Genomic DNA, 115,343 nt, shown 5'->3' on the forward strand with positions numbered 1-115,343 from the left:
CCCTTCGCCTCCGGTATAAAAGGAGAGCCAACGACCGCCTTGACGGGAACAGGGACGCTCGTTCCGGTTCCTGTTCCCGGAGTTGGTGTTGTGAATTTGCCGCTTGATCAGGTGTTGTCGCAACGAGGTACTGCGCGCTATTTCGCAGACTATCCGGAAGACATTCGTCTCTGGGGTATTAGTTTCAATACGCCTGGCCCAGCAGGGATTGCCTTGCAGGGCGAGTATTCATACCGTCCAAACCAGCCGCTTCAGATTGCTGCGCCTGAGCTATTGCTGGCAGCGCTTGGGCAGGCTAACCAGATCCCGGGTACCGACGCGATACCGGTTGGAGGAGAGATCACAGGCTATCGCCGGGTGAAGATGCACCAGTTGCAATTGAGTGCCACGAAAGCAGTTCCTCAGATGGCGGGTGCCGATCAGGTCGTCATGGTCGGCGAGGTGGGTTACACGAGGCTCAGCTTGCCGGCTGGCATCCCCTTCAATGTGTCTGGCGTCTATCTTCCGGCTCCGGGCTCGGCGACACAGACTTCATTCGGTTCGACTCAGTCGTATTTCGCCACTGAGAGCTCATGGGGGTATCGACTTGTCGCGCGGGCCGATTATACGAACATCCTTGCCGGAGCAACGGTTTCCCCCCGCGTCGCGTTTGCTCATGATGTGAACGGACGCAGCCCCACTTTCAACGAGGGAGCGAAGGCCTTGACGCTCGGGGTAGGCGTCAATTACCGACAGAACTGGCAAGCGGATATTGCCTATACCGCGTTCTTTGGGGGCAAGACGATCTCAGGCGTAGACCCGACTTCAAGCCCGGCTGCGGGTTTTCCCGCGGGGACTCAGAGCCCGAGCTATGCAAGCAGCACCAATCCCCTTAAAGACCGCGACTTCCTGTCGATCAGCGTCAGCTATTCGTTCTGAGCACCACACCGGATCTGGAGACAAACGACATGCGCAAGACTTTCACGATTCTCGGCGCGGCGCTCGCGGTGGCGCTGTCCGCGCCGGCATTGGCCGACGCTTCACGACTGGGTAAGGACCTGACGCCGATGGGTGCGGAGCGGGCGGGCAACGCGGCGGGCACCATCCCCGCCTGGGACGGCGGCCTCGCCTCGGCGCCGGCCGGGCATCAGGCGGGCGGACACTATGCAGACCCCTTCGCCGCTGACAAGCCGCTATTCACCATCGATGCGGCCAACGTCGATCAGCACGCCGACAAGCTCACCCCGGGCCAGGTGGCGATGCTCAAGACCTACTCGACGTGGAAGATGAACGTCTACCCCACGCGGCGCAGCGCGGCCTTCCCGCAGGGGCACTACGACCAGACCATCGCCAATGCCAGTCGCGCCAAGCTGGTCGATGGTGGGCGCACGATCGAAGGCACGACCGGCGGCATCCCTTTCCCGATTCCGCAGGATGGCGCCGAGGCGATCTGGAACCACCTTGCACGCTACCGCGGCGAGTCCTACGCGATGAACTGGAGCCAGGCCGCGGTGACGCGACAGGGCACCTACACGCCGGTGCGCTTCGAGTACCAGTACGACTTCCACTATGGCAGCCTGAGCAAGTCGCCGGAGCAGATCGAGCAGGGCAAGCTGTTCAACTTCCTGCAGACGGTGACCGCACCCGCTCGCCTGGCGGGGCAGATCCTGCTCGTGCATGAGTTCCTCGACCGCCGCCAGGCGTGGACCTACAACCCGGGCCAGCGCCGTGTGCGCCTGGCACCGAACGTGGCCTACGACAACCCGGGCACGGCGGCCGATGGCCTGCGTACCAACGACGACTTCGACATGTACAACGGCGCCATCGACCGTTACGACTGGAAGCTGGTGGGCAAGAAGGAGATCTACGTCCCCTACAACGCCTACAAGCTGGTCGGCAACACGGTGAAGATGGCCGATGTGCTGCAGGCCGGGCACCTCAACCCGGAGCTGGCGCGTTACGAGCTGCACCGCGTGTGGGTGGTGGATGCCACGCTGAAGGACGGCACCAGCCACAGCTACAAGCGCCGCACCTTCTACCTCGACGAGGACTCGTGGTCGATTCTCGCCATCGATAAGTACGACGCCCGCGACCAGCTGTGGCGCGTCTCCGAGCTGCACACCATCAACTGGTTCGACATTCCGATGCTGTACCCCAGCCTCGAGGTGCACCACGACCTGCAGTCCGGCCGCTACATCGCCATGGGCCTGCGCAATGACGAGCCGCGCGTGTATAGCGTGATCGACGCCCGTCCGGCCGACTTCACGCCTTCGGGCCTGCGCGGCGTCGGTACGCGCTGATCCTGTAGATGAGGGCTCGGCCTTGCGCCTCCGGGGCGCGGGGCCGAGCCACTACCCGCATTTTCCTCCTTTCCCCAGGGTTCCATGAAACGCGCGATCGGCAACCTCTTCGTCGTCGTCGTACTGGCAGCGGTGGCGTTTGCGTTCTCCGAACGCAGCGATCCGCCGATGCCGGCGACGCAGACGCGTATCGACCACCTGCAGATGCTCGACCTTGCCGAGCGCGATGACGGTCGCCTGATCGCGGTCGGCGAGCGCGGCCACATCTTCGTGTCCGATGACCATGGCGGTGCGTGGCGCGCAGTGGCATCGCCGGCGGGTGCCACGCTGGTCGCGGTGCGCTTTGTGGATGCGCAGCGCGTTGTCGCTGTGGGTCACGACGCGGTGATCGTTCGCAGCGAGGATGGCGGCGAGCATTGGGTAAAGGTGCAGTCCGACCCCGAAGCCGAGGAGCCGCTGCTGGGCGCCTGGTTCGATGCCGATGGCCAAGGGATTGCGGTTGGCGCCTATGGGCGCCTGGAGCGTACGGCCGACGGCGGAGCAAGCTGGGCGCGTCAGGAGGTCGAGGCCAATGAGGACGGACTTCACCTGAACGCGGTGGTCCGCCTGGCTGGCGGAGACCTGCTGATCGCCGGCGAAGCCGGCCTGCTGCTGCGCTCGCGGGACGACGGCGACTCCTGGGAAGCGCTCGAGTCGCCTTACGCAGGTTCGTTCTTTGGTGCGCTGGCCTTGGCCGACGGCGGGGCGCTGGTGTTCGGCATGCGTGGCCATGTGTTCCGCTCGGATGATGGCGGCGACAGCTGGCAGGAGGTCGGTCCGGGTGTTCCCAGTTCGCTCTTCGGTGGCCGTGTGCTCGCTGATGGGCGTGTGGTACTGGCGGGCCAGGCGGGTGTCGTGCTGATCAGCGAGGATGGTGCGCACAGTTTCGTGCGAGTCGACAACGATGACCGCCGCACGCGCGCGGCGGTTGCCCAGGGCGAACAGCCGGATGCGCTGCTGCTGGTGGGTGAGGAGGGGGTGGAGCGCCTGTCGCTGGTGCCCGCTGCGGGAGGACGTTCCTGATGTTGAAGGCCTTTGTGGAGTTTCTCGGCCTGCTGCTGTTCCGCCGCCGGCGCGTCTTCCTCGGGCTGTTCGTGGTGATCACGCTGCTGCTCGGCGCCTCGGCCTCGCGCCTGCAGGTCGATGCGGGCTTCGAGAAGATGATCCCGCTCGAACACGAGTACATGCAGACCTTCATGGCCTACCGCAACACCTTCGGTGGTGCCAATCGCGTGCTCGTCGCCCTGCGCCAGCATGAGGGCGACATCTACAACGAGGCCTTCATGAGCAAGCTGAAGGCCGCCACGGACGAGGTCTTCTTCATTCCGGGGGTGGATCGCGCCACGGTGACCTCGCTGTTCACCCCCAACGTGCGCTTCATCGAGGTGGTGGAGGCCGGCTTCGCCGGCGGCAACGTCATCCCGGCCGACTTCGAGGGCACGCCGGAAGACCTCGAGACCGTGCGCGAGAATGTGCTCAAGTCGGGGCGTGTGGGGCGACTGGTGTCGAACGACCATCGCGCGGCGATGATCAGTGCAGAGCTGCTCGAGATCGACCCCAACACCGGTGCCCGCCTGGACTACCTGGCGGTGGCGAAGCAGCTTGAAGATCTGCGCACGCGTCATGCCGACGATGGCCTGGACGTGCACATCATCGGCTTCGCGAAGGCCGTGGGTGACATTACCGACGGTGCGCGCGGCGTGCTGATGTTCTTCGTGGTGGCGTTCCTGATCACCGCGGTGCTGCTGTATTTCTACTCCGGGTCGGCAAAGCTGGCCGCGCTCACGCTGTTGTGCGCGATGGTGCCGGTGGTGTGGCTGATGGGTCTGCTGCCGCTCATCGGCTTCGGCATCGATCCGATGTCGATCCTGGTGCCCTTCCTGATCTTTGCCATCGGCGTCAGTCACGCGGTGCAGATGACTCACGCCTGGCGCCTGGAGATCATGGAGGGGGCGGGACCGCTGACGGGAGCGCAGAACGCTTTCAGGCGCCTGTTCCTGCCCGGGTCGATGGCGCTTACCACGACGGTGGTCGGTTTTCTGGTGATCATGCGCATCGAGATCGACATGGTGCGCGAGCTTGCGCTCACCGCCGGCCTCGGTGTCGCCCTGATCCTGCTCACCAACATGTTGCTGTTGCCGCTGCTGCTGTCGTGGACGCGGCTCGACGCGGCGGAGATGCGACGCACAATGGGCGCAGAGTCGAAGGACCACTGGCTGTGGACGCGCCTGCGCACGCTGGCCGAACCCCGGCGCGCGACGGTGGTGCTGATGGTCACTGCGCTGCTGCTGGGCATCGCGACGTGGTTGTCGCGTGATCTGCGCACCGGCGATCTTGGCCACGGCATTCCTGAACTGCACGAGGATGCGCGCTACAACCAGGATGCAGCCGCGATCGTCGAGTCGTTCTCGATCGGCGTCGATGTGCTGTCGGTCATCGTGCAGTCCAGGGGCGTCGATGGTGCCTGCACCAACTTCGACATCATGGACACGATCGACCGCTTCGAGACCACCATGCGCGGTGTGCATGGGGTGCAGAGCGTGGTTGGCCTGCCCGGCGTGGCGAAGACGGTCAATGCCGGCTGGAATGAGGGTAACCCGGCCTGGCGAGTGCTGTCGCGAAACCCCACGGTGCTGGCGCAGTCGGTCACCCCGGTTGATACCAGCACCGGCCTGCTCAACACCGATTGCAGCGCGATGCAGGTGCTCATCTTTACCCGCGATCACGAGGGGGCGACGATTTCGCACGTCATCCGCGAGGTCAAGGCCTTCCGCGACGCCAACCGCGGCGAGCATCTCGACTTTCTGCTCGCCTCCGGCAACGTCGGCGTGATGGCGGCGACCAACGAGGCCGTCGATGCCGCCTCGGTAACCATCCTGGTGCTGGTGTTCGGGGTGATCAGCGTACTGTTCTTCCTCGAGTTCCGCTCCTGGCGCGCAACACTCTGCATCATCCTGCCGCTGATGATCGCCGCGGTGTTCTGCAATGCGCTGATGGCGCTGCTGGGCATCGGCCTGAAGGTGTCCACCTTGCCTGTCGTCGCGATTGCGGTCGGTATTGGCGTCGACTACGGGATCTACTTCTACGAACGCATGTCCGACCGCTTCCGCAAAGGCGATGCGTTGCCGGACGCCTTCTATCAGGCACTCTGCCAGCGTGGCACCGCGGTGATGTTCACCGCCACCACGATGAGCGTAGGCGTGGGCACCTGGGTCTTCTCCGCGCTCAAGTTCCAGGCCGACATGGGGTTGCTGATGGCGTTCATGTTCATCGTGAACATGCTCGGTGCGCTGCTCCTGTTGCCGGCGCTTGCGGCCCTGCTGCTCAAGGCAGGGCCCGCGCAGGAAAAGAAGATTTCCTGAATCGATCCATCAATATTCTTGACACGGGCAGTAATCGCCGTAGAATTCAAACGAACGTTTGAATGAGTAAGCTTCGATCCATCCAGTGCTCGTTCAGGAGAATGATGATGAGCAGTCCTTCAGCGCGGTCGGGCCCCGAGACACGCGGTCGCATCCTTGATGCGGCCGAGGCGCTGTTTGTCGAGCATGGTCTGGATGCCACCTCGATGCGCATGATCACCACTGAGGCGGGGGTCAACCTGGCCGCGGTCAACTACCACTTCGGCTCCAAGGACAGCCTGATCCACGAGGTTTTCAGGCGCCGCCTCGGCGAGCTCAACCAGTCCCGCCTCGCTGCCCTCGATCGTGCCGAGCAGCGCGCGCGAGCGAACGGGACACAGATCAAGCCGAGCCAGGTGCTGGAGGCCTTCTTCACCCCTTCGCTGGAGATGGCGACCGATACCGTGCATGGCGGCCGCACCTTCATGCAATTGCTCGGTCGGACCTATACCGAGCCGAACGCTTTCGTGCGCAAGTTCCTGGCCGAGGAGTATGCGCAGACCCTGCAGCGTTTCCTGCAGGCGCTGTACGACTCGCTGCCCGGCGTGCCGCGCGAGGAGATCCTGTGGCGCTTCCATTTCATGATGGGGGCGACCTCGTACGCGATTGCCGGGACCGACGCCCTGCAGCTGTTTGCCGGGCGCTTCGACGACGAGGACCCCGCGCACATGCTGCCGCGCCTGATGTCCTTCCTGCTTGGCGGCTTGCGCGCACCGCTCCCCGACTTCGTCACTGGCGCGGAGTCTGTGGCGCGGAATGCCGAATGAATCTGCAGCTGCGTCTCGGCGCGGCTGCAACACCTGATTGATGTTGTTCTGGAGACAGAGATGACCTGGTTGCTACTGCTTTCCCTCCCTCCCTTGGCAGGTGCGCTCGCCTACGGGCGAGCGCCACTTTTTGCCTGGCTCTGGGCAGGGCTGGCCTGGCTTGCGGCGATGGGCTGGGCGGCCGGTTGGGCAGTGGGCTGGACCCTGCTCGCGATGGCGGTGCTGGCTGCCGTGCTGGGGGTGTTCATGCATGATGGCCTGCGGCGCCAGCGCGTGACCGCACCGATCCTGAAGGCCTTCCGCGGGGCCCTGCCCGCGATGTCACAGACCGAGCGCGACGCGCTCGAGGCCGGCACGGTGTGGTGGGAAGGCGAGCTCTTCGCCGGCCGCCCGGACTGGAACAAGCTCGGTGCCTACCCCTGGCCAAAGCTAAGCGCCGAGGAGCAGGCCTTCCTCGACAACGAGACCGAGGCGCTGTGCCGCCTCACCAACGACTGGGCGTGCACCCAGCAGCAGGACATGCCCGCCGAGGTCTGGCAGTACATCAAGGACAAGGGCTTCCTGGGCATGATCATCCCCAGGGAATATGGCGGCAAGGGCTTCTCGGCCTACGCTCACTCGCAGGTCATCACCAAGCTGTCGACGCGATCTTCGGCACCGGCGGTGACGGTGATGGTGCCCAATTCGCTCGGTCCGGCGGAGCTGCTGCTGCACTACGGCACGCCGGAGCAGAAGCAGCACTACCTGCCCGGCCTGGCCAGCGGCCGCGAGATCCCCGCCTTTGCGCTCACCAGCCCGTGGGCGGGCTCGGACGCAGCCTCCATCCCCGATGCGGGTGTGGTGTGCAAGGGCGAATGGAATGGCGAAGAGGTGCTGGGCATGCGCGTCTCCTTCGACAAGCGCTACATCACGCTCGCGCCGGTGTGCACCGTGTTCGGCCTCGCTTTCCGCCTCTATGACCCCGAGCGCCTGCTGGGGGGCGACGAGGATCTGGGCATTACCTGCGCGCTGGTGCCGCACGACCACCCGGGGGTGGACATCGGCAACCGCCACTTCCCGCTCAACGCGGTGTGGATGAACGGGCCGGTGCGCGGCAAGGACGTGTTCATGCCGCTCGACTTCATCATCGGCGGCCCGCGCATGGCGGGGCAGGGCTGGCGCATGCTCATGGAGTGCCTGGCGGCCGGGCGCAGCATTTCGCTGCCCGGTTCCAACACCGGCATGCAGAAGCTCACTGCGCGCGCTGTCGGCGCCTATGCCCGTGTGCGTTACCAGTTCAAGACCGCGATCGGCCGCTTCGAAGGTGTCGAGGAGGCGCTGACCCGGATCGGTGCCAACACCTACCTGTGCGATGCCGCGCGGGTGATGACGGCCGGTGCGATCGATCTTGGCGAGAAGCCCTCGGTGGTGTCGGCGATCGTCAAGTACCACGTTACCGAACGTGCACGCCAGGTCGTCAATGATGGCATGGACGTCATCGGCGGCAAGGGCATCTGCCTGGGGCCGCAGAACTTCCTCGGTCGCGCCTACCAGCAGATTCCGGTCGGCATCACGGTCGAGGGTGCGAACATCCTCACCCGCAGCCTGATCCTGTTCGGCCAGGGCGCGATCCGCTGCCACCCCTACGTGCTCGACGAGATGCACTCGGCGCAGAAGAACGACCTCGAGGCTTTCGACAAGGCGCTGTGGGGCCACGTCGGCTTCACGGTGTCCAATGCCGCGCGTGCGGTGGCGATGGGGCTGACCGGCTCGCACTTCGTCAAGGTGCCGGCCGACGTGGCGCCCGAGACGCGGCGCTACTACCAGCAGCTGACCCGCTTCTCGGCCGCCTTCGCCTTCATCTCGGACATCTCCATGGGCACCCTGGGCGGTGCGCTCAAGCGCAAGGAGAAGCTGTCGGCGCGCCTGGGCGACATCCTGTCGCTGATGTACCTGGCCACGGCGACCCTCAAGCGTTACGAGGCCGAGGGCCGACAGGCGGCGGATGCACCGCTGATGCACTGGGCGATCTGGGACTGCATGTTCCGCATCCAGCTCGCCTTCGAAGGCGTGATCGCCAATTTCCCGAACAAGCTCTTCGCCTTCCTGCTGCGTCGCTTGGTCGTGTTCCCGCTTGGTCGTCCCTATGTCGTGCCTTCGGACAAGCTCGGCCACCAGGTTGCCGCGCTGCTCATCGAGCCTTCGGCCACCCGCGACCGTCTCACCGCGGATGTCTACCTGCCGGAGGACATCGAGGAGCCGGTGGGCGCGCTCGAGGCCGCGCTCGCGGCGACGATCGCCGCCGAGCCGGTCGAGGCCAAGCTCAGGCAACTGCAGCGCGATGGCCGCTTCGCCCCCGGGTTGATGACTGGCGGCGATGTCGACGAGGTGTGGCGCCGCGCACGCGAAGCCGGCGTGATCAGCGATGAGGAGTTCCGCCTCGTCGAGCGCCGCAACATGCTGCGCAACAAGGTGATCCGCGTCGATGACTTCCCTTATGACTTCGGCCTGCGCGCCGCGCTCGAGGAGGCGCCGCGCTCGGCGCCTGCGTTGAAGGTGGCTGCATGAGCCGGACGGTCTATGTCGTCGATGGTGCGCGTACGCCCTTCCTGAAGGCGAAGAACGCACCCGGCCCCTTCACCGCCGCCGACCTCGCCACCGCGGCGGGCAGTGCGCTGCTGGTGCGCCAGCCTTTCGCGCCCGACCAACTTGACGAGGTCATCCTGGGCTGCGCCAGCCCGTCGGCCGATGAGGTCAACATCGGCCGCGTGGTTGCGCTGCGCATGGGCTGCGGCAACGCAGTGCCAGGCTGGACGGTGATGCGCAACTGCGCCTCGGGCATGCAGGCGCTCGATTCCGCGCTCACCAACATCCGCAGCGGCCGCAGCGAGCTCGTTCTTGCCGGTGGTGTCGATGCGCTCTCGCATGCGCCGCTGCTGTTCTCGGACAAGATGGTGCGCTGGCTGGCGGGCTGGTATGCCGCCCGCAGCGTGGGCCAGAAGCTTGCCGCGCTGAAGTCGCTGCGCCTGGGATATCTCGCGCCGGTGATCGGCATCATGAAGGGGCTTACCGATCCGATCGTGGGCCAGCTGATGGGTCAGACAGCCGAGAACCTGGCTTGGAAGTTCGGCATCACCCGCGCCGACATGGATGCCTTCGCGGTCGAAAGCCACCGCCGCGTGTGTGCGGCGCAGGATGCCGGCCACCTGCGCGCCGAGATCGTGCCGCTGATCGATCGCGACGGCACCGTGTACTCGGCCGACGACGGCGTGCGGCGCGATTCGTCGATGGACAACCTCGCCCGCCTCAAGCCCTTCTTCGACAAGAAATATGGCCGCGTGACGCCGGGCAACAGCTCCCAGATCACCGATGGCGCTGCCTGGCTGGTGCTGGCCTCCGAGGAGGCGGTGACGCGCCATGGCCTGCAGCCGATCGGGCGCATCGTTGATAGCCAGTGGGCCGGCCTCGCGCCCGACCAGATGGGCCTGGGGCCGGTGCATGCGGCGATGCCGATCCTGCAGCGTCACGGCCTGGCGCCGCAGGCGCTGGATGCCTGGGAGATCAACGAGGCCTTTGCCGCCCAGGTGATCGCCTGCCTGCGTGCGCTGGCCGACGATGCCTACTGCCGCGAGCACTTCGGTGTCGACGCGCCCGGCGCCCCTGATGCCGCACACCTCAACCTCGATGGTGGCGCGGTGGCACTCGGACATCCGGTGGGCGCGAGCGGTGCGCGCATCGTCCTGCATCTGCTCCATGTGCTGCGCCGCAAGGGCGGCGGGCGTGGGCTGGCGTCGATCTGCATCGGCGGTGGCCAGGGCGGCGCCATGCTGGTGGAGACGGTTTGATGAGCGAGAACATGCAACACGACTGGAAACACTGGCGTCTGCGCCGGGAAGACGGCGGGCTGGCCTGGCTCGAGCTGGACAAGGCGGACGCGAGTACCAACGTGCTGTCGGCCGAGGTGATGACCGAGTTCGGCCGCGTGCTCGATGCCCTCGATGCGGCGCCGCCCAAGGCGCTCGTGATCGCATCGGCCAAGCCTGCGGGCTTCATCGCCGGTGCCGACATCGAGGAGTTTTCCCGCATTGCCTCGCCGGCCGCCGCGCGTGCGCTGGTCGAGCGCGGCTGGGGCTTGTTCAACCGCCTGGCTGCGGTGCGCTACCCCACGCTCGCGCTCATCCGCGGGCATTGCATGGGCGGCGGGCTCGAGCTCGCGCTGGCCTGCCGTTACCGGCTCGTGGTCGATGAGCCCGGCACGCGGCTCGCCCTGCCCGAGGTCATGCTCGGCATCGTCCCGGCCTGGGGCGGCATGCTGCGCCTGCCGCAGGCGGTGGGGCCGGCGACGGCGCTCGATCTCATGCTCACCGGCAAGGCGGTGGATGCGAGGAAGGCCAAGCGCATCGGGCTGGCCGACGACTACGTGCCGGCGCGGGTGATGGAATCCGCAGCACGCATGATGGCACTGGCAGCGGCCCCGGCGCGCCGGCCGCCGCTGCAGGAGCGCTTGCTGCGCCTGGCGATGAACGGTCCGCTGCGTCGTGTCGTGGCCGACAAGGCGCGCAAGCAGGCGGCAGCCAAGGTCAGCCGCGAGCACTACCCGGCGCCCTTCGCCATCGTCGACATCTGGGAAAAGCATGGCGGCAACGCACTCGCCGTGCCTGCGGGCGATCCTGCTTCGCTCGAGGCCATTTTCGATTCGCCCACCGCCAAGAACCTGGTGCGGGTGTTCTTCCTGCAGGAGCGCTTGAAGGCCTTCGGCAAGGAGAGCGACTTCGCGCCCCGCCATGTGCATGTCGTCGGCGCAGGCGTGATGGGCGGAGACATCGCTGCGGTGTGCGCGCTGCGCGGCATGACGGTGACGCTGCAGGATCAGTCCGTCGAGCGCATCGCACCGGCCATCCAGCGTGCGGCCAGGCTCTTCGAGCGCCGCCACAAGGGCGATGCGCGTCAGGTGCGCTTCACCCTGGACCGCCTGATTGCCGATCCAGAAGGCCATGGCGCGGCGCGCGCCGACTTGATCATCGAGGCCATCTTCGAGGATCTGGCGGTCAAGCGCAGCCTGTTCGCCGAGCTCGAACGCCGCGCCCGGCCCGAGGCCGTTCTCGCGACCAACACCTCCAGCCTGCGTCTGGAGGATATCGCCAGTGCGTTGCAGGACCCGTCGCGACTGGTCGGCATCCACTTCTTCAACCCGGTGCCGATGCTGCCGCTGGTCGAGGTGGTGGCAGGTGAGGCCACCGCGGCCGAGGTGCTGCGCCGTGCGACCGGTTTCGTGCGCCGCATCGACAAGCTGCCGCTGCCCGTGAAGAGCGCGCCGGGCTTCCTCGTCAATGCGGTGCTCGGGCCTTACATGCTTGAGGCCCTGCGCTGCGTCGAGGAGGGCATTGCGCCCGAGACGGTGGACGCCGCGCTCACGGCCTTCGGCATGCCGATGGGGCCGGTCGAACTGGTTGATACCGTCGGCCTGGATATAGCGGTTGCTGCCGGCAAGGCGCTCGCAGGCAGCGGGGCGGAGCCACCCGCGCGCCTGCTGAAGCTGGTTGCTGCGGGCAAGCTTGGACGCAAGTCGGGCGAGGGCTACTACCGCTGGCAGGATGGCAAGGTCGTCAAGACGGCTGCCGAGGGCGGCAAGCGCGCTGGCGCGCCCGCGCCTGCGGTGCCTGCGGGCCTGGCCGAGCGCGTGCTCGCACCGCTGCTCGCGGCGACCGAGCGCTGCGTGCGCGAGGGGGTAGTGGGCGATACGGATCTCGCCGATGCGGGTGTCATTTTCGGGACGGGTTTCGCGCCGCACACCGGCGGCCCGCTCAACCTGCTCGCCACGCGCGGGAAAGCGTCGGCCTTGCCTGGCTGACCATGGAGGAAAGACTGATGTCACAGACCACGAACGCACCTTGCGCGCTGCCCGAACACAAGCAGCCCGCGCTGCGTGTGATGCCGATGCCGGCAGACCTCAATCCCGCCGGTGACGTGTTCGGCGGTTGGATCATGTCCATGGTGGACATCGCCGGTGCGATCCCCGCGCGTCGGCGCGCACGCAGCCGGGTGGCCACGGTGGCGGTGAACTCATTCACGTTCAAGCAGCCGGTTTCGGTGGGCGACCTGGTCAGCTTCTACGCCGAGATCGTGTCGGTTGGCGTGAGCTCGGTGACAGTGGATGTGGAGGTTTACGCCGAGCGCGAGCCGGAGAATCCGGTAGTGGTGAAGGTTACCGAGGCGCGTCTGACCTATGTCGCGCTCGATGACCGTGGCCGCAAGCGCCCGATCCCGCCCGAGTGAGCGGCTGCGGGGCCCCGTTTTGCTGGTCGCGCGACACGCGTGCGGCCGGTCCGATGCATTGAATGGACTCTTCAGGGAGGTGGAAGTGAGCAGACTGATTATTCGCAAGGTCGCCGTGCTCGGCGCCGGTGTGATGGGGGCGCAGATCGCTGCCCACTGCGCCAACGCCGATGTGCCGGTGATCCTGTTCGATCTGCCGGCGAAGGAAGGTGACGCCAATGGGGTGGTCGCCAAGGCGATCGCGGGCATGAAGAAGCTTGATCCGGCGCCGTTCGCGGCCAAGGACCGGGTCCGTCATGTCGAGGCCGCCAACTACGGCAGCGACCTTGCACGGCTTGGCGAGTGCGACCTCGTCATCGAGGCCATCGCCGAGAAGATGGAGTGGAAGCTGGATCTGTACGCCAAGGTGGCGCCGCATCTGAAGGCCGGGGCGATCTTCGCCTCGAACACCTCGGGCCTGTCGATCGAGGCGCTGGCGGCGGGCATGCCGGCAGAGCGCCGCAGCCAGTTCTGCGGCATCCACTTCTTCAACCCCCCGCGCTACATGCCGCTGGTGGAGCTCATCCCGACGGCAGCCACTGAACCGGCGCTGGTGGACGGCCTGGAGGGCTGGCTCACCACCCGCCTGGGCAAGAGCATCGTGCGCGCCAAGGACACGCCCAACTTCGTCGCCAACCGCGTCGGTGTGTTCTCCATCCTCGCGGTCCTGCACCATACGCAGCGCCTCGGCCTGGCCTTCGACGAGGTCGACCTGCTCACCGGGCCGCGCATCGGTCGTCCCAAGAGCGCCACCTTCCGCACCGGCGACGTAGTTGGGCTGGACACGCTGGCACATGTCGTGGGCACCATGCAGGCGACACTGCCCGATGACCCGTGGAGCGCGCACTTCCGCACGCCCGATTGGCTGCGGGCGCTGATCGCCCGCGGCGCGCTCGGGCAGAAGACCAAGTGCGGTATCTACCGCAAGCAGGGCAAGCAGATCCAGGTGCTCGACCTGCAGCTGCAGGACTATCGCGACAGCGGCGGTGAGGTGTTCCCTGAGGTCGAGGCGATCCTCAAGCTGAAGAACCCGGCGGAGAAGTTCGCCCAGCTTGCAGCGCACCCGCACCCCCAGGCGCAGTTCCTGTGGTCGATCTTCCGTGACGTGTTCCATTACTGCGCGGTTCACCTGGGCGACATCGCCGACAACGCACGTGACATCGACCTCGCCATGCGCTGGGGCTTCGGTTGGGCGCAGGGGCCGTTCGAGACCTGGCAGGCCGCAGGCTGGCAGGCGGTGGCCGAGATGATCCGCGACGACATCGCCCATGGCCGTGCAATGGCCGCGGTGCCGCTGCCGGCCTGGGTGTTCGAGCGCGAGGGCGTGCATGCACCAGCTGGCTCCTACAGCGCTGCCGAGAACTCGCTGAAGGCCCGCGCAGCACTGTCGGTGTACCAGCGTCAGCTCTACCCCGATCGCGTGCTCGGCGAGGCGCCCGACGACCGCGGCGAAACGCTGTGGGAAAACGCCGGTGTGCGCTTGTGGCGGCGGGCGGATCAGGATGCGCGTATCGGCATCGTGTCGATCACCTCGAAGATGCATGCGATCGGCGACGAGGTCATGGACGGCTTGCTCGAGGCGGTCGCGCGTGCCGAGTGCGAGCTCGACGGCCTGGTGATCTGGCAGCCGGCGCCGTTCGCGGTCGGCGCCAACCTGCAACAGGTCGGCGAGGCCTGCCGTGCGGGCGAGTTCGACCTGCTGGAGAAGATGGTGGCCAAGTTCCAGCGCACCTCGATGGCGATCAAGCATGCCCAGGTGCCGGTGGTGGCGGCTGTGCAGGGCATGGCGCTCGGTGGTGGCTGCGAGTTCGTCATGCATGCGGCGCATCGCGTGTTCGCGCTCGAAAGCTACGTAGGACTGGTCGAGGCGGGCGTGGGCCTCATTCCGGCGGGCGGCGGCTGCAAGGAATTCGCCTTGCAGGCGCACGCCATGGCCCAGCGCGCGGCAGGCGGCGACGTGTTCCCCTACATCCAGAACGCCTTCCAGACCATCGCCATGGCGACGGTCGCCAAGAGCGCGCTGGAAGCGGTACAGCTGGGCTTCGGCCGCGGCAGCGACGATGTGCTGTTCAACGCCAACGAGATCCTGTTTGCCGCGATCCGGCGTGCGCGGGCGATGGCGGAGTCTGCCTGGCGCCCGGCGTTGCTCGATCCCCAGGTCACCGTGGCAGGGCGCAACGGCGTTGCCACCTGCGAGATGATGCTGATCAACATGGCGGAAGGCGGTTTCATCTCGGCGCACGACTATCGTGTCGCGCGTGCAGCGGCCACTGCGCTGTGCGGCGGCGAGGTGGACTCGGGCAGCCGGGTCAGCGAGCAGTGGATTCTGGATGTCGAGCGTGCCCAGTTCGTCGAGCTGCTCAAGACCGAGAAGACCCAGCAGCGCATCGCGCACATGCTCGAGACCGGCAAGCCCCTGCGTAACTGATTGAGGACATGAGAATGAGCAAGCAGATTCAGGACGCCTACGTCGTCGCCGCGGTGCGTACGCCGGTGGCCAAGCGCAATGGCGCCTTCCGCCACGTGCGCCCCGACGACATGCTGGCAACGGTGCTGCGCGCGCTGGTGGCCAAGGTGCCCAACCTCGATGCCAGCCAGATCGGTGACGTCGTCACCGGCTGCGCGATGCCCGAGGCCGAGCAGGGCATGAACGTGGCGCGCATCGGCGCGCTGCTGGCCGGCCTGCCCGATGCGGTGCCGGGGATTACCATCAACCGCTTCTGCGCTTCCGGCCTGCAGGCGGTGGCCGACGCTGCCAGCCGCATCCGCCTCGGCGAGGCGGACGTGATGATCGCCGCCGGCACCGAGAGCATGAGCGCGATGCCGCAGATCATGGGCAACAAGGTCAGCCTCAATCCGGACATCTTCGCACGCGACGAAAATCTCGCCATTGCCTACGGCATGGGTCTGACTGCGGAGAAGGTTGCCCAGCAGTGGCAGGTGAGCCGTGAGGACCAGGACGCTTTCGCGGTCGAGTCGCATCGGCGCGCGTGCGCGGCGATTGCGGCAGGGCACTTTGCCGACGAGATCGCGCCCTATGCCGTGCGTGCGCATGTGCCGGGCGAGGCGGGTACGGTGCGCATGGTCGAGCGTGTGCTCGAGAACGACGAAGGGCCGCGCGCCGACGCCAGCCTCGAGCGACTTGCCAAGCTGCGTCCGGTGTTTGCAGCGCGTGGCTCGGTGACCGCTGGCAACAGCTCCCAGATGTCGGACGGCGCGGGGGCCGTGCTGCTGATGAGCGAGGCTGCGGTCAAGCGCTACGACGTCAAACCGATTGCACGCTTCGCCGGTTATGCGGTCGCCGGCGTGCCGCCCCAGGTGATGGGCATCGGCCCCGTCGAGGCCATCCCGCGCGCGCTCGCCCTGGCCGGTGTCAGCCTTGGCGACATCGCCTGGACCGAGCTCAACGAGGCTTTTGCCGCCCAGGCGCTGGCCGTGATGCGTCAGCTCGATATGGACCCGGCAAGGGTCAATCCGCTCGGTGGGGCGATCGCGCTCGGTCATCCCCTGGGTGCCACCGGAGCGATCCGCACCGCGACGCTGATGTCGGCGATGCAGCGCGATCCGGCGTTGCGCTACGGCATGATCAGCATGTGCATTGGCACGGGTATGGGGGCCGCGGGGGTGTTCGAACGCGTGTAATGCCCATTCCGACCGGGCCGGTTCGCGTTGTGGAAACTACGGATTGGTAGCAAGTTGTTGATCGTTCGGCGTGATCGGGCGGTAACAATCTTTTATAATCCGTGCGTTTGTAGACGCGGGACCGGCCCGACGTCGCCGGGCTGAGGGGCCCGGTGACGGCCAGACGGCGGTCTCGTCCATTCCCACGAGTCTTTGGGCGAGAGGCGCATGATAAGAATCAAACGCGGTCTGGACCTGCCCATCACCGGCGCACCTGCGCAGCGTATCGAGGACGGTCGTCCCGTGCGCAGCGTGGCCGTCATCGGCTTCGACTACCACGGTATGAAGCCGACCATGGCGGTTCAGGTCGGCGACCGGGTGAAGCTGGGGCAGGTCCTTTTTTCCGACAAGAAGACGCCAGGCGTGGTGTTTACCGCGCCCGGTGCCGGCACGATCAGTGCGATTCATCGCGGTGAGCAGCGCGTGCTGCAATCGGTGGTGATCGACCTGGAGGGCGAGGACGCTGCCGACAGCGCTGTCGAGTTCGCACGCTACAGCGATGCGCAGATCGATGCCCTCGACGACGCAAAGGTGCGCGAAAGCCTGATCGAATCCGGTTTGTGGACCGCACTGCGCACGCGTCCGTACAGCAAGGTGCCGGCGATCGACGCCAAGCCGCGGTCGATCTTCGTCACCGCCATCGACACCCACCCGCTCGCGGCCGACCCCACCGTGGTCATCGCCGAGTACAAGGAAGACTTCGCGCGCGGCCTGCGCGTGCTGGCGCGCATCGCCCGCGTTGTCGTCTGTCATGCCGAGGGCACGCAGATGCCTGGCGTGGGCCAGGGCGGCATCACTGGCGAGACTTTCGACGGCCCGCACCCTGCGGGGCTGGCGGGCACGCACATCCATTTCATCGATCCGGTCAGTGCGCACAAGAGCGTGTGGTACCTCAACTACCAGGACGTGATCGCGATCGGCAAGCTGTTCGCCACCGGCCGGCTGTGGACCGAGCGTGTGATCGCGCTAGGCGGGCCGATGGTTTCGAACCCGCGTCTGGTGCGTACGCGCCTGGGCGCCAGCCTGGATGAACTCACTGCTGGCGAGGTCAAGGTCGGCAAGAAAGTGCGCGTGATTTCCGGCTCGGTGTTCGGTGGTCGCACTTCGCGCGGCGCCTGTGCCTACCTCGGCCGCTATCACCTGCAGGCCTCCTGCCTGGAGGAAGGTACGCAGCGCGAGATGCTGCACTACCTGCGCGCCGGTGCGGAGAAGCATTCGGTGCTCAACCTCTACATATCCAAACTGTCGGCGGGCAAGCTGTTCGACTTCACGACTTCGACCAACGGCAGTCCGCGCGCGATGGTGCCGGTCGGCAACTACGAAGAGGTGATGCCGCTCGACGTACTGCCCACTCAGCTGTTGCGTGCGCTCATCGTCGGCGACACCGATACGGCGCAGAAGCTCGGCGCGCTGGAGCTCGACGAGGAAGATCTCGCGCTGTGCACCTATGTGTGCGCGGGCAAGTACGAATACGGTCCCATCCTGCGGGATAACCTCACACGCATCGAGAAGGAGGGTTGAGAATGGGTCTGCGCTCCTGGCTCGACAGCATCGAGCATCATTTCGAAAAGGGCGGCAAGTACGAGAAGTTCTACGCCTTGTACGAAGCCATCGACACCGGCTTGTTCAAGCCCGGCAGTGTCACCCGCACCACCGCTCACGTGCGCGACGGTCTAGACCTCAAGCGCATGATGATCACGGTGTGGCTGTGCACCTTTCCGGCCATGTTCTTCGGCATGTGGAACGTCGGCTATCAGGCCAACACCATCCTTGCGGCCAACGCCGAACTGATGGCGGCCCAGGAGGGCTGGCGCTTCGCGCTGCTGGGCGGCATTGCCGGCTTCGATCCTGGCAGCCTGTGGGCCAATTTCCTGCATGGCGCGGCCTACTTCCTGCCGATCTACCTCACCACCTTCATCGTCGGCGGCTTCTGGGAGGTGCTGTTCGCCTCCATCCGCAAGCACGAGGTCAACGAGGGCTTCTTCGTCACCTCGGTGCTGTTCGCGCTGATCTGTCCGCCCGACATGCCGCTCTGGCAGGTCGCGCTCGGCATCAGCTTCGGCGTGGTGGTCGGCAAGGAGGTCTTCGGCGGTACGGGCAAGAACTTCCTCAATCCGGCGCTGACCGGTCGTGCCTTCCTGTACTTCGCCTACCCGGCGCAGATGTCGGGTGATGCGGTATGGACGGCGGTCGATGGCTACACCGGCGCAACCATGCTGTCCTTCGGCGCCTCGGGTGGCCTGGAGGCGATCATGGCCGGTGGTATCACCTGGTGGGATGCCTTCCTCGGCACGGTGCATGGCTCGATCGGCGAGACCAGCACGCTGGCGATCCTGCTCGGTGGCGCGGTGCTGCTGATCATGAAGATCGCGGCCTGGCGCATCGTGCTCGGCGTTTTCCTGGGCATGGTGGCGATGAGTCTGCTGTTCAACGCTATCGGCTCGGACACCAACCCGATGTTCGCGATGCCCTGGTACTGGCACCTGGTGATGGGCGGCTTCGCCTTCGGCATGATCTTCATGGCCACCGACCCGGTGTCGGCATCGATGACCAACACCGGCAAGTGGATCTTCGGTGCGCTGATCGGCGTCATGACCGTGCTCATCCGCGTGGTAAATCCGGCCTTCCCGGAAGGCATCATGCTGGCCATCCTGTTCGGCAACCTTTTCGCGCCGCTGATCGACCACTTCGTGGTGGCGGCCAACATCAAGCGGAGGCTCGCGCGCGATGTCCAATAAGGAATCCACATCCCGTACCCTGAAGGTGGCGCTGGCGGTCAGTCTCGTCAGCTCCGTCTTCGTGGCCGGGGCAGCGGTGTCGCTCAAGCCGCTGCAGACCCAGAATCGCCTGCTCGACAAGCAGCGCAGCATCGCCGCGATCGCTGGCATGGGCGGGCGGGAATTGCCCGCCGCCCAGGTGCGTGCGCTGTTCGGCGAGACCATCAAGGCACGCCTGGTCAACCTCGAGACCGGCGAGTTCGCCGACGACTTCGACGCCGTTACTTTCGACCCGCTCAAGGCGGCCAAGGACCCGCAGCAGTCCGTGCGCCTGTCCAAGGCGGAGGACGTGGCCTCGATCAAGCGTCGCGAGCGCTTCACTACGGTCTACATGATCGAGGATGCACAGGGCGGCATCGAGACCCTGATCCTGCCGATCCGCGGCTATGGCCTGTGGTCGACCCTGCACGGTTTCATGGCGCTCAAGGGCGACCTGAACACGGTGGTCGGCCTTGGTTTTCACCAGCATGCGGAGACGCCGGGCCTGGGTGGCGAGGTGGACAACCCGCGCTGGCGCAACCAGTGGGCGGGCAAGCGTCTGTTCGATGACCAAGGGCAGCTGGCAGTCGAGATCGTCAAGGGCACGGTCGATCCGCAGGCGAGCATGGCGGCCTATCAGGTCGACGGCCTGGCAGGTGCGACGCTGACCAGCAACGGCGTCAACAACCTGCTCCATTTCTGGCTGGGTGAGCAGGGCTTCGGCCCCTTCCTCGCCAAGCTGCGTTCGAAGGAGGCGTGATCATGGCCAAGCTCACTCCAAAGGAAGTCCTGCTCAATCCGGTCTTCAACAACAACCCGATCGCACTGCAGATGCTGGGCATCTGTTCTGCGCTGGCGGTGACGACCAATCTCAACACTGCGCTTGTGATGTCGATCGCGCTCACCCTGGTGACCGGTTTTTCCAACCTGTTCGTGTCGCTGATCCGGGCGCAGATCCCGAGCTCGATCCGCATGATCGTGCAGGTGGTGATCATCGCCTCGCTGGTGATCGTGGTGGACCAGACCCTGAAGGCCTTTGCCTACAGCCTGTCCAAGCAGCTGTCGGTGTTCGTCGGCCTGATCATCACCAACTGTATCGTGATGGGACGTGCCGAGGGTTTCGCGATGCAGAACCCGCCGATGTTGTCCTTCCTCGACGGTATCGGCAACGGCCTGGGCTACAGCATGGTGCTGATCGCGGTGGGTTTCGTGCGCGAACTGTTCGGTGCAGGCAAGCTGTTCGGTGTCACCATCCTGCAGCCGGTGACCGAGGGCGGGTGGTATCAGCCGAATGGCCTGCTGCTGCTGCCGCCTTCGGCCTTCTTCCTGATCGGCTTCCTGATCTGGGGGCTGCGCGAGTGGAAGCGTGACCAGGTCGAGCACAACCAGTTCAAGATGGCACACCAGGTGCGCAAGGAGGCCTTCTGATGGAACACTACCTGAGCCTCTTTGTTCGTGCCGTGTTCATCGAGAACATGGCGCTGGCCTTCTTCCTGGGGATGTGCACCTTCATCGCCATCTCCAAGAAGGTCGAGACCGCGATCGGTCTGGGTGTCGCAGTGGTCGTGGTGCAGACCATCACCGTGCCGCTCAACAACCTCGTCTATCACACCTTCCTCGCCGACGGCGCGCTGGCCTGGGCCGGTATGCCGGATGTGGACCTGTCCTTCATCGGCCTGCTGTCCTTCATCGGCATCATCGCGGCGACGGTGCAGATCCTCGAGATGCTGCTCGACAAGTTCGTGCCCAGCCTCTACAACGCGCTGGGCGTGTTCCTGCCGCTGATCACGGTCAACTGCGCGATCATGGGCGGGGTGCTGTTCATGGTCGAGCGCGACTACAACTTCAGCGAGTCGGTGGTGTACGGGCTGGGCTCGGGCTTCTCCTGGGGCCTGGCGATCGCGCTGCTGGCAGCCATCCGCGAGAAGCTGAAGTACAGCGACGTGCCGGATGGCCTGCAGGGCCTGGGCATCACCTTCATCACCATCGGTCTGATGTCCCTGGGCTTCATGTCCTTCTCGGGCGTGCAGCTGTAAGGAGGCAATGAAAAGATGAATCCGGAAATCGTACTGGGCATCGGCATGTTCACCGCAACGGTGCTGCTGTTGGCGGTGGTCATCCTGTTTGCCCGTTCAAAGCTCGTCGCCAGCGGCGACGTCACCATCGACATCAACGGCGAGAAGAAGATCACCGTGCCGGCCGGCGGCAAGCTGCTGCAGACCCTGGCCGAGAGCGGTCTCTTCCTGCCTTCGGCCTGCGGCGGCGGCGGTACCTGCGCGCAGTGCAAGTGCATCGTCAAGGAAGGCGGCGGTTCGATGCTGCCCACCGAGGAGTCGCACTTCACCAAGCGCGACGCGCGCGAGGGCTGGCGCCTTTCGTGCCAGACCGCCGTCAAGCAGGACATGAAGGTCGAGGTGCCCGAGGAAGTGTTCGGCGTGAAGAAGTGGGAGTGCACGGTCGAGTCCAACCCGAACGTCGCGACCTTCATCAAGGAGCTCACCCTGCGCCTGCCCGAAGGCGAGGACGTCCACTTCCGCGCCGGCGGTTACGTTCAGCTCGAGTGCCCGCCACACGTCGTCAGCTACAAGGACTTCGACATTCAGGACGAGTACCGCGGCGACTGGGACAAGTTCAACCTGTGGCGCTACGTGTCCAAGGTTGACGAGACCACCATCCGCGCCTACTCGATGGCGAACTACCCGGACGAGAAGGGCGTGGTGAAGTTCAACATCCGCGTCGCATCGCCCCCGCCGGGTCGTGACGACATCCCGCCGGGCAAGATGTCGTCGTGGGTGTTCAACCTCAAGAAGGGCGACAAGGTCACGGTGTACGGGCCCTTCGGCGAGTTCTTCGCGCGCGAGACCGATCATGAGATGGTCTTCATCGGTGGTGGCGCTGGCATGGCGCCGATGCGCTCGCACATCTTCGATCAGCTCAAGCGACTGAGCAGCCAGCGCAAGATCAGCTTCTGGTATGGCGCGCGCTCGATGCGCGAGGCCTTCTACGTCGAGGAGTTCGACAAGCTCGCCGCCGAAAACCCCAACTTCAAGTGGCACCTGGCGCTGTCCGACCCGCTTCCCGAGGACAACTGGACGGGCTACACCGGCTTCATCCACAACGTGCTGTACGAGAACTACCTCAAGGACCACCCGGCGCCCGAGGACTGCGAGTTCTACATGTGCGGCCCACCGATGATGAACGCCGCAGTGATCAAGATGCTGCTCGACCTCGGCGTGGAGCGCGAGAACATCATGCTCGACGACTTCGGCGGCTGATCCGCGTCTTCGCTTCAAGAACAACCGGTGCCGGCGATTGCCCGCACCGGTTTTTTTCGTCCTGGCGCTGGACTTCAGCGACTCCAGCGGTAGGCGAGCCCGCCGAGCAGTTCATGGAGTGCGAACCAGCCCGCATAGGCCGTGTTCTGGCTGGGCAGCAGGGGCAGGGCCTGATCGGCGCCTGCATCGTCCTCGCCGCCCCCGAGCCAGGCGGTGGGGGCCGGGATGACCGCCAGGCCTGCAGCCTCGAACTCCGCCTGTGCCCGCTTCATGTGCATCGCGTGGGTCACGAGCAGCACGGCGTCGATGTCCGCCGCACCCAGATGCACGGCGGAGAAGCGGGCATTCTCGCGTGTGTCGCGCGCCGCTGTCTCCACCCAGCGCGCCTCCAGCCCGAAGTCTTCGCGCAGGGCTGCCTGCATGAGCTGCGCTTCGGGTGTCTCGTCGCGGACCGTGCCGCCTGTGACGAGAATCGGCAGTCCGGTTTCGCGCGCCAGCCGCGCACCGTAACGCAGGCGCTCGAGCGCAAGGCGATTGACCGTCTCGCCGCCGAACTCGGGTGCGTGGCTGCGCCGGCCTGCACCAAGGATCACGATCGCCTGCGCCCGCCGGGCTGCATCCGCCTCGAGGGCTTGTGCATGTTCGACCTGGCGTACCAGCCAGCTCACGCTTGGTGGGCTTATCAGCAACAGGTTCAGCGCCACGCCGGACCACGCCAGGGCGTTGCCGAGGCGGCGCCAGCGCATGCCCAGCAGCAGGCCGAGCACGATTGGCAGCAGGGGCAGGAGCGGCGGCAGGACCAGTGCGGCGACGATCTTCTTGAGCCAGAACAGCAGGGGGGTGAGTGCGAGGTCCATCGCGCCGTGGTCCATCGTGATTTGTGGGTGAGGGAGGGCGGCAGTATTATCCGTGCATTCCAATTGTGCCGAGCGACATGTCTCGATCGCATCCTTCGTCCCATTCAAGTTGCGACCGTGTCCGCGGCCTCCGGCCGTTGCGCGGCGGCGTGGGGCAATGATGGCGCCGCGCGAGTTGCTCTGGCTGGCGGTGGCGGTGTTGGCCGGCTATGCGGCATGGCAGTTTCTGCTGGCGCTGAGGGGTGGGGCGGAGAGGCGCTCCGGGCGTGATCCCGGGGCTGCGACAGGCGCTGCGCCGGACGAGGGCGACGATGATGACCATGTCGACTACGCGCCGGTGCTGCGCAAGGACCTGGGCGCGCAGCCTGCTGCCGTGGCAGCGCCTGCCCAAGCCGGCGCGGACGACGAGCGCTTCCGGCTCCAGCTCGAGAACCAGCATCTGCAGCGCCAGCTCGCCGCGCTCGAAGGCGTTGTCGCCCGCCAGCAGGAGGAGATCGCCAACCTGCTGGCCGACATCGATGATCTGAGCGCGCGCCAGTCGCACGAGCTCATCGAGCCTGGCTCGTCGCCCGAATACAGCGAGGCCTTGGTGCTTGCGCGCCAGGGCCTCAACGCCGGCATGATTGCCGAGCGCTGCGGGATCACCCTGGCCGAGGCCGAGCTCGTCCTCGTGGTGGCGAAAGGCGCGGGTGGGCATTCATGAATTTGCCGCCGGGCCTTCGGGGTGAGGCGGGTGCGCTCCGCCGTCGCGCACTGCGCCGCGCCGGGCTGGCCCTGGCCGGGGCAGTCGTGCTCGGGGTTCTTCTTCTTGCTTACGGTGAGCGCCAGCCCCGACCGTCCGCCGTGGCGTCCGCGCTGCCGGTGGCGCCGGATCCCGAGCGGGTGCAGACGCCGGTTGCGGACACAAAGGTCGTGCCGGATGAAACCTCCGGCCTGGGTGCGGTTGTCGAGCGCCTTGTCGATTCGCCAGCACAGGTACAGGCGGATGCGTCCACAGCCATTGCGCCCGCCGTGCCCGTGGCGGGCGTGCTGCTGCCGCTGGCTGCGGTGCAGCCGGGCGGAGAGGGGATTTATCTCCAGCTGGGCGTGTTCGGGGACGTGAGCAACGCGCTGGCGGTGTACGAGCGCCTTGCGGAGGCTGGCATGGAGGCCCGTATCCAGAGCCGGGTCGTCGTCGGCCCATTTGCGGACCGGCGTGCAGCGGAGCGGGCTCAGGCTGCGTTGCGCAAGGCAGGGGAGCCCGAAGGCATCCTTGTGCCACCCCGGTCCAGATGAAGCGTCGTTGAAGGGCTGTGCGAGCCCCCTGTCGGATAACAACCTAGGAGTGAGAGATGCAGATCAAGAGCCCTGTCTTCGGCAACATCGAGATCGCCGACGAGAAAGTCCTCGATTTCCCCGCAGGCCTGCCGGGTTTCGAGCATTGCCGCCGCTTTGCGCTGGTGCATGAGGAGGGCCATGACCCCGACGTCTTCCTGCTGCAGAGCCTCGATGACGCCGAGGTTGCGTTCTCGGTGACGGGGCCCGAGCGTCTGGGCATCAACTTCGAGTTCGAGCTGGACGACGAAGAGCTTGCCCTGCTGCAACTGAGCGAGCCCGCAGATGCCGCGGTGGCGGTCATCATCCGCCGGGAGGCCGAAGATGAGGCCGGGCCTGCGTCCACCGGCCTGCGTGCGAATTTCATGGCGCCACTCGTCATCAATGCGGCCACCCGCAGGGGCCTGCAGAAGGTCATCAGCAAGCTGGGTTGCGAGATTACGCTGCGCGCGCAGAGCTGACCTGGCGTTTGAAGCAGAGCGCAGGTGCGCCTGCGGCTGTGTGCCACCGCGCGCCGGTTACAATGCGGCCTTTACGAACTTGGAGCTTCACCCATGGCGAGACAGATCATTTCCACGCCCGATGCCCCGGCTGCGATCGGCCCATATTCGCAGGCCGTCAAGGTCGGCAACCAGGTTTTCCTCTCCGGTCAGATCGGTCTCGATCCGGTCAGCATGCAGCTCGCCGACGGTGTCGAAGCGCAGGCCGTGCGCGTGTTCGACAACCTGAAGGCGGTGGCCGCCGCTGCGGGTGGGGGCTTTGCCGATGTGGTCAAGATCAATATCTACCTTACCGATCTGGCCAACTTTGGTGTCGTCAACGAGATCATGACGCGCTACTTCGCCGAGCCCTATCCCGCGCGCGCGACGGTCGGTGTTCGCGAGTTGCCGCGCGGCGCCCTGGTCGAGGCCGACCTGGTGCTGGTTCTCGACTGAGCCCCCGTCAGCGGCGGGCCGGGTCGGGTCGTGGGCGCAGTGGAGCCGGCGCGCGGCTGGGAGGGCGTGGGTAGCCAGCTTGCCGCTCGCCTGGCGAAGCTCGATCTGCGTGGCCCGCGCGACCTGCTGCTGCACCTGCCCCTGCGCTATGAGGACGAGACCAGGCTGACGCCGATCGCCAGTGCGCGACCGGGTTGGCCGGCCCAGGTGGAGGGCGAGGTGGTGTCCTGCGAGGTGGTGCTGCGGCCGCGCAGGCAGCTGGTTGCACGCATCGCCGACGCTTCAGGTGCGCTGGTCGCGCGCTGGCTCAATTTCTACCCTTCGCAGAAGCAGCAGCTTGCCGTCGGTCGCCGCGTTCGCCTGTTCGGCGAGGTGCGGGGCGGCTTCTTCGGCGATGAGATGGTGCATCCGCGCGTACGCGCGGTGGAGGCCGGCGAGGGCCTGCCCGAGGCGCTCACACCGGTGTATCCCACCACGGCCGGCCTTGGCCAGGCGACCTTGCGCAAGCTGGTGGCGCGTGCGCTGCGCAGCGAACGCCTCGATGAGCTGCTGCCTGGCGATTGGCTGACACAGCTCGACCTGCCCGGCTTTGCCGAGGCCTTGAAGGCCCTGCATTGCCCCTCACCTGATGTCTCGCCGGCGGATCTGGAGTCGCGCCAGCACCCGGCCTGGCGGCGCATGAAGTTCGAGGAACTGCTGGTACAGCAGCTGTCGCTGCGGCGCGCCTACCTTGCCCGTCGCGCGCGCTCGGCCGTGCCCCTGCCCGACACGCGTGCGCTGACAGCGGCGCTGCTCGATGTGCTGCCCTTTGCGCCCACGGGCGCGCAGCGCCGGGCGGCGGCGGAGATCGCCGCGGACCTTGCCGCGCCGCACCCCATGCAGCGCCTGTTGCAGGGCGACGTGGGCTCGGGCAAGACCCTGGTGGCGGCGCTTGCCATGCTGCAGGCGGCCGAGAACGGCTGGCAGGCGGCGATGATGGCGCCGACCGAGATCCTTGCCGAACAGCACCACCGCAAGCTCGCCGCCTGGTTCGAGCCGCTCGGTCTCCAGCTGGCCTGGTTGTCGGGCAGCCGGCGCAAGCGTGAGCGCGAGGCAGCGCTTGCGCGCCTGCAGCGCGGCGAGGTGCTTCTCGCAGTGGGCACCCATGCGCTGCTGGAAGACCCGGTCAACCTGCCGCGGCTTGCGCTTGCGGTGGTCGACGAGCAGCACCGCTTCGGCGTTCGCCAGCGCCTTGCGCTGCGCGAGAAGGGGGCCTTCGGGCAGCGTCCGCACATGCTCATGATGTCGGCCACGCCGATACCGCGCACCCTGGCGATGACGCATTACGCCGACCTCGACGTCTCGGTGCTCGACGAGCTGCCGCCGGGGCGCACGCCGATCCGCACCCGGTTGGTGTCGGACGCACGGCGCGACGAAGTGGTCGCCCGCGTGCGCGCAGCCTGCCTGGGCGGCCGTCAGGCCTACTGGGTCTGTCCGCTCATCGAGGAGTCCGAAGCCTTGCAGCTGCAGACCGCGCAGGAGACCTACGACACGCTGGTCGCGGCGCTGCCCGAGCTGCGCGTGGGGCTCGTCCATGGCCGCCTGAAGAGTGACGAGAAGTCCGCGACCATGGCTGCCTTTGCGGCCGGCGAACTTGACGTGCTGGTAGCCACCACGGTCATCGAGGTCGGTGTGGATGTCCCCAATGCCAGCCTGATGGTGATCGAGCACGCCGAGCGCTTCGGCCTTGCCCAGCTCCACCAGCTGCGCGGTCGGGTCGGGCGTGGAACGGTGGAGTCGGTGTGCATCCTGATCTACGCCCAACCCCTGTCGCAGACCGGTCGTGAGCGCTTGAAGGTCATCTTCGAGCACACCGACGGCTTCGAGATCGCACGCGCCGACCTGCGCATCCGCGGCCCGGGAGAGTTTGTGGGTGCGCGTCAGAGCGGCGTGCCCTTGCTGCGTTACGCCAGCCTGGAAGACGACGGCGACCTGATCGATCCCGCACGCGAGCTGGCCGAGCATCTGCTGGCGCACGAGCCGGCGCGCGCAGATGCGTTGATGCGGCGCTGGCTGGGTGCGCGCGAGGGCTTGCTGCAGGCCTGAGAACTCATGCGCGCGGTGTCGCTGAGCGCTCATGCGCGCGGTGTCGACCTGCGAGGTTGGTAGAATGCCGGCCTCCGTCCGTTTCTCTGTTCATGCGCACCCGAATTCACCACGAAACCTGGCACCCGGTGCCGCCGCGCGCCACGCTGCCGCCGCTGCTGCGCCCCTGGCTGACCGATCCCGCGTCGCTGACGGCCCGCATCAAGGCGCGTTGTGGTCGTTTCGCCGTGCGCGTGCTGCGCCAGGGCTTGGGTCAGGCCCAGCGCGACGAGGCTGCGGTGCTTGGCCTGCGTCCGGGTGAGCGGGTGTGGGTGCGCGAGGTGCTGCTGATGGCCGATGGCCGGCCGGTGGTCTTCGCGCGCTCCCTGCTGCCGCGCGCCAACGTGCGCGGCGCGTGGAATCTGTTCCACGGTCTTGGCGCACGGCCGCTTGGCGCCGCACTGTTTGCCGACCCTGCCATCGCGCGCTCGCCGCTCACCTGCGCCCGGCTCGACCGCCGTGACGCGCGCTATCATCGGGCAAGTGCAGTGCTTGCCTCCGCCACCAGCGCCGGGGTCCTCGGGCACGACCTGTGGGGACGGCGCTCATTGTTCCGCCTTCACGGCCGTGCGCTCATGGTGAGCGAGTTCTTCCTGCCCGCGATCTTCGACCTGTCACAATGATCCAGACGATGCCTCTCGCCGACCGCCTGCCCCTGTATGCCCGCCTGATGCGCATCGACAAGCCGATCGGCACGCTGCTGCTGCTGTGGCCGACACTGTGGGCGCTGTGGGTGGCGGCAGAGGGCTGGCCGCCGCTGCACATCCTGCTCATCTTCGTGCTCGGCACCTTTCTGATGCGTTCGGCCGGCTGCGTGATCAACGACTATGCCGACCGCGACTTCGATGGCCATGTCGAGCGCACTGCCAACCGGCCGCTGGCGACCGGTGCGGTGAGCACGCGCGAGGCGCTGTGGCTGGCAGGGGGGCTCGCCGTGCTTGCCTTCCTGCTTGTGCTGCCGCTCGACGCGCTGGTGATCTGGATGTCGATACCCGCGCTCTTTCTCGCCGCCAGCTATCCCTTCACCAAGCGCTTCTTCGCGCTGCCGCAGGCCTACCTGGGCCTGGCCTTCGGCTTCAGCATCCCGATGGGTTTTGCGGCGGTGCAGGGCACGGTTCCCGCCCTCGCCTGGCTGATGCTGCTCGCCAACACCCTGTGGACCATCGCCTACGACACCGAGTACGCCATGGTCGACCGCCCGGATGATCTCAAGATCGGCATCAAGACCTCGGCCATCACCTTCGGCCGCTTCGACGTGGCCGCGGTCATGCTGTGCTACGCGGGCGCAATTGCCCTGCTGGCTGTCGTGGGCGGGATGATCTCGGCGGGAGCGGCCTACTACCTCGGCCTCGTCCTCGCGGCCGGCATCGCCGGCTACCACTATGTCCTGATCCGCGGCCGCGAGCGTGCGGCGTGCTTCAAGGCCTTCCGCCACAACAACTGGTTCGGTGCCGCCGTGTTCGCCGGCATCGTCCTCGACCATCTGCTGCGCGCGGCTTGAGCGTCGTGCGTCGTGCCCGAACCCCCTTTGCGCTTGCCCCCCTTTTGCGCCTGAACGCCTCTTTCCGGACCTGCCCATGCACTTCATGACCGCCCTCCAGGCTGCCTGGCAGCAGCGCGACAGCCTGCTCTGTGTCGGCCTCGACCCCGATCCTGCCAAGCTCCCGGCCCATCTGCAGGGTCGACCCGATGCCATTTTCGAGTTCTGCAAGGCCATCGTGGACGCCACCGCCGACCTGGTGTGCTGCTTCAAGCCGCAGATCGCCTATTTCGCGGCCCACCGTGCCGAGGACCAGCTCGAGGCGCTGATCGCCCACATCCACGCTGCCCATCCCGCCACCCCGGTGATCCTCGACGCCAAGCGTGGAGATATCGGCAGCACGGCCGAGCAGTACGCCGTGGAGGCTTTCGAGCGCTTCAAGGCCGATGCCATCACGGTCAACCCTTACATGGGGCGCGATTCGGTCGACCCCTATCTGGCCTGGCCCGACAAGGGCGTAATCCTGCTCTGCCGCACCTCCAACCCGGGCGGTTCGGATCTCCAGTTCCTCGAGGTCGACACCCCGCACGGCCGCATGAAGCTCTATGAGCACGTGGCCCGTACCGTCGCCGAGGACTGGAACGCCAGCGGCAATTGCGGCCTCGTGGTCGGCGCCACCTTCCCGGCCGAGATCGCGCGCGTGCGCGAACTCACCGGGGACATGCCGCTGCTGGTGCCCGGCATCGGTGCCCAGGGCGGCGACATCGCCGCCACGCTCGCGGCGGGCCGCACGGCGAACGGCACCGGGCTGATGATCAACTCCTCGCGCGCCGTGCTCTATGCCGGCAAGGGCGAGGACTTCGCCGATGCCGCGCGCCAGGTGGCGCTCGACACCCGCGACGCGATCAACGCCCAGCGCTGAGCGCGCGCACGCCACCGCGGCTGCAACTTCCAGCCGGATGCGGCGTCCACCAGCGCCCGTGCCTGCCGTGGCCCGCATCCATCACGAGACGCCCAGCATGAAATACGACGACCTCCGCGACTTCATCTCCCAGCTCGAGGCGCGCGGCGAGCTCAAGCGCATCACCGTTCCGGTAGACACCCACCTCGAGATGACCGAGATCGCCGACCGCGTGCTGCGCGCGGGTGGCCCCGCGCTGTTGTTCGAGAAGCCGGTGACCAAGGGTGTGGCGCAGTCCATCCCGGTGCTCGCCAATCTCTTCGGTACGCCGCAACGGGTGGCGATGGGCATGGGTGAGGACGTCGCCGACGGCAACTGGAGCACGCCGCTGCGCGAAGTCGGAAAACTGCTCGCCTACCTCAAGGAGCCCGAGCCGCCCAAGGGCCTCAAGGACGCCTGGGAGAAGCTGCCGGTACTCAAGCAGGTGCTGAACATGGCGCCCAAGGAGGTACGTTCCGCCCCCTGCCAGCAAGTGGTGTGGCAGGGTGACGAGATCGACCTCGCCAGGCTGCCGATCCAGCACTGCTGGCCGGGGGATGCGGCGCCACTGATCACCTGGGGCCTGGTGGTGACGCGTGGGCCGCACAAGAAGCGTCAGAACCTGGGCATCTACCGTCAGCAGGTGATCGGCCGCAACAGAGTGATCATGCGCTGGCTGGCGCATCGCGGCGGTGCGCTGGACTTTCTCGAGCACCAGCGCGCGCATCCGGGCGAGCCTTTCCCGGTGTCGGTCGTGCTCGGCTGCGATCCGGCCACCATCCTCGGTGCCGTGACGCCGGTGCCGGATACGATCTCTGAGTACCAGTTCGCCGGCCTGCTGCGCGGTGCCAAGACCGAGCTGGTGAAGTGCATTGGCAACGATTTGCAGGTGCCGGCATCGAGCGAGATCGTGCTCGAAGGCGTGATTCATCCGAACGACATGGCGCCCGAAGGGCCGTACGGCGACCACACCGGCTACTACAATGAGGTTTCCGACTTCCCGGTGTTCACCATCGAGCGCATCACCATGCGCCGCGAGCCGATCTACCACAGCACCTATACCGGCAAGCCGCCCGACGAGCCGGCGATGCTGGGCGTGGCGCTGAATGAAGTCTTCGTGCCGCTGCTGCAGAAGCAGTTCACCGAGATCGTCGATTTCTATCTGCCGCCCGAGGGCTGCTCCTACCGCCTGGCGGTGGTCAGCATCAGGAAGCAGTACCCGGGCCACGCCAAGCGCGTCATGTTCGGCATCTGGAGCTTCCTGCGCCAGTTCATGTACACCAAGTTCATCATCGTGGTGGACGAGGATGTGAACATCCGTGACTGGAAGGAGGTGATCTGGGCGCTCACCACGCGCATGGACGCCACTCGCGACACCACCCTGGTCGATAACACGCCGATCGACTATCTCGACTTCGCCAGCCCGGTTGCCGGCCTGGGCAGCAAGATGGGCCTGGATGCGACCAACAAGTGGCCGGGTGAGACCAACCGCGAGTGGGGCACGCCGATCGTCATGGACGACGCAGTCAAGGCGCGGGTGGACGCGATGTGGGGCGAGCTCGGACTGTAGGCGGCAGACCGGCCAGCTTGCGTCTTGCGGTTGCGTTGTCTGCGGATTCGCGGCATGGTCCGCGCTTCGCCCACCCATCCATCCGGTGCGGACGCCTTGGCGCGGTCCGCGCTACGAGGAGCTTCGATGAACAGCCCCCACCCGGCCCCGCTGGCCGCCGGCCAGCCGTCCGAGAACATGGTCACGGTGACCCATCTGGTGTATGCCCTGCACGCCTTCGCGGTGTTCACCGCGGTGGCCGGCTCGGCGACCATCATCTTCAGCTTCATTGCCAGCCTGCCGTCGATCGCGGCGGTGGTCATCAACTACTGGAACCAGACGGCGGTACGCGGTACCTGGCTGGAGAGCCACTTCCGCTGGCAGATCCGCACCTTCTGGTTCGCAGTGATGTGGGTCGCTGTGGCGGTGCTGATGGTGCTGACCGTGATCGGCGTGCCCTTCGCGATCCTGGTTATCCTGCTCGCCGGGCTGTGGATCCTGTACCGCGTGGTGCGTGGCTGGTGGGTGCTGACGCAGCGGCGCGGCCTGCCGATGGACTGATCAGGGCGTTGCCGTCCACAGCCATTCGAGCAGGGCATCCTGTGCCTCGGCGCTGTTGTGGGCCTCAGGGTGATTGACCATCATCACCACCGCATGGCGGTGGCCATTACGGTCGAGCAAGTAGCCGCCGATCGCGCGCACGCCGTTGAGCGTGCCGGTCTTGATGTGGGCCTGACCGTTGGCCGGGCTGCCCGCCAGGCGGCGGCGCGCCGTGCCATCTACGCCCGCCATTGGCAGCGCGGCGATGTACTCGGGCATCCACGGACGCTGCCAGGCCGCTACCAACATGCGGCCGAGGCTGTCGGCGCGGATGCGCTCGATGCGTGACAGGCCGGAGCCGTTGTCGATGACCAGCCCCTCGGTGGCGATGCCTGCGGCGGCGAGCTGGGCGCTCGCGACGCGTGCGCCGCCGACCACCATGTCCGCTGCGTCCTGATGCGCCGTCCCAAGGCTGGCCAGCAGCTGGCGCGCGATGACGTTGCTCGACCACTTGTTCATGTCGCGGATGATTTCGGCAAGGGGCGGCGAATCGTCGCTGAACAGCGGTTGCGTGCCGCTGGCCGGACGCACGCCCGCACGCACGCTGCCGCCCAGGTGTCCGCCGACTTCGCTCCACAGCGCGGCGACCAGGGCGATGCCGAATTCGGCTGGCGGGAGAGGTGCGGCACTCCATGTGCGCGGGCCGCAGGCGGCGGGTAGGGTGCCGCTCAGCACCAGTCGACGCCCGCCTTCGACGCTGGCCTGCAGGTCGCGGTACCAGGTCCCGCAGGGGGCGTTGGAGGTGAGGATGCGGTTGTCGATGACGATGCCCGCGAGCGGCGGCTCGGCGGCAAGGGTGACCGGCTCGTTGGCGCCCTTGCCCGGGTAGAGTCCGAGCAGCAGGGTGTTGTAGTGCAGCAACAGGCCGTGTGGACCGCTGTTGTAGGGGCGCAGGCCGCGTCCGTCGAAGGCATCGGGGTCGTGGGGTGGCAGGCGCAGCGCTGACGCATCGAGCACGATGTCGCCCTCGATGCGCTCGATACCCAGTGCACGCAGCCGGCGCAGCAGTTTCCACAGGCGGTCATAGCCGAGCACCGGGTCGGCGCCGCCGACGAGGAAGAGGTCTCCGTGCAGCACGCCTTCGCGTACGCGCCCCGACATGGCAATCTCGGTACGCCAGGTATGCGCCGGGCCTAGTTGCTCGAGCGCAGCGAAGGCGGTGACCAGTTTCATCACCGAGGCGGGGTTCATCGCGCGCTCGGCGTTGACTGCCAGTGTAGGCTGAGCGCCGGTGTCGACCGGCTGCACCCAGATGGAAACCGCATCCACCGGAATTCGTGCGGCGTCGAGTGCGAGGCGCACGCTGGCCGGCAGGGTGGTGCTGGCACTGGTTTGTTGCGCTGCACAGAGCATCAGCGCGAGTACGAAGGCCTTGCTGATGGGCATAAAAATAAGGCTTATCCTGCGTAAATGCGTCATGTTCGTGCCGGATTCACTGACGATCTGGCTGCAGACTGGATTAGCATTGCAAACATAAGGCAATGGAAATCACGCAATGCAGCATGGGTTGCGTTACCAGCGGCACACAGCTTGCCGGAAAGGATCGGATTATGAGCGGATTCGGACACTACGAGCGCACTGCAGACGAGCTTGAGCGTGAGATCGTCAAGCGCGGTATTGCAATCGGCATCGACTGGCAGGATGCCGCGCGCCTGCGTGAGCTGGCGGCGAGAGCGCTGAGCTGCACGCCGGGTTGCATGATGAAGATGCTGCGCAGTCCCATTCGACAGGAAAAGCTCACCGGAGAGCTGTTCGCGCTTTCCGAGCTGATGTTCGAGAACATGCGCCAGAGCGCGGAGGTGGGCATGCATACCCACGGTGGGCCGGCCTGGAAGGCATTTGGGCGCGCCCTCTATGAGGCCTACGACGCCGGGGTGGTGCGCGACGCCGACCCTGTTCCCGCCATGGAGGGGTGAAGCTGCGATGAGGGTGAACGGGGCCGGCGCGGGCACGGCCCCACTGCGTCAGGCCAGCGTGCGTTCTGCGGCAAACAGTTCGGCAACGGTCTCGCGGCGGCGGATCTCGTGCATTTCGCTGCCGTCGATGAGCACCTCTGCCGCACGCGGGCGCGTATTGTAGTTCGAGCTCATCGTCATGCCATAGGCGCCGGCGGACAGGATGGCGAGCAGGTCGCCGGCGTTGACCTTCAGACTGCGGTCATGGGCAAGGAAATCGCCACTTTCGCAGATCGGTCCGACAATTTCGTACACCTGCTCGTCGCCGTCATGCGGGGTTACGGCGACCACCTCGTGCCAGGCATCGTAGAGCGCTGGGCGGGCAAGGTCGTTCATGGCGGCATCGACGATCGCGAAGTTCTTCGTCTCGCCTGGCTTGAGGTACTCGATGCGGGTGAGCAGCAGGCCGGCGTTGCCGACCAGGGAGCGTCCGGGCTCGAAGCACAGCTTTTCCTCGCGCCCTGCGAATACAGCCAGCAGGGGGGCGAGGTAGTCGGCCACCGTCGGCGGCATCTCGTCACGGTAGCGGATGCCAAGTCCGCCGCCGAGGTCGATGTGCTCAAGGGCAATGCCCGCGGCACCGAGCCGGTCGACCAGATCGAGCAGCTTCTGTGCGGCCTCGGCCGTCGGTGCCGGGTCGAGGAGCTGGGAGCCGATGTGGCAGGCGATGCCTGCGACGCGCAGGTTCGGCAGCGCGGCTGCGCGCTGATAGAGCGCGAACGCGTCGGCGAAGGCGACGCCGAACTTGTTGCCCTTCAGTCCGGTCGAGATGTAGGGGTGGGTCTTCGGGTCGACATCGGGATTCACGCGCAAGGCGATTGGTGCCGTGCTGCCGAGCTCGCCGGCCACGGCGTTCAGGCGCTCGAGTTCTGCCGCAGACTCGACGTTGAAGCAGCGGATGCCCGCCTCGAGGGCGATGCGCATCTCGGCTGCGGTCTTGCCGACGCCGGAGAAGACGATGCGGTCGGCACGTCCGCCTGCGGCCAGCACGCGTGCAAGCTCGCCTGCCGACACGATGTCGAAGCCGGCGCCCAGGCGCGCGAATACCGACAGGATGCCCAGGTTCGAGTTGGCCTTGACCGCATAGCACACCAGGGCGCGGCGGCCGGCGAGTGCCTCTTGCCATGCCGTGAAGGCCGACTCGAGCGCGGCCCGGGAATAGACGTAGGTGGGCGTGCCGAAGCGCGCTGCGATGTCGGTCAGCGGCCGCTCCTCGAGCCAGAGTGCGCCTTCGCGCAGCTGCAGCGTGGGTACCGGCAGGTTGGGGCAGGCAGGGGTGTTGGCGTTCATTCGATCAGGCGTTCCGGGCGCAGGTCCGCAGGGACGATGGGTTTGTTATGATCGGCGCCCGCCGGGGCCTGTCCGCCGGGGGCAGGCAGGTAGAGCGGGCCTTTGATGCCGCATGCCGACAGCAGCGCGCAGGCAAGCGCGATCGCGGTGAGTTTGGCTCGCATGGCCGTCATTCTGGAAAAACCGGAATCCTAACAGAAGGAATCAGCATGGAAGAGTCTGCATTCAACGCCCTTGCCGAAGCCGAGCTCGCCCGCATCGAGACCGCACTCGAGGCGTGTGGGGCGGACATCGATATCGAACCCAAGCCGGGCGGCATCCTCGAGCTCGAGTTCGACAATGGCAGCAAGATGATCATCAACCGTCACACCGCCGCGCGGGAGATCTGGGTTGCGGCGAAGTCGGGCGGTTTTCACTTCCGCTTCCAGGGTGAAAGTTGGGTCAATACGCGTGACGGCCGTGAGCTGTGGGCCATGCTTGCGGACCTCGTTACCGCCCAGGCCGATCAGCCCGTGCAGCTGAATCCGCAAGCCTGAGCGAGCTCAGCGCCCGATGGGGGTCGGCATGCGATCCACCACGGGTGCCGGAGCCTGGGCCGGAGGGGGCAAGGGGGGCAGGCGCGCAGGCGGCGCGGGCGGGATCGCCTCGCTGGGGGCTTCCATGGCCGGTGAGGTGTCGGCTGCGAACATCTGTTGCAGCCAGTCCGGCGCGGCAGGCGGCTCGGGGGGCGCGTATTCCGCGTAGTGGAAGTCCTGTCGCGTACCCAGGCCATTGTCGACCAGGATCAGCCCGTTGGGGCGTGGCAGCTGTGTTTCGGGCACGCCTTCCAGGGCGCTGGCCATGTAGTTGATCCAGATCGGCAGCGCCGCCGCGCCGCCCGTCTCGCCGCGCCCCAGGTTGCGCGGCTGGCTGTGGCCGACCCAGGCCACGGCTACAAGTTCGGGGTGATAGCCGCAGAACCAGGCGTCGACATAGTCGTTTGTCGTCCCGGTCTTGCCGGCGAGGTCGGTGCGCTTGAGGCTGCGCGCGCGGGTCGCCGTGCCACTCTGGACCACGTCGCGCATCATCGAGTCCATGAGCCAGGCATTGCGGGCGTCGATCACACGCGGTGCGCTCTGGCCTGCGACCGGCGGGTCGGTGCGGGCGATCAGGCGACCGTTGCCATCGTAGATCTCCTTCACGATATAGGGCTCTATGCGATAGCCGCCGTTGGCGAATACCGCATAGCCCGCGGCCATCTCCCAGGGCGTCGCTGCGCCTGCGCCCAGTGCCAGCGTCAGGTAGGCCGGGTTGCGCGCGCCATCGAAGCCAAAGCGGGTGAGGTAGTCGCGGGCATACTCCGGGGTGATCTGCTCGAGCAGGCGGATCGCGACCATGTTCTTGGAGCGTGCGAGCGATTCGCGCAGGGTCATCGGCCCGGCATAGCGGCCGTCGTAGTTCTTGGGCTCCCAGGCCTTGCTGCCGGTGACGCCGGCCGGGTAGTAGAGCGGTTCGTCGGCAAGCACGTTGCCCGGGCCGAACTCGCGCTCGAGCGCAGCCGAGTAGATGAAGGGCTTGAAGCTCGATCCAGGCTGGCGCAGCGCTTGGGTGACGTGGTTGAACTTGTTGCGATTGAAGTCGAAACCGCCAACCAGGGCGCGCACCGCGCCAGTGCGCGAGTCGATCGACACGAGGGCGGCCTGCACCTCGGGTAGCTGGGCAATCTCCCAGGCGTCGTTGCCGCTGTTGCGCAGGCGCACGACAGCGCCGGGGCGGATGCGGCGGCTCTGTGGCGCCTTTTCGGCGAGCATGGGGGCAACGAAGGCGAGGCCTTTGCCGCTGATCGTGATCTGCTGGCCTCTGCGGTAGGCAACGACCTCCTTGGGCGAAGCCTTGACGACCAGTGCCGCGAGCAGGTCGCCATGGTCGCTGTGGTCGCTCAGCGCTTCGTCCAGGCGCGCGGCGTCGACCATTCCCGAGGGCAGGTCGACAAATGCCTCCGGGCCGCGGTAGCCGTGGCGGCGGTCATAGTCGAGCACGCCGCGACGCAGGGCGGCATAGGCGGCCTCCTGGTCCTTGCGGGTCACCGTGGTGACGATGCGGATACCCAGTTCGTAGGCCTGCTCGCCGAACTGTTCGACGGCAATCTGGCGCGCCATCTCCGCGACATGGTCGCCGGGCACGACGATGTCCTGGTTCTTGCGGGCAGCCGCGATGTCGCGCTGGCTCTGCTTCGGGGTGGCGAATGCAAGCGCCTCTTCGTATTGCGTACTGCTGATATAGCCAGCCTCGAGCATGCGGCGCAGCACGTATTGCTGGCGTACCGCTGCGCGTGCCGGATTGACGATCGGGTTGAAGGCAGAGGGCGCCTTGGGCAGGCCGGCAAGCATGGCCGCTTCGGGCAGGTTCAGCTGGTCGAGTGTCTTGCCGTAGTAGGCGCGCGCAGCTGCAGAGAAGCCATAGGCGCGCTGCCCGAGGAAGATCTGGTTGATGTAGAGCTCGAGGATCTGGTCCTTGCTGAGGTTCTGCTCGATCTTGAGCGAGAGCAGGATCTCGTAGAGCTTGCGGTTGTAGGTCTTCTCGCGCGAAAGAAAGAAGTTGCGCGCAACCTGCATGGTGATCGTCGATGCGCCCTGGCCGCGGCCTCCGGTCGATAGATTGGCGATCGCCGCGCGCGCAAGACCGACCAGGTCGATCCCGGGGTGCTCGTAGAAACGCTCGTCTTCGGCGGCCAGGATGGCGTGCTTCAGCGTCGACGGAACGTCGGCGATGCGAACTACATCACGGCGTTCTTCGCCGAATTCGCCGATGAGGTGGCCGTCCGCCGTATATACTCGCAGCGGCACGCGCGGCCGGTAGTCGGTGAGCGTGTCGAGGGCAGGGAGATTCGGCCAGGCAAAAAAGGCCATCGCCGCAAGTGTGGCGAGGCCGAGAGTGATCAGCGCAAGCAGCGCTGTGATCGGATACAGGACCCAGCGCATGGGAAATCCGGGGTTGTGGCAGGTGGGCAGGCATTATAAGGGAAGCGCAAGTCTGGCCCCAGTCGATCCTGTATGCAGCATGTGTCAAAAATGCAGTTTGCTTTACACCCCATGGCCTTGTTGCTAGCATTCTAGAAGCCTGCTCAGGTTTTGCGCGTAACATAAAGAAATGTAAGGACTTTCTTTGTGATTGAAATCCCCTTTCTCAGCTCAGCGGCACGTCAGCTTGCCGGGCTCGACATCTCGTCCTCATCGGTCAAGCTGGTCGAGCTGTCCGGGGGTGACAAGGACGCTTACAAAGTCGAGCGCTACGCAATCGAGTCCTTGCCGCGTGACGCCGTCGTCGACGGCAACATCGCCAACCTCGAGGCGGTCAGCGAGGCGATCAAGCGCGCGTTGCGCCGTTTCGGTGGCAGCGTCCGCAATGTTGCGGTGGCCCTGCCGTCGTCGTCGGTCATTACCAAGAAGATCATCCTGCCTGCGGGCTTGCGCGAAACCGAGATGGAGTTCGCCGTCGAGTCCGAGGCCAATCAGTACATCCCGTTCGCACTCGAGGAGGTCAATCTCGACTTCCAGGAGATCGGGCCGGCGCCCGGCAGCCAGGGTGACGTCGAGGTGCTGATTGCCGCGTCGCGCAAGGACAAGGTCGAGGATCGGGTTGCCGTGGCCCAGGCTGCCGGGCTCAAGGCGGTCATCGTCGATGTCGAGTCGCTCGCCACCGAGGCTGCGCTGGAACTGGTCTGCCGCCAACTGCCACGCGCAGGCGCCGATCAGGTCGTCGCTCTGGTCGATGTCGGTGCCAATGTCATGAACGTCACGATGTTTCGCAACGGGCAGTCGCTCTATGCGCGCGAGCAGGCCTTCGGTGGCGTGCAGCTCACCCAGGACATTGCGCGCCAGTATGGCATGAGCTTCGAGGAGGCCGAGACCGCCAAGCGCGCCGGGTCATTGCCCGACAGCTATGCGCGCGACCTGCTGCGGCCTTTCATGGACAGCCTGGCGCTCGAGGTTTCGCGCGCGCTGCAGTTCTTCTTCACCTCTACACAGTTCAACCAGGTCGATCACATCGTGCTTGCCGGCGGCTGTGCCGTGATGCCCGGCCTTGGTGATGTGGTCGGGGCGCGCACCCAGGTCGACACCATCATCGCCAACCCGTTTGCCGGCATGACGATCAATGCCAAGCTGCGGCCCAAGAGCCTGCTGGCCGATGCGCCCTCGCTGATGGCGGCTTGCGGCCTCGCGCTGCGGAGGTTCGACGCATGATCCGCATCAACCTGCTCCCCCATCGCGTCGAGAAGCGTCGCCAGCGCCGTCATCAGTTCTACGCGGTCTCCGGGCTCATGATCGTGCTTGGCGCATTGATTGGTTTTGTCGTCCATGCGGTTTACGAGGGTTACATCGACAGCCAGCGTGAGCGCAACGACTTCCTGAAAGCAGAGATCGCAAGTCTCGATCGCGACATCGCCGAGATCCGACGCTTGCGTGGGCAGATCGACGCCATGCTGGCGCGCAAGCAGGTCATCGAGTCGTTGCAGACGACACGGGCCGAGACCGTCCATTTGTTCAACGAACTGGCGCATCGCATGCCGGACGGTGTCTATCTGAAGTCCATCCAGCAGAATGGCCGTCGCGTGACGCTGGTTGGGTATGCGCAGTCAAACGCGCGAGTTTCGCACCTGATGCGCAACCTCGAGTCCTCTCCCTTCCTCGAGTTGCCGGTCCTCGTCGAGGCCAAGGCGGCGAGGCTGGACTCCCGGCGAGTCAGTGAGTTCACCCTGGGTATCGGCATCCGGCAGCCCAGCGCGGAAGTCACGGAAGCCGTTGCCGGTGGCGCCACGGGAGCGACGCAATGAGTACCGGTACCAGACTTGGAAAGGGCATCGATCTCGATCGCCTGGTGAATGACTTCAAGGGCCTGGATCCCAATGATCCGGGCTTGTGGCCGCTCGCGCCTCGGGTGGCTGTGTTCGTCGGCTTGTTCGTGCTGACGATTGCCGGCTTCTGGTGGTTCGACTGGCAGGACCAGGCCGCTTCGCTAGAGCGCGTGCGCGCCGAGGAGCAGCAGCTGAGGGACAGCTGGATCGCCAAGAAGCGGCAGGCGGTGAATCTGGAAGAGCACCGGCGGCAGCTTGCCGAGATCGACCGTCAGTTCGGCGCGCTGCTCAAGCAACTGCCCAATCGTGCGGAGATGGACTCGCTGCTGTCGGACATCAACCAGGCGGGCCTGGGTCGTGGCTTGCAGTTTGAGCTGTTCAAGCCGGGTGCTGACGTGGTCAAGGAGTTCTACGCCGAGATGCCCATCGATGTCAGGGTTCAGGGGGTCTATCACGACCTTGGCGAATTCGTCGCCGATGTCGCGCGCATGCCGCGAATCGTCACGCTCAACAACGTCGCCCTGGGAGCGGGCGAGGATGGCAAGCTCAAGTTCGAGGCCAAGGCGACCACCTATCGTTATCTCGACGAGGAAGAGCTCGCCCAGCAGCGCCAGGCGGCTCAGGCTGCAGCGGCAGCGCAGAGGAGCAGATGATGAAGAGGGCTTCATTGGTCGCGGCCTGCGCATTGCTTGCCGGGTGTGCCGGTGGCAACCAGGACGATCTGCAGGCATGGATGACCGAACAGGCGCGGACGATGCGTGGCTCGGTCATGCAGTTGCCCGAGTTGTTGCCGCTGGCCGTTGTCGATTATGCGGGTGTTCAGGGCGACGACCCTTTCCGGTCGGCACGCATGGAGCCCGAACGGCGTGCTGCGAGTGCGCTGAGGCCTGACATGGACCGCCGCCGCGAGCCTCTCGAGGCTTACCCGCTCGAATCCATGCAGATGGTGGGTGTCCTTGAGCAGGGCCGTACCGTACATGCCCTGGTGAGCGTCAATAACACCCTCCACCAGGTAAAGGTCGGACATTACATGGGACAGAACTTCGGGGTCGTCACCGCCATCAGCGAGAGCGAAGTGACCTTGCGCGAACTCGTCGAAGACGTCTACGGCGACTGGGTCGAAAGGACCAGTTCGCTGGTATTGCAGGAGCAGCAGGAGACCAGAAAATGAGACATCGAATCGGAATGCTGCTGCTGGCGGCGATGGTCGCCGGCGTAGCGCCCGTGCCTTCTGCCCTTGCGCAGGGGGCGGAGCAGGCGCAGGCGCTGTCGAACCAGATCGAGGGGCTGGAGGTTGCCGAGCAGGGGGGCACCCTGTATGTGCGCCTGACCCTGAAGGAGCCGCTGACAGCTGTGCCGCCCAGCTTCAGCGTGGCCAATCCGGCGCGCATCGCCTTCGACTTCGCTGGCACGGCCAACGGGTTGGGTCGCAACGTTCAGGCCATCGACCAGGGTGACCTGCGCAGTGCCAACATCGTGCAGGCTGGCGATCGCACGCGGCTGGTGCTCAACCTCGTACGCATGAGTCCCTACGAGACGCGCGTCGAGGGACGCGACGTGATCGTCGCCATCTCGCCGGTCAACGTCCAGGCCGCGCGCGCGAGCGTCGCCTCGGAATCGCGTGGCAATTTTGCCGAGGCTCCGGTTGCCGCCGCGTCGGCGTTTGCGGTGCGTGACATCAATTTCCGGCGTGGCACCGAGGGAGATGGCCGCGTCGTCGTCGATCTTTCGAGTGCGGATACCGGTATCGACATCCGCCAGCAGGGCGGCAATCTCGTCGTTGATTTCCTCAAGACGTCGCTGCCAGAGCATCTGCGCCGGCGTTCGGATGTCACCGACTTCGGCACTCCGGTGACTTCGATGACGGCGCAGCAGGTCGGCGACCGCGTCCGCCTCACAGTCACGCCCAACGGCTTGTGGGAGCACAACGCCTACCAGAGCGACAACCGCTTCGTGCTGGAGGTCAAGCGACTGGTCGAGGATCCGAACCGCCTGGTGCAGGGGGCGGCGCGTGGGCAGTATCAGGGCGAGAAGCTGTCGCTCAACTTCCAGAACGTGGACGTGCGTTCGGTGCTGCAGGTCATCGCCGACTTCACGAACTTCAACATCATCACTTCCGACTCCGTTCAGGGTGGCCTGACGCTGCGACTGAAAGACGTGCCGTGGGACCAGGCGCTCGACATCATCCTCCAGGCCAAGGGTCTGGACATGCGCAAGAACGGCAACGTGATCTGGGTCGCGCCGGGTGACGAACTGGCAGCGCGTGAGCGCCTGCAACTCGAGGCGCGGGCTCAGGTCAAGGATCTCGAGCAGTTGCAGACCGAGAGCTTCCAGATCAACTACCACAAGGCCAAGGAGATCTTTGATTTCCTGAAGAGCAAGGACCAGACCATGCTGTCCTCGCGTGGTAGCGTGGTGGTCGACGAGCGCAGCAACAAGGTCTTCGTGACCGATGTGGCGTCCCGTCTCGATGCGCTGCGGCGTCTGGTTCAGGAGATTGACGTTGCGCCCCGGCAGGTGTTGATCGAGGCGCGCATCGTCGAGGCCAGCAAGACCTTCTCGCGCGAAATCGGTGTCCGCCTTGGCCTTGGCAGCCTTGGGACTGCAAAGCTCGGCAACCTGGGTCAGGTCGGGTTCGGCAAGTCGGCGTTCGGAACGAGAGCGCTGGAGGTTGTCGGCCAGCAGCCCACGGATCCCCAGCCGGGCGATCCCGTGATTCCGGGCTTCATCCGCGAGACCTTCAGGCCCGGAACGACATCGGTCAACTCGATTGGTCAGGTGGTGACTCAGGGCGGTGACGTCGTCAGCGGGCGGCCGGTTGCCGGCGCCTTTGGTGCGCTGAATCTGACCCTCTTCAACAACAGCCTGACGCGCTTCCTCAATCTCGAACTGCAGGCGCTCGAGGCCGATGGCCGTGGCCGAGTCGTTTCCAGTCCGCGTGTGCTGACGGCCAACCAGGTCGAGGCTTCGATCGAGCAGGGTACCGAGATTCCCTATCAGGAGGCGTCGAGCTCCGGTGCCACCAGCGTTTCGTTCAAGAAGGCCGTGCTGGCGCTGAAGGTGAAGCCGCAGATCACACCAGACGGGCGGCTTCAGTTGTCGATCGAGGTGAACAAGGATCGTCCGATCTATGAACGGGCGCTGCTCGGTGTGCCGCCGATCGAGACCAAGAACGTCAAGAGCGAGGTCCTGGTCGAGAACGGCGGCACCGTCGTGATCGGTGGCATCTACGAGGAAGAGGAGTCCACTGGGGTGGACAAGGTGCCGGTGCTCGGTGACGTGCCGGTGCTGGGGCATCTGTTCAGGGCGCAGAAGCGGGTCTCCGACCGCAAGGAACTGCTCGTCTTCATCACGCCGCGTATCGTTGCCGATTCTCTGACGCTCCGCTGAGCGGCGGCGGCAGCTGTTACAATGCCGGGGCGGGCATTCCGAAAGGGTGCCCGCCCTTTTTCATCTCGACTTCCGGCGAGTCACGCGTGAGCTGTCTGATACTGATCGGCATGATGGGCGCCGGCAAGACCACGGTAGGCAAGGAGCTGGCGCGGCGGCGCAAGCTGCGCTTTGCCGACTGCGACCACGAGATCGTTGCCCGTACCGGGGTGACTATCCCGACCATTTTCGAAATCGAGGGCGAGACGGGTTTTCGGCGTCGTGAGACGCAGATGATGGATGAGCTGACCCTGGAGCCGGACATCGTCATCGCCACCGGTGGCGGCGTGGTGATTGCCCCCGAGAACCGTGCGCTGATGCGCGAGCGTGGTGTGGTGGTTTACCTCAACGTGCCGCCGCAGATCCTGTACGAGCGCACCCGCCACGATCGCAACCGCCCGCTGCTTCAGGTGGAGAACCCGCGCCAGCGCATCGATGAACTCTACCGTCAGCGCGATCCGCTCTATCGCGAGGTGGCCCACATCATCGTCGATGGCGGGCGCACGAATCCCGGAACCATGGTGCGCCTGATCGAGGACGCGCTGAAGAAACGCGAGCACAGTACATGCAGACCCTGAACGTCGCTCTCGGCGATCGCGCCTATCCCATTCACATTGGTCGCAGCCTGCTCGGGCGAGCCGATTTGATCCTGCCCCACCTCAGGACGCGACGCGTGGCGATCGTCACCAACGACACCGTCGGCCCGCTCTACCTTGAGGTCCTGAGCACGGCGCTGGCGCAGGCGGGGGTTGGCGTCTCTGCGGTCAGCCTGCCGGATGGCGAGGCCTACAAGGACTGGGAGACCCTCAACAGGATCTTCGACATGCTGCTTGCCGAGCGCTGCGAGCGTTCCACCACCCTGATCGCACTGGGGGGGGGTGTCGTGGGCGACATGGGGGGCTTCGCCGCTGCCTGCTACCAGCGCGGCATGCCCTTCATCCAGGTGCCGACCACGCTGCTGGCCCAGGTCGACTCCTCGGTGGGCGGCAAGACGGCGATCAATCATCCACTCGGCAAGAACATGATCGGCGCCTTCTACCAGCCCCGCCTGGTGCTGGCCGACATCGATACGCTGGCCACGCTGCCTGATCGCGAGCTCTCTGCAGGCCTGGCCGAGGTCATCAAGTACGGGCTGATTCGCGACCCCGAGTTCCTCGCCTGGCTTGAGCAGAACCTTGAGCGCCTGGTGGCGCGTGACGCCGATGCGCTGGCGTATGCGATCGAGCGTTCCTGCCGCAACAAGGCCGAGGTGGTGGCTGCGGATGAGACTGAGCAGGGCGAGCGCGCGCTGCTGAACCTCGGCCACACTTTCGGCCATGCGATCGAGACCGGCCTTGGCTATGGCGAATGGCTTCATGGCGAGGCGGTGGCTGCCGGCGCCATGATGGCAGCGGAGTTGTCGCGTCGTCTCGGTTGGCTGGGCGAAGCCGAGGTCGCGCGAGTTGGCGCGCTGTTCGAGCGTGCGCGGCTGCCTGTGTGGGGGCCGCTGCTCGGGGCTGAGCGCTATCTCGAGCTCATGGCGCACGACAAGAAGGTGGAGGCGGGGCGCCTGCGCCTCGTGCTGCTGCGTGAGCTGGGGCGTGCGGTGATCCACGGCGATGCGCAGCAGACCGATATCGCCGCCGCCATCGAGGCGCGCTGCCGCTGAGCGCTTGCGCGTTGCGAGTCTGAACAGAGGAGATGCCGATGCTGCAGCTTGCGCCGTACGCGGTCACCGAACACAACTCGCGTGGCCGTGCCCACGACGAACCCGTGCCGGTGGCGCGCGGTCAGTTCCAGCGCGACCGTGATCGTATCGTGCATTCCACTGCGTTTCGTCGCCTCGAGTACAAGACCCAGGTGTTTGTGAATCACGAGGGCGACCTGTTTCGAACCCGCCTTACTCACAGTATCGAGGTGGCGCAGATCACCCGTGGCATCGCCCGCCAGCTTGGGCTTAACGAGGATCTCGCCGAATCCATCGCGCTTGCCCACGATCTTGGCCACACGCCTTTCGGCCATGCCGGCCAGGAGGCGCTCAATGCCTGCATGCGCGACCACGGCGGTTTCGAGCACAACCTGCAGTCGTTGCGCACGGTGGACGTACTCGAGGACCGCTATGCCGCCTTTGACGGCCTGAACCTCATGTTCGAGACCCGCGAGGGCATCCTCAAGCACTGCTCGCGCGCCAATGCCGAACGCCTGGGCGATGTCGGTCGGCGCTTCCTCGAAGGAACCCAGCCCTCGCTCGAGGCCCAGCTCGCCAATCTTGCCGACGAGATCGCCTACAACAACCACGATGTGGACGATGGGCTGCGCTCGGGTCTGATCACGCTCGAACAGCTCGAAGAGGTCGCTCTGTTCGCCGCGCAGCGTCGCGAAGTCGAGGCGCGCTGGCCCGGGCTGGCGGGACGCAAGCTGATCAACGAGACCGTGCGCCGCATGATCCATCTGATGGTCATCGATCTGCTCGAGCAAACGCGCGCCAATGTCGCCTCGGCCGGTGTCGCCTCGCTCGACGACGTTCGTCGCGCGCCCCGCCTGGTGGCGTATTCCGAGGCGCTGCTGGTGCAACTGCGCGAACTCAAGGCCTTCCTGCGCGAGAACCTTTACCGCCACTACCAGGTGCTGCGCATGACGAACAAGGCGCGCCGCATCGTCAGCGATCTGTTTGCCGCGTTCATGGACGATCCGCACATCCTGCCGCCGCAGTACCAGGCGATGGCGCGCGATGACAAGGCGCGGGCCATCGCCGACTATATCGCGGGCATGACCGACCGCTACGCCATGAAGGAGCATCGGCGCTTGTTCGCCGTTGGCGAGATCCACTGATTCGTGCCACATGCACCCGCCCAATGGCGCACAGGAATACCTTGCTCCAGATCGCTGCCGCAGTGCAAAAAAATTCTTGAACCCAGCGTTTTGCGGGCGTATAGTTTTTTTCGTCAACAGCCTGTCTGGTGGCGGTGTCCAAAATGGTGCATGCGGGCTATTTGCCCAATCTGCCTGGTCATCCAAAAGCTGTTTTTGCACCAAGTTGGTGCAAATCACAAAGCCGGTGCGCGCGCGCCCGGCTTTTTTGTGCGCGTTCGGTTTTATCGGACCTGACTCCGGTCCGACTGGCCTCCCTGGGCTCCTGCGCGTGATCTTGCGTGTCGTTTGAGGAAAAGAAGATGGATCAGCCCCAAAAGCAGGGTCTGTACGACCCCGCCAACGAACATGATGCCTGTGGCGTGGGTTTCATCGCCCACATCAAGGGCGAGAAACGTCATGACATCATTCTGCAGGGCCTCGAAATCCTGAAGAACCTCGACCACCGCGGTGCGGTTGGTGCCGACCCCCTGCAGGGCGACGGTGCCGGCATCCTGATCCAGATCCCCGACCAGCTCTACCGCGAACAGATGGCCGCCCAGGGCGTGACCCTGCCGCTGCCCGGCGAGTACGGCGTCGGCATGGTGTTCATGCCCAAGGAAGCCGCCTCCCGCCTGGCCTGTGAAGAAGAGATCGAGCGTGCGGTGGTGGCTGAAGGGCAGGTCGTGCTCGGCTGGCGCGACGTCCCGGTCAATCACGACATGCCGATGTCGCCGACGGTGAAGGCCAAGGAGCCGGTGATCCGCCAGATCTTCATTGGCCGCGGTGCCGACGTCATGGTTACCGAAGCGCTGGAGCGCAAGCTCTACGTTGTGCGCCGCCGCGCCGCCAATGCCATTGGCGCGTTGCAGCTCAAGCACGGCAAGGAGTTCTACATGGTGTCGATGTCGGCACGCACTGTGAACTACAAGGGCCTGCTGCTCGCGAACCAGGTCGGCGAGTACTACCTGGATCTGGTCGATCCGCGTGCGAACTCGGCGCTGGCCCTGGTGCACCAGCGTTTCTCGACCAACACCTTCCCGAAGTGGAACCTCGCCCACCCGTTCCGCTACATCGCCCACAACGGCGAGATCAACACCCTGCGCGGCAACTACAACTGGATGCGCGCGCGCGAGAAGGGCGTGCATTCGCCGCTGCTTGGCGACGATCTGCAGAAGATCTGGCCGCTGATCTACCCCGGTCAGTCCGACTCGGCGTCGTTCGACAACGCGCTCGAACTGCTGGTGATGAGCGGTTATTCGCTCGCCCACGCGATGATGATGATGATCCCGGAGGCCTGGGAGTCGCACACGCAGATGGACGAGAAGCGCCGTGCCTTCTACGAGTACCACGCGGCGATGATGGAGCCGTGGGACGGTCCCGCTGCGGTCGCCTTCACGGACGGCCGCCAGATCGGCGCCACCCTCGACCGCAACGGCCTGCGTCCGGCGCGCTATCTGGTTACCGACGACGACCTGGTCGTCATGGCCTCCGAGTCCGGCGTGCTGCCCATCCCCGACAGCAAGATCGTCAAGAAGTGGCGCTTGCAGCCGGGCAAGATGTTCCTGATCGACATGGAGCAGGGCCGCATCATCGGCGATCAGGAGATCAAGGAGTCGCTTGCCCACGCTCGCCCCTACGCCGACTGGCTGCGCCGCATCAACATCAAGCTCGACACGCTGGAGGCGCCTGCGGTGGTCGACGCCGCCGCTGCTGCGGAGCGCGTCGAGCCGCTGCTCGACCGTCAGCAGGCTTTCGGCTACACCCAGGAGGACATCAAGTTCATCCTCGAGCCGATGGGCAAGAGTGGCGAGGAAGGCACTGGCTCGATGGGCAACGACTCGCCGCTGGCGGTGTTGTCCTCCAAGAACAAGCCGCTGTACAACTACTTCCGTCAGCTCTTCGCACAGGTCACCAACCCGCCGATCGACCCGATCCGCGAGCAGATGGTGATGTCGCTGGTGTCCTTCATCGGCCCGCGTCCGAACCTGCTCGAGATCAACGAGATCAACCCGCCGTTCCGCCTCGAGGTCAGCCAGCCCGTGCTCGACTTCGCCGGCATGGCCAAGATCCGCAACATCGCGCGCTACACGCAGAACAAGTTCCGCTCGGCCGAACTTGATATCTGCTATCCGGCCGAGTGGGGCAACGAAGGCGTGGAGGCGCGCCTGGCTTCGCTCTGTGCCGACGCCGAAAACGCTGTGCTGGGCGGTACCAACATCCTGATCGTGTCCGACCGCAAGCTGGCCGCCGACCGCGTCGCCATTCCGGCGCTGCTGGCCTTGTCCGCGATCCACCAGCACCTGGTGGAGAAGGGCCTGCGCACGCGCACCGGCCTGGTGGTCGAGACCGGCTCTGCGCGCGAGGTACACCACTTCGCGGTGCTCGCCGGCTACGGCGCCGAGGCGATCCATCCCTACCTCGCGCTCGAGACGCTCGAGCACATGGCGGGCGATGCCGAAGCCGCCGCCAAGTACGTCAAGCATTTCGTCAAGGCGGTCGGCAAGGGCCTGATGAAGGTCATGTCCAAGATGGGCATCTCGACCTACATGTCCTACACCGGCGCGCAGATCTTCGAGGCCGTCGGCCTCAAGCAGGCACTGCTCGACAAGTACTTCACCGGCACCACCAGCCAGGTGGAGGGTATCGGCGTGTTCGAGGTGATGGAAGAGGCCATCCGTCTGCACAAGGCCGCGTTCTCGGCCGACCCGGTACTGCACGACATGCTCGATGCCGGTGGTGAGTACGCCTTCCGCATCCGCGGCGAAGAGCACATGTGGACGCCGGACGCGATCGCCAAACTGCAGCACGCCACGCGCTCTGGCAAGGCCGACACCTACAAGGAATACGCCAAGATCATCAACGACCAGGGCAAGCGCCACATGACGCTGCGCGGCCTGTTCGAGTTCAAGACTGCGGCCACCCCGGTGCCGCTGGACGAGGTCGAACCCGCCAAGGAAATCGTCAAACGCTTTGCCACCGGCGCCATGTCGCTCGGCTCGATTTCCACCGAAGCCCATACCACCCTCGCGGTGGCAATGAACCGCATCGGCGGCAAGTCGAACACCGGCGAGGGCGGCGAAGACCCGATGCGCTTCAAGCCGCTGACCGAGGCCATCCGCCTGTCGCAGGTGATCGGTGAGAAGCGCATTGCGCGCGACCTCGAGCTCAAGGCTGGCGACTCGCTGCGCTCGGCGATCAAGCAGGTGGCCTCGGGCCGCTTCGGCGTCACCACCGAGTACCTGGTCAACGCCGACCAGATCCAGATCAAGATGGCCCAGGGCGCGAAGCCCGGCGAAGGGGGCCAGCTGCCCGGTCACAAGGTCTCGGAGTACATTGGCTTCCTGCGCCACTCGGTGCCCGGCGTCGGCCTCATCTCGCCGCCGCCGCACCATGACATCTATTCGATCGAAGACCTGGCCCAGCTCATCCACGACCTCAAGAACGCCAACCCGGTTGCGAGCATCTCGGTCAAGCTGGTGTCCGAGATCGGCATCGGCACGGTGGCCGCAGGCGTGGCCAAGGCCAAGGCCGACCACATCGTCGTCGCCGGCCATGACGGCGGCACTGGCGCCTCGCCGTGGAGCTCGATCAAGCACGCCGGTTCGCCGTGGGAGCTCGGCTTGGCCGAGACCCAGCAGACGCTGGTGCTCAACCGCCTGCGTTCGCGCATCCGCCTCCAGGTCGACGGCCAGATCAAGACCGGCCGCGACGTCGTCGTCGGCGCGCTGCTCGGCGCCGACGAGTTCGGCTTCGCCACCGCGCCGCTGGTCGTCGAAGGCTGCATCATGATGCGCAAGTGCCACCTCAACACCTGCCCGGTTGGCGTCGCCACCCAGGATCCGGTGCTGCGCGCGCGCTTCCAGGGCCAGCCCGAGCACGTCGTCAACTACTTCTTCTTTGTCGCCGAAGAAGTGCGCGAGCTGATGGCCCAGCTCGGCGTGCGCAAGTTCGACGAGCTCATCGGCCGTGCCGACCTGCTCGACATGAAGCAGGGCATCGCGCACTGGAAGGCACAAGGGCTGGACTACTCGCGCATCTTCTACCTGCCGCCGGTGCCGGCCGAAGTGCCGCGACTGCACACCGAGACCCAGGACCACGGCCTCGAGGGCGCGCTCGACCAGCAGCTGATCGCACTTGCCAAGCCGGCGCTCGAGAAGGGCGAGAAGGTCAACATCGACCTGCCGGTGCGCAACATCAACCGCACGGTCGGTGCCATGCTCTCCGGACAGGTTGCAGCGCGCTACGGCCACGCCGGCCTGCCCAACGACACCATCCACATTCGCCTCAACGGCACCGCGGGCCAGAGCTTCGGCGCCTTCCTGGCACGTGGCGTGACGCTCGAGCTGGTGGGCGAGGGTAACGACTACGTCGGCAAGGGGCTGTCGGGTGGGCGCATCGTCGTGCGTCCGAAGGCCGAGTTCCGCGGCAGCACGCCGGAGAACATCATCGTCGGCAACACCGTGCTCTATGGCGCCACCGAGGGTGAGGTGTACTTCGCTGGCGTTGCCGGCGAGCGCTTCGCAGTGCGCAACTCCGGCGCCACTGCGGTGGTGGAAGGCGTGGGTGACCATGGCTGCGAGTACATGACCGGCGGCACCGTGGTCGTGCTCGGCCAGACCGGCCGCAACTTCGCCGCCGGCATGTCGGGCGGCGTGGCCTACGTGCTCGACGAGGACGGCACTTTCGAGCAGCGCTGCAACATGGCGCAGGTTGCGCTCGAACCGCTGCCCGACGAGATCGCTGCGCGCAAGGGCTCGGAGTCGGGTGACGATCTCGAATCCCATGGCCGTGTCGACATCGACCACCTGACGATGGGCGACGAGCTCATCCTCAAGGGCCTGATCGAGCGCCATGTCCGCTTCGCCGGCAGCGTGCGCGCCCGCGAGATCCTGAACAACTGGGCCACCTGGCGGAAGAAGTTCGTCAAGGTGTTCCCGCATGAGTACCGTCGCGCGCTGGCCGAGATGGCCGAGGCGCGTGAAGCAGAGAAGGAGGCCGCATAAATGGGCAAGCCCACTGGATTTCTGGAGCATCAGCGTCTGTCAGAGGCCTACGAGCCGGTCGACAAGCGCCTGAAGACCTACAAGGAGTTCGTCCTGCGCCTGACCGACGAGCAGGCATCGGTCCAGGGCGCGCGTTGCATGGACTGTGGTATCCCGTTCTGCAACAACGGCTGCCCGGTCAACAACATCATTCCGGACTGGAACGACCTCGTGTATCGCGGCCACTGGCGCGAGGCGATCGAGGTGCTGCACTCGACCAACAACTTCCCCGAGTTCACCGGCCGTATCTGCCCCGCGCCCTGCGAGGCCGCGTGCACGCTGAACATCAACACCGACGCGGTGGGCATCAAGTCGATCGAGCACGCCATCATCGACAAGGCCTGGGAAGAAGGCTGGGTGCTGCCGCTGCCGCCCGAAACCCGGACCGGCAAGAAGGTTGCGGTGGTCGGTTCCGGCCCGGCGGGCCTGGCGGCTGCGCAGCAGCTGGCACGCGCCGGCCATGACGTCACCGTGTTCGAGAAGAACGACCGCATCGGCGGCCTGCTGCGCTATGGCATCCCCGATTTCAAGATGGAGAAGGGCCTGATCGACCGCCGTGTCGAGCAGATGCAGGCCGAGGGCGTGCGCTTCCGCACCGGTGTGCTCGTCGCCGCGAAGGACATGCCGGCCGGCATCGTCAATGATGCCAAGGAAGTCATCAGCGCCGAGCAACTGCAGAAGGACTTCGATGCCGTGGTGCTGGCAGGCGGCGCCGAAGTGCCGCGCGACCTGCCGGTGCCGGGGCGCGAGCTCGGTGGCGTGCATTACGCGCTCGAGTTCCTCATCCCGCAGAACAAGCAGGTCGCCGGCGACAAGCCCAACCCGATCTCGGCCAAGGGCAAGCACGTGGTGGTGATCGGCGGCGGTGACACCGGTTCCGATTGTGTCGGAACCTCGAACCGCCACGGTGCGGCGAGCGTGACCCAGTTCGAGCTGATGCCGATGCCGCCCGAGCAGGAGAACAAGCCGCTGGTGTGGCCGTACTGGCCGACCAAGCTGCGCACCTCCTCCTCGCACGAGGAAGGCTGCGAGCGCGACTTCGCTGTTGCGACCAAGGAGTTCATCGGCAAGAACGGCAAGGTCAAGGCGCTCAAGGCCTGTCGCCTGGAGTGGAAGGACGGCAGGATGTCCGAGGTGCCGGGCTCCGAGTTCGAGATCAAGGCCGACCTCGTGCTGTTCGCCATGGGCTTCACCCAGCCGGTGGGCGGTGTGCTCGAGGCCTTCGGTGTCGACAAGGACGCGCGCGGCAACGCGAAGGCGACCACCGACGGTGAAGGCTGCTACACCACCAACGTGCCCAAGGTATTCGCCGCCGGCGACATGCGCCGTGGCCAGTCGCTGGTCGTTTGGGCAATCAGGGAAGGTCGCCAGTGCGCCCGCGCAGTCGATGAGTTCCTGATGGGTGAGAGCCTGCTGCCGCGCTGATATCCTCTGCGCTGAAGCGATTCGCGAAAGGCGGTCTGCGGGCCGCCTTTTTTACGACTGTGTTTTGCGGAGTCCTGCCCCATGCCCAAGGTTCTCGTCATCAACGGCCCCAACCTAAACCTGCTCGGTACGCGCGAGCCCGAGATCTACGGCGCCACCACCCTTGCCGATGTCGAGCGCGGCCTGCAGGAGCAGGGCGAGGCGCTGGGCGTCGAGGTGCTGTGCTTCCAGAGCAACCATGAAGGCGCGATTGTCGATCGCATCCATGCCGCGCGTGGCGAGGGCGTCGCCTGGGTGCTCATCAACCCGGGTGCCTACACGCATACCAGCGTGGCGATCCGCGATGCGCTTGCCGGGGTGGCGATCCCCTTCGTCGAGGTGCATATCTCGAACGTGCACAAGCGCGAGCCCTTCCGTCACCACTCGTACTTGTCGGATGTTGCCGAGGCGGTGATGGCCGGCTTCGGCACTCAGGGCTACGGACTTGCGCTGCAGTTCGTCGCTTCCCGTTGCTGAGACCGTGAGTGGGCGGCTGCGGGTCGCAAAGACTTGTCGCAATTTGCGTTGTTGCATTGCGGGGAAAAGCGGACGCGTTCGATAACAGACGATTGTTACACGCGTATTATCCTCACTCCCGATTTTCTTCCGGAGTGCCGCCGTGCCCACGTCCGCAAGCCGTTCCCCCGCCAGGTCCGAGTCACAGTCAGCGGCGCAGTCTCCCGCTGTCGGCGTCACGCGTCCGCGCGCAGGGCTTCGTCACGTGCGCGAGTGGGGCTATGCGTTGGGCCTGGTGGCCGCCTGGTATGCGCTCGCACAATGGGCCAGCGCCCATTTCCTGGATGTGGCGCCGCGTCCGGACGCCTGGCTGCGTGACCTCTCCGCACACCTGCTGATCGGCGGCCTGCTGTTCCTGATGGCGCGCAGCGTCGCGCGCTTCGGCGTGGCGATGGCCGTGCTGTTCTCTGCGTTTACGGTAGGTAATGCGCTCAAACTTGCGGTGCTGGGCGGCCCGGTCATGCCCGACGACTTCGTCGCGGCACGAAATCTCTTTTTGTTGCTGGAAGGCTGGCAGCTTTGGGGCAGCGTGGCGATGCTCGCGTTGCCGCTGGGGGCTCTGGCCTGGATGTTCGCCTGGCGCCGTCCGCGCGCCTGGGGCACCGTGGCCGCGGTGGCCGCGGGCGTCTGGATGATCGTTGCCCAGCCGGCCGTGGTCACGAGCTGGATGGATGCCCGCTTTGGCGACTGGGTGTGGAACCAGCGCGGCAACTATGAGATGCGCGGCCTGCCCATTCATCTGGTGCAGGAGGCGGCGCGCAACCTTGCGCGCAGGGGGGCTGCACCGGCCTCCGACGAGGTTGATGGCGCGCTCGCCCTGCTCGGTGCGACTCAGCCCAGCCCCTTCATGCGCGCCGCGGCCCGTCGTGACGGACGGGGCGGGCGCAATGTGCACATGATCGTGCTCGAGTCCTTCTGGGATCCGGTGGCGCTCAAGGCGGCCGGTCTGTCGGCCGACCCGCTCGATCCGGCCTTCCGCAAGCTGTGGAAAGCTGCCGGCAACGCCAAGGTGATGTCGCCGGTGTTCGGCGGCTACACTGCAAATGCCGAGTTCGAGGCCTTGTGCGGCTTCCCGGTGATGACCGATGCCGTCTTCTTCGAAGGCCGGCTGCGGCGCGACGTGCCCTGCCTGCCGCGTCACCTGGGCGAGGCCGGCTACCGCAGCTACGCCTCGCACCCGAATGCGGCGCCGTTCTGGAACCGCATCAACGCCTACCGACGCATTGGTTTCGAGCACTACTGGTCCGACCGCGACTTCGAACTCGACGACATGAACCGCGAGTTCCTCAGCGATGCGTCGCTCTATCGCCAGGTGCTCGAACGCATCGGCCCTGAGCTCGGTAATGGCCAGCCGGTGTTCAACTATGTGCTGACCTATTTTGGCCACCTCGACTATCCGCTCAACGCGCAGCGCCCGCAGGTCATCGATACCAGGACCGACAACGCCCTGGTCAAGGCTTATGCCAACACGGTGTATTACAAGTCGCGCGAACTGATGGCCTTCCTCGGCGAACTGCGCGGGCGTGACCCCGACGCCATCATCGTGCTGTTCGGCGACCATCTGCCTTCGCTGGGCTGGAACCATGGCGGCTATGCCGAGTCAGGCCTGCTCGCGCCGAACCGCGCACAGTTCGACGACCCCATGTTCCGTACCCTGGTGTCGACTCCGCTCGTGGTCATCGACGGCAAGCGTGGTCCCTTGCGCACCGGCGACCTGCCGATCTACGCCTTGCCCGCGCTCATCCTCGATCTGCTCGACGACGAGCGTGAGACCATGCTGCGCTTTGCTGCGCGCAGTGACGATGCGGTCCGAATCCGCCCCTTGCCCGGGGTCCAGCTGGCGCTCGAAGGCAAGCGCCTCACGGTGTGCCGCAATGGCGAACTCCTGCCCGAGTGCGAGCCGGTTGCCGCCTGGGTTGCAGCCATCGAGACGCTCAAGCGCGACCTCTTCAGCGGCGCCCAACATGCGCTGCAGGCTCCGGCAGGCAAGCCGATGCTGCAGACGGTGGAGCTGGAGGCCGAGGAGGTGACGGTGGAAGCCGCGCTCGATACCTTGGCCGCCGAGGGCGCGCCGGACGTCTGACGCCGCCCCGCCTGGGGGGGCGTGCGCGCTGCGCAGCTTGAGCCCTTTCAGGCAACTTCAGCTAGATGCACCGCGGGTGCGTGCCCCGCAACCAGGTCGCTCAGCGCGGCGGCCGATCCGCAGGCCATGGTCCATCCGAGTGTGCCGTGGCCGGTGTTCAGCCACAGGTTCTCGTAGCGGGTTGCGCCCACGAGGGGTACGCCTCCCGGGGTCGCTGGTCGAAGCCCGCACCAGGTCTTTGCTGCGCCCGCGGGCCTGAGCTGAGGGAACAGCTCGTGCACCCGGCGCATCATGGCCTCCTGGCGGACGAGGTTGGGGCGCAGGTTGAAGCCGTCGAACTCGGCCGTACCGGCGACCCGCAGCGAGTTCCCCAGGCGCGAGAACACGAGTTTGTGGCCGTCATCGGTCAGGCTGGTGAACGGCGCAACGCTATCTTCTGAGAGGGGAATCGTCGCCGAGTAGCCCTTGGCCGGATAAATGGGTGCGCGAATGCCCAGTGGCGTCAGCAGCTGTGGGCTGGCGCTGCCCGTGGCGACGATGAAACCATCCGCTTCGATGTGCTCGCCCTGAAGCGTACGTGCAGCAGCAATGCGCTGCCCTGTGCGCTCAAGGTTCGTGATCGTGGTGCCGAAGCGAAATGCCACGCCGGCGCGCCGGCAGCGCTCGCCGAGGCTTCGGGTGAAGCGATGTGCATCCCCGGACTCATCGTCGGCGGTGAAGTCACCGCCCACCAGCAGCTTGCGGGCACCCTCGAGCGCGGGTTCGATCGCAATGCACTCATCGACCCCGACTGGCCGCCGGTCACAACCGAAGTCGCGCAGGACAGATGCCGCACGCAGCGCGTGCTCATACTCCCGGCGGTCGGTGTAGAAGTGCAGGATCCCGCGTTCCTGATGGTCGTAGTCAAGCGGGCAATCCTCTGCAAAGGCGGCGCGCAGCCTCTGTAGTTCGCTGCGGCTGTAGCGCGCCAACTCCACGATGCGTCCAATGTTGGCGCGTGTGCGCCACGGCAGGCATTCGCGGAGGAAGGCCGCCGACCAGTTTAGCAGTGCCCTGTCGGCGCGCAGCCGGAAGCGCAGTGGCGCGTCTTCGCGACCGAGCCAGTACAGGGCTTTCAAAGGCGTACGCGGGCTTGCCCAAGGTTCGGCATGCGACACCGAGATCTGCCCGCCATTGGCATAGCTGGTCTCCATGCCGGCATCGGGTTGGCGATCTATGACCGTCACCTCGAAGCCCTTGCTGTGCAAGTACCAGGCAGTGCTGATGCCGATGACGCCGCCGCCGAGCACCGCAATCCTCATCCTGGCCTCCCCGATCCACGTGCTGGTTCTGACTCAGGCGCACTCGGCCTGCGAGCTACCGGCGCTGTCGGCTTCGATTGCCGCCAGTGCCGAGGCCGCGCGGCGCAGCGCCGGTAAGGAGTCGAGAGCGTTGCGTTCGGTCATCCGCATGATCGGGGCCTGCATGGCGATGCCCATGTTCGAACGCCCCTCGGGCGCGGGCACAAGGACGGCAATGCAGAACAGGCCGGGCAGAAACTCCTCGTTGTCGAAGGCATAGCCAAGCTCGCGCACCTGCTCGATTTCGGCTTCAAGGGCGTTCAGGTTGGTGAGCGTACGCGTCGTGTATTGCATCAGCGGCGCGTTGGCGAGCAGTCGGCGGCGTTGGGCGGGTGTCATCTGTGCCAGGAACAGCTTGCCGCTTGCGGAGCAGTGCGCCGGAACCCGCGAGCCCGGATGCAGATAGAAGCGCAGTGGGGCGGCTGTCTCGACGCGGTCCAGATACAAGACCTCGCTTCCCGACAACGCGGTGATGTTGCAGCTTTCGCCCACTTCTTCCACGAGCTGCCGCAGCACGGCGTGGCGCGCCCCATGGATCGTGTCATTGAGGAGGAGGTTCTCGGCGAGGCGGCGCAGGCGCGCGCCGGTGCCGTACTGCCGCCCATCGCTGTCGCGCTGGAGCATGCCTGCCGCCTCCAGTTGCTGGAGCATGCGGTGCAGGGTCGGCTTGGGCAGGCCGGTTTCCTCGACGAGCCCCTGCAGCGTCACGAGCTGGTCCTTGGCCGCAATGACCTCGAGCAGCGCCAGCAAACGCATGGTGGGGGTATCGCCATCGATCTTGGCGATCTCGGCGCGGTTCGAACGGAGCTCAGTCATGGTGTCCTCTCCGAAATATTCCTGAAAAGTGAACGTATCGTACCGTTTTTTGGAATTTGATGTTGACCTTTTGGGGTGTTGGACCTAGAGTGCGTTCACGTATCTCGGATATCGGAATGTTTGGTACCGATTTCGTTCAACTAACTCCCAGGAGACAGCATGAGCCAGCCCACCCCCGACGGCCGCAGCGTGGCCAGCGGCCCGACCAAGATGACCCCCTCCGAAGCCTTCGTCGAAACCCTGGTGGCCAACGGCGTCACCGACATGTTCGGCATCATGGGCTCGGCCTTCATGGACGCGATGGACATTTTCGCGCCGGCCGGCATCCGGCTGATCCCGGTGGTGCACGAGCAGGGCGCGGGCCACATGGCCGACGGCTACTCGCGGGTGTCGGGCCGCCACGGCGTGGTGATCGGCCAGAACGGCCCGGGCATCAGCAACTGCGTGACCGCGATCGGCGCGGCCTACTGGGCGCACAGCCCGGTGGTGATCATCACCCCCGAGACGGGCACGATGACGATGGGGCTGGGCGGCTTCCAGGAGTGCAAGCAGCTGCCGATGTTCCAGGAGTTCACCAAGTACCAGGGCCACGTCACCCACCCGGCGCGCATGGCCGAGTACACCGGTCGCTGCTTCGACCGGGCGATGAGCGAGATGGGCCCGACGCAGCTGAACATTCCGCGCGACTACTTCTACGGCGAGATCACCTGCGAGATCCCCAAGCCGGCGCGGCTGGACCGTGGCGCGGGCGGCGAGCAAAGCCTCAATGAAGCGGCCGAGCTGCTGGCCAAGGCCAAGTTCCCGGTGATCATCTCGGGCGGCGGCGTGGTGATGGCCGACGCGATCGAGGAGTGCAAGGCGCTGGCCGAGCGCCTGGGCGCGCCGGTGGTCAACAGCTACCTGCACAACGACTCGTTCCCGGCGAGCCACCCGCTGTGGTGCGGCCCGCTGGGCTACCAGGGCTCGAAGGCGGCGATGAAGCTGATCAGCCAGGCCGACGTGGTGGTGGCGCTGGGTTCGCGCCTGGGCCCGTTCGGTACGCTGCCGCAGCACGGCATGGACTACTGGCCCAAGAACGCGAAGATCATCCAGATCGACGCGGACAACAAGATGCTCGGGCTGGTGAAGAAGATCTCGGTGGGCATCTGCGGTGATGCCAAGGCGGCGGCGGTGGCACTGACGGCGCGGCTCGCGAATCGTGCGCTCGACTGCGACGCCACCAAGGGCGAGCGCGCGGCGAAGATCGCCGCCGAGAAAGCCGCGTGGGAGAAGGAGCTCGACGAATGGACGCACGAGCGCGACCCGTTCAGCCTGGACATGATCGAAGAGAACGCCAAGGAGAAGCCGTTCTCGGGCGGCGAGTACCTGCACCCGCGCCAGGTGCTGCGCGAGCTCGAGAAGGCGATGCCCGAGGACGTGATGGTGTCGACCGACATCGGCAACATCAACTCGGTGGCCAACAGCTACCTGCGCTTTGAGAAGCCGAGGAGCTTCTTCGCGGCGATGAGCTTTGGCAACTGCGGCTACGCCTTCCCGACCATCATCGGCGCCAAGGTGGCCGCGCCGCACCGTCCGGCGGTGTCGTACGCGGGTGACGGCGCCTGGGGCATGAGCCTGATGGAGACGATGACCTGCGTGCGCCACAACATTCCGGTGACCGCGGTGGTGTTCCACAACCGTCAGTGGGGTGCGGAGAAGAAGAACCAGGTGGACTTCTACAACCGCCGCTTCGTCGCTGGCGAGCTGGACAACCAGAGCTTTGCCGAGATCGCGCGTGCGATGGGTGCCGAGGGCATCACGGTCGATCGTCTGGAGGACGTGGGGCCGGCGCTGAAGAAGGCGATCGACCTGCAGATGAACCATGGCAAGACGACGATCATCGAGATCATGTGCACGCGCGAGCTGGGCGACCCGTTCCGTCGTGACGCGCTCTCCAAGCCGGTGCGATTCCTCGACAAGTACAAGGACTACGTCTGAGCGCTCCGGGGTTCCGAACCCCCGCCGCGCCCAGCTCGGGCGTGGCGGGTTCCTCCGCTCAATCCACTCCTCCCTCCCCCTGGGATTGAGCTTGGCCGGCGCCAGGGCCCCGTGCCCTGGCGGCCGGCATCTTTTCCCGCTCGAGCGTGTGCAGGGCGGGATGCAGAGGACCCAGAATCATGAAGGCTATCAATCGCATCATCGATCGCGCCCGTGCCAATCCGGGGCGCATCGCGCTGTGCGAAGGCGACGACCCACGCGTGCTGCAGGCCGGGCTGCGCGCGACACGCGAAGGTACTGCGCGCATCCTGCTGGTCGGCGATCGTGCCCGCATTACCCAGTTGGCGGAGAACGAGGCCATCGACCTCAGCGGCATGACCCTGATCGACCCGGCCGATTCGCCTCTCGCCGAGGGCTATGCCGAGGAGCTGTTCCGGCTGCGCGAGAAGAAGGGCATGACGCGCGCGGCAGCTGCGGAGGAGGTGCGCAAGCCGCTCGTGTTCGCCAACCTCATGGTGCGCATGGGCGATGCCGACGGCTCGGTGGCCGGCGCGGTGCACACCACCGCCGACGTGGTGCGGACCGCGATCCAGGTGATCGGTACCGACCCGGCGTTCAAGCTTGTGTCGAGCTTCTTCCTGATGATGATGTGCGAGCCCTTCCACAGTCTGAAGGGAGGGCTCATCTTTTCGGATTGCGGCCTGGTGGTCGATCCGGACGCCGAGGCGCTGGCCGAGATCGCAATGGCCGCGTCCGACAGTGCCCGCAGCCTGCTCGGAGAGGAACCGCGCGTGGCGATGTTGTCCTTCTCCACGAGCGGTAGCGCCAAGCATGCAGCGGTGGACAAGGTCGTTGCCGCTTCCGAGCGCGTCAAGGCGCTGCGCCCTGGACTGGCGATAGATGGCGACGTCCAGCTCGATGCCGCCATCGTCGCCGAGATTGCGAATCGAAAGCTCCCCCAGTCGCAGGTGAAGGGGCGGGCCAACGTACTGATCTTCCCCAATCTCGAGGCCGGCAACATCGGCTACAAGCTTGCCGAGCGCGTCGGCGGCGCGGTCGCCATCGGGCCGTTGCTGCAGGGCCTGGCCAAGCCGGCCAACGATCTGTCACGCGGTTGCAGCGCCGAGGACGTGTTCCACGTCATCGCGGTGACCGTCGTCCAGGCACAGGATGCCGCAGCCAGGGCGGCGCGCTAAGTACAGTGGCGGACGCGTCCGGCTGAGGGCAGGGAGGAAACGCGATGAAGGTATCGTACAAGGTGGGTATCGCCAGCGCGCTCGTGCTGTTCGTCACCCTGAGCATGCTGTCGTTCGTGCAGGTCGCACAGGTGCGTGCCAGCCTGCGTGCACAGGCCGAGGCCAGCATCGGCGAGGCCGGCGCAGGCCTTGCACGCCAGATCGAACATTGGCTCAACGCCAAGCTCCAGCTCATCGACATGGCGGCGCAGAGCATCGATGCCGACTTCAGTGCCATCCACATTCAGCGTGTGTTCGACCGGCCGCTACTGCGCGAGCAGTTCCTGTTGATCTTCGGCGGGCTCGACAGCGATGGTGCCCGCATCACCAATACGCCGAGCTGGGACCCGCCCGGCTGGGACGCGCGCAAGCGGCCATGGTACGCGCTGGCCGAGCGCGCCGAACGCGCCGTGCTCACCGAACCCTATGCGGACGCGGCAAGCGGCGAGATCCTGATCTCGGCGGTGGCACGACTCAGTGACCGCGGCCGTTTCATGGGAGCCTTCGGTGGCGACCTGAGCCTGCAGACGATCGCCGAGGCGATCAACACCCTCGACTTCAACGGCGCCGGTCACGCTTTCCTGATGACGCGTACCGGCCGCATCATCTCCCACCCCGATGCGGCACTCAACGGCAAGCCCTATGGCGAACTCTTCGATGGCGCACAGCCTCCGCTCGACAAGGGGCTCACGGAGACACAGGCTGGCGGCCGACGCCTGCTGGTCTCGTTTACGCCGCTTGCGGGACTGACCGGCATGGATTGGTACGTCGGCATCGTACTCGACGAGGCCGTGCTGATGGCCGAGGCCGACGCACTGAGCCAGCGCGCGGTTGCCGGCACCCTAGCAGGTGTGCTGGTGAGCCTGCTCGTGCTCGCCGTGCTGATGGGCCGGCTGCTCGATCCGCTCGCGCGTCTGCGCCACGCGCTGGACGAGGTCAACCGAGGAGAGGGAGACCTGACGCGTCGTCTCGGCGAGAAGGGACGGGACGAGATTGCGCACGTCTCGCGCGCATTCAATGGTTTCGTCGCCCACCTGCAGGCCCTGATCCGCAACGTCAAGGACAGCGCCCACCAGCTTGGTGAGGCGAGCGCCAGGACATCGGGCGAGGCCGGTCATGCCGCCGAGCGCCTGCGCCGGCAGATGGAAGAGCTCGAGCGGCTGGTCGGTGCAATGCACGAGATGAGCGCTGCGGCGCAGAACGTCGCCGTCCACGCTCACGAGGCTGCGCAGGCCGCGGTTGCTGCCCATGACGAGACCGGGGAAGGCGTGCGCGTGGTATCCAGCTCGACTGCGGCCATCCGCCAGCTCGCCGAGGAAATGGATGCCACCAGCCACTCTGTCAACGCGCTGGTGCGCTTGAGCCAGAGCGTCGAATCGATCCTCGCCAAGATCACCGGTATTGCCGACCAGACCAATCTGCTCGCCCTCAATGCGGCGATCGAGGCGGCGCGGGCGGGTGAGGCCGGCCGTGGCTTCGCCGTCGTCGCCGATGAGGTCCGTAACCTCGCAGCCCTCACGCAGGAGTCGACGCGTGATATCCGCGGCATCATCGAGGAGCTGCGCACCGGCGTCCAGCAAGCCGAAAGCCGTATGCTCCAGAGCAGCGAAACTGCCGCGCGGACTGCCGTCGAGGCCGAGACTGCAAATGGCATCCTTGCCCGTGTGCGCGAGGCAATCACCCTCATCAGCACGATGAACCTGCGCATTGCCGAACTTGCTCAGCAGCAGAGCGCGAGCGCGTCCGAGATCGACCGCAACACCGGCGTGATCCGCGACATCGGACGCGAAGTGACCGAGGTGGCCGAGCGGCAGCTCGACCACTGCAAGGTCATGGCCGCGCGGGTGCATGACCAGGATGCCTTGCTCGGTCAATTCAAGGTCTGAACATGAGTCGGCGCACGATCCTGCCTGTGCATGTGCTGGTACGCAGCTCAGGGAGCGTGACGACGTCTCAAGGTGAGGACGATCATGAATCCATGAGGAGAGTCCGATGAGCATCGAGACTGCGGTGGCCCTGCTGGCGGTGATCGCCGTCGGGACCTACTTCCAGACCGTGACCGGCTTCGGCCTGGGCATGATCGTCATCGGTGTCAGCAGCGGCTTTGGCCTGGCGCCGATCTCGCTGGTGGCCGCCATCATCAGCCTGGTCACGCTGATGAACAGTGCGGTGGCGCTGCCCGGCAAGCTGCACCACATCGACTGGCCGGCGGCACGCTACGTGCTGGTCGGCGTGCTGCCGTCGACCCTGGCGGGTGTCCTGCTGCTCGAGTACATGAGCGCCACCGCGGCCAACCTGCTGCAACTCCTGCTTGGGCTCACCATCATCTACAGCGGTGTCGTATTCATGCTGCGCCCGGCGCCGCTCGTCAAACGATCCTCCAACCTGAGCTTCTTCGTCAGCGGCTTCTTCTCCGGTCTTTTCGGCGGCCTGTTCGGCATGGCCGGCCCCCCCGTGATCTTTCACTTCTACCGCCAGCCTTTCGATCTGGCGACCGTGCGCAACATGCTGCTGCTGACCTTCGCCTTCACCGCCGGCACGCGGACCATATTCGCCGGTACGCAGGGAACGTTTACGCCGGCGGTGTGGGCGTTGATCGGCTTCACCGTTCCGCTGGTAGCGCTGGCGACGATCGCAGGACGGCGCTATCCGCCGCCCTTCGCTCAAGTCACGATGCGCCGCATCGCGTTTGGGGTGCTGATCCTGATCGGCTCCGGACTGGTCTTCAATACGCTGTATCGTTAGCTGTTTCTGCGGCACCGATCAGGCCGCAAGCTGCATGCACTCTGCTTTTCGTGACTGCGGAATACGTGAGCACCTGGCTAGTCAGATGCCGGAGCATGCTCGATTTTTGGCATGCCGCCCGGTTTCTGGGGCCTCGTGCTCGGCCAGCTGCTCTTAATCTGCGTTGTAGCTTCACGCGCTCGGCGTTGGGAAGAGGATGGTTCGCATCGCGTCCGCTGCAATGCGCATGCTTGGCACCTTGGCCATCAGGTCGTCGAGCGAGACGCGCGCAGTCGGCGCGTGGCAGGCAATCGCCGCCACCGCCTTGCTGCCCTCGCCAAGCACCGGGACTGCGACGGCGATCATGCCGCGGACGAACTCTTCATTGTCAATTCCGAGGCCGAGTTTGGCATTGCGCGCGAGTTCCACCTCGAGCGCTTCCATATCCACCAGAGTGCGGGGGGAGTGGCGTGTCAGGGTGAGGTTGGCAAGCAGGCGGCGACGTTCGAGCAGGGACATGGATGAAAGGAAGAGCTTGCCACTTGCGGTGCAGTGCATCGGCACGAAGGTGCCCGGCTGCAAGTGCATGCGTAGCGGCTCGGTGGTCTCAACGCGCTCGACGTAGAGCACTCGGCCTGCATCAGGAACAGTGAGGTTACAGGACTCCCCAAGCTTGTCGACGAGCGCGCGAAGTACGGCGCGGCACTCTCGACGCATGTTCGAGCCGCGAAGCGTGCGTAGTGCCAGCGTAGTGGCGCGCGTTCCGGCGACAAAGCCTCGCTCCGCGGGTAGATGAAGCACGTAGCCTTGGTCTTCCATTGCGCGAAGCAGTCTCATGAGGGTGCTCTTGGGCACACTCATGAGGCTTGCGAGCTGAGCCAGCGTGAGCGGCTGGGTAGATTCCGTGAGGTGTTCGAGGACAGTGAGCGGACGAAGGCGGCGAACGTCTTCGCTGCCTTCGTCATGCACGACTACCGCGTCGTCCGCATTCGGTGCGTGGGGCCCTCTGCCCATGTGTCCTGATTCGCGTGTCACTTCCGTCATCCGTGTCGGGCTTCTGTTTCTCTGTGACTCTTGATGCAATGGTACGAAATGTATCGATCTTTTGAAACGCTGTGTTTCATTTAAGGCTTGCCTGCGGTGCAACGAGACAGGACTTGGATGGAGGCCTCGGAAGCGAGAAGGTCCCGGCAAGCTGTCGTGAGGTGCTCTTGGCCTTCGGAGACGCGTCTACGGAAAGGCGTTGCTTCCGCGCGCCAGTCACTTTCATCTCGCCAATAGCGTCGATGTGCACAAGCTACGTCGAAGGGTCTCCGAGGTCCGTAACGCGTTTCTTGACGCCTTTTTGGTTCACTTTTGCGCCGTTGCGTTTCAGTTCGGATCGGAATGCTCGATTTGTGTTTGTTTTGCGTATGGCCTCATTAATAGTGCGTATGCACTTTATTGAAACGCTGCGTTTCATAAACAAGGCGTGAGGCGTTACTCAGAACATCAGCATCGTATTCCTAACGGTGCAGTCAGGAGACCTTCTAGATGTCCATTGAAGCTGATTACATCGTCGTCGGGGCAGGCTCGGCCGGTTGCGTGCTGGCCAATCGCCTGAGCGCCGACGAGCGTAACCAGGTGCTCTTGCTTGAGGCTGGCGGCCGCGATAGCAACCCCTGGATCCACATCCCGGTTGGCTACTTCAAGACTCTGCACAATCCGAAGCTGGATTGGTGCTACCGGACCGAGCCTGACGAGAAGGTTGCCGGCCGCGAGATCCAGTGGCCGCGTGGCAAGGTGCTGGGCGGTTCGAGCTCGCTCAACGGCCTGCTCTACGTACGCGGCCAGCGGGAGGACTATGACCGCTGGGCAGCGCTGGGCAACGAGGGCTGGAGCTTCGACGAGGTGCTTCCGTACTTCAAGAGGTCCGAAGACCAGGAGCGTGGCGCGAGCGAGTATCACGGCGTGGGCGGACCGCTGAAAGTCTCGGATCTGCGCCTGCGCAGGCCGATCGCCGACCACTTCATCAAGGCTGCGCAGGAGATCGGCATTCCCTATAACGACGACTACAACGGCGCGAGTCAGGAAGGCGTAGGCTACTTTCAGCAGACCGCGCACAAGGGTTTCCGCTGGAGTACCGCGAAGGGCTTCCTGCGGCCCGCCATGGGGCGCTCCAATCTGCGCGTCGAGACTCACGCCCAGATCTTGCGCATCCTCTTCGAGGGCAAGCGCGCGGTCGGCGTGGAGTATCTTCAGGGCGGAGAACGCTGCATCGCCCGGGTGCGCTGCGAGATCGTGCTGGCCGCGGGCGCCATCGGCTCGCCCCAGATCCTGCAGAACTCGGGCGTTGGTCCGGTCGAGGTTCTGCGGCGAGCGGGGGTGCAGGTGCTCCACGCCCTGCCTGGCGTCGGCCGCAACCTGCAGGACCACCTGCAGGTGAGGCTGGTCTTCAAGACCCGCGAGCGTACGCTGAACGACGAGGTGAACAGTCCGATCCATAAGCTCTGGATCGGACTGCAATACATGTTCTCGCGTACCGGACCACTGACCCTGGCGGCCAGTCAGGTGGCCATCTTCACGCGCTCCTCGCCCGAGGTCGAGCGCCCCGACATCCAGTTCCACATGCAGCCGTTGTCTGCCGACAAGCCGGGGGAGGGCGCACATCCCTTCTCGGCCTTCACGTCCTCGGTGTGTCAGCTGCGGCCGTGGAGTCGTGGCCGTATCGAGATCCGTTCGGCCGACCCGCTCGCCTATCCCGCGATCCATGCCAACTACCTGGGTGACGAGCGCGACCATGCGGTGGTGATCGGTGGCGTCAAGGTCGCACGCCGCATCGCCGAGGCGCCCGCGCTCAAGCCGCACATCATCTCCGAGTTCGTGCCGGGCGCGAAGTACCAGAGCGACGCCGAGTTGCTCGACGCCGCTCGCCGCTACAGCCAGTCGATCTACCACCCGGCCGGCACCTGCAAAATGGGCTCGGACGAGGATGCGGTCGTGGACGCTCGACTCAGGGTGCGTGGCTTGGTCGGCCTACGTGTGGCAGATGCCTCGATCATGCCCGAGCTCGTCTCGGGTAATACCAATGCCCCTGTCATCATGATCGGAGAGAAGGCCGCCGACATGATGCTCGCCGACCGCATCTGACGCGGCGACGGCGTCCACTCAACGCAGAAGCGATTCCACACAGGGCCGTCGAGCCCACCCATCAAAGAGGAGACACACCATGAGCAAAGAGACCAAGCTGGATCGTCGCGGCTTTCTGCGCATTGCCGGCCGCTACGGGCTGACCTCCACCGCACTTGCGGCCGCAGGCATGGTCGGCCCGCTGACCTTCGAGGGGCTCGCCCGCGCTGCCTCGCAGACCGCCGACGCGCGCAATGCCTCGACGCCGCTGATGACGCTGAAGTTCGGTGCATCAGGCTTCAACGAAAGCAACCTGAAGATCCAGGAGTCGGGTCAGCTGTGGTTTGCCCAGGAGTTGGAGAGACGCACCAACGGCGCGCTGAAGATCGAGTTCATCGGCAGCAACCAGATCTGCAACCAGCTCGACTGCGTGAAGAAGGCCCAGCAGGGCATCGTCGACATCTTCTCGGCCAGTACCCAGAATTCGGCTGGCTCGGCGCCGTACTACAACGTGCTCGACTTTGCCTACATGTTCCCCTCGCGCGCGGCCCAGCACTACTTCTTCTATCACCCGAAGAGCGAAAAGCTCTTCCGTGAGCCGATGCGCAAGCGCCACAACATCCAGTTCCTGTACACCCACTGCGAACTGCGTGGCCTGATGCTCGGCAAGAAGTTCGCCAACCGCCCGACAGTGACCACCATCGAGGAACTGGCTGGCACCAAGAACCGCGTTACCGGCACCCAGCTCGGCCGCATCGCCATGCAGCTCATGAATCTGAACCCGGTGCCGATCGCCTGGGAAGAGACGCTCGACGGCCTAAAGCAGGGCCTCATCGACGGCGCCGAGACATGGATGGGGGCGGCGGCCTACGCCAACATGGCGCCTGTGCTCGCGCAGGCGGTGGACCTGAAGTTCTTCTGCGGTACTGAGCACACCGCGATGAACAACGCGACCTTTGAGAAGCTGCCCCCTGCCATCCAGGACATCGTGATGGAGGTGGCCTACGACGCACAGCAATATACCCAGCGCGAGCAGGAGCGTGCGCTCGTTGAAGTGGTCGGTGCGGTCGTAGACCCGGGGCCGGATACCGTTTTCGCAAAGAACGGCGTGCGCGTGGCCACGCTCTCCGATGCCGAGGTTCTCAAGGCCGAGAAGATGTGCTCGCCCGAGTACCGACCCGAGCCCTGGGCAGAGTGGCGGGAGCGCCTCAACAAGATGTCCGGGGGGCACGATGTTTACAAGGAGATCTTCATGGTTGCGCGCGAAATCCCGAAAGATACCCCTGTGGCTGACGTGAAACCGCAACGCTGGTGGCAGTCCGCTTGATGGCTGGTTGGTAGCCCCGACCTGCCGCACGCCTTGCGCCGGCTCGTCAGCTTGGTCAGCGCAGGGCGCCTCCCTCATTTCGGAGTTCCCCCAATGGCCTATCTTCTGGCACTCGTTCGGTGGCTAGACCGCAACGCCGAACGCACCCTGATCCTGATCGCCTATTCCAGCATGGCCCTGATCATCGTTTACGCGGTGTTCGAGCGCTATGTTTTCAGTACTCAGGTCCCCTGGAGTTCCTCCATTCCGATTTACCTGTTCCTGTGGGTAACTTGGATTGGCTGCGCCTACAACGTACGCAAGCGCACTCATCTGGTGTTCAACGACCTCCGCCTGCGCATGCCCTACGGAGCCCAGTTCGCCTGCATGTGGCTTGACGCAATCCTGTGGGTCGGCTTCGGCACCATGGTGGCCTGGTTCACCATCGAGCAGACGCAACTCGCCTATGACAACTTCGCCATCGTGCAAGGCACCGACAACGTCATGCAGTGGTGGTTCTACCTGGCCACCCCGGTCGGCTGGTGCCTGCTGATGTTCCGCGCCCTGCAGAACCTGGTCGAAGACATTGGCCGTTACCGCCGCCGCGAACCCTTCCTGGTCGACATCCAGGCAATTGGTGGAGACTGAGGAGGCATCATGGACAATTCGACTCTCATCACTCTGGTTTCACTGGGCGTCGTCGTGCTGTTCCTGCTCGGCGTGCCCATCTTCCTCGTCATCGGCATGTGGGTCACCGGCGCGTCGCTGGTCATCGACTTCACGCTTGCCAACATCGGTGTGACGCTATTCGAGGGGCTGAACTTCTTCGGGCTGCTTTCGCTGCCCTTATTCATTCTCACCGGTGACCTCATCGCCGCGGCGGGCATTGCCAAGCGCCTGGCCGAGTTCGCCCACGCCTGCCTGAGCTGGATGCGCGGCGGCCTCGGCCTGGCCACGATCGGCTCCTGCGGGCTGTTCGCGGCCATCTCGGGTTCCAACTCGGCGACCACCGCGACCATCGGCGGCATCATGCAGCCGCTGCTGGTGAAGGATGGCTACGACAGCCGCTTCGCCGCTGCCACGGCCGCGGCCGGTGGCACGGTCGGGATCATCATTCCACCGTCGATCATCTTCATCGTGTATGGCTTCCTGATGAACCTGTCGATCTCCGATCTGTTCGTTGCCGGCATCCTGCCGGGCATGCTGATGGTGATCGCGATGCAGGCGGTGTGCTGGTGGATGTGCCGAAAGCATGGCTGGGGCTCCATCTCGCCGCTCGATGTGGGGCGCGTAGTGCGATCGGCGGGCAGTGCCTATTTGGGGTTCTTCGCCATCTTCATCGTCATTTTCGGGATCTACTCGGGCATCTTCTCGCCCACCGAGGCGGCGGCGATTACCGTGGGCTTCTGCCTGATCGCCGGCCTGATCGTCACCCGCGAAATCAGGTGGCGGGCCTTGCCCGACATCCTGCTGCGCTCCGGCCAGCTTACCGGCATGCTGGCGCCGATGATTGCCATTTCCATCGTGATGCAGCAGGTCTTCGCCCTGCTCGGCGCCGCCGAGACGGTGCAGTCCTTCATCGCCTGGTTCGGAAGTGGTGACGTAGTCGTGCTGCTGGTGTGCATGGGTATCGTGCTTGCCGCCGGTACGATTCTCGAGAGCCTGCCTGTGACGGTGATCTTCGCCCCCATCCTTGCGCCGATCGCGATCGCGGCGGGCGTTGATCCGGTGCATTTCTCGGTGATCTTTCTGGTAGGTGCCGCGATCGGGTTCATCACGCCGCCTTTCGGCCTCAACCTCTTCGTGGCCAGCGGCGTCACGGGTATCCCGTATTCGAAGCTCGTGCGCTTCGCGCTGATGTACATGATGGGCCTCACCATCTCCTGGCTCATCATCGCCTTCGTGCCCTGGCTGTCGCTCGGCCTGATCCCGCAGCCTGGTTGAGCGGGTCCCAGGCTTCGTCAGGCGCACATGGCCGGTCGCCGACTGCTTGCGCGGTCGGCGACCGGTTCGTCATCCTGCGGCGTGTGGAAGGCGGTCAGGTTGCTTATAGCAATTGGTTTTATAGATAGGGGTGCTTCAGAACTCCATTCGTTTTATTCTCCCCACACATGATCTTGATCAGGGAGACCATCCCGAGCCGTTCGGCTGCGGGCTCTCCTTGCATGTCGTCCATTGGGGGGAGTCATCCATGCTCGAGTTGCTGACCGGTTTCGTGGCCCTGGCCGCCTTTCTGGCGATCTCCTATTTCAGGGGACGTACCAAGAAAGAGGGCGCGCTGGAGACGGCGCTGTCCTCGCCGGAAGAGGTCGCGCGTCTCTACCTGCGGCATTCGCCGGAAACGGATGCCTACTGGCTCCATGTGCAGTTCCGCAATGGTCGCAAGCGCCTGCTCGCCGCGCCCTGGGAGCTCGACGACACGCTCGGCCAGCTCGAAGCCCGGGGTCTCCATCTCGACGAAGCGGACCGGGCCCTGCTCGCAGCGGCCGAGGCTCCGGTAGTACGCTCACGTCAGCCAGCGGGCAACTGCGGTCGGACGGCGGCCGGCGTGCCGATGCGCGCGGGTGCCTGAAGCCGGACGGCGGCGTTCAGGCCTGCGCAGGCGCGCTCAGGCGCCAGGCGCCCGGCTCGATCGGCAGCAGCGCGGCGACGGCTGCGGTGGCGATCACATGCGTGGTCTCCTGCACCGGGTCGTGGACGTCCAGTCCGCCGAACACCACCTTCACCTCGGCGCGCCCGCGTGGCAGCGTGGCGGCGACCACTGCGGCATCGACCTTGTCGGGCTGCTGCACGCCGATCGTCACCTGCACGCGCATGTCGCGGTGGTCGTAGCCGAGCGACTTGAACAGCACGATGGATGAATGGTGCAGGGCGTCCTGCACTGCACGGCAGGCGGCCTTGGTGTAGTCGCCGCCGTACAGGTCGTTGCCGGTCCCCATTTCGAGGATGATGCGTTTCTCAGTCATGATTGCGCTCCATGTCGAAGGACACCACGATGGCGGCGTTGGCGATCACGGTAGGATCGCTGCCGTCCGGCTTGCAGACGTCGAGGCCGCCGCGTACGACGCGGATAGTGGGTTGGCCGTAGGGGAAGATGTCGAGCAAGGCGGTGCTGTCGACCGCCTCGGGTTTCTGTACGCCGATCTCGACGTCGATCAGCATCGCCTCGCGCGGGAAATCGAACGCGGTCGCCACGTTGAGCGAGTTGTGCCATAGCGCGTCGCGGATCGCGCGTGCCGCGGCCTGTGTGTAGTCCTGACTGCGGATAGAGGTCCCCAGACCGAACTGCGTGACCATTCGTGTCTTGGCCATGTCGAATGCTCCGATCGTAAGTGGTTGATGTCCTTGCGCCGTGGCGAACCGTCAGCGCCGATGGCGGCCGCTGATGAGTTGGACAATGTCAAAGAACAGCTCGTTGTCGAGCGCCTTGCTCATGTCGGTGGCCAGACAACGGCGGTAGAAGGGGCTGAGGTCGAGACCGACGCCGAGGCCGAGGATCTCCACTGCGCCCTGCTGCTCGCGGCGCGCGACCACGTCCTTGAGGTGGTTGTCGAGGTAGAAAGGGTCGTTTGCCAGTCCGGTTGCGCCGTCTGCGGGGCTGCCGTCGGAGATCACGACCAGGATGCGCCTTGCCTCGCCGCGCGCCAGCATGCGGTTGCACGCCCAGTCCACCGCCTCGCCGTCGATGCCTTCGCGGAACAGGTCGGCCTTGAACAGCGCGGCGATGTCGGTGCGCGCCCGCCGCCAGCTGCGATCGGCGTCCTTGAACACCATGTGGCAGACCTCGTTCAGGCGTCCCGGGCGGAGCGGGCGGCCGCGGGCGAGCCATTCGCGGTGGGCGCGGCCGCCGTTCCAGGCGCCGGTGGTGAAGCCGAGCAGTTCGGTGCGTACGCCCACCATCTCGAGCGCGCGGATCATGATGTCGACCATCATCGCGACCGGCTCGATGTGCGCCTTCATCGAGCCCGAGCAATCGAGCAGGAAACTCACCACGCAGTCGGCCGCCGGCTTGTACTGCTCCTGGCGGAACAGGCGGCGCTCGGTCGGTGAGCTCACGAGCTGGCTCAGGCGGCGGCCGTCGATATGGCCTTCTTCCTCACCGAACAACCAGCCGTCGCGCTGCGGCTCGGCGAGGATGGCGGCGAACAGGCGCGCCAGTCGCGGCAGGTTGATGCCCTGGGCGGCGATGCGTTTGTCCAGGCGCTCGCGGTACTCGCGCAGCAGGGCCTTACGCACCAGCGTCCCGGCCTGCACCTCGGTATCGTAGCGGGTGGTGAATACGCGGTAGGCCTGTTCTGCGTCCTCGAAGGCCTTGCTGTGGCCGGTGAGGGCCGCGGCGATGCCGTCGTCGTCGCCTTCGTCGCGGTCGAAGTCGAGCAGCAGGACGAAGCCGCGCCGGATCTCTTCGTCCTTCGCCTCGGCCTCCTCGTCGCCCGCCGAGGCGGCGGTCTCGGCATGGATCGTCTCGGCCACGATGCGCGCGATCTCGAGCGCATGGGGGGCGAAGCGGCGTTGGTCGTGGCGATTGCGGCGGATGCCGGCGAGCGCGCTGCCGAGCTGGGAGACGAGCGAGAAGCGGGTGCTCTCGATGTACTCCTCGGTTTCCTCCAGCACCGGCTTCGTGGTGAGCCGCGACCAGCAGATCTGCGCCACGGTGTACAGCAGGATGCCGAGCCGTCCCTCGGTGAGGCCGGAGCGGTAGAAGGCGCGCGACCAGTTCTCGAAGCGGTGGTGCAGGTTGGTGGCCATGCCCGGCATGTCGGCCGGGGCGAGGGTTTCCACGCGCAGTTGCTCGAGCAGTTCGAACAGCAGGCGCTCGATCGGGTCGGCGGGGCACAGGCTGCGGTGCAGTTGGGCGTCCGAATGCAGCAGGCGCAGCGCCATGCCGTCGGCGGCGGCGCGACAGTCGGCGAAGTCGTCGTGGTCGGGGTCGATGCGCAGGTGCGGCGCATGCATCGGCAGCGGCCGCGATCCGCGGTGCAGGCGCCGGCCGCGGTAGTGCAGCGCGGCGTCACCAGTGAGGGCGCGCAGGGTGGCGGCGCACAGCTCCTCGACCTTCTGCTGCCGCTTCGCGTTCTGCTGCGCCGTCGCCATCATTGCGCTTCCGACGTACGCGTCCAGGATTCGTCCAGCTCCTCGCCGAAGCAGCGCTGGTAGTACTCGGCGACGATCGGGCGCTCGACCTCATCGCATTTGTTGAGGAAGGACAGGCGGAAGGCGAGCGCCGGATTGCGGAAGATCTCGCAGTTCTCGGCCCAGGTGATGACGGTGCGCGGCGACATCAGGGTCGAGAGGTCACCGGCGGCGAAGCCCTTGCGGGTGAGCTCGGCCACCGCGACCATCGAGGCGATCAGCTGGCGGCCCTTGTCGTAGTTCTTGCCCGGCACGCGCGCGAGCACGATCGCGACCTCTTCCTCGCGCGGCAGGTAGTTGAGCGTGGCGACGATGTTCCAGCGGTCCATCTGGGCATGGTTCAGCACCTGGGTGCCGTGGTACAGGCCCGACAGGTTGCCCAGGCCAACGGTGTTCGATGTGGCGAACAGGCGGAACCAGGGGTGGGGGTGGATCACGCGGTTCTGGTCGAGCAGGGTGAACTTGCCGTCGCGCTCGAGAATGCGCTGGATCACGAACATCACGTCGGGGCGGCCGGCGTCGTACTCGTCGAAGATCAGCGCGACCGGGCGCTGCAGCGCCCAGGGGACGATGCCTTCCTGGAACTCGGTTACTTGCAGGCCATCGCGCACGACAATGGCGTCCTTGCCGACGAGGTCGAGGCGGCTGATGTGGCCGTCCAGATTCACCCGTACGCAAGGCCAGTTCAGGCGCGCCGCCACCTGTTCGATATGGGTGGATTTGCCGGTGCCGTGCAGGCCCTGCACCATCACCCGGCGGTTGCGGCTGAAGCCGGCGAGGATTGCCAGCGTGACGTCGGGGTTGAAGCGATAGGCGGTGTCGACGTCGGGCACATGGTCGTCGCGTTCGGCGAACGCCGGCACCTTCAGGTCGGTGTCGATTCCGAACACTTCGCGCACCGACACCATGTGGTCGGGCTGGGTCAGGACTGTTTCCGTCACTGCTGTCTCCTCGGTCTCTTCATGCACGGAGCAGGCCTTGCTTCCGTGGCGCCGGATACACGATTCGTTCCGGTGCGGCATATTAGTCATGTTTCAAAAAAATATTCAAGTCGTACCGTTTTTTGGAATTTGATGTTGACCTTTTGGGGTGTTGGACCTAGAGTGCGTTCACGTATCTCGAATATCGGAATGTTTGGTACCGATTTCGTTCAACTAACTCCCAGGAGACAGCATGAGCCAGCCCACCCCCGACGGCCGCAGCGTGGCCAGCGGCCCGACCAAGATGACCCCCTCCGAAGCCTTCGTCGAAACCCTGGTGGCCAACGGCGTCACCGACATGTTCGGCATCATGGGCTCGGCCTTCATGGACGCGATGGACATTTTCGCGCCGGCCGGCATCCGGCTGATCCCGGTGGTGCACGAGCAGGGCGCGGGCCACATGGCCGACGGCTACTCGCGGGTGTCGGGCCGCCACGGCGTGGTGATCGGCCAGAACGGCCCGGGCATCAGCAACTGCGTGACCGCGATCGGCGCGGCCTACTGGGCGCACAGCCCGGTGGTGATCATCACCCCCGAGACGGGCACGATGACGATGGGGCTGGGCGGCTTCCAGGAGTGCAAGCAGCTGCCGATGTTCCAGGAGTTCACCAAGTACCAGGGCCACGTCACCCACCCGGCGCGCATGGCCGAGTACACCGGTCGCTGCTTCGACCGGGCGATGAGCGAGATGGGCCCGACGCAGCTGAACATTCCGCGCGACTACTTCTACGGCGAGATCACCTGCGAGATCCCCAAGCCGGCGCGGCTGGACCGTGGCGCGGGCGGCGAGCAAAGCCTCAATGAAGCGGCCGAGCTGCTGGCCAAGGCCAAGTTCCCGGTGATCATCTCGGGCGGCGGCGTGGTGATGGCCGACGCGATCGAGGAGTGCAAGGCGCTGGCCGAGCGCCTGGGCGCGCCGGTGGTCAACAGCTACCTGCACAACGACTCGTTCCCGGCGAGCCACCCGCTGTGGTGCGGCCCGCTGGGCTACCAGGGCTCGAAGGCGGCGATGAAGCTGATCAGCCAGGCCGACGTGGTGGTGGCGCTGGGTTCGCGCCTGGGCCCGTTCGGTACGCTGCCGCAGCACGGCATGGACTACTGGCCCAAGAACGCGAAGATCATCCAGATCGACGCGGACAACAAGATGCTCGGGCTGGTGAAGAAGATCTCGGTGGGCATCTGCGGTGATGCCAAGGCGGCGGCGGTGGCACTGACGGCGCGGCTCGCGAATCGTGCGCTCGACTGCGACGCCACCAAGGGCGAGCGCGCGGCGAAGATCGCCGCCGAGAAAGCCGCGTGGGAGAAGGAGCTCGACGAATGGACGCACGAGCGCGACCCGTTCAGCCTGGACATGATCGAAGAGAACGCCAAGGAGAAGCCGTTCTCGGGCGGCGAGTACCTGCACCCGCGCCAGGTGCTGCGCGAGCTCGAGAAGGCGATGCCCGAGGACGTGATGGTGTCGACCGACATCGGCAACATCAACTCGGTGGCCAACAGCTACCTGCGCTTTGAGAAGCCGAGGAGCTTCTTCGCGGCGATGAGCTTTGGCAACTGCGGCTACGCCTTCCCGACCATCATCGGCGCCAAGGTGGCCGCGCCGCACCGTCCGGCGGTGTCGTACGCGGGTGACGGCGCCTGGGGCATGAGCCTGATGGAGACGATGACCTGCGTGCGCCACAACATTCCGGTGACCGCGGTGGTGTTCCACAACCGTCAGTGGGGTGCGGAGAAGAAGAACCAGGTGGACTTCTACAACCGCCGCTTCGTCGCTGGCGAGCTGGACAACCAGAGCTTTGCCGAGATCGCGCGCGCGATGGGTGCCGAGGGCATCACGGTCGATCGTCTGGAGGACGTGGGGCCGGCGCTGAAGAAGGCGATCGACCTGCAGATGAACCACGGCAAGACGACGATCATCGAGATCATGTGCACGCGCGAGCTGGGCGACCCGTTCCGCCGTGACGCGCTCTCCAAGCCGGTGCGATTCCTCGACAAGTACAAGGACTACGTCTGAGCGACGGCAGCTTCCTCCGCCTGCTGCCGCAGCGCCGCCCATGCGCGCTGCGGCAGCGTTTACCCGGCCCCGACGGCTTCCTCGCGACACGGATCGCCTGCTCATGAACGCTCAGACCAAGCCCCTCTCAGTGCCGATGTTTACCGAACTTCGCCGGCTGCTGCCCGGATTCATGCTGTGCGGCGTGATCGCGATCACCGCAGCCTTCGTGTCCGAGCACTATGGCGGCCCGAAATTCCTCTATGCGTTGCTCATCGGCATCGCCTTCCACTTCCTCTCCGATAACGACAAGTGCATTCCGGGTATCGAGTTCTCGGCCAAGAAGCTTGTCCGCCTCGGTGTTGCCCTGCTCGGCGCACGCATTGCCATCAGCGATGTGTCCGATCTCGGTTTGGCCGGTGTCGGTGCGTTGGCCGGCGCGACGGTGCTCACCATCGGCTTCGGCATGTTCATGGCTCGCGTGCTCGGCCTGCCGTCGATGCTTGGCTTGATCTCGGGCGGCGCTACCGGCATCTGCGGCATCTCGGCCGCGATGGCGATCTCGGCCACGCTGCCGCAGACCAAGGAGAACGAGCACTACACCCTGCTTACGGCGATCGGCGTCGCCACCTTCTCGACCGCGGCCATGATCCTCTATCCACTTGTGGTTTCGGCGGGCGGATTGTCGGTGGGCGAGGCCGGCATGTTCCTGGGTGGCTCAATCCACGACGTGGCGCAGGTCGTCGGTGCCGCCTTCATGATCTCGCCCGCGGTCGGCGATGCGGCGACGCTGGCGAAGATGTTCCGCGTGGCCATGCTGGTGCCCGTGGTGATGGTGCTGGCGCTGAGCTTTCGGGCCGAGTCTGCCCGGACTGCGGGTGGCGGCGCGAAGAGAGCCCCCTTGTTGCCCTTCTTCCTGGTTGCGTTCGCTGCCCTGGTCGTGATCAACAGCTTCGGCTGGATCCCCGCCGAAGTGGTCGCAGTGAGTTCTGACGTTTCGCGTTGGTGCCTGGTGATCTCGATCGCGGCGCTTGGCGTCAAGACCTCGTTCGAGAAGCTCGCCGCCCTGGGCTGGAAGCCGATCGTGCTGCTGTCGAGCGAGACCCTGTTCATCGCCCTCTACATGCTCGCGATCGTGTTCCTGACGCGCCTGCTGTCCGCCTGACCACCGCTCCACGGAGAACCCATGAACGCCACCGAGAAATTCATCGCCGCCACGGCCCATGTGGATGCGGCCGCGATCGCCCCGCTGCCCAACTCGCGCAAGATCTACGTCGAGGGTTCGCGCCCGGACATCCGCGTGCCGATGCGCGAGATCACCCAGAGCGACACCCCGGCCTCCTTCGGCGCCGAACCCAACCCGCCGATCTTCGTCTATGACTGTTCGGGCCCCTACACCGACCCGGCCGCCAAGATCGACATCCGCTCCGGCCTGCCCGCGCTGCGCCAGCCGTGGATCGAGGCGCGCGGCGACACCGAAGTGCTGCCCGGCCTGTCCTCCGAGTACGGCCGCGCCCGCGCCGCCGACACGGCGCTCGACGAGCTGCGCTTTCCCGGCCTGCACCGCGCCCCGCGCCGCGCCAAGCCGGGTGCCAATGTCACCCAGATGCATTACGCCCGGCGCGGCATCATTACCCCCGAGATGGAATACATCGCCATCCGCGAGAACCTGAACCGCGAGCAGTACATCGCCTCGCTGCGCGCCACCGGCCCCAAGGGCCAGAAGATGGCCGACATGATGCTGCGCCAGCACCCGGGCCAGAACTTCGGCGCCAGCCTGCCGCCGGTGATCACCCCCGAGTTCGTGCGCGACGAAGTGGCGCGCGGGCGCGCCATCATCCCCAACAACATCAACCACCCCGAGAGCGAGCCGATGATCATCGGCCGCAACTTCCTCACCAAGATCAACGCCAACATCGGCAACTCGGCGGTCACCTCGTCGATCGCCGAGGAAGTCGACAAGATGACCTGGTCGATCCGCTGGGGCGGCGACACGGTGATGGATCTCTCCACCGGCAAGAACATCCACGAGACGCGCGAGTGGATCATCCGCAACTCGCCCGTGCCGATCGGCACCGTGCCGATCTACCAGGCGCTGGAGAAGGTCAATGGCAAGGCCGAGGAGCTGACCTGGGAGATCTTCCGCGACACCCTGATCGAGCAGGCCGAGCAGGGCGTGGACTACTTCACCATCCACGCCGGCGTGCTCTTGCGCTACGTGCCGCTCACCGCCAACCGCATGACCGGCATCGTGTCGCGCGGCGGCTCGATCATGGCCAAGTGGTGCCTGGCGCATCACAAGGAGAGCTTCCTCTACGAGCACTTCGAGGACATCTGCGAGATCATGAAGGCCTACGACGTGGCCTTCAGCCTGGGCGACGGCCTGCGCCCGGGCTCGATCTACGACGCCAACGACGAGGCCCAGCTGGGCGAACTCAAGACCCTGGGCGAGCTCACCGACATCGCCTGGCGCCACGACGTGCAGGTCATGATCGAGGGCCCCGGCCACGTGCCGCTGCACCTGATCAAGGAGAACATGGACCTGCAGCTCGAGTGGTGCAAGGAGGCGCCCTTCTACACCCTGGGGCCGCTCACCACCGACATCGCCCCGGGCTACGACCACATCACCAGCGGCATCGGCGCGGCCACCATCGGCTGGTACGGCACCGCCATGCTGTGCTACGTGACGCCCAAGGAGCACCTGGGCCTGCCCAACAAGCAGGACGTCAAGGAAGGCATCATCACCTACAAGCTGGCCGCGCACGCCGCCGACCTGGCCAAGGGCCACCCGGGCGCGCAGATCCGCGACAACGCCTTGAGCAAGGCGCGCTTCGAGTTCCGCTGGGAAGACCAGTTCAACCTCGGCCTCGACCCGGACAAGGCCAAGGAATTCCACGACGAGACCCTGCCCAAGGACTCGGCCAAGGTGGCGCACTTCTGCTCGATGTGCGGGCCGCACTTCTGCAGCATGAAGATCACCCAGGACGTGCGCGACTTCGCCGCACAGCAGGGCATCGACGAGGCCGAGGCGCTCAAGAAGGGCATGGAGGTGAAGTCGATCGAGTTCGTCAAGAGCGGTGCCGATCTTTATCGTACGGTGTGACTGAAATGATGAATGTGACCTTCAACGGCAAGACCGAGATCCTGAACCACCGCCTGACCGTTCGCGACATGCTCGAGCGCATGGGCCTGGCCGGCAAGCGCGTTGCCGTCGAGCGCAATGGCACGGTCGTGCCGCGGGCAGAACACGGCGAGGTGCTGCTCCACGACGGCGACCGCATCGAGGTGATCGCTGCCGTCGGCGGCGGCTGACAGCAATTTCTGCAGTTTCGACTGCACCGGGAGACCCTCATGAACGACCCTTTGGTCATCGCTGGCAAGACCTATGATTCGCGCCTGCTCGTGGGCACGGGCAAGTACAAGGACTTTGACGAGACGCGCCTGGCCGTCGAGGCGAGCGGCGCGGAGATCGTCACGGTCGCCATCCGTCGCACCAACATCGGCCAGAGCGTGGGCGAGCCGAGCCTGCTCGACTACCTGCCGCCTTCGCGTTACACGTATCTGCCCAATACGGCCGGCTGCTACACGGCCGACGATGCGGTGCGCACCCTGCGCCTGGCGCGCGAGCTGCTCGATGGCCACGCCCTGGCGAAGCTCGAGGTGCTCGGTGACCCGACCAACCTCTACCCCAACATGCCCGAGACGCTGAAGGCGGCGAAGGAGCTGGTTCGGGATGGCTTCGACGTCATGGTGTATTGTTCGGACGACCCGATTCAGGCGCGCATGCTCGAGGACATCGGCTGCGCCGCAGTGATGCCTCTGGCCTCGATCATCGGTTCGGGCATGGGTATCCTCAATCCGTGGAACCTGCGTCTGATCATCGATAATGCGCGGGTTCCGGTACTGGTCGATGCGGGCGTGGGCACGGCGTCGGACGCGGCGATCGCCATGGAGCTGGGCTGTGACGCGGTGCTGATGAATTCCGCCATCTCCCATGCGCGCAATCCGGTGCTGATGGCCAGTGCGATGAAGAAGGGCGTCCGGGCGGGCCGCGAGGCCTTTCTTGCCGGACGCATGCCACGCAAGCTGTACACAGCGGAGCCCTCGTCTCCCATGCAGGGGATGATCGCTCCGGTTGCGCGGGCGGCCTGAGGTCGGCCGCCGTCGCGTGGAAGGGCTCTCGCGGCGCTTGCGTTCCTTGCACGGTGCAGGAGTGCGGTGCTCGGGGGCGTAGTGAGGGAATGCGAGAGTCGATGAGTGTCAAACCCACAGGGACAATGTGGCAGCAGCTGTTCCAGCGGTCCACGTCCGCCGGGCTGAGTCTGCAGGCACAGATCCGTGAGATGCTGGTGATGGCCATCCTGGATGGCCAGCTTCCGCTCGATGCGCCGCTTCCGTCGAGCCGGGAGCTGGCCGCACAACTGGGCGTCGCGCGCAACACGGTGGTGATCGCTTACCAGCAGCTTGCCGACGAAGGCTATCTGCTGTCGCGCGAGCGCAAGGGGCATTTCGTCAATCCGGAGATGCTCGAGGGGCGTGCTGCGCGTGCTGCCGGCCCGGCGCCGGCCCCCGCCCCTGCACATGCGCCCGACTGGGGGCGGCGTTTCCGCTTTCGTCCATCGGCGCAGCGCAACATCGAGAAGCGCTCGGACTGGCAGCGCTATCCGTACCCGTTCCTCTACGCGCAGTTCGACGCAAGCCTGTTTCCGACCGCGGACTGGCGTGAATGCTGCATGAAGACGCTCGGCGCGCTCGAGATCAGCGAGTGGGCACAGGACATGATCCTGCGTGACGACGAGTCGCTCGTACGGCAGATCCGTACCCGCGTGCTGCCGCGACGCGGCGTGTGGGCCTCGGACGATGAGATCGTCGTCACCGTCGGTGCCCAGCAGGCGCTCTATCTGCTTGCCGACCTGCTGGTCGGTGCCACAACGGCGGTGGGCATCGAGAACCCCGGCTATCCCGACGCCCGCAACATCTTCAGCAGTCGCAGCCCGGACATCATCGACCTTGCGGTCGACGGTGAGGGGCTGGTGCCGAACGAATCGTTGGCGCGCTGCGATTACGTCTATGTCACGCCGAGCTACCAGTGCCCCACCCAGGTCACGATGTCGATGACCAGGCGCGAGACGCTGCTGCGCATGGCCGAGGCGTCCGACTTCGTCCTCATCGAGGACGACTACGACAGCGAGAACCCCTTCGAGGGCGAGCCTGCACCGGCACTCAAGAGCCTCGATCGCCACGACCGGGTGATCTATGTCGGTAGCTTGTCGAAGAGCCTCGCGCCCGGGCTGCGGCTGGGTTACGTGGTCGGGCCGGCGGAGCTCATCCGCGAACTGCGCGGCATGCGGCGCCTCAACTTGCGTCATCCGACCGCCTTCATGCAGCGCGCCTTTGCGCTCTTTCTCTCGCTCGGGCATCACGACGCGCTGCTGCGCAGACTGTCCGCAGCACATCATGAGCGCGCACAGTGCCTGACCGCTGCGCTGTCTCGTCATTTGCCCGAGGTGCGCCATCAGCCGATCACCGGCGGTTCGGCGTGTTGGGTCGAGGGGCCTGACTGGCTCGATGCCGCGGTACTGGCGAGCGCAGCCGAGCGCGAAGGGGTGCTGATCGAACCCGGGAGCGTCTTCTTCAACGCTGATCCGCCGCCGCGCAACTGCTTCCGGCTCGGTTTCTCGTCGATCTCGAAGGACCGCATCGAGCCCGGTATCCGCGTGCTGGGCGAGGTTCTGCGCGCGCTGCGCCCACAAGCCTGAAGAGGGCGTGCGGGCCACGCGGACTGGCCCAAACGATTGTTCCGAACTGGTCCTACGCAGCCGCCTCCGCGATCCCTAATGTGCACCTCAGACGCTGCCGCTGACCCGCTCCGGGGGCGGACAGCGATGACAAGCCAAAGGGACCCATGGAGACGCAGATGACCCAACCCACAGTCGATTTCCTGCAAGCCTTCAGCGATGCGTGGAACCGCCACGACATCGACGCCTTGATGAGCTTCATGGCCGAGGATTGCTCCTTCCACGCCGTTGCCGGCCCCGATCTTCTCGGCCGCAGCTTTGTCGGTCGCGAGGCTGTGCGCCAGGGCTTCGAGCTTGCCTGGCAGACCTTCCCCGATGCCGCCTGGCTCGACCCCGACCACTTCGTCGTGGGCAACCGCGGCGTCACCGAATCGACGTTCTCGGGCACGAAGGCCGACGGCACGCGCATCGAGGCGCGCATGGTCGATGTGTTCACCTTCCACAACGGCAAGATTGCGGTCAAGAACGCCTACCGCAAGGACCGTCCGCCGGTCGTCGGCGCCTGATCCGGCCGCACGGCTTCACCGACGAGGATTCCGGACATGGATGCAGCAAGCCTCAAGCAGCTGGCCGCCAGCGGCAAGCCAACGCCCGCGGCGCGGCCTTATGACCCGGCCTACGATCCGCTGGTATCGGCCACGCCCGGCCACGGTCGCGAATACGCGCCCACCTATTGGATCGGCACTGCCGGCGAGCCGCCGGAAGACGATGGCCCGATCACCCATGACATCGACGTCGATGTGGCCATCATCGGCTCCGGCTTCACAGGGCTCACCACGGCGATCTTCCTGGCCCAGGAGTACGGCATCAAGGCAACCGTGCTCGAAGCCAACCGTACCGCCTGGGGGTGCAGCGTGCGCAACGGCGGACAGGCGCAGTGCGCCTCGGGCCGCCTCAAGCGCTCGCAGTGGATCGAGCGCTGGGGCCTGGAGACCGCGCTCAAGATGCACCGCGAATGCGTCGACGGCATGGAAAACTTCAAGGCGCTGATCAAGGACATCGACTGCGACCCGCAGCCCGGTGGGCACCTCTACATCGCCCACCGCGACAAGGTCATGCCCACGCTGGAGAAGGAAGCGCGACTCCTGCGCGAAACCTTCAAGTACGACGCCCGCATCCTGGACGCGGAGACGGTCAGGCGCGAGTACGTCGACGACAAGGAAGCCTGTGGCGCCATGCACGAGCCCGAAGGCATCGGCATCCATGCCGGCAAGCTCGCCTTCGGCTACCTCAAGAAGGCGCGTGCTCTGGGGGCGACGGTACACCCCGCCAGCCCGGTCCAGGGTTGGGAGACGCGCAACGGTGTGCACTACCTGCGCACACCGGGTGGCGTGGTACGGGCTCGCGCGGTGGGCGTCGCCACCGGTGGCTACACGTCGAACAGCCTGCACCCCGAGCTCAGGAATCGCCTGCTGCCGATTCTGTCGAATTCCATCGTAACGCGGCCACTGACCGAAGCGGAGATCGACGCCTGCAACTTCCGTACGACGCAGGTCATCACCGATACCCGCGTACTGCGCCACTACTACCGGCTGATGCCCGACAACCGGGTGCAGATCGGTAGCCGCAGTGCCATCACCGGGCGTGATGCGCCGCAGCAGAAGTACGAGAACTTCCTGATCCGCGACCTGCATCGCAAGTTTCCCGCGCTGGAAGGCATCCAGATCGACTACTCGTGGTGGGGCTGGGTGGATGTGAGTCACGACATGATGCCGCGCATCTACCAGCCGGACCCGGCGCAGACCATCTACTACGCGCTGGGCTACGGCGGCAACGGGGTCATGTACTCGGCCCAGGCCGGGCGCCGCCTGGCGCAGTGGATCGCGGGCGAGGGCAGGACGCTGGATCTGCCGATCTTCACTTCGAAACTGCCGTTCCCGAATGTGCGTGAGATGGTCGAGTCGCAGGCTTTCGCACCCTTCCGCCGGTTTGGCCAATGGTGGCTGTATCGCTGGTACCACCTCAAGGACGAGGTGCTCTGAAACTGGCGTACGGCCTTGATCGTATCGAACAAGCAAGGAGGACGAAGGCCCCGGAATGACACCCCGTCCAGCGGACGGGTGGTGCACCATGCAGCAAACCGCAGTACCCGCAGCAGCCAGACCTACAAGACCACCCCTAGTGATCGAGGAGACAACCATGAAGATCCGTAAATCCGTACTGATGCCGATGCTCGCCGCCGCCAGCCTGATGCTGAGCGCACCCGGCGCCATCGCGGCCACCTTCAAGATGGCGATCGGTGATGCTGCCGGCGGTACCCAATGGGAGCTCGCCACCAGCTTTGCCAAGAGTTTCAGCGACAAGACCGGCGGCAAGCACAAGGTCGATCTGTTCCCCAACGGCCAGCTCGGCGACGAGCAGGATACGGTGAACAACGCGGCGATGGGGCTGCTGGACTTCTCCGTTCTCGCCATCAACAACGTAACGCCCTTCTCGCCGACCGTCGGCGTACTGACCCTGCCCTACGTCATCCAGAGCGCGGAAGACGCCAAGACGCTGACTCAGGGTGCGGTGGGCCAGGAGCTGGTGGACAACACCATTCGCGACGCCGGCGTACGCATCGTGGGCTGGGCTTATTCGGGCTTTCGCGTACTGACCAACTCCAAGCGCCCGGTGACGACGCTCGCCGACCTCAAGGGCTTGGTGATCCGGGTGCCGAAGAACGAGATCATGATCTCGACCTATCAGTCCTGGGGGATCAACCCGACGCCGATGTCGTGGTCCGAGACCTTCACCGCCCTGCAGCAACGTGTGGTGGATGGCCAGGACAACCCCTACATCACCATCTCGGCGATGAAGTTCAACGAAGTCCAGAAGTACATCACCAACATCCGCTACATCTTCTCGCTCGAGCCGCTGATCATGAGCGAGCAGGTTTTCCAGGCGCAGAAACCGGACGTGCAGCAGGCTATCCTTGAAGCGGGTCGTGAAGCGACCGAACACAGCTTCAAGTACCTGTTGGAGACCGAGGAGCAGATTCGCGCCGACCTGGCCGCCAAGGGCATGGAGATCGTCGATCCTGCCGACGGCGAGAAGGAGTGGATCGAGAAGGCCACGACTGCCGTGTGGCCGAAGTTCCACAAGAGCATCGGCGGCAAGGACAAGCTCGACGCCGTCCTCAAGGCACTGGGCCGCTGATGTAATCCCCTGCCACGGCCCTTGCGATTGCGCGGCACCCCGCCGCAATCTTTCGCAAGGGCCGTGACAGGGGCGCCCGAAGCACTTCTCTACCCCAACGCGTCGTTCGCGCTGCCGGCGCAGCGCCCCGCCCGGTGCAGGCGCCCACGGCCGCCTCGGACGCGTTACGCCTCAGCCAGGGAGAGCCGCCATGTCCGTCAAACGGGCCATCCTGAAGTTTCTTTCCAATGCGGAAGAGTACCTGTGCGAGACGCTGCTTGCGTTGTTCGTAGTGCTCCTGTTCGTCCAGATCCTGTTGCGCCAGTTCTTTCACTACTCGATCCCGTGGGGTGAGGAGGTGGCGACCTACATGTTCGTGTGGTTTGCCTATCTGGGCGCCGTCGTGGCCGCGAAGATGTCGGCGCACAACCGCGTGTCGTTCCACTTCCGCTTCTTTCCGCCCATCGTCAAGAAGGTCAGCGAGACCGTTGCCGACCTGCTCTGGGTGGGGTTCAACCTCTACTTCGTGTGGCTGAGCTACGACTTCGTCTTCAACCGCATGAACATGTTCTGGAAGTCGCAGACGACCGGCATTCCGATGAAGTACTTCTACATGATCCTGCCGATCGCATTCCTGCTGATGTCGATCCGCATCCTCTGGAACAACTACCTGAAGCTCTTCAGGGGTGTCGACCTGCTCGATCCCGAAGCAGAGGAGATCGAGAAGATCAAGCGCACGGCTGCGGCCGCCCCGAAGGCCTGAGGCGCGGGGGCCTGGAGATACAGCAATGGAAGAATATCTGGTACTGATCCTGTTCGGCGGCTTCTTCGCCCTGCTCCTGCTGGGCGCACCGATCACCGTGTCGCTTGCCGGCTCGGCGATGCTCGCCTTCCTGGTGCTCGAGAAGAATCCGATCGCCTTCGTACAGATTGCGTTTACATCGGTCGGCAGCTTCCCGCTCATGGCGCTGCCTGCGTTCGTGCTGGCCGGGGCGCTGATGGAGGCGGCGGGCATTTCAAAGCGCCTGGTAGATGTCGCCGAGACCATGGCCGGGCCGATCACCGGCGGCCTGGGGGCCGCAACGGTGCTGGCCTGCCTGTTCTTTGGCGCGATCTCGGGGTCGGGGCCCGCCACCACGGCGGCCGTCGGCATGCTGATGATCCCGGCGATGGCCAAGCGCCACTACGAGAAGAGCTATGCCTCTGCAGTGACGGCTTCGGCGGGCGGCCTGGGCATCATCATCCCGCCCTCGATTCCGATGGTCATCTTCGGCATCTCCGCGCTCGGAATGGCACCGCCTGCCGAGGCGATCGCGAAGTTCGGCCAGTTCGACTCCGTATCCATCCCCAAGCTGTTCGTGGCCGGCGTCGTGCCCGGCCTGGTGATGGCCAGCAGCCTGCTTGTCATCAACTACCTGATCTCGAAGAAGCGCGGCTATCGGGGGCTCACCGAGAACTGGTCGGTCGGCGACATCGGTGCGGCGTTGCGCCGCGGCGTGTGGTCGCTGCTCGCGCCGGTGATCATCCTTGGCGGCATCTACACCGGCATGTTCACGCCGACCGAGTCGGCCATCGTGGCGATCTTCTACACCTTGTTCGTGGGCATCTTCCTGCACCGCGAACTGAAGTTCGCCGCGCTGCTGAACTCGCTGCGCACCACGACCTGGATCACCGGCCGCGTGCTGCTGATCCTGTTCGCCGCCACGGTGTTTGGCCGCCTGCTGGTCGAGCAGCAGATCCCGGCAACGGTCGCGGCATCGCTGCTCAGCCTGACCGACAACATGTACCTGATCTGGACGATCCTGATCGTGTTCCTGCTCTTCATCGGCATGTTCATGGAGACGCTGGCGGCCATCATGATCCTGGTGCCGGTACTGCTGCCGGTGATGTACATGCTCGGCGCCGATCCCACCCATGTCGGCATCGTCCTCATCTGCGCGCTGTCGGTCGGCTTCATGACGCCGCCGCTGGGCGAGAACCTGTTCGTTGCCTCGGGTATCGGTGGCTCGACGGTGGAGGAGATCGTTGCCCGCATCCATCCGTTCGTCATCGCGTCTGTGGTGGCGCTGTTCGTGATCGCCTTCTTCCCCGCGCTCTCCCTGTGGCTACCCAAGATGGTCGGCTACTGAGCGCGACCTCATCCTCATGCGTTTCAGGAGATCCCTCATGAAAACCTTCGTCATCTTCCTGGGCGGTCTTGCGATTGGCGCGACGCTTGTCTTCGGCAGCCTGCCTCAATCCGCCGCTGCCGCGGAAGAGGAGGGGGCGGTCATCAAGACCGCGCTCGAGATGCGTGCAGAGGCCTTGCTTGCGATCGCCGTAAAGCACATCGAGGACAAGGGCGAGGCCGGCGTGCGCGACTTCGCGCGCCAGTCGGCCTTCGTGGATCGCGATCTGTACGCGTATGCGGTGCGCACCGATGGCGTGTTTCTGGCCAGCGGCGGCTCATCGGCCGCACTCGTCGGCGACAACGTCATCGACTACGCGGACTCGGAAGGCAAGCCATTCTTCCGCGAGATGATCGAGACGGCGCGCAGCGAAGGGCGGGGTCGGGTCGAATACCGCTGGTTCAACCCCGCCGACAGTCGTGGCGAGCCGAAGGTGACGCTGTTCCAGCGCGTTGGCGACGTGATCGTGGCGGTCGGCTATTACCCGCCGCGCGCAACGCCGGTGGAGGCCAAGGCGATGCTGCGTGATGCGGTCAAGGCGTTGGCCGCTGACCGCGCAGCGACCCTGGCCGAGTTCCAGCATCTTGGGGGGCGCTTCATCCGCAACGACCTCTACGTGTTCGTCGTCGATCTCGAAAGTGGTCTGTTCCTCGCCCACGGCGCCACACCCGCCCTGGTCGGGACCGATGCAATGCAGCTGCGCGACCCGCGCGGAGAATTGATCGTGCTGCAGATGGCCCAGATCGCCAAGGACGATGGCGCAGGCGAGTACGACTACTTCTGGCGCAATCCCACCACCGGCCGGATCGAAAGCAAGCACACCTTCTTCCGTACCCACAACGGCATGTTGATCGGGGTGGGCAGTTACAACCGTTGAGGCCAGCGCAGCACGGCGTCGGGGGGAGGTTTACAACAGGCCATGGTCTGCGTTCCGTGGCAGGGTCTGCAGGAAGTCGGCGAAGTGTGTCAGCGCCGGGCGCATATCGTCTTCCCTCCATGCGGCGACGGTGATGATGGTGTCGTCGACGCCCGTCAGCGGGCGGAGCGCAACGTCGCTGCGGATGTAGTTCGCGGTGCATTCGAGGTGGATAGTGACGCCGATGTTCGCGCTGATCAGGCCGAACATTCCTTCGGTGTTGTAGACCTCCTGCACGATCCTGGGCGCGAAGCCGGCCTTTAAACACAGCGCGTCGAGATGGCGGCGGAAGTGGCGCCAGCGCGCCATAACGCCGACGATAAATCCTTCGCCAGCTAGTTCGCTGATGTCCACCGTGGCTTGACGGGCCAGCGGGTGCGCCGCGGGCAGCACGGCGACGTAGCGATCATGCTGCACTGGGATGAGCGCCAAGTTGGCGCCGGCCACAGGGCTGGTGACGAAGGCGACGTCGATCTTGCGAATCGCCAGATCCTCGAGCTGCTGGTGTGTCGAGCCGTAGGTCAGTTCAATGTCGATCTCGGGGTATTTGCGGCGGAAGCCGTCCAGGATGCGCGGCAGCACCCCGGAGATGGCGAAGTCGGTATAGCCGATCGACAGCGTCCCGAGCTCGCCGCGCTGCGCCTTGCGCGCCTGGCGCACCGTCTCATCCAGATCTTCCATCAAGTCCTGGCAGCCCTTCAGAAACACGGTGCCGGCTGGGGTCAATTCCACTCTTCGGTTGTTGCGTTTGAACAGGCTGACGCCGAGTTGGTGCTCCAGTAATTGGATGCCACGGCTCAGAGCCGGCTGAGCCAGTGCGAGGTGTTCTGCTGCGCGCCGGAAGTTCAATGTGTCGGCGACGGCCAGGAACTGGCGGATCTGGCGAAGTTCGATCTTCATTGATGCTTTCCTGGTATCACCGATTAATGAAACGGTATTGTACAAGTTAACAACGGCTGTCTTATTGTTTCCTTATCACCCCATCAGCAGGGTGAATGCTGCGGGTAGGCGCGGTATTGCGCTCCTCGCGATGGATAACCAGGGACCAAGGTCCCGGAGAGAGACGGAACCCCATAATGGAAAGTACTTTTCACGGCATCGTCGCCTTCGCGCTGCTTGCGGCCATGCTGCTGCTGGGCAGCCTGCTCAGATACCGCATCGCCGCTTTGCGTAATTCGCTCGTTCCCGCCAGCATCATCGGCGGCATCATTGGCTTCGCGCTACTGTCCTCCGGCCTGATTCCGGGCTTCACTGCGGCCGACTTCACGTCGCTGACCTTTCACTTCTTCACGCTGAGCTTCATGTCCCTGTGCCTTACCGGCGGCAGCGACAACAAGGCCTTGTCGGGCGGCAGCATTGTCGTCGGCGGACTGTGGCTGACGTTGATCTGGACGATCAGCCTCGGCCTGCAGGGCGTGCTCGGCTACGGGGTTGTCGTCGCCTACGACGGCGTCACCGGAGCCGACGTCAGTGCGTTCCTCGGCGCGCTCGTCACTCACGGCTTCACCCAAGGGCCAGGCCAGGCATTAACCTATGGCGGCTTGTGGGAGCGCGAGTTCGGCATCGCCAACGCGACCCAGGTCGGCCTGATCTACGCCTCGCTGGGCTTTCTGGTCGCTTTCGCGGTCGGCGTGCCGATGGCGCGCTGGATCATCCGCAAAGGCCTGAACGCGAATAAAGCCTCGCGTATCGACGGCGAATTCCTCGCCGGGTTTTATGCGCCGAAGCGGCAACCGGAGGCTGGGCGCATGGTGTCCCACCCCGCCAACCTCGATTCGCTCGCCTTTCACATCTGCCTGCTCGGCGTCGCCTACGTCCTGACCCATGTGTGGCTGCTGTCGGTGCGCGACTTTGCTGCCGGTTTCACGCCCTGGGGCATGAACCTCGGGGTATTGTTCAGCCACAACATGTTCTTCCTGCATGGCCTCGTCGTCTGCGTGCTGATGCGTTCAGTGATCGACAAGGCGGGACTCGCCGTCTATGTCAACGATGAGACGCTGAAGCGCATTACCGGCGGCTCGGTGGACTTCATGGTCGTCGGCACCCTGATGAGCATCGAGTTCGCCGTGCTTGGTGCGCTGCTGACGCCGATCCTGCTGGTGTCTGTGGTGATCACGGTGTCGACGCTGGCCGGCTGCCTGCTGATGGGGCGCCTGAGCGGCAAGCTTGGCTACGAGCGCGCGGTGACGATCTTCGGTTGCTGCTGCGGATCGACAGGCAGCGGCTTGCTGCTGCTGCGCATCGTCGATGCCGATTTCAGTACATCGGTGGCAAAGGAACTTGCCTTCTACAACATCGCGATTGTCGTCGCCACCTTCCATATCCTGTTCATCTTCGCCCCGATTGCGCCGTCTCTCAGTGTCGGCACCTACGTCGCGATCTTCGGCGGCACTGCTCTTGCTGCGCTCGTTGCCGTGCCGTTCCTGATGAGGCGGACACGGGCGCTGGGGAGCTTGCCGGCTGCGGCGCTCGTGCCGGAGGCTCCGAAATGAGCATCAGGATCTTTTCCGCCCGACGCATCGTGACGATGGACCCATCGCTACCCGAAGCCACCCATGTCGCGGTCCGGGGAGGCAAGGTCCTTGGCGTCGGCCCGCTCGAGGAACTTCATGACTTGGGGGACTACGAACTCGACGAGCGCTTCGCTGACAAGGTGATCTTGCCTGGCTTCGTCGAAGGGCACAGCCATGCGCTCGAGGGGGCGATCTGGAAATACCTCTACCTCGGCTATTTTCCGCGTACCGATCCGACGGGCCGGTTGTGGGAGGGAGTGAAATCCCTGGCGCAGATGCAGCAGCGTCTGCGCCAGGCGGCGGCGGCGCTGCCGGCCGGCGAGCCGCTGGTCGCCTGGGGCTTCGATCCGGTGTACTTCGACGGTGTGCGCCTGGACAAGCGCGCGCTTGACGAGGCGGTCGGCGAGCGCCCGGTAGTCGTCTTCCATGCCAGCCTGCATGTGCTTTCGGTCAACAGCACGATGCTGCGCTTGTCCGGCCTCGATCGCCACGCCGGCGTCGAGGGCATCATGCTCGGCGCGGACGGCTGCCCGAATGGCGAGTTGCAGGAGATGGCGGCGATGCACGGCATCTTCGAGGCGCTCGGCCGCAATCTGTTCGAGGAAGTGTCGAGTGTCGATGCGTTGCGCGCCTATGGCGCGGTGGCGCGCAGAGCCGGGGTCACGACCATCACCGACCTCTACAACCCGCTCACGGATCCCGGTATCGCTGCGCTGCGCGAAGTGGCCGCCGCCGACGATTACCCGGTGCGCCTGGTGCCGGCGATGAGTGCCCTGGCCTGGCCTGCGGAGCAGGGTATCGCGCGCCTGCAGGCCTGCTCAGAGTGGTCCACCGAGCGCCTCCACTTCGGCCTCGTCAAGCTGATGACCGACGGTTCGATCCAGGGCTACACCGCGCGAATGAAGTGGCCCGGCTATCATGACGGTCATCCGAACGGGATGTGGAATGCGCCGCCCGAGGCACTGCAGCAGTTCGTGCTCGACTACCATCAGGCGGGGCTGCAACTGCACATCCACACCAACGGCGACGAGGCCGTGGACCTCATGCTCGATGCCATCGAGGAGGCCCTCACGCTGTGGCCGCGGCCGGACCACCGCCACACGCTGCAGCATTGCCAGTTCATCAGCCAGGCACAGTTGCGGCGCGCGGCGAAGCTGGGTGTGTGCCTGAACATGTTCGCCAACCACATCTATTACTGGGGCGACATCCATCGCGAGCGCACGCTTGGCTACGCGCGCTCCCGGCGGCTGGAGCCGCTCGCCTCGGCGCTGCGTCTGGGCATTCCGACAGCGATCCACTCCGATGCGCCGGTGACCCCGCTCGGCCCCTTGTTTACCGCCTGGTGCGCGGTCGAGCGGCGTACCGCGAGCGGTGCCGAGTTGGGTACGCACGAGCGCCTGAGTGTTGCGCAGGCGCTGCACACGATCACGCTAGGCGCAGCCTACACCCTGCGCCTCGACCACCTCGTCGGTAGCCTGGAGGTGGGCAAGTATGCCGACATGGTCGTGCTTGACGAGGATCCGTTCGAGGTCGCGCCGGACCGCTTGCGAGCGATCCGCATCGCTGCCACCGTACTCGGGGGGCGGGTGCATGAGAACTGAGTCGATCCCGGTGACGCTGCTGACCGGCTTCCTCGGCGCTGGCAAGACCACGTATCTCAATGCCTGCCTGCAAAGCGGCATCCCGGCGGGCAGCCTGATCCTGGTCAACGATTTCGGCGAGCTCAACATCGATGCCGAACTGATCGAGTACCGCGACGAGCAGATCCTGCGCCTGAGCAACGGCTGCATCTGCTGCACTCTCGGTGGCAGCCTCGCCGAACAGCTTGCGCAGATTCTGCGTCTGGACCCCTCGCCGGCTGCGCTTTATATCGAAGCGAGCGGCATCGCCAATCCGGCGCGCATCGTCGACACGGTGACGGTGTCGACGCGGCTGCGGCTGACTGAGGTGGTCTGCCTCGTCGACGCCAGCCAGGCGGGTCGCCATGCGCGCGATTCGCTCTGCGCAGATGTCTGGCGGCGGCAGATTGTCGCCGCCGATCGGCTCGTCATTAACCGCATCGGCGCGGACGAGCCCTTGCCGCCTGCGCTCGCCCAAGTGCTCGGCGACACCTCGGCGGTGATAGAGCGCCATCCGTCTGCATCCGCTCCAGCGGCCGCTGCAGCGCCGCCATGGAAGGCACGGCCGGCAGGCGCGGACGGGTTGCCGCAGCGGCAGCGCTGGCAGCAGAGTAGCTTCAGCTACGATGCCCCGATCGACGGCGGGCGGCTGGAGAGCCTGTTCCAGGATTACGCCGACGTGCTCGTACGGGCGAAGGGCATCGTGCAGCGCGCCGGCTGCAGAGGCAGCGAGGTGCTTCAGTGGAGTGGCCGAGCGCTGAGCTGGGCGCCGGCCGTCCGCTCATCAGTGAGCGGCCAACTCGTCTGCATAGGCAGGGGTGGCGAGCGCTTTGAGGAACTGTCCGGCGCTCTCCATCGCCTCGGTCGGCGCTGAAAAGGTGGGCTGCAGCACCACAGTCTGCAGGCTTCCAGGGAGGCAGGGCCTCCCGTTCAGCGCAGCTGCGCCCCCGCCAGCTCCCCCAGCGTCATCAGCGCGTGCACGTGGCGGTCGCTGAAGGGGTAGCAGCCCGACAGGCGCAGGTGGCGGGTGTAGCGGCCCGACGGCGAGTACAGCTTGCCGGGCGTCATGCCGATGCCGCGGCGCAGGGCGAGGTCGAACAGGCGGTTGGTGTCGCAGCCCTCGGGCAGCTCCACCCACACCAGGAAGCCGCCGCTGGGCTGGGTGGCGCGCGTGCCGGCGGGAAAGGCGTCGTGGATCAGGCCGCGCAGGCGCTCGGTCTGCGCGGCATAGGTGCGGCGCAGACGGCGGATGTGCTGGGCGTAGCCGCCGCTCTCGAGGAAGCGCCCGATGGCCTCGCCCAGCAGGGCGGGCTGGGCCACCGACGAGCAGAACTTGAGCTCGGCCAGCTCGCGGCCGAAGCGTCCGCCTTCCATCCAGCCCACGCGCATGCCGGGCGCCAGCGTCTTGGTGTAGGACGCGCACACGATGATCCAGCCGTCGCGGTCGAAGGCCTTCGCGGTCGGCTGCAGCGGCGTGCTGAACTGCAGCTCGGCGTAGAGCGCGTCCTCGATCACCGGCACCTTGTAGGTGCGCGCCAGGTTGGCGAGCTGGCGCTTGTTGGCCGGGCTCATGCTGGTGCCCAGCGGGTTGTGCACGGTGGGCATGGTCACCACCACCTTCAATCGTCCTTCCGAAAGCAGCAATTCCAGCGCGTCGAGCGACAGTCCGCCCTCGGGATGGGTGGGGATCTCGATCGCCTTGAGGCCCAGGCGGTCGAGCAGTGGGATCAGGTTGAAATAGGTCGGCGACTCCAGGCCCACCGTGTCGCCTGCCCGGGTGGTGGCGTGCAGCGCCAGCTGCAGGGCTTCCATGCAGCCGTTGGTGAGCAGGATGGCGTCGGGCTGCAGCTGCATGCCGAGCTCGGTGGCGTGGCGGCAGATCTCGCGCCGCAGCAACAGCGGGCCCGGTGGCAGCGAATAGTCGGTGAGCAGCTCGGGGTGGCGGCGGGTGAGGTCGGCGACGATGCGGCCCAGCTTCTCGCCGGGATAGAAGTCGCTGCCCTTGGGGCAGGCGAGCGACAGGTCGATGGTGTCGGGGCGGGTCTGTGCGGCGAGCACGCTGGCGATCCGGCTCAGCACCGTGCTTTCGGCGGCGATCGCCGAGCTCGGCTCGGCGGCGGCGGCCTGCGGGGCGGGCGGTACGGCAAGCTGCGAGCGCACGAAGTAGCCTGATTGCGGACGCGCGTCGACCAGTCCGTTGGCCTCGAGCTGGCGGTAGGCGGCCAGTACCGTGTTGATGCTGATGCCGCGGCTGTTTGCCGCCTCGCGCACCGAAGGCAGGCGGGCGCCAGCGACCAGGCGGCCGTCACGAATCGCTTCGCGCAACTCTTCGGTCAGCGTCTGATAGAGCGGGGCGGCAATGGCGACGGGAGGGGGCACAGTAGGTTGGTCCTTTGATGGTTACAGTGCGTGCTGGCTTCGATCTGTAACCACTATAAAACTATTTCTCTGGACCTGTAACCTGAGTGCTGTCGTTCGTATAGTGATCTCCCGAAGCCTCCCGAGGAGCACGCCATGATCGACCTGCCGCTGATGACCTACGTCGCCACGATGTCCGTTACCCCGGGACCCAACAACATCATGCTCGCCGCATCGGGGGTCAATTTCGGTTTCCGCCGCACGCTGCCGCACCTGCTTGGCGTCAGCGTCGGCAACAGTGTCCAGGTGCTGATCGTCGCCAGCGGCCTGGCCTGGGTGATGGCCTGGCTCGACGCCCTGCGCCTGCCGCTGGTGGTGGTGGGCTGCACCTATCTGCTGTGGCTGGCGCTGCGCCAGGCGCGCGCGGGCCAGCCGGGGCGTGGCGGGCGTGTCGCGCCGCTCGGCTTCGTGGCCGCGGCGCTGTTCCAGTGGGTGAACCCGAAGGCGTGGATGATGGTGCTCAACATCGCCATCCTGTTCCTGCCGCGCGATGCCGACTGGAAAACGGCGGCAGGTCTGGCGCTGGTGTGCATGTCGGTGAACCTGCCCTGCATCACCGTGTGGGCGGTTGCCGGTGCGCGTCTGCGGGCCTGGCTGCAGCAGCCGGCTGCGCTGATGGTCTTCAACTACACGATGGCAGCGCTGCTCGCCGCGACCGCGCTGTGGATCGGCGCGGACGAGGCAAGGACGCTGCTCTAGGCCTAGTGCTTCTGCACGATCGCGCTGCCACCGCCGTGGCGCAGTGGTTCGCTGACTGCGGTGACCGTGCCATCGGCATTGAAGCGGATGCCGTTGGCGGCGCCGATCTGCTCGGTCTCGCGCCACTGGTGACCCATCGCCTCGAGCGCCCTGGCCTGTTCGCTGCCGGGGAACTGCAGCAGCGTCTCGACCAGGGTGGTGTCGCCATTGCGCTGGCTCATGCGCGGGGCGGCGAGCGCATCGGCCAGGCTCATGCCGAGGTCGATGTGGTTGACGATGGTCTGCAGCGCGGTGGTGATGATGGTGGAGCCGCCCGGCGAGCCGATGGTGAAGGCGGGCGCGCCGTCCTTCAATACGATGGTCGGGCTCATGCTCGAGCGCGGGCGCTTGAAGGCCTCTGGGACATTGGGGTGGGGGGCGCTGAAGTCGAAGTCGGTGAGCTCGTTGTTGAGCAGGAAGCCGCGCCCCGGCACGACGATGCCGCTGCCGCCCCAGTCCTCGATGGTGAAGGTGTAGGCGACGATGTTGCCCTCGCGGTCCGACACCGCCAGGTGCGTGGTGTGCATCGACTCCTGTGCCAGCGGCCGCGGCGTCGGGCGCAGCGGCACCGACAGGTCGTTCTGGAAGGCGTAGGGGTCGCCCTGTTCCACCTTGCCGGGCGCCGCCGTGGCGCTGATCAGACGGGCGCGCTCGCGCGCGTAGTCCTTCGACAACAAGCCTTCGAAGGGCACGTCGGTGAAGGCCTCGTCAGCCACGTAGGCATTGCGGTCGGCGAAGGCGAGTCGCGAGGCTTCCAGGTACAGGTGCTCGATCTCGGCGCGCGACTTGCCGCTGAGGTCGAAGTTTTCCATGATGTTCAGGGCCTGGGCGATAGCGATGCCGCCGCTCGAGGGCGTCGGCATGCCGAGGATCTCGTAGCCGCGGTAGCTCGAGCGCACCGGCTGGCGTAGCCGCGCCTCGTAGTCCTTGAGGTCGGCCATCGTCAGGCTGCCGGGGATGACCTCGACGCCCGGATTGGCGGGCGGGTGGTTCACCGCCGCCACCATGCTGGCGGCGATCGGCCCCTCGTAGAAGGCCTTCACGCCGCCGCGCGCGATGTCGCGGTAGGTCTGCGCCAGCTCGGGGTTGCGATGCAGGCTGCCTACCGGTAGCGCCTTGCCGTCCTGCAGGTAAAGCGCCGATGCGGTGGAGAAGCGCGCGAACTTGGCTTCGTTGGCGGTGTTGATGCGATGGAAATTGGGCCCGACCTCGAAGCCTTCCTCGGCGACGCGGATCGCCGGCGCCAGCACCTGCTCGAAGCCCATCGTGCCGTAGCGCGTCAGCGCCTCATGCCAGCCACGCACCGTTCCGGGCACGCCCACCGACAGGCCGTTGGGCACGGCGGCCTTCCAGTCCATTGCGCTGCCGTCGGCATTCAGGAACACCCCGGGGTGAAAGCTGGCGGGGGCGACCTCGCGGTGGTCGATGGCGATTACCCGGCGGTCCTTGGCCGAGTAGATGAGCATGAAGCCGCCGCCACCGATGCCGCAGCTGAAGGGGTCGGTGACGCCGAGCGTTGCCGCAGCGGCCACGGCTGCGTCGATCGCATTGCCGCCGGCGTTGAGGATCTCCATCGCCGCCAGGCTGGCGTGGTGGGAGATGGTGGCGACAGCGCCGCCGTGGCCGGTGTCGACCGGCTGCCTGGCCAGGGCACCGAAGGCGGCCATCATGACCGCGGTGGCGAGAAGGGTGCGTGCTCTCATGGTGCGCTCCGTCGTGCTGGGATTCATGACGTTAGCACTATGTGCCCGGTTTGCCCAAGGCGGGAATACCCTGGCCGCACATCGGCCCCTGAAAGGCTCGCGACTCGCGTCCCCCCTGTAGGAGCGGCGCCAGCCGCGAGGGGTTGAAGGCGGACGAGGGTGGGTGGACGGCCGATGAAGGGCTCGCGACTAGCGTCGCTCCTACAGCCAACCCAGCGCGCGTCTCCTCCCTGTAGGAGCGGCGCCAGCCGCGAGGGTTTGAAGGCGGACGAGGGTGGGTGGACGGCCGATGAAAGGCTCGCGACTTGCGTCGCTCCTACAGCCAACCCAGCGCGCGTCTCCCCTGTAGGAGCGGCGCCAGCCGCGAGGGGTTGAAGGCGATGAGGGGCAGGGCCTCCCCCCGAAAGGCTCGCGACTTGCGTCGCTCCTACAGGGGGGGCTGTGGGGTTACAGGCCCAGCGCCTGCGCGGTGTAGCGCGCGATCATGCGCTCTTCGTTGGTCGGCACCACGGCGACGGCGACGCGGCTGGTGGCGGTGTCGATGCGACGGGCATGGTCGGTGTTGGCGGCGGAATCGATCTCCACGCCCATCCAGGCGGCCATGGCGCACACCTTCTCGCGCACTGCGGCGGCGTGTTCGCCGATGCCGCCGGTGAACACCAGCGCATCCAGCCCGCCTGCGGCCGCAGCCAGCGAGCCGAGTTCGCGCGCGATGCGGTAGCAGAACAGATCCACCGCTTCCTGGGCCTCGGGGGCTTCGGAGGCGAGCAGGGTGCGCATGTCCTGGCTGATGCCCGATACGCCGAGCAGGCCTGATTCCTTGTAGAGCAAGCGGGTCAGCGCGCGCGCGTCCATGCCCTTTTCCTCCATGAGGTAGAGGAGCACGCCGGGGTCGATGCTGCCGCTGCGGGTGCCCATCATCAGGCCCTCGACCGCGGTGAAGCCCATCGTCGAGGCCACGCTCTTGCCGTCGCGCAGGGCGCACATCGAGGCGCCGTTACCCAGGTGGGCGATCACCACCGCGCCTTGGGCGCGCTCGCCGATCACTTCGGGCAGCTGGCGTGCCACGTAGTCATAGGACAGGCCGTGGAAGCCGTAGCGCTTGATGCCGCCCTTGGTCAGGCGGCGCGGCAAGGCGAAGGCTTGCGCGAGCGCGGGCTGGGTGCGATGGAAGGCGGTGTCGAAGCAGCCGACCTGGGGGATCGACGGCAGCAGCGCCGCGACCGCGTGAACCGCGCGCAGGTTGTGCGGCTGGTGCAGCGGGGCGAGGGGGACGAAGTCTTCCAGCTCTTCGAGCAGGCGCGCGTCGAGGACGACCGGCGCGCTGTAGCGCTCGCCGCCATGCACGATGCGATGACCGGCAGCGACGATGTCGAGCGCCGGATTGTGGCGGTTGAGCAAGCCGAAGACGTGCTCGAGCGCGTCGCGGTGCTGTTCGCCCTGGCTGCCGCCAGTGGCGACCGGTTCCTGGATGCGCTCGCCGGCGGCCGTCTTGAGCGTGATTTCGGGCGTGGCGCCGATGCCTTCGACCTGCCCCGACACCGCAGGTGCGAGTGCGACCTCGCCGTTGACCGGATAGAGCGCGAACTTGAGGCTCGACGAGCCTGCATTGAGAACGAGGACGGCTTTCATCGTGCCAGCGCCTCACGCTTCCTGTGTGCCATCAGCTGCACGACCGCGCACGACGCGGTACGCGTCTCGGCGGTGTCGGCGCGGCTGGTCAGCACGATGGGCACGCGTGCGCCGAGCACTACGCCGGCCATCAGCGCATTGGCCAGGTACTCGAGCTGCTTGGCCACCATGTTGCCGGATTCGAGGTCGGGCACCACCAGGATGTCGGCGTTGCCGGCGACGAGCGACTTGATGCCCTTGGTCTTGGCGGCGACCAGCGAAACGGCGTTGTCGAAGGCCAGCGGGCCGTCGAGCAGGCCGCCCTTGATCTGGCCGCGGTCGGCCATCTTGCACAGCGCGGCGGCCTCGATCGTGGAGCGGATCTTGGGGGTGACGGTCTCGACCGCCGACAGGATCGCCACCTTGGGTTCGGGCAGGCCGAGGATGTGTGCAAGCTCGATCGCGTTCTGGATGATGTCGACCTTATCCTCGAGCGTGGGCTCGATCATGATTGCGGCGTCGGTGATCATCAGCGGATGCGGGTAGGTCGGCACGTCGGCGAGGAAGACGTGGCTGATGCGGCGGCCGGTGCGCAGGTGCTTGATGACCTGGCTCATCATCTCGTCGGTGTGCAGCGAACCCTTCATCAGGGCTTCGGCGCCCCCGTCGCGGCACAGGGCCACGGCCGTCTCGGCGGAGGCGTGGCTGTGCGCGGTATCGACGATGCGAAGGCCCTTGAGGTCGATGCCGTGTTCTTCGGCCACGCTGCGGATGCGCGACTCGGGCCCGACCAGAATCGGGTCGACCAGGCCAGCCTGGGCTGCCTGCACCGGGCCGAGCAGGGACTCGCGGTCGCAGGGGTGGGCGACGGCGATCGGGATCGGCGCCAGCCCGGACGACACCGACAGCAGGTGGCGGTAGCGCAGCTCGCGGTCGGACACCGTGACCTCGGGCAGCACCACGCGCGGGCGGCGGATCTTCTCGGTCGGCGCCATCACCTCGGCCACGCCGTCGATCACCTTCAAGCCGTCCTGGTTCACCGCCAGGCAGTCGAAGACGATGTGGTGGTTGTGCTCGAACTTTTCCTTGCAGGTGACGCTGATCGTAAGCGTGTCGCCAATGGTGATCGGGCGCCAGAAGTTGAGCCCCTGCGACACATAGACGGTGCCCGGGCCAGGGAACTCGGTGCCGAGGATGGTGGAGATCAGCGTACTGCCCCACATGCTGTGGCCGACGACTTCGCGGAACTGGCTGGAGCGGGCGTATTCGAGGTCGACGTGGGTCGGGTTGACGTCGCCCGACATGGCCGCGAACAGGTGGATGTCCTCGGGGCGGAGCGTGCGCACCAGGGTGGCGACGTCGCCGACCTGGATCTCGTCGAAGGTGCGGTTCTGGATGAACTCGGGGGCGGGAGCTTGCATGTCGGTTCTCGGTATCGTGTGCGTTACAACGCGCAATTCTAGGGGCTGTGTGCGGCGGGAATAAGACAAAAAACGATCAAATTGTGCAATGCGGCAATCAAAACGTGGTTTTGTTCCCAAAGTGGTATTTTTTGCTGATGCTCCATGCATTTGCTCACAGGTTGCGTTGCCGCGCACATGCTAAACTCCGCGCCAATTTGCCACCGTGGAATCTTCTATGGAAGTCGTCGTTCTCGCTGCCGGCCAAGGCAAGCGCATGCGCTCGGTCCTGCCCAAAGTCCTGCAACCCATTGCCGGCAAGCCGATGCTGGCGCATGTGCTCGATGCAGCACGCACACTCGATGCCCAACGCATCTGCGTGGTCTATGGGCATGGCGGAGAAGTGGTGCGCGAGCGCCTCGATGCCCCCGACCTCGCCTGGGCGCGGCAGGCCCCGCAGCTGGGCACCGGTCATGCGGTGCAGCAAGCGCTGCCGCACCTGACCGACGGCGACATGGCGCTGGTGCTGTACGGCGACGTCCCCCTCATCGGCTTACCCACGCTGCGCCGCCTGGTCGAGGCCGCAGGCGATGCCCGTCTCGCCCTGCTCACGGTCGAGATGGACGACCCCACCGGCTACGGCCGCATCCTGCGCGACACCGACGGCCGCGTCACCCGCATCGTCGAGGAGAAGGACGCCAGCGCCGAGCAGCGCCGTGTGCGCGAGGTCAATACCGGCATCCTGATCGCCCCCGTCGCCCGCCTGCGCGACTGGCTCGGCCGCATCGGCAACGACAACGCCCAGGGCGAGTACTACCTCACCGACATCATCGGCCTGGCCGTGGCCGACGGCGTGGATGTCGCCACGGTGCAGCCCGACGCCTTCGCCGAGACGCTCGGCGTCAATAACAAGGTGCAGCTCGCCGAGCTCGAGCGCATCCACCAGGGCAACATTGCCCGCCGCCTGATGGAAGAAGGCGCCACCCTGATCGACCCCGCACGCATCGACGTGCGCGGCACGCTTACGGTCGGGCGGGACGTCGAGATCGACGTCAATTGCGTCTTCGAAGGTACGGTCGAACTCGGCGACGGCGTGCGCATCGGCCCCAACTGCGTGGTGCGCAACGCCCGCATCGGCGCCGGCACCCGGCTCGAGCCCTTCAGCCACGTCGACAGCACCACCATGGGCCAGGCCTGCGTGATCGGGCCCTACGCCCGTACCCGCCCGGGCACCGTGCTCGGCAGTGACGTGCATCTGGGCAACTTCGTCGAGGTCAAGAACAGCGTCATCGCCGACCACTCCAAGGCCAACCACCTGGCGTACGTCGGTGACGCCGACGTCGGCAGCAAGGTCAACATCGGCGCCGGCACCATCACCTGCAACTACGATGGCGCCAACAAGCACCGCACCATCATCGAGGACGAGGTCTTCATCGGCTCCGACACCCAGCTCGTCGCGCCGGTACGCGTGGGTCGCGGCGCCACCCTGGGCGCCGGCACCACGCTGACCAAGGATGCACCTGCAGGGCAACTCACCGTGACCCGCGTCAAGCAGATCAGCCTGGAGTGGAAGCGCCCGGTCAAGCAACCGCGCTGAATCCGCCCCAAAAAACCAAAACGAACACCTCTTCAAGGAAGCCCTTCCATGTGTGGCATCGTCACTGCGATCGCGTCGAACAACGTCGTCCCTGTCCTGCTCGAAGGCCTGCGCAAGCTCGAATACCGCGGCTATGACTCCGCCGGCCTGGCCGTGCTCGCGGGCGAACTCACCCGCCTGCGTGCCTGCGGCCGCGTCGCCGAGCTCGCTGCGCTGGCCGATGCGCGCCAGCTCTCCGCCAACATCGGTATCGCCCACACGCGTTGGGCCACCCACGGCGTGCCCTCCGAGCGCAACGCCCACCCGCACATCTCGGGCGGCCTGGCGGTGGTGCACAACGGCATCATCGAGAACTTCGAGGCCATCAAGTCCGACCTGCAGGGCAAGGGCTACGTCTTCGAATCCGAGACCGACACCGAGGCCATCGCCCACCTCATCCACAGCAAGCTGCAGACTACGCCCGACCTCTTCGACGCCGTGCGTGCGGCCACCAACGAGCTTGTCGGCGCCTACGCCATCGGCGTGCTGGCCGAGGCCGAGACCGGGCGTGCCATCGTCGCCCGCCGCGGTTCACCGCTGCTGCTGGGCGTGGGCGAAGACGGCATGTACGCTGCCTCCGACACCGCTGCACTGCTCCAGGTCACACGCAAGGTGGTGTACCTGGAAGACGGCGATCTCGCAGAGCTGCGCCGTGACAGCTACCGCATCGTGCTCGCCGACGGCACCCCGGTCGAGCGCGCGGTGCATCTGTCGAGCTTGTCGGCCGACGCCGTCGAGCTCGGCCAGTACCGCCACTACATGCAGAAGGAAATCTTCGAGCAGCCCCAGGCCCTGGCCAACACGCTCGAGCTGATCGGCGGCGGCGCCGGCATCACGCCGCAGCACTTCGGCGCGCGTGCGGCCGAGGTCTTCGACGGCGTGCGTCGCGTGCTCATCCTGGCCTGCGGTACCAGCTACCACGCGGGTCTGGTCGCACGCTACTGGATCGAGGCCATCGCCAAGCTGCCGGTCACCGTCGAGATCGCCAGCGAATACCGCTACCGCGAATCCGTGCCCGACGCCGACACCCTGGTCGTGGTCATCTCGCAGTCGGGCGAGACTGCCGACACCCTGGCCGCGCTCAAGCACGCCAAGGCGCTCGGCATGCAGCGCACGCTGGCGATCTGCAACGTGCCCGAATCGGCCATCGTGCGCGAGACCGCGCTGCGCTTCATCACCCGCGCCGGCCCCGAGATCGGTGTTGCCTCCACCAAGGCCTTCACCACCCAGCTCGCCGCCTTTGCGCTGCTTACCCTGGCGCTGGCCAAGCTCAATGGTCGCCTCAGCGCCGAAGACGAAGAGCGCCGCCTGGCCGCCCTGCGCCACCTGCCCGTCGCCGTGCAGAAGGTGCTGGAGCTCGAGCCCGAAATCGAAAAGTGGGCCCGGCGCTTCGCCGGCAAGGAGCACGCGCTCTTCCTCGGCCGCGGCAGCCACTGGCCGATCGCCATGGAGGGTGCGCTCAAGCTCAAGGAGATCTCCTACATCCACGCCGAAGCCTACGCTGCCGGCGAACTCAAGCACGGCCCGCTCGCGCTGGTGGACAAGGACATGCCGGTGATCGCCGTGTCGCCCGCGGACGAACTGCTCGAGAAGCTCAAGTCCAACCTGCAGGAAGTCCGCGCCCGCGGCGGCGAGCTCTACGTGTTTGCCGACGCCGGCAGCGAGATCCCGGAATCCGAAGGCGTGCACATCCTGCACATGCCCGAGCACTACGGCATGCTGTCGCCCGTGCTGCACGTGATCCCGCTGCAGCTGCTGTCCTACCACGCCGCATTGGTCAAGGGTACGGATGTGGACAAGCCCCGGAACCTGGCGAAGTCGGTGACGGTGGAGTAAGTCGGCGGCGGGGGCGTGTGCTTTTGTTCCGCGCAAATAGAGTCGAAGACGCCTGGATGATGTCCGGGCGTTTTTGCTTGCGCGGGTGACTAGCCTCCTGATCACCAACGGCAGCTACTGAGCACTAAGCCCGACCTCACACATTCGGCCATCACGAGACGTAGCGACTGGGAAATTTCCGCCAACGCGAACGACGGATAGCCGATCAGGGACTTGCCGTCTGCTTGTTATCGGCCTCGGTCAAAAACTGTGTCTGCGCCGCTGCTTGCGAACTATACGTCAATGACGTATAGTTCGCATATGAGAACAGTTGCTGAAACCGCTATCTTCCAGCGCTATGCCAGTGAAATCTGGTCGGAGGCCGAGCGCGCTGAGTTCATCAACTGGATTGCAGCCAATCCAGAAGCCGGTGACGTGATCCGGGGAAGTGGCGGCTGCCGCAAGGTCCGTTGGACATCTGCGGGACAAGGAAAACGCGGTGGCGCCAGGATCATTTACTTCAACGCGAACACCGAAACCATTTGGCTCTTGATCGCCTACAAGAAAGCCAAGTTCGACAATCTCCCCACGTCCTTCTTGGCGGAGTTAAAGCAAGGAGTCGAAGATGCCCTCTGAAATCGAAAAGTTCCAGCAGGATTTGCTTGAGTCCGTCAAGCAAATGAGGCGTGGCGAGGCCGTACGCACCACGCGTGTCGAGTTGTCCGAAGCAGCTGAGGCTCGTGCAAAGATGGGCTTGTCTCAGCAAGCTTTTGCGGATCTGCTCGGAGTGTCAGCCAGAACGCTGCAGGAGTGGGAGCAGGGGCGTCGCTCGCCTACGGGTGCGGCCAAGACGTTGCTCCGTGTTGCCGTTTCTCACCCTGAAGTCTTGCAAGAGTTACGTATGTAAATAAATTCACATCGGGTATTTTCAAAGAGCCGCACGGACGGCAGCTTGGTGACCGGCATGTTGCCGTTTAGCTTGATAACGTCATCACGCGGCTCAGGGTCGGTAGTTCCAGTTGGCAGGACGGAGAAGCCGCCGTTCGCCGTCGCCCGACGCTCGAAAGGCAGGTGACCAACACATTGCGGCCTGATTACGCCATCAAGCCACCGGTAGCCGAGGTCGAAGACAGGTCGTCGGTCGAAGTTGCAGCTCGCGGGGGGCTTTCATGCGCCTTCCGTGCGCTCACCTTTTGTACGGCCTTGTCTTGGTAGAAGCGTCGCGCCTCGGCATCGACCGGTGCCACCCACCTGAAAATCGAGTGCACATGCCCCTGATCCAACCCTTGAGCGAGCGCCGGTGCATCAGCTGTGATCGCTGGCATGGTCGGCGGCGGCCCGGCGACGCACCGGACACGGTCGAGGTCGCCTCCCCGACGGTACGCGGCGTCTGCATCGAGGGGCCGTGGCACCGCAGCCTGCGTGGCGTGCGTTCTGCCTGTGGGCAGTGGTTGCGCTGGCGTGAACTGTCGGCGCCCGTGGAAACACTCTCATCCGATTCCTGACTGCGCCGGGCCTTGCGCTGGATGACAACGCCCTGGCCGCATTCAGCGCAAACCGCAACCGCTCCGCCAGCGCGATCTCCCCGAGCTCGGCCCGCAAGGCAAAGCTCAGCAGGCCGGTACCGCAGCCATACTCGAGGGCGCGCATCGCCGAGCTGAGCGGAACCTCGCTGCGGATGCCGTGTGCAACAGCCTCTGCCCGTGCGACCTTCATCGGGTCGGCATCCCAGGTGGCGGCGCTTTGGTCGAAGTGCGTGGTCGAGTTCATGGGGTATGGGGAGAAGGTATCAGTGTGAGGGGGCCATGATGGCAGACCTCGGCCTGCCCGCCAGTTCAGTCTCGATCTTGAGCCTGCTCTTGAGGCGTCACATGTCAAGCACCCGAGTGTCTGCCGGGAGTAACGGCATTCGAATGTCAATTACAATCCTGGTGGTTACCCCTATAAACCCATAGTCATGGCAGACCTGCCCCGTGCCCGATGTCTGTGCCTCGACATCGAAACGACGCGCCAGGACCGCATGGTCCTTCGTGAAGTCGGGGCCTATCGACCTGATCTGGATGCGCGTATCAAGCTCAATGGCCGCGCACCAGATCTTGCGACCAGGCTCGACGCGATCACCGCAGGCGCGGCCTTCGTGCTCGGGCACAACGTCGTCGCGTTTGATCAGCCGGCCTTGGCGGCTCTGCATCCCGGGCTGGCCTTGCATCGCTTGCCCCTGATCGACACGCTCGAGCTTTCCCCCGTCGCGTTTCCGCAGAACCCTTATCACCGCTTGGTGAAGGACTACAAGCTGTGCACGACGACGCGTAACGATCCGGTACGCGATGCAGAGCTGGCCTACGCGCTATTTCTCGACCAGAGCGAGGCGCTGCGCTTGCGCGTCGCCGACCACCCTGATGAGGCCTTGTGCCTGCATTTCCTGCTCGCCACGGAGGACGGGAAAGGGGTGGCCAACCTGTTTGCCTCCCTGCGCCGCGCACTCAGGCCTTCACTAGCAGACACCCGCGCCGCTTGGGAGCGTATGACGCGTGGCAAGGTGTGTATCACCGGGCAACGGCTGGTGGTCGACCAATTCCTGATCAACCCGGATTGGCACAAGCCATTGGCGTACGTGCTGGCATGGCTGGGTGTGGCAGGTGGCAATTCGGTTTTGCCACCTTGGGTGAACCTGAGTTTTCCTCGGGTGCGCGAGGCGATCGCCATCCTGCGTGACACCCCGTGTGCTGACCCCGCGTGCTCCTGGTGTCAGGAACAGCACGATCTAGAAGCGCTCCTGTCGCGCTGCTTTCCCGGAATTACCCGCTTCCGTTCCGCGCCCGCTACAGCGGACGGCCGCTCCCTGCAGCGTGCGATCGTTGAGAACGGCTTTGCCGGACGTCCCACCCTGGCCATCTTGCCGACTGGGGGCGGAAAGTCACTGTGCTTCCAGTTGCCAGCGCTTGCGCGCTACTACCGAAACGGCAGCTTGACGGTCGTGATCTCGCCCTTGCAGTCCTTGATGAAGGATCAGGTCGACAACTTGGAGGCTCGGGGGGCCACCTGCGCAGGCTATCTCAACAACATGCTCAACCCCTTGGAGCGCCGGGCGATGCTCGACAAATTGCGCCTGGGCGACCTAGGGCTGATTTTTGTCGCGCCAGAGCAGTTTCGCAGTTCGACATTTGCCAACGCACTCAAGCATCGCGAGGTGGGTGCATGGGTGTTTGACGAGGCCCACTGTCTGTCCAAGTGGGGGCACGACTTCCGTCCAGACTACCTTTACGTTTCACGCTTCATCAAGGCGCGACAGAAGGACAAGCCCTCGCCAGTATTCTGCTTCACGGCCACGGCCAAGCCGGACGTCGTGGACGATATCTGCGCACATTTCGAGAAGCGGCTCGGTTTCACACTTGATCGTCTGGAAGGCGGAGTCAGCCGAGAAAACCTGAACTATGAGGTCCGCCCCGTCCCGGTGCAGGCCAAATACGGCGAGGTGTTGCGACTATTGCAGGACGCCCTGCGCGAAGACGGTGGCGCCATCGTGTTCTGCGCGCGTCAGAAGACGGTCGAGGAACTCGCTCAATTCCTGAAAGAGGCTGGACTGGCCTGCGGCCATTTCCATGGCGGTATGCTGCCCACTGACAAGCGCACGGTACAGGAGGCGTTTCTCGCGGGTACCCTACGCGTGATCGCTGCGACCAACGCGTTTGGCATGGGGGTGGACAAGCCGGACGTTCGCCTGGTGATCCACCTTGATACGCCAGGTTCGCTGGAGAACTATCTGCAGGAAGCGGGTCGTGCCGGACGCGACCAGGCACCGGCGCGCTGCATCCTGCTCTATGACGAAGCGGATCTGGACGTCCAGTTTCGCCTTCTGAAAAACTCCCGACTCACTCAGCATGACATCGGGGCCATCCTGAAGGCGCTGCGCACCATCCAGCGCAAAGACCGCAGCGATGGCGAGGTGGTAGTGACCAGCGGCGAGATCCTGCTTGAGATCCCTGAAGCACACCGTATCGACCCGGACGCGAGCGACGCCGACACGAAGGTGCGAATCGCCGTTGCCTGGCTCGAGGAAGCGCGGCTGCTTGAGCGTCACGAGAATCGCACCAATGTGTTCCCCGGGAGCTTGCTGGTGGCGAGCGAGGATGAGGCGCGGGCGATTCTGGAAAAGAAGCTTGGCCCCAACACCGACATCCAGCCTTATCTGCGGATCCTTGGCATTCTCATCCAGGGCGAGGATGACGAGGGGGTGTCCACCGACGAGCTGATGTTGGCAACGGGCCAGGACTCCAGAACGCTCCAGCACATGCTGCGCGAACTCGATCGTTGGAAGCTGCTGTCGAACGATACCGAGATCGGTGTGACCTTCTACCGCGATCCGGATACGGCTCAGCGGCTGGATGAACTGGCGCGACTGGAGAACGCCCTTGTCGCAAACCTGCGAGAAGCAGCGCCCGATGCTGCTGACGAGGGCTGGCAGGTTCTGAATGTACGCCACTTGTGCGACACCCTGAGACGTGACGCTCAGGTCGACTTCGACCCGGAACGGCTCACGCGTTTGTTGAAGTCCTTTGCAGAGCCGTTCGGCGAAGGGCCGGGTAACCGAGGATTTTTTGCATTACGTCCGCACACGGCGGAGACCCGCTACATCAAGCTGCTCCGCGACTGGCGAGCAATTGACACCATCCGGGAGCGCCGCATGCGGCTGGCCGGTGCACTCGTCGCCGATTTCCAGCGTCGTCGACAAGGCAACATGCTGCTCGTCACCTGTAAGCAGGGGGAGCTCGAAATCGCGCTGCAGAGCGACACTACGCTAGCTGATCTCGACGTATCGAAGTGGGACGCAGCGCTGGCTGCTGCCTTGCTGTACCTCGACGCCAACGAGGTGCTGCACCTGGCGCGCGGCAAAGCGGTGTTCCGGTCTGCGATGCGCATCGAGCTTGATGCCGAGGCACGCCGTCGCCAGTTCAAGAAGTCTGACTATGCGGAGCTCGCCTTGCACTACAAGGACAAGATTGTCCAAGTACATGTCATGGCTGAATACGCCAAGCTCGCAGCGCGCAAGATCCAAGCGGCGATGAACTTCATCGTCGATTACTTCAGCCTGGACCGCGCCGAGTTCGTGCGACGCTACTTCGCCGGGCGCAAGGACGTGCTTGAGATGGCGACGACTGAAGCTGCCCATCGTCGCATCCTCACCGAACTTGCCAATCCTGAGCAGCAGGCCATCGTCGCCGCACCACTCGAAGGCAACCACCTTGTGCTTGCCGGCCCCGGTTCGGGCAAGACGCGGGTGATCGTTCATCGCGTGGCCTGGCTACTGCGCGAAAGCATGGTGCTTCCTGCTGCGATCATGGTACTCGCCTACAACCGCTCAGCCGCGAATGAGATCCGCCGTCGCCTTTGGGCGCTCGTAGGCGCCGATGCGGCTGGCGTTACGGTACAGACTTTGCACGGTTTGGCGATGAGACTGACAGGGACAAGCTATGCCGTCGCGCTCGAACATGGCGAAGCGGTAGATTTTGGCGAGGTGATTCGCAAGGCCACGCGCTATCTAAGCGCAACCGAAAAAGGCGATGACGGCGACCTCGGCCCGTCCATCCTTCGCGACCGGGTGCTTGCTGGGCTGCGTTTCCTCCTGGTCGATGAGTACCAGGACATCAATGGCGATCACTACGATCTCATCAGCGCGGTTGCAGGGCGAAGCTTGAAGACTGAGGAAGATCGCGTTTCGCTGATGGTGGTCGGCGACGACGACCAGAACATCTATGCCTTCGATGGTGCCAGTGTGCGCTACATCCGACAGTTCGAGACCGACTACGCGGCACGTCGCTACACGCTGGTCGAGAACTACCGCTCGTCACGCCACATCATCGATTCTGCAAACCGGGTGATCGAGCGCGCACGCGATCGGATGAAGTCGGGACAGGCTATCCGTGTGAACCATGCGCGTCGCGACCATGCAGATGGCGGGGAGCTGGCCGAGCGCGATTCGCTTGCAGCCGGTCGCGTTCATGTGCTCGAAGTGCCGAATGATCCGGGCCAGGAAGCCCAAGTCGCATTGAAAGAACTTCAGCGCCTGCATGACCTGATGGCACGTGGCGAAGCCGGGCAATGGGGCCGCTTCGCAGTGATCGCTCGCCGCTGGGAGGATCTCGAGCACTTGGCCGCCCAATGTCGTATTCGCGGCGTTCCCGTTCAGATGCTGAGTGACACCGGCCAGCTCAGCCTGCACACCCTGCGAGAAGGGAATGCGCTCCTTGCGTTGCTTCGCGGGCAAGATCGCCGTGCACGGCGGCGGCGTGTGCTGGTCCGTGCGGGGGCGCTTGGGCGTTGGTTTCGCTTACGCTTCAAGATCTCGACGGACAGTCGGATTGCTCACCCACAGCGTGCTGTGCTTGCGCAGTTCATCGAGGACATCGACTCATCAGCCCCCGATGCCGAATTGGTCGCGGACGATCTCGTCGAAGCGCTCTATGATTTTGGCGCTGGCGGAAAGGCAATCGGGGGGTTTCGACCCAACGCACCAATGGTGCTCATGACCGCACACCGGGCCAAGGGCCTGGAGTTCGACCATGTCCTGATCCTCGATAGCGGCGGCTGGCTGGGTAGAGGGGACGACGAGAGACGGCTCTACTATGTCGGGATGACGCGGGCGCGCAAGTCGCTCACCTTGTGCGAGCGTCTTGGGGGGGAGCACCCCTTCGTGCACGATGCTGATGGGCTGACCTTGCGGTCACGGCCAGCCGTGATGGCATCTAAGTGCCGCATGGCCAATCGCATATGGCGCGCGGACCCCGAGAAGATCGTGCTCTCATGGCCTGGTTACTTTGCTCCTGAAGCGCCTATTCACCGGGCACTGGCGGCACTCGACATCGGCGATCCGCTCACCATGCGGCCACGCGACGAGGGAGGCTGGGAGCTTGCCAACGCGGCCGGGGTGGCAGTTGGGCGGATGTCATCCAAGTTCCAACCGCCCTCGGCCAGGATTGTCGCGGTCCGCGTGGCTGCCATACTCGTGCGCCACGCGAAAGAGGGCGCTCAGGGGCAGGCCCAGTTGAGGTCCCGAACTTGGGAGCTTGTGCTGCCGGAGATCGAGTATGCGGGGGATGAGCGATGATCGTGCTCCATGCTTGGCTGCCCGACATGCTTCTGCCGCATTGAGGCGGCCGTATTGAGGTTGCACGCGGTAGCCGCTGGCAAATGGCAGCTCAGGCCGCTGTCCTGACCCCCGGCAAACCGTGCGGGATTCGCCGGGGAAACGGCCCCGTGGGACCTGACGTTCCATGAGAACTCTTGAGCGAGTGTGCAGGTCCATCGCGCTTCCCTCTATCCTCACCGCAATCCTCTAGGCTGAACCGATGCACAACAAACGAACGCAATGGTGGTGGCTGATGGCCGCCTGGGCTGTCGCCCTGAGCGCCACACTGGGTGCGCTCTTCATTGGCGAGGTGATGGGCATGACGCCCTGCGTGCTGTGCTGGTACCAGCGCATCGCCATGTTTCCGCTTGCCGTTATCCTGGGCATGGCCGTGTTTGCCGACGACAGGCGCGGCGCGCTGTATGCGATGCCGTTCGCGATTGTCGGCCTCGCCCTGGCGGTCTATCACAGCGCCTTGGTTGCCGGTTGGGTGCCGCAGTGGTGGGTGCCCTGTGGCACCGGGCCGTCGTGCAGCCAGCAGGCCCTGGTCATTTTCGGCGACATCCAGATACCCTGGCTGTCGCTGGCGGCGTTCTTCGCCATCGCCGCCGCCCTGACGATCTATCTGAAAAGGACCCGTGCATGAAAACAAGACAACTGCTGACGCTCGCCGTGTTGCTGATTCTCGGCCTGGCGTTCTACTTTGGCATGAATGCCTACCGAGATCGCACGCAAGCCGAGCAGGATGCGCGCGTTGCCGTTGAAGGAAGCCGCCTCGTGCGGATGCATACTCCGATCATCGGACCGCAGAGCGCACCGGTGACCATTGTCGAGTTCTTCGACCCGGCCTGCGAGACGTGCCGCGCCTTCTATCCGATCGTCAAGCAGATCATGGCCCAGCATCCGGACAAGGTCCGGCTGGCGCTGCGCTACGCGCCCTTCCATCATGGCTCGGACCAGGTGGTGACGCTGATGGAAGCAGCGCGCAAGCAGGGACTCTATGTCGAGGTGCTGGAGGCCCTGCTGGCCACGCAGCCGGAATGGGCCGACCATTCCGCGCCCGACGTCGGCATCGCCTTCGAGGCGGCGGCACGCGTCGGTCTGGACATGGTGCGCGCCCGGCAGGACATGGCGTCTGCAGAGATCCGGGCCGTGCTGGCGCAGGACATCGAGGATCTGACTGCGCTACAGGTCAGCAAGACGCCTACCTTCTTCGTCAACGGACGCAGTCTGCCCAGCTTCGGTCCCGAGCAGCTTGCGCGCCTGGTGGCGGAGGAGGTGGGGAAGGTTCAGCCCTGACCCCGCGCGTCTGCACTCCGCGCCTTGTCTGTCACACCGAGATGGCCCGGCCTGCGTGCGTTTGACATGCGGCGAAGCGCGCAGCCATACTTTCGACTCCGTTGCGGCAGGGCTCCCCGCCGCCGTGATCGCCTTCCAAGGACCCCATGCTCAAGGCCTTGCTCATTGATCCGTCGCGCTTCCAGCGCTCGGTGATCGAGTCGATTTTTCGTCGCCGGGATGTCGAGGTAGACATGGCCGACGGTGCGGTTGCCGGCCTGCAGGCGCTGGCCCAAGGGGGCTACAACATCCTGTGCTTCTCGCTCGAACTGGGTGACATGCGCGGCCCCGAGTTCTACCGCGAAGTCCGCAGACGTCGGCTGGCAGAAGGGGTGCCCGCGCTGATGCTGGCGGCAACGCCGGACAAGCGGGTGTTTGACGATGCGATTGCTGCCGGGGTGACGGAGTGTTTTCCCAAGGCACGGCTCGATGAACTCGAGCAGTACATCGGGCAGTGGGAGCGCCGTTCGAACCGGCGCCTGTCCGGCCGCGTGCTGCTGGTCGAGGACAGCGACACCGCCGCCCAGTTCTGCAGCGAAGTCATGGAGAGGCTCGGGCTGGAAGTGTCGCGCTATCGCACCGCAGAGGAGGCGATTGCGACCTTGCCCCACGAGGACTACAGGATCGTTGTCACCGACTTCGTGCTTGAGGGGCTGCAGACCGGGCTCTCGGTGATCCGCGCCGTACGTGCGCTCCCGGGGCGCAAGGCCGAGTTGCCGATCCTGGCCTTGTCCGCGCTGGACAATGTCGCGCGCCGTGTGGAGATCCTGCGCGCGGGCGCCAACGATTTCGTGACCAAGCCAGTGGTGGCGGAGGAGCTGGCGGCCCGCCTGGGCAACCTGCTGATGTTGCGCATGCTGTTCGAGCAGCTGGCGGCGCAGCATGAACTGGTCAAGGAGATGGCGGTGCGCGATGCCTTGACCTCGCTGCACAACCGCCATCACCTCATGGCCGAGATGCCGCGCCTGCTGCAGGCGGCGCGCGAGAACGAGCAGCCGCTCACGCTGGTGGTCATCGATGTCGATCATTTCAAGCGCATCAATGACCACCATGGTCATACCCGCGGCGATGAGGTGCTTGTGGCCGTTGCCCGACTCCTGGCCGAGGCCGCGTCCGACGAGCAGTTGCTCGTGCGCTATGGCGGGGAAGAGTTCGTGTGTGCGCTGCTGGGCGCTACGCCCGCGCAGGTCGAAGACGATGCCGATCGCTTGCGCGAGCGCATTGCCTCTGCCTACCCGGCCGGCATCGAGGTGACGGCCAGCTTTGGCCTCGCCACGCTGCGTCCTGGCGAGACCTTCGATCAGTTGTTCTCCCGTGCCGATGAGGCGCTCTACGAGGCCAAGCGCAGCGGCCGAAACTGCGTCGTCAGCGCCGACAGCCTTTTCTGAGGCAGGTGGCGGGCGCGCTGGCAGCGTGTTTCAGTCCGTATGCCCGCCGTGGCATACGCACGCATCACCGAGTGCGGGGGCTTCCAGTTCGTGCAGGATGCCGCAGTGCGCTGCGCGGTTGGGTGTGCCGCATTGGCTGCGCAGGGTGGTGAGTTGGCGTTCGAGCGTGCGCAGGCTGTCGAGGCGGGCGCGGACACGGGCGAGTTGGGTGTCGATCAGCGTATTGACCTCGGCGCATTGCGCTGCCGGGTCATCGACGAAGCGCAGCAGGCGTGCGACGTCGGCCAGCGTGATGTCCAGCGCCCTGCAGTGGCGGATGAAGGCCAGGCGCTCGAGGTGTGTGCCCGCATACACCCGATAGCCGTTGTCGCTGCGAGCCGGTGCTGGCAACAGCCCGATGCGCTCGTAGTAGCGGACGGTCTCGACCTCGACATGGGCCGCCTTGGCCAGTTCGCCGATCTTCATCGCTTGCCTCTCCTCGTCGCGACATCGCATCCGATCGCTTGACCCTGTAGCGGCTACAGGGTGTTTGATGCGCCTATCGTATACAAACAGGAGCGCGCCGTGGCTGGTTGTTGTTCTCATTCCACCTGCGATGCGGGTGCGGCAAGCCCGCGTTTCCGCCAGGCATTGTGGATTGCGCTGGGCGTCAATGCGGCGATGTTCGTGGTCGAATTCGTCGCCGGTCTTGCTGTGGGGTCGGTTGCCCTGTGGGCCGACGCCCTCGACTTTGCCGGCGATGCAGCAAACTACGCGCTGTCGCTGATGGTGCTGTCGTGGGGGTTGCTGTGGCGCGCGCGCGCGGCCCTGCTCAAGGGGGTGGTGATGACCCTGTTCGGCGCAGCGGTCGTCGTGCGTGCCCTGTGGGCGTTCCAGCACGGCCTGGTGCCCGAGCCGCTGACCATGGGGGCGGTGGGTGTGCTCGCGTTGCTCGCGAATGCAGGTGTGGCACTGCTGCTGTACCGCTTTCGCGGCGGCGATGCGAACATGCGCTCGGTGTGGCTGTGCAGTCGCAACGACGCGATCGGCAACCTGGCGGTCATCCTTGCTGCCGCCGGGGTGTTCGGCACCGGCAGCGGCCTTCCGGATCTGGTCGTGGCGCTGGTGATGTCCAGCCTCGCGCTGTGGTCGGGACTGGATATCATCAGGCATGCGAGGCGCGACATGGCTCATGCGCGCCAGGGGCAACCGGCGGGTTGAGGTCGAGGCGGTATCAGAGCAGTGCGTTCGCCGCCCAGCCGGCAAGGCCGCTGGCGGTCACGACCAGCCAGGGCGGCAGCTTCCAGAACAGCAGCGCCACCAGGGCCAGCAGCGCCAGCCCGAAGTCGGCCGGGCCGTGGATCGCGCTCGTCCACACCGGGTCGTAGAGCGCGGCAAGGAGCAGCCCGACCACGGCCGCGTTGATGCCCGCGAGGGCCGTCTGGGTGCGGGTGTTCCGGCGCAGGCGCTCCCAGAACGGCAGGGCGCCGACAACGAGCAGGAAGGACGGCGCGAAGATTGCGAGCAGGCAGATGAACGCCCCCAGCCAGCCGCTCGGGGCGTCGTTCATCGAGGCGCCCAGGAAGGCCGCGAAGGTGAACAAGGGGCCGGGGACGGCTTGCGCCGCGCCGTAGCCGGCCAGGAAGCTGTCGCTCGCAACCCAGCCGCTGGGCACCACCGCGCTCTGCAGCAGGGGCAGGACGACATGGCCACCA

The 115,343-nt window shown here is 65.6% G+C and carries 94 protein-coding genes (2 of these 94 running past the window's edge); 75 read left to right on the forward strand and 19 right to left on the reverse strand.

The genetic code is table 11. The features are described from left to right. The 17 genes from C662_RS04935 to nqrF form a co-directional block, all read left to right on the forward strand. Nucleotides 1-918 carry the 3' end of a DUF1302 domain-containing protein gene (locus C662_RS04935; RefSeq protein ID WP_037984170.1) on the forward strand. Its footprint begins 1,032 nt before the window's first position, so the window shows 918 of its 1,950 coding nt (coding positions 1,033-1,950); its start codon lies off the left edge, out of view; its stop codon occupies nt 916-918. Nucleotides 919-947: 29 nt separating this feature from the next. Next, nucleotides 948-2,279 carry a DUF1329 domain-containing protein gene (locus C662_RS04940; RefSeq protein ID WP_002925730.1) on the forward strand — a complete coding sequence of 444 codons (1,332 nt, stop codon included), beginning with the start codon at nt 948-950 and terminating at the stop codon, nt 2,277-2,279. Nucleotides 2,280-2,363: 84 nt separating this feature from the next. After that, nucleotides 2,364-3,341, forward strand: coding sequence for a WD40/YVTN/BNR-like repeat-containing protein (locus C662_RS04945; RefSeq protein ID WP_002925732.1), 978 nt, complete (start codon nt 2,364-2,366; stop codon nt 3,339-3,341). After that, on the forward strand, nt 3,341-5,680 hold the full coding sequence (locus C662_RS04950) for an efflux RND transporter permease subunit (RefSeq protein ID WP_002925742.1): 2,340 nt from the start codon (nt 3,341-3,343) through the stop codon (nt 5,678-5,680). Before C662_RS04945 ends, C662_RS04950 begins: the two co-directional genes overlap by 1 nt. Before the next feature lie 107 nt (nt 5,681-5,787). Continuing rightward, nucleotides 5,788-6,486, forward strand: coding sequence for a TetR/AcrR family transcriptional regulator (locus C662_RS04955; protein ID WP_002925744.1), 699 nt, complete (start codon nt 5,788-5,790; stop codon nt 6,484-6,486). Nucleotides 6,487-6,546: 60 nt separating this feature from the next. Beyond that, nucleotides 6,547-9,033: an acyl-CoA dehydrogenase gene (locus tag C662_RS04960; RefSeq protein WP_002925745.1), complete on the forward strand. Its 2,487-nt coding sequence runs from the start codon at nt 6,547-6,549 to the stop codon at nt 9,031-9,033. Next, nucleotides 9,030-10,310: an acetyl-CoA C-acetyltransferase gene (locus C662_RS04965; RefSeq protein ID WP_002925746.1), complete on the forward strand. Its 1,281-nt coding sequence runs from the start codon at nt 9,030-9,032 to the stop codon at nt 10,308-10,310. Before C662_RS04960 ends, C662_RS04965 begins: the two co-directional genes overlap by 4 nt. After that, nucleotides 10,310-12,316 carry a 3-hydroxyacyl-CoA dehydrogenase NAD-binding domain-containing protein gene (locus C662_RS04970; protein WP_002925747.1) on the forward strand — a complete coding sequence of 669 codons (2,007 nt, stop codon included), beginning with the start codon at nt 10,310-10,312 and terminating at the stop codon, nt 12,314-12,316. The genes C662_RS04965 and C662_RS04970 overlap by 1 nt, the downstream gene beginning before the upstream one ends. 17 nt (nt 12,317-12,333) lie before the next feature. Then, a complete protein-coding gene (locus C662_RS04975) occupies nt 12,334-12,741 on the forward strand; it encodes an acyl-CoA thioesterase (RefSeq protein WP_002925748.1) in 408 nt (135 codons plus the stop codon). Between the two features lie 85 nt (nt 12,742-12,826). After that, entirely contained in the window at nt 12,827-15,208 is a 2,382-nt protein-coding gene (locus C662_RS04980; protein WP_002925750.1) for a 3-hydroxyacyl-CoA dehydrogenase/enoyl-CoA hydratase family protein, read from the forward strand. Between the two features lie 14 nt (nt 15,209-15,222). Continuing rightward, a complete protein-coding gene (locus tag C662_RS04985) occupies nt 15,223-16,422 on the forward strand; it encodes an acetyl-CoA C-acyltransferase (protein ID WP_002925752.1) in 1,200 nt (399 codons plus the stop codon). 207 nt (nt 16,423-16,629) lie between these two features. Beyond that, nucleotides 16,630-17,982, forward strand: coding sequence for a Na(+)-translocating NADH-quinone reductase subunit A (locus C662_RS04990; protein ID WP_002925756.1), 1,353 nt, complete (start codon nt 16,630-16,632; stop codon nt 17,980-17,982). A gap of 2 nt (nt 17,983-17,984) precedes the next feature. Continuing rightward, complete coding sequence (locus C662_RS04995) at nt 17,985-19,199, forward strand: NADH:ubiquinone reductase (Na(+)-transporting) subunit B (protein ID WP_002925759.1); 1,215 nt, start codon at nt 17,985-17,987, stop codon at nt 19,197-19,199. Beyond that, nucleotides 19,189-19,977 (forward strand): Na(+)-translocating NADH-quinone reductase subunit C, encoded by a 789-nt coding sequence (locus C662_RS05000; protein ID WP_002925760.1) that lies wholly within the window; start codon nt 19,189-19,191, stop codon nt 19,975-19,977. Before C662_RS04995 ends, C662_RS05000 begins: the two co-directional genes overlap by 11 nt. Before the next feature lie 2 nt (nt 19,978-19,979). After that, on the forward strand, nt 19,980-20,645 hold the full coding sequence (locus C662_RS05005; RefSeq protein ID WP_002925763.1) for an NADH:ubiquinone reductase (Na(+)-transporting) subunit D: 666 nt from the start codon (nt 19,980-19,982) through the stop codon (nt 20,643-20,645). Next, nucleotides 20,645-21,253: an NADH:ubiquinone reductase (Na(+)-transporting) subunit E gene (gene nqrE, locus C662_RS05010; RefSeq protein ID WP_002925764.1), complete on the forward strand. Its 609-nt coding sequence runs from the start codon at nt 20,645-20,647 to the stop codon at nt 21,251-21,253. Before C662_RS05005 ends, nqrE begins: the two co-directional genes overlap by 1 nt. Before the next feature lie 15 nt (nt 21,254-21,268). After that, nucleotides 21,269-22,492: an NADH:ubiquinone reductase (Na(+)-transporting) subunit F gene (gene nqrF, locus C662_RS05015; protein ID WP_002925765.1), complete on the forward strand. Its 1,224-nt coding sequence runs from the start codon at nt 21,269-21,271 to the stop codon at nt 22,490-22,492. 74 nt (nt 22,493-22,566) lie between these two features. On the opposite strand, the gene C662_RS05020 is transcribed toward nqrF, so the two are convergent. Further along, the gene (locus tag C662_RS05020; RefSeq protein ID WP_002925766.1) at nt 22,567-23,349 is read right to left on the reverse strand and encodes a YdcF family protein; all 783 of its coding nucleotides are present in this window, start codon (nt 23,347-23,349) and stop codon (nt 22,567-22,569) included. A gap of 157 nt (nt 23,350-23,506) precedes the next feature. Between C662_RS05020 and C662_RS05025 the strand changes: the two genes are divergently transcribed. The 10 genes from C662_RS05025 (at nt 23,507) to C662_RS05070 (ending at nt 32,252) form a co-directional block, all read left to right on the forward strand. Then, on the forward strand, nt 23,507-24,052 hold the full coding sequence (locus tag C662_RS05025; protein WP_002925767.1) for a DUF2802 domain-containing protein: 546 nt from the start codon (nt 23,507-23,509) through the stop codon (nt 24,050-24,052). After that, a complete protein-coding gene (locus tag C662_RS05030; protein WP_002925768.1) occupies nt 24,049-24,624 on the forward strand; it encodes an SPOR domain-containing protein in 576 nt (191 codons plus the stop codon). The genes C662_RS05025 and C662_RS05030 overlap by 4 nt, the downstream gene beginning before the upstream one ends. 56 nt (nt 24,625-24,680) lie before the next feature. After that, the gene (gene fliW / locus C662_RS05035; RefSeq protein WP_002925769.1) at nt 24,681-25,124 is read left to right on the forward strand and encodes a flagellar assembly protein FliW; all 444 of its coding nucleotides are present in this window, start codon (nt 24,681-24,683) and stop codon (nt 25,122-25,124) included. A gap of 93 nt (nt 25,125-25,217) precedes the next feature. Continuing rightward, nucleotides 25,218-25,598: a Rid family detoxifying hydrolase gene (locus C662_RS05040; protein WP_002925771.1), complete on the forward strand. Its 381-nt coding sequence runs from the start codon at nt 25,218-25,220 to the stop codon at nt 25,596-25,598. 30 nt (nt 25,599-25,628) lie between these two features. Beyond that, on the forward strand, nt 25,629-27,683 hold the full coding sequence (gene recG / locus C662_RS05045) for an ATP-dependent DNA helicase RecG (protein WP_037984176.1): 2,055 nt from the start codon (nt 25,629-25,631) through the stop codon (nt 27,681-27,683). Nucleotides 27,684-27,775: 92 nt separating this feature from the next. Next, nucleotides 27,776-28,345 carry a chorismate--pyruvate lyase family protein gene (locus C662_RS05050; RefSeq protein WP_198291880.1) on the forward strand — a complete coding sequence of 190 codons (570 nt, stop codon included), beginning with the start codon at nt 27,776-27,778 and terminating at the stop codon, nt 28,343-28,345. Next, nucleotides 28,342-29,223, forward strand: a complete 882-nt coding sequence (gene ubiA / locus C662_RS05055) for a 4-hydroxybenzoate octaprenyltransferase (RefSeq protein ID WP_002925778.1) — start codon at nt 28,342-28,344, stop codon at nt 29,221-29,223. The genes C662_RS05050 and ubiA overlap by 4 nt, the downstream gene beginning before the upstream one ends. A 76-nt stretch (nt 29,224-29,299) precedes the next feature. Further along, nucleotides 29,300-30,124, forward strand: a complete 825-nt coding sequence (pyrF, locus tag C662_RS05060; RefSeq protein ID WP_002925782.1) for an orotidine-5'-phosphate decarboxylase — start codon at nt 29,300-29,302, stop codon at nt 30,122-30,124. A 97-nt stretch (nt 30,125-30,221) separates the two neighbouring features. Continuing rightward, entirely contained in the window at nt 30,222-31,712 is a 1,491-nt protein-coding gene (ubiD, locus tag C662_RS05065) for a 4-hydroxy-3-polyprenylbenzoate decarboxylase (protein WP_002925784.1), read from the forward strand. Between the two features lie 126 nt (nt 31,713-31,838). After that, entirely contained in the window at nt 31,839-32,252 is a 414-nt protein-coding gene (locus C662_RS05070; RefSeq protein ID WP_002925785.1) for a DUF4870 family protein, read from the forward strand. On the opposite strand, the gene dacB is transcribed toward C662_RS05070, so the two are convergent. Continuing rightward, complete coding sequence (gene dacB, locus C662_RS05075) at nt 32,253-33,677, reverse strand: D-alanyl-D-alanine carboxypeptidase/D-alanyl-D-alanine endopeptidase (protein ID WP_002925786.1); 1,425 nt, start codon at nt 33,675-33,677, stop codon at nt 32,253-32,255. Between the two features lie 164 nt (nt 33,678-33,841). Here dacB and C662_RS05080 point away from each other — a divergent pair, with 164 nt between their 5' ends. Further along, a complete protein-coding gene (locus C662_RS05080; protein ID WP_002925787.1) occupies nt 33,842-34,207 on the forward strand; it encodes a hypothetical protein in 366 nt (121 codons plus the stop codon). Between the two features lie 48 nt (nt 34,208-34,255). On the opposite strand, the gene lysA is transcribed toward C662_RS05080, so the two are convergent. Together lysA and lptM are read right to left on the reverse strand one after the other, a co-directional pair. Then, nucleotides 34,256-35,536: a diaminopimelate decarboxylase gene (lysA, locus tag C662_RS05085; RefSeq protein ID WP_002925789.1), complete on the reverse strand. Its 1,281-nt coding sequence runs from the start codon at nt 35,534-35,536 to the stop codon at nt 34,256-34,258. Further along, nucleotides 35,533-35,700, reverse strand: coding sequence for an LPS translocon maturation chaperone LptM (gene lptM / locus C662_RS19990; protein ID WP_232431661.1), 168 nt, complete (start codon nt 35,698-35,700; stop codon nt 35,533-35,535). The genes lysA and lptM overlap by 4 nt, the downstream gene beginning before the upstream one ends. 45 nt (nt 35,701-35,745) lie before the next feature. Here lptM and cyaY point away from each other — a divergent pair, with 45 nt between their 5' ends. Continuing rightward, nucleotides 35,746-36,072 carry an iron donor protein CyaY gene (gene cyaY / locus C662_RS05090; RefSeq protein ID WP_002925792.1) on the forward strand — a complete coding sequence of 109 codons (327 nt, stop codon included), beginning with the start codon at nt 35,746-35,748 and terminating at the stop codon, nt 36,070-36,072. Between the two features lie 6 nt (nt 36,073-36,078). Here the strand turns inward: cyaY and C662_RS05095 are convergent, their stop codons facing one another. Beyond that, nucleotides 36,079-38,496: a penicillin-binding protein 1A gene (locus tag C662_RS05095; protein ID WP_002925793.1), complete on the reverse strand. Its 2,418-nt coding sequence runs from the start codon at nt 38,494-38,496 to the stop codon at nt 36,079-36,081. Nucleotides 38,497-38,682: 186 nt separating this feature from the next. Between C662_RS05095 and C662_RS05100 the strand changes: the two genes are divergently transcribed. The 12 genes from C662_RS05100 (at nt 38,683) to C662_RS05155 (ending at nt 55,736) form a co-directional block, all read left to right on the forward strand. Continuing rightward, nucleotides 38,683-39,759, forward strand: coding sequence for a pilus assembly protein PilM (locus tag C662_RS05100; protein WP_002925794.1), 1,077 nt, complete (start codon nt 38,683-38,685; stop codon nt 39,757-39,759). After that, nucleotides 39,756-40,349, forward strand: a complete 594-nt coding sequence (locus C662_RS05105; protein ID WP_002925795.1) for a PilN domain-containing protein — start codon at nt 39,756-39,758, stop codon at nt 40,347-40,349. Before C662_RS05100 ends, C662_RS05105 begins: the two co-directional genes overlap by 4 nt. Beyond that, a complete protein-coding gene (locus C662_RS05110) occupies nt 40,346-41,023 on the forward strand; it encodes a type 4a pilus biogenesis protein PilO (RefSeq protein WP_002925796.1) in 678 nt (225 codons plus the stop codon). The genes C662_RS05105 and C662_RS05110 overlap by 4 nt, the downstream gene beginning before the upstream one ends. Beyond that, nucleotides 41,023-41,541: a pilus assembly protein PilP gene (locus C662_RS05115; RefSeq protein ID WP_002925797.1), complete on the forward strand. Its 519-nt coding sequence runs from the start codon at nt 41,023-41,025 to the stop codon at nt 41,539-41,541. Before C662_RS05110 ends, C662_RS05115 begins: the two co-directional genes overlap by 1 nt. Next, nucleotides 41,538-43,760, forward strand: coding sequence for a type IV pilus secretin PilQ (gene pilQ, locus C662_RS05120; RefSeq protein WP_198291828.1), 2,223 nt, complete (start codon nt 41,538-41,540; stop codon nt 43,758-43,760). Before C662_RS05115 ends, pilQ begins: the two co-directional genes overlap by 4 nt. A gap of 86 nt (nt 43,761-43,846) precedes the next feature. Next, nucleotides 43,847-44,377 carry a shikimate kinase gene (locus C662_RS05125; RefSeq protein WP_002925799.1) on the forward strand — a complete coding sequence of 177 codons (531 nt, stop codon included), beginning with the start codon at nt 43,847-43,849 and terminating at the stop codon, nt 44,375-44,377. Then, complete coding sequence (aroB, locus tag C662_RS05130; RefSeq protein WP_002925800.1) at nt 44,365-45,447, forward strand: 3-dehydroquinate synthase; 1,083 nt, start codon at nt 44,365-44,367, stop codon at nt 45,445-45,447. Before C662_RS05125 ends, aroB begins: the two co-directional genes overlap by 13 nt. A 38-nt stretch (nt 45,448-45,485) precedes the next feature. Next, on the forward strand, nt 45,486-46,610 hold the full coding sequence (locus tag C662_RS05135; protein WP_002925801.1) for a deoxyguanosinetriphosphate triphosphohydrolase: 1,125 nt from the start codon (nt 45,486-45,488) through the stop codon (nt 46,608-46,610). 341 nt (nt 46,611-46,951) lie between these two features. Continuing rightward, nucleotides 46,952-51,634 (forward strand): glutamate synthase-related protein, encoded by a 4,683-nt coding sequence (locus C662_RS05140; RefSeq protein ID WP_002925802.1) that lies wholly within the window; start codon nt 46,952-46,954, stop codon nt 51,632-51,634. Then, nucleotides 51,635-53,098, forward strand: coding sequence for a glutamate synthase subunit beta (locus C662_RS05145; protein WP_002925803.1), 1,464 nt, complete (start codon nt 51,635-51,637; stop codon nt 53,096-53,098). Between the two features lie 81 nt (nt 53,099-53,179). Beyond that, nucleotides 53,180-53,614 carry a type II 3-dehydroquinate dehydratase gene (gene aroQ, locus C662_RS05150; protein ID WP_002925804.1) on the forward strand — a complete coding sequence of 145 codons (435 nt, stop codon included), beginning with the start codon at nt 53,180-53,182 and terminating at the stop codon, nt 53,612-53,614. A gap of 142 nt (nt 53,615-53,756) precedes the next feature. Further along, entirely contained in the window at nt 53,757-55,736 is a 1,980-nt protein-coding gene (locus tag C662_RS05155) for an LTA synthase family protein (protein WP_232433220.1), read from the forward strand. A 47-nt stretch (nt 55,737-55,783) separates the two neighbouring features. On the opposite strand, the gene C662_RS05160 is transcribed toward C662_RS05155, so the two are convergent. Further along, nucleotides 55,784-57,037: a D-amino acid dehydrogenase gene (locus C662_RS05160; RefSeq protein ID WP_002925807.1), complete on the reverse strand. Its 1,254-nt coding sequence runs from the start codon at nt 57,035-57,037 to the stop codon at nt 55,784-55,786. A gap of 33 nt (nt 57,038-57,070) precedes the next feature. Then, on the reverse strand, nt 57,071-57,892 hold the full coding sequence (locus tag C662_RS05165) for an IclR family transcriptional regulator (protein WP_002925813.1): 822 nt from the start codon (nt 57,890-57,892) through the stop codon (nt 57,071-57,073). 159 nt (nt 57,893-58,051) lie between these two features. On the opposite strand from C662_RS05165, the gene xsc (C662_RS05170) reads away from it, so the two are divergent. From xsc (C662_RS05170) to C662_RS05185, 4 genes are all read left to right on the forward strand, one after another. Then, nucleotides 58,052-59,869, forward strand: a complete 1,818-nt coding sequence (xsc, locus tag C662_RS05170; RefSeq protein WP_002925815.1) for a sulfoacetaldehyde acetyltransferase — start codon at nt 58,052-58,054, stop codon at nt 59,867-59,869. A 179-nt stretch (nt 59,870-60,048) separates the two neighbouring features. Further along, entirely contained in the window at nt 60,049-61,065 is a 1,017-nt protein-coding gene (pta, locus tag C662_RS05175) for a phosphate acetyltransferase (protein WP_002925818.1), read from the forward strand. 44 nt (nt 61,066-61,109) lie between these two features. Continuing rightward, nucleotides 61,110-62,990, forward strand: coding sequence for a methyl-accepting chemotaxis protein (locus tag C662_RS05180; RefSeq protein WP_002925820.1), 1,881 nt, complete (start codon nt 61,110-61,112; stop codon nt 62,988-62,990). Between the two features lie 106 nt (nt 62,991-63,096). Next, nucleotides 63,097-63,849: a sulfite exporter TauE/SafE family protein gene (locus C662_RS05185; protein WP_002925830.1), complete on the forward strand. Its 753-nt coding sequence runs from the start codon at nt 63,097-63,099 to the stop codon at nt 63,847-63,849. Nucleotides 63,850-64,020: 171 nt separating this feature from the next. On the opposite strand, the gene C662_RS19995 is transcribed toward C662_RS05185, so the two are convergent. Continuing rightward, nucleotides 64,021-64,842, reverse strand: coding sequence for an IclR family transcriptional regulator (locus C662_RS19995; protein ID WP_083485735.1), 822 nt, complete (start codon nt 64,840-64,842; stop codon nt 64,021-64,023). A gap of 519 nt (nt 64,843-65,361) precedes the next feature. Between C662_RS19995 and C662_RS05200 the strand changes: the two genes are divergently transcribed. The 5 genes from C662_RS05200 to C662_RS05220 all read left to right on the forward strand — a co-directional run bounded on the left by C662_RS05200 (nt 65,362) and on the right by C662_RS05220 (nt 70,814). Then, a complete protein-coding gene (locus C662_RS05200; protein ID WP_002925839.1) occupies nt 65,362-66,957 on the forward strand; it encodes a GMC family oxidoreductase in 1,596 nt (531 codons plus the stop codon). Nucleotides 66,958-67,036: 79 nt separating this feature from the next. Further along, complete coding sequence (locus C662_RS05205) at nt 67,037-68,263, forward strand: TRAP transporter substrate-binding protein (RefSeq protein ID WP_002925840.1); 1,227 nt, start codon at nt 67,037-67,039, stop codon at nt 68,261-68,263. 93 nt (nt 68,264-68,356) lie between these two features. Then, a complete protein-coding gene (locus C662_RS05210) occupies nt 68,357-68,890 on the forward strand; it encodes a TRAP transporter small permease (protein WP_002925844.1) in 534 nt (177 codons plus the stop codon). Nucleotides 68,891-68,899: 9 nt separating this feature from the next. Beyond that, nucleotides 68,900-70,186 carry a TRAP transporter large permease gene (locus tag C662_RS05215; protein ID WP_002925845.1) on the forward strand — a complete coding sequence of 429 codons (1,287 nt, stop codon included), beginning with the start codon at nt 68,900-68,902 and terminating at the stop codon, nt 70,184-70,186. Between the two features lie 247 nt (nt 70,187-70,433). Next, nucleotides 70,434-70,814, forward strand: coding sequence for a hypothetical protein (locus C662_RS05220; protein WP_002925846.1), 381 nt, complete (start codon nt 70,434-70,436; stop codon nt 70,812-70,814). Nucleotides 70,815-70,830: 16 nt separating this feature from the next. Here C662_RS05220 and C662_RS05225 read toward each other — a convergent pair whose 3' ends face one another. The 4 genes from C662_RS05225 to C662_RS05240 are packed head-to-tail and all read right to left on the reverse strand — an operon-like array spanning nt 70,831 to nt 74,316. Next, nucleotides 70,831-71,208, reverse strand: coding sequence for a Lin0512 family protein (locus C662_RS05225; RefSeq protein WP_002925847.1), 378 nt, complete (start codon nt 71,206-71,208; stop codon nt 70,831-70,833). Beyond that, nucleotides 71,201-71,554: a Lin0512 family protein gene (locus tag C662_RS05230; RefSeq protein ID WP_002925848.1), complete on the reverse strand. Its 354-nt coding sequence runs from the start codon at nt 71,552-71,554 to the stop codon at nt 71,201-71,203. The genes C662_RS05225 and C662_RS05230 overlap by 8 nt, the downstream gene beginning before the upstream one ends. Before the next feature lie 51 nt (nt 71,555-71,605). Then, nucleotides 71,606-73,339 (reverse strand): cobaltochelatase CobT-related protein, encoded by a 1,734-nt coding sequence (locus tag C662_RS05235; RefSeq protein ID WP_232433221.1) that lies wholly within the window; start codon nt 73,337-73,339, stop codon nt 71,606-71,608. Further along, nucleotides 73,336-74,316 carry an AAA family ATPase gene (locus C662_RS05240; RefSeq protein ID WP_002925851.1) on the reverse strand — a complete coding sequence of 327 codons (981 nt, stop codon included), beginning with the start codon at nt 74,314-74,316 and terminating at the stop codon, nt 73,336-73,338. Before C662_RS05240 ends, C662_RS05235 begins: the two co-directional genes overlap by 4 nt. A gap of 232 nt (nt 74,317-74,548) precedes the next feature. Here C662_RS05240 and xsc (C662_RS05245) point away from each other — a divergent pair, with 232 nt between their 5' ends. The 12 genes from xsc (C662_RS05245) (at nt 74,549) to C662_RS05300 (ending at nt 88,305) form a co-directional block, all read left to right on the forward strand. Then, entirely contained in the window at nt 74,549-76,366 is a 1,818-nt protein-coding gene (gene xsc, locus C662_RS05245) for a sulfoacetaldehyde acetyltransferase (RefSeq protein ID WP_002925815.1), read from the forward strand. 103 nt (nt 76,367-76,469) lie between these two features. Beyond that, nucleotides 76,470-77,510 (forward strand): YeiH family protein, encoded by a 1,041-nt coding sequence (locus C662_RS05250; RefSeq protein ID WP_002925853.1) that lies wholly within the window; start codon nt 76,470-76,472, stop codon nt 77,508-77,510. Nucleotides 77,511-77,531: 21 nt separating this feature from the next. Continuing rightward, nucleotides 77,532-79,448 (forward strand): phosphomethylpyrimidine synthase ThiC, encoded by a 1,917-nt coding sequence (gene thiC / locus C662_RS05255; protein ID WP_002925854.1) that lies wholly within the window; start codon nt 77,532-77,534, stop codon nt 79,446-79,448. Nucleotides 79,449-79,453: 5 nt separating this feature from the next. Next, nucleotides 79,454-79,657, forward strand: a complete 204-nt coding sequence (gene thiS / locus C662_RS05260) for a sulfur carrier protein ThiS (protein WP_002925855.1) — start codon at nt 79,454-79,456, stop codon at nt 79,655-79,657. 39 nt (nt 79,658-79,696) lie between these two features. Next, nucleotides 79,697-80,497, forward strand: coding sequence for a thiazole synthase (locus C662_RS05265; protein ID WP_002925856.1), 801 nt, complete (start codon nt 79,697-79,699; stop codon nt 80,495-80,497). Between the two features lie 101 nt (nt 80,498-80,598). Then, nucleotides 80,599-82,104, forward strand: a complete 1,506-nt coding sequence (gene pdxR / locus C662_RS05270) for a MocR-like pyridoxine biosynthesis transcription factor PdxR (protein WP_002925857.1) — start codon at nt 80,599-80,601, stop codon at nt 82,102-82,104. A gap of 158 nt (nt 82,105-82,262) precedes the next feature. Then, on the forward strand, nt 82,263-82,649 hold the full coding sequence (locus C662_RS05275; protein WP_002925858.1) for a nuclear transport factor 2 family protein: 387 nt from the start codon (nt 82,263-82,265) through the stop codon (nt 82,647-82,649). A gap of 36 nt (nt 82,650-82,685) precedes the next feature. Next, on the forward strand, nt 82,686-84,125 hold the full coding sequence (locus C662_RS05280) for an NAD(P)/FAD-dependent oxidoreductase (protein WP_002925859.1): 1,440 nt from the start codon (nt 82,686-82,688) through the stop codon (nt 84,123-84,125). 157 nt (nt 84,126-84,282) lie between these two features. Then, entirely contained in the window at nt 84,283-85,281 is a 999-nt protein-coding gene (locus C662_RS05285; RefSeq protein ID WP_002925860.1) for a TRAP transporter substrate-binding protein, read from the forward strand. Nucleotides 85,282-85,471: 190 nt separating this feature from the next. Beyond that, the gene (locus tag C662_RS05290) at nt 85,472-86,023 is read left to right on the forward strand and encodes a TRAP transporter small permease (protein WP_002925861.1); all 552 of its coding nucleotides are present in this window, start codon (nt 85,472-85,474) and stop codon (nt 86,021-86,023) included. A 25-nt stretch (nt 86,024-86,048) separates the two neighbouring features. Then, a complete protein-coding gene (locus C662_RS05295; RefSeq protein WP_002925862.1) occupies nt 86,049-87,389 on the forward strand; it encodes a TRAP transporter large permease in 1,341 nt (446 codons plus the stop codon). A 37-nt stretch (nt 87,390-87,426) separates the two neighbouring features. After that, nucleotides 87,427-88,305: a cache domain-containing protein gene (locus C662_RS05300; RefSeq protein WP_002925864.1), complete on the forward strand. Its 879-nt coding sequence runs from the start codon at nt 87,427-87,429 to the stop codon at nt 88,303-88,305. A 30-nt stretch (nt 88,306-88,335) separates the two neighbouring features. On the opposite strand, the gene C662_RS05305 is transcribed toward C662_RS05300, so the two are convergent. Then, nucleotides 88,336-89,244: a LysR family transcriptional regulator gene (locus C662_RS05305; RefSeq protein ID WP_002925865.1), complete on the reverse strand. Its 909-nt coding sequence runs from the start codon at nt 89,242-89,244 to the stop codon at nt 88,336-88,338. 95 nt (nt 89,245-89,339) lie between these two features. Here C662_RS05305 and C662_RS05310 point away from each other — a divergent pair, with 95 nt between their 5' ends. Genes C662_RS05310 through C662_RS19750 form a run of 3 tightly spaced genes read left to right on the forward strand, consistent with a single transcriptional unit; the run spans nt 89,340 to nt 93,350 of the window. Further along, the gene (locus C662_RS05310) at nt 89,340-90,836 is read left to right on the forward strand and encodes a sodium/glutamate symporter (protein ID WP_198291881.1); all 1,497 of its coding nucleotides are present in this window, start codon (nt 89,340-89,342) and stop codon (nt 90,834-90,836) included. Then, nucleotides 90,833-92,458: an amidohydrolase gene (locus C662_RS05315; protein ID WP_002925867.1), complete on the forward strand. Its 1,626-nt coding sequence runs from the start codon at nt 90,833-90,835 to the stop codon at nt 92,456-92,458. The genes C662_RS05310 and C662_RS05315 overlap by 4 nt, the downstream gene beginning before the upstream one ends. Next, nucleotides 92,448-93,350 (forward strand): CobW family GTP-binding protein, encoded by a 903-nt coding sequence (locus tag C662_RS19750; protein ID WP_198291882.1) that lies wholly within the window; start codon nt 92,448-92,450, stop codon nt 93,348-93,350. Before C662_RS05315 ends, C662_RS19750 begins: the two co-directional genes overlap by 11 nt. A 56-nt stretch (nt 93,351-93,406) precedes the next feature. Here C662_RS19750 and C662_RS05325 read toward each other — a convergent pair whose 3' ends face one another. Further along, nucleotides 93,407-94,855, reverse strand: a complete 1,449-nt coding sequence (locus C662_RS05325; RefSeq protein WP_002925871.1) for an aminotransferase-like domain-containing protein — start codon at nt 94,853-94,855, stop codon at nt 93,407-93,409. A gap of 135 nt (nt 94,856-94,990) precedes the next feature. Between C662_RS05325 and C662_RS05330 the strand changes: the two genes are divergently transcribed. Beyond that, the gene (locus C662_RS05330) at nt 94,991-95,593 is read left to right on the forward strand and encodes a LysE family translocator (RefSeq protein WP_002925873.1); all 603 of its coding nucleotides are present in this window, start codon (nt 94,991-94,993) and stop codon (nt 95,591-95,593) included. Between the two features lie 2 nt (nt 95,594-95,595). Here the strand turns inward: C662_RS05330 and ggt are convergent, their stop codons facing one another. The 3 genes from ggt to C662_RS05345 form a co-directional block, all read right to left on the reverse strand. After that, nucleotides 95,596-97,335, reverse strand: coding sequence for a gamma-glutamyltransferase (gene ggt / locus C662_RS05335; RefSeq protein ID WP_002925874.1), 1,740 nt, complete (start codon nt 97,333-97,335; stop codon nt 95,596-95,598). A gap of 447 nt (nt 97,336-97,782) precedes the next feature. Beyond that, entirely contained in the window at nt 97,783-98,967 is a 1,185-nt protein-coding gene (locus C662_RS05340) for an acetate/propionate family kinase (RefSeq protein WP_002925876.1), read from the reverse strand. Continuing rightward, on the reverse strand, nt 98,964-100,367 hold the full coding sequence (locus C662_RS05345; protein ID WP_002925877.1) for a bifunctional enoyl-CoA hydratase/phosphate acetyltransferase: 1,404 nt from the start codon (nt 100,365-100,367) through the stop codon (nt 98,964-98,966). The genes C662_RS05340 and C662_RS05345 overlap by 4 nt, the downstream gene beginning before the upstream one ends. Nucleotides 100,368-100,584: 217 nt before the next feature. Here C662_RS05345 and glmU point away from each other — a divergent pair, with 217 nt between their 5' ends. From glmU to C662_RS05385, 8 genes are all read left to right on the forward strand, one after another. Next, nucleotides 100,585-101,943: a bifunctional UDP-N-acetylglucosamine diphosphorylase/glucosamine-1-phosphate N-acetyltransferase GlmU gene (gene glmU / locus C662_RS05350; protein WP_002925878.1), complete on the forward strand. Its 1,359-nt coding sequence runs from the start codon at nt 100,585-100,587 to the stop codon at nt 101,941-101,943. Between the two features lie 48 nt (nt 101,944-101,991). Next, nucleotides 101,992-103,818 (forward strand): glutamine--fructose-6-phosphate transaminase (isomerizing), encoded by a 1,827-nt coding sequence (gene glmS, locus C662_RS05355; protein WP_002925879.1) that lies wholly within the window; start codon nt 101,992-101,994, stop codon nt 103,816-103,818. 300 nt (nt 103,819-104,118) lie between these two features. Beyond that, nucleotides 104,119-104,433 (forward strand): hypothetical protein, encoded by a 315-nt coding sequence (locus C662_RS05360; RefSeq protein ID WP_002925880.1) that lies wholly within the window; start codon nt 104,119-104,121, stop codon nt 104,431-104,433. Next, nucleotides 104,423-104,704 (forward strand): helix-turn-helix domain-containing protein, encoded by a 282-nt coding sequence (locus tag C662_RS05365; RefSeq protein WP_002925881.1) that lies wholly within the window; start codon nt 104,423-104,425, stop codon nt 104,702-104,704. Before C662_RS05360 ends, C662_RS05365 begins: the two co-directional genes overlap by 11 nt. Before the next feature lie 1,050 nt (nt 104,705-105,754). After that, the gene (locus C662_RS05370; protein ID WP_002925882.1) at nt 105,755-110,902 is read left to right on the forward strand and encodes a RecQ family ATP-dependent DNA helicase; all 5,148 of its coding nucleotides are present in this window, start codon (nt 105,755-105,757) and stop codon (nt 110,900-110,902) included. A gap of 241 nt (nt 110,903-111,143) precedes the next feature. After that, the gene (locus C662_RS05375) at nt 111,144-111,569 is read left to right on the forward strand and encodes a disulfide bond formation protein B (RefSeq protein ID WP_037984184.1); all 426 of its coding nucleotides are present in this window, start codon (nt 111,144-111,146) and stop codon (nt 111,567-111,569) included. Then, nucleotides 111,566-112,222 carry a DsbA family protein gene (locus C662_RS05380; protein WP_002925893.1) on the forward strand — a complete coding sequence of 219 codons (657 nt, stop codon included), beginning with the start codon at nt 111,566-111,568 and terminating at the stop codon, nt 112,220-112,222. Before C662_RS05375 ends, C662_RS05380 begins: the two co-directional genes overlap by 4 nt. 146 nt (nt 112,223-112,368) lie before the next feature. Then, complete coding sequence (locus C662_RS05385; RefSeq protein ID WP_002925894.1) at nt 112,369-113,649, forward strand: GGDEF domain-containing protein; 1,281 nt, start codon at nt 112,369-112,371, stop codon at nt 113,647-113,649. A 30-nt stretch (nt 113,650-113,679) separates the two neighbouring features. Here the strand turns inward: C662_RS05385 and cadR are convergent, their stop codons facing one another. Continuing rightward, nucleotides 113,680-114,114: a Cd(II)/Pb(II)-responsive transcriptional regulator gene (gene cadR, locus C662_RS05390; RefSeq protein WP_002925898.1), complete on the reverse strand. Its 435-nt coding sequence runs from the start codon at nt 114,112-114,114 to the stop codon at nt 113,680-113,682. Between the two features lie 99 nt (nt 114,115-114,213). On the opposite strand from cadR, the gene C662_RS05395 reads away from it, so the two are divergent. Next, nucleotides 114,214-114,849, forward strand: a complete 636-nt coding sequence (locus C662_RS05395) for a cation transporter (RefSeq protein ID WP_037984186.1) — start codon at nt 114,214-114,216, stop codon at nt 114,847-114,849. Nucleotides 114,850-114,862: 13 nt separating this feature from the next. Here C662_RS05395 and chrA read toward each other — a convergent pair whose 3' ends face one another. Continuing rightward, nucleotides 114,863-115,343: the end of a chromate efflux transporter gene (chrA, locus tag C662_RS05400; RefSeq protein WP_002925904.1), read on the reverse strand. Its footprint extends 725 nt past the window's final position; 481 of the gene's 1,206 nt are visible here — the last part of the coding sequence; its start codon lies off the right edge, out of view; the stop codon is at nt 114,863-114,865.

This window comes from Thauera sp. 28, assembly GCF_000310145.2.
In the GTDB taxonomy this organism is placed as follows: domain Bacteria; phylum Pseudomonadota; class Gammaproteobacteria; order Burkholderiales; family Rhodocyclaceae; genus Thauera; species Thauera mechernichensis.

What these genes read in the sequence shown, in the direction of transcription:
- C662_RS04995 (WP_002925759.1), top strand. Translation starts at nt 17,985, where the DNA reads ATGGGTCTGCGCTCCTGGCTCGACAGCATCGAGCATCATTTCGAAAAG.
- C662_RS05070 (WP_002925785.1), top strand. Translation starts at nt 31,839, where the DNA reads ATGAACAGCCCCCACCCGGCCCCGCTGGCCGCCGGCCAGCCGTCCGAG.
- C662_RS05180 (WP_002925820.1), top strand. Translation starts at nt 61,110, where the DNA reads ATGAAGGTATCGTACAAGGTGGGTATCGCCAGCGCGCTCGTGCTGTTC.
- C662_RS05105 (WP_002925795.1), top strand. Translation starts at nt 39,756, where the DNA reads ATGATCCGCATCAACCTGCTCCCCCATCGCGTCGAGAAGCGTCGCCAG.
- C662_RS05310 (WP_198291881.1), top strand. Translation starts at nt 89,340, where the DNA reads ATGCTGCGGGTAGGCGCGGTATTGCGCTCCTCGCGATGGATAACCAGG.
- C662_RS05095 (WP_002925793.1), bottom strand. Translation starts at nt 38,496, where the DNA reads ATGCGCTGGGTCCTGTATCCGATCACAGCGCTGCTTGCGCTGATCACT.
- C662_RS05295 (WP_002925862.1), top strand. Translation starts at nt 86,049, where the DNA reads ATGGAAGAATATCTGGTACTGATCCTGTTCGGCGGCTTCTTCGCCCTG.
- C662_RS05305 (WP_002925865.1), bottom strand. Translation starts at nt 89,244, where the DNA reads ATGAAGATCGAACTTCGCCAGATCCGCCAGTTCCTGGCCGTCGCCGAC.
- C662_RS04955 (WP_002925744.1), top strand. Translation starts at nt 5,788, where the DNA reads ATGAGCAGTCCTTCAGCGCGGTCGGGCCCCGAGACACGCGGTCGCATC.
- C662_RS05210 (WP_002925844.1), top strand. Translation starts at nt 68,357, where the DNA reads ATGGCCTATCTTCTGGCACTCGTTCGGTGGCTAGACCGCAACGCCGAA.
- C662_RS05115 (WP_002925797.1), top strand. Translation starts at nt 41,023, where the DNA reads ATGAAGAGGGCTTCATTGGTCGCGGCCTGCGCATTGCTTGCCGGGTGT.
- ubiD (WP_002925784.1), top strand. Translation starts at nt 30,222, where the DNA reads ATGAAATACGACGACCTCCGCGACTTCATCTCCCAGCTCGAGGCGCGC.
- C662_RS05225 (WP_002925847.1), bottom strand. Translation starts at nt 71,208, where the DNA reads ATGACTGAGAAACGCATCATCCTCGAAATGGGGACCGGCAACGACCTG.
- C662_RS05360 (WP_002925880.1), top strand. Translation starts at nt 104,119, where the DNA reads ATGAGAACAGTTGCTGAAACCGCTATCTTCCAGCGCTATGCCAGTGAA.
- C662_RS05265 (WP_002925856.1), top strand. Translation starts at nt 79,697, where the DNA reads ATGAACGACCCTTTGGTCATCGCTGGCAAGACCTATGATTCGCGCCTG.
- lptM (WP_232431661.1), bottom strand. Translation starts at nt 35,700, where the DNA reads ATGCGAGCCAAACTCACCGCGATCGCGCTTGCCTGCGCGCTGCTGTCG.
- nqrE (WP_002925764.1), top strand. Translation starts at nt 20,645, where the DNA reads ATGGAACACTACCTGAGCCTCTTTGTTCGTGCCGTGTTCATCGAGAAC.
- C662_RS04965 (WP_002925746.1), top strand. Translation starts at nt 9,030, where the DNA reads ATGAGCCGGACGGTCTATGTCGTCGATGGTGCGCGTACGCCCTTCCTG.
- C662_RS05165 (WP_002925813.1), bottom strand. Translation starts at nt 57,892, where the DNA reads ATGACTGAGCTCCGTTCGAACCGCGCCGAGATCGCCAAGATCGATGGC.
- C662_RS05000 (WP_002925760.1), top strand. Translation starts at nt 19,189, where the DNA reads ATGTCCAATAAGGAATCCACATCCCGTACCCTGAAGGTGGCGCTGGCG.
- C662_RS05340 (WP_002925876.1), bottom strand. Translation starts at nt 98,967, where the DNA reads ATGAAAGCCGTCCTCGTTCTCAATGCAGGCTCGTCGAGCCTCAAGTTC.
- C662_RS05375 (WP_037984184.1), top strand. Translation starts at nt 111,144, where the DNA reads ATGCACAACAAACGAACGCAATGGTGGTGGCTGATGGCCGCCTGGGCT.
- C662_RS05110 (WP_002925796.1), top strand. Translation starts at nt 40,346, where the DNA reads ATGAGTACCGGTACCAGACTTGGAAAGGGCATCGATCTCGATCGCCTG.
- C662_RS04940 (WP_002925730.1), top strand. Translation starts at nt 948, where the DNA reads ATGCGCAAGACTTTCACGATTCTCGGCGCGGCGCTCGCGGTGGCGCTG.
- C662_RS05235 (WP_232433221.1), bottom strand. Translation starts at nt 73,339, where the DNA reads ATGATGGCGACGGCGCAGCAGAACGCGAAGCGGCAGCAGAAGGTCGAG.
- C662_RS05285 (WP_002925860.1), top strand. Translation starts at nt 84,283, where the DNA reads ATGAAGATCCGTAAATCCGTACTGATGCCGATGCTCGCCGCCGCCAGC.
- C662_RS05020 (WP_002925766.1), bottom strand. Translation starts at nt 23,349, where the DNA reads ATGGACCTCGCACTCACCCCCCTGCTGTTCTGGCTCAAGAAGATCGTC.
- C662_RS05370 (WP_002925882.1), top strand. Translation starts at nt 105,755, where the DNA reads ATGGCAGACCTGCCCCGTGCCCGATGTCTGTGCCTCGACATCGAAACG.
- C662_RS04960 (WP_002925745.1), top strand. Translation starts at nt 6,547, where the DNA reads ATGACCTGGTTGCTACTGCTTTCCCTCCCTCCCTTGGCAGGTGCGCTC.
- lysA (WP_002925789.1), bottom strand. Translation starts at nt 35,536, where the DNA reads ATGAACGCCAACACCCCTGCCTGCCCCAACCTGCCGGTACCCACGCTG.
- C662_RS19750 (WP_198291882.1), top strand. Translation starts at nt 92,448, where the DNA reads ATGAGAACTGAGTCGATCCCGGTGACGCTGCTGACCGGCTTCCTCGGC.
- C662_RS05330 (WP_002925873.1), top strand. Translation starts at nt 94,991, where the DNA reads ATGATCGACCTGCCGCTGATGACCTACGTCGCCACGATGTCCGTTACC.
- C662_RS05025 (WP_002925767.1), top strand. Translation starts at nt 23,507, where the DNA reads ATGATGGCGCCGCGCGAGTTGCTCTGGCTGGCGGTGGCGGTGTTGGCC.
- thiC (WP_002925854.1), top strand. Translation starts at nt 77,532, where the DNA reads ATGAACGCCACCGAGAAATTCATCGCCGCCACGGCCCATGTGGATGCG.
- C662_RS05200 (WP_002925839.1), top strand. Translation starts at nt 65,362, where the DNA reads ATGTCCATTGAAGCTGATTACATCGTCGTCGGGGCAGGCTCGGCCGGT.
- aroQ (WP_002925804.1), top strand. Translation starts at nt 53,180, where the DNA reads ATGCCCAAGGTTCTCGTCATCAACGGCCCCAACCTAAACCTGCTCGGT.
- C662_RS05040 (WP_002925771.1), top strand. Translation starts at nt 25,218, where the DNA reads ATGGCGAGACAGATCATTTCCACGCCCGATGCCCCGGCTGCGATCGGC.
- fliW (WP_002925769.1), top strand. Translation starts at nt 24,681, where the DNA reads ATGCAGATCAAGAGCCCTGTCTTCGGCAACATCGAGATCGCCGACGAG.
- C662_RS04985 (WP_002925752.1), top strand. Translation starts at nt 15,223, where the DNA reads ATGAGCAAGCAGATTCAGGACGCCTACGTCGTCGCCGCGGTGCGTACG.
- xsc (WP_002925815.1), top strand. Translation starts at nt 74,549, where the DNA reads ATGAGCCAGCCCACCCCCGACGGCCGCAGCGTGGCCAGCGGCCCGACC.
- C662_RS05230 (WP_002925848.1), bottom strand. Translation starts at nt 71,554, where the DNA reads ATGGCCAAGACACGAATGGTCACGCAGTTCGGTCTGGGGACCTCTATC.
- C662_RS05145 (WP_002925803.1), top strand. Translation starts at nt 51,635, where the DNA reads ATGGGCAAGCCCACTGGATTTCTGGAGCATCAGCGTCTGTCAGAGGCC.
- C662_RS05215 (WP_002925845.1), top strand. Translation starts at nt 68,900, where the DNA reads ATGGACAATTCGACTCTCATCACTCTGGTTTCACTGGGCGTCGTCGTG.
- pta (WP_002925818.1), top strand. Translation starts at nt 60,049, where the DNA reads ATGAAGGCTATCAATCGCATCATCGATCGCGCCCGTGCCAATCCGGGG.
- glmU (WP_002925878.1), top strand. Translation starts at nt 100,585, where the DNA reads ATGGAAGTCGTCGTTCTCGCTGCCGGCCAAGGCAAGCGCATGCGCTCG.
- ubiA (WP_002925778.1), top strand. Translation starts at nt 28,342, where the DNA reads ATGATCCAGACGATGCCTCTCGCCGACCGCCTGCCCCTGTATGCCCGC.
- aroB (WP_002925800.1), top strand. Translation starts at nt 44,365, where the DNA reads ATGCAGACCCTGAACGTCGCTCTCGGCGATCGCGCCTATCCCATTCAC.
- C662_RS04975 (WP_002925748.1), top strand. Translation starts at nt 12,334, where the DNA reads ATGTCACAGACCACGAACGCACCTTGCGCGCTGCCCGAACACAAGCAG.
- C662_RS05365 (WP_002925881.1), top strand. Translation starts at nt 104,423, where the DNA reads ATGCCCTCTGAAATCGAAAAGTTCCAGCAGGATTTGCTTGAGTCCGTC.
- C662_RS05345 (WP_002925877.1), bottom strand. Translation starts at nt 100,367, where the DNA reads ATGCAAGCTCCCGCCCCCGAGTTCATCCAGAACCGCACCTTCGACGAG.
- C662_RS05385 (WP_002925894.1), top strand. Translation starts at nt 112,369, where the DNA reads ATGCTCAAGGCCTTGCTCATTGATCCGTCGCGCTTCCAGCGCTCGGTG.
- C662_RS05160 (WP_002925807.1), bottom strand. Translation starts at nt 57,037, where the DNA reads ATGAGGATTGCGGTGCTCGGCGGCGGCGTCATCGGCATCAGCACTGCC.
- C662_RS19995 (WP_083485735.1), bottom strand. Translation starts at nt 64,842, where the DNA reads ATGGGCAGAGGGCCCCACGCACCGAATGCGGACGACGCGGTAGTCGTG.
- nqrF (WP_002925765.1), top strand. Translation starts at nt 21,269, where the DNA reads ATGAATCCGGAAATCGTACTGGGCATCGGCATGTTCACCGCAACGGTG.
- dacB (WP_002925786.1), bottom strand. Translation starts at nt 33,677, where the DNA reads ATGCCCATCAGCAAGGCCTTCGTACTCGCGCTGATGCTCTGTGCAGCG.
- C662_RS05315 (WP_002925867.1), top strand. Translation starts at nt 90,833, where the DNA reads ATGAGCATCAGGATCTTTTCCGCCCGACGCATCGTGACGATGGACCCA.
- cadR (WP_002925898.1), bottom strand. Translation starts at nt 114,114, where the DNA reads ATGAAGATCGGCGAACTGGCCAAGGCGGCCCATGTCGAGGTCGAGACC.
- ggt (WP_002925874.1), bottom strand. Translation starts at nt 97,335, where the DNA reads ATGAGAGCACGCACCCTTCTCGCCACCGCGGTCATGATGGCCGCCTTC.
- C662_RS05050 (WP_198291880.1), top strand. Translation starts at nt 27,776, where the DNA reads ATGCGCACCCGAATTCACCACGAAACCTGGCACCCGGTGCCGCCGCGC.
- C662_RS04950 (WP_002925742.1), top strand. Translation starts at nt 3,341, where the DNA reads ATGTTGAAGGCCTTTGTGGAGTTTCTCGGCCTGCTGCTGTTCCGCCGC.
- C662_RS05030 (WP_002925768.1), top strand. Translation starts at nt 24,049, where the DNA reads ATGAATTTGCCGCCGGGCCTTCGGGGTGAGGCGGGTGCGCTCCGCCGT.
- C662_RS05220 (WP_002925846.1), top strand. Translation starts at nt 70,434, where the DNA reads ATGCTCGAGTTGCTGACCGGTTTCGTGGCCCTGGCCGCCTTTCTGGCG.
- C662_RS04945 (WP_002925732.1), top strand. Translation starts at nt 2,364, where the DNA reads ATGAAACGCGCGATCGGCAACCTCTTCGTCGTCGTCGTACTGGCAGCG.
- C662_RS05205 (WP_002925840.1), top strand. Translation starts at nt 67,037, where the DNA reads ATGAGCAAAGAGACCAAGCTGGATCGTCGCGGCTTTCTGCGCATTGCC.
- C662_RS05250 (WP_002925853.1), top strand. Translation starts at nt 76,470, where the DNA reads ATGAACGCTCAGACCAAGCCCCTCTCAGTGCCGATGTTTACCGAACTT.
- C662_RS05080 (WP_002925787.1), top strand. Translation starts at nt 33,842, where the DNA reads ATGAGCGGATTCGGACACTACGAGCGCACTGCAGACGAGCTTGAGCGT.
- C662_RS05290 (WP_002925861.1), top strand. Translation starts at nt 85,472, where the DNA reads ATGTCCGTCAAACGGGCCATCCTGAAGTTTCTTTCCAATGCGGAAGAG.
- C662_RS05005 (WP_002925763.1), top strand. Translation starts at nt 19,980, where the DNA reads ATGGCCAAGCTCACTCCAAAGGAAGTCCTGCTCAATCCGGTCTTCAAC.
- C662_RS05300 (WP_002925864.1), top strand. Translation starts at nt 87,427, where the DNA reads ATGAAAACCTTCGTCATCTTCCTGGGCGGTCTTGCGATTGGCGCGACG.
- thiS (WP_002925855.1), top strand. Translation starts at nt 79,454, where the DNA reads ATGATGAATGTGACCTTCAACGGCAAGACCGAGATCCTGAACCACCGC.
- pilQ (WP_198291828.1), top strand. Translation starts at nt 41,538, where the DNA reads ATGAGACATCGAATCGGAATGCTGCTGCTGGCGGCGATGGTCGCCGGC.
- C662_RS05185 (WP_002925830.1), top strand. Translation starts at nt 63,097, where the DNA reads ATGAGCATCGAGACTGCGGTGGCCCTGCTGGCGGTGATCGCCGTCGGG.
- pyrF (WP_002925782.1), top strand. Translation starts at nt 29,300, where the DNA reads ATGCACTTCATGACCGCCCTCCAGGCTGCCTGGCAGCAGCGCGACAGC.
- C662_RS05280 (WP_002925859.1), top strand. Translation starts at nt 82,686, where the DNA reads ATGGATGCAGCAAGCCTCAAGCAGCTGGCCGCCAGCGGCAAGCCAACG.
- cyaY (WP_002925792.1), top strand. Translation starts at nt 35,746, where the DNA reads ATGGAAGAGTCTGCATTCAACGCCCTTGCCGAAGCCGAGCTCGCCCGC.
- C662_RS05135 (WP_002925801.1), top strand. Translation starts at nt 45,486, where the DNA reads ATGCTGCAGCTTGCGCCGTACGCGGTCACCGAACACAACTCGCGTGGC.
- xsc (WP_002925815.1), top strand. Translation starts at nt 58,052, where the DNA reads ATGAGCCAGCCCACCCCCGACGGCCGCAGCGTGGCCAGCGGCCCGACC.
- pdxR (WP_002925857.1), top strand. Translation starts at nt 80,599, where the DNA reads ATGAGTGTCAAACCCACAGGGACAATGTGGCAGCAGCTGTTCCAGCGG.
- glmS (WP_002925879.1), top strand. Translation starts at nt 101,992, where the DNA reads ATGTGTGGCATCGTCACTGCGATCGCGTCGAACAACGTCGTCCCTGTC.
- C662_RS04970 (WP_002925747.1), top strand. Translation starts at nt 10,310, where the DNA reads ATGAGCGAGAACATGCAACACGACTGGAAACACTGGCGTCTGCGCCGG.
- C662_RS05140 (WP_002925802.1), top strand. Translation starts at nt 46,952, where the DNA reads ATGGATCAGCCCCAAAAGCAGGGTCTGTACGACCCCGCCAACGAACAT.
- C662_RS05380 (WP_002925893.1), top strand. Translation starts at nt 111,566, where the DNA reads ATGAAAACAAGACAACTGCTGACGCTCGCCGTGTTGCTGATTCTCGGC.
- C662_RS04990 (WP_002925756.1), top strand. Translation starts at nt 16,630, where the DNA reads ATGATAAGAATCAAACGCGGTCTGGACCTGCCCATCACCGGCGCACCT.
- C662_RS05275 (WP_002925858.1), top strand. Translation starts at nt 82,263, where the DNA reads ATGACCCAACCCACAGTCGATTTCCTGCAAGCCTTCAGCGATGCGTGG.